This is a genomic window from Pseudomonas sp. GW821-FHT05D12 (assembly GCF_059419825.1).
The window spans coordinates 220,755-336,097 of the sequence record NZ_JBWKSN010000002.1 but is presented as its reverse complement, the minus strand read 5'-3'; the positions used below and the strand labels follow the sequence as shown (position 1 = coordinate 336,097).

At 61.1% G+C, this 115,343-nt stretch carries 97 protein-coding genes and 2 pseudogenes (2 of these 99 cut by a window edge); 67 read left to right on the top strand and 32 right to left on the bottom strand.

Annotated features, from left to right (window positions below; translation table 11 throughout):
- Both uraH and AC07SI_RS04615 read right to left on the bottom strand, forming a co-directional pair.
- On the bottom strand, nt 1-365 hold the 5' portion of the coding sequence (gene uraH / locus AC07SI_RS04620) for a hydroxyisourate hydrolase (RefSeq protein WP_065905269.1). Its footprint begins 46 nt before the window's first position; only the first 365 of its 411 coding nucleotides appear in the window; it begins with the start codon at nt 363-365; its stop codon lies beyond the left edge, outside the window.
- 10 nt (nt 366-375) lie between these two features.
- Complete coding sequence (locus AC07SI_RS04615; protein ID WP_120448599.1) at nt 376-879, bottom strand: GlcG/HbpS family heme-binding protein; 504 nt, start codon at nt 877-879, stop codon at nt 376-378.
- 146 nt (nt 880-1,025) lie between these two features.
- On the opposite strand from AC07SI_RS04615, the gene AC07SI_RS04610 reads away from it, so the two are divergent.
- From AC07SI_RS04610 to AC07SI_RS04600, 3 genes are all read left to right on the top strand, one after another.
- Nucleotides 1,026-1,697 carry a heavy metal response regulator transcription factor gene (locus AC07SI_RS04610; protein WP_065905273.1) on the top strand — a complete coding sequence of 224 codons (672 nt, stop codon included), beginning with the start codon at nt 1,026-1,028 and terminating at the stop codon, nt 1,695-1,697.
- Nucleotides 1,694-3,073: a heavy metal sensor histidine kinase gene (locus AC07SI_RS04605; RefSeq protein WP_495005355.1), complete on the top strand. Its 1,380-nt coding sequence runs from the start codon at nt 1,694-1,696 to the stop codon at nt 3,071-3,073. Before AC07SI_RS04610 ends, AC07SI_RS04605 begins: the two co-directional genes overlap by 4 nt.
- A gap of 210 nt (nt 3,074-3,283) precedes the next feature.
- A complete protein-coding gene (locus AC07SI_RS04600) occupies nt 3,284-3,532 on the top strand; it encodes a CsbD family protein (RefSeq protein ID WP_065905276.1) in 249 nt (82 codons plus the stop codon).
- A 174-nt stretch (nt 3,533-3,706) separates the two neighbouring features.
- On the opposite strand, the gene AC07SI_RS04595 is transcribed toward AC07SI_RS04600, so the two are convergent.
- Nucleotides 3,707-4,633, bottom strand: a complete 927-nt coding sequence (locus AC07SI_RS04595; RefSeq protein ID WP_495005234.1) for a LysR family transcriptional regulator — start codon at nt 4,631-4,633, stop codon at nt 3,707-3,709.
- 190 nt (nt 4,634-4,823) lie between these two features.
- Here AC07SI_RS04595 and AC07SI_RS04590 point away from each other — a divergent pair, with 190 nt between their 5' ends.
- The 7 genes from AC07SI_RS04590 to AC07SI_RS04560 are packed head-to-tail and all read left to right on the top strand — an operon-like array spanning nt 4,824 to nt 14,339.
- Nucleotides 4,824-6,470, top strand: a complete 1,647-nt coding sequence (locus AC07SI_RS04590) for a DUF1302 domain-containing protein (protein WP_495005233.1) — start codon at nt 4,824-4,826, stop codon at nt 6,468-6,470.
- A 38-nt stretch (nt 6,471-6,508) separates the two neighbouring features.
- Nucleotides 6,509-7,858, top strand: a complete 1,350-nt coding sequence (locus AC07SI_RS04585) for a DUF1329 domain-containing protein (protein WP_495005232.1) — start codon at nt 6,509-6,511, stop codon at nt 7,856-7,858.
- Nucleotides 7,858-8,901: a WD40/YVTN/BNR-like repeat-containing protein gene (locus AC07SI_RS04580; protein WP_495005231.1), complete on the top strand. Its 1,044-nt coding sequence runs from the start codon at nt 7,858-7,860 to the stop codon at nt 8,899-8,901. Before AC07SI_RS04585 ends, AC07SI_RS04580 begins: the two co-directional genes overlap by 1 nt.
- Nucleotides 8,898-11,312 (top strand): efflux RND transporter permease subunit, encoded by a 2,415-nt coding sequence (locus AC07SI_RS04575; protein ID WP_495005230.1) that lies wholly within the window; start codon nt 8,898-8,900, stop codon nt 11,310-11,312. Before AC07SI_RS04580 ends, AC07SI_RS04575 begins: the two co-directional genes overlap by 4 nt.
- Entirely contained in the window at nt 11,309-12,538 is a 1,230-nt protein-coding gene (locus tag AC07SI_RS04570; RefSeq protein ID WP_495005229.1) for an MFS transporter, read from the top strand. The genes AC07SI_RS04575 and AC07SI_RS04570 overlap by 4 nt, the downstream gene beginning before the upstream one ends.
- 35 nt (nt 12,539-12,573) lie before the next feature.
- Entirely contained in the window at nt 12,574-13,551 is a 978-nt protein-coding gene (locus AC07SI_RS04565) for a fumarylacetoacetate hydrolase family protein (protein WP_495005228.1), read from the top strand.
- Entirely contained in the window at nt 13,548-14,339 is a 792-nt protein-coding gene (locus AC07SI_RS04560) for a cyclase family protein (RefSeq protein WP_495005227.1), read from the top strand. Before AC07SI_RS04565 ends, AC07SI_RS04560 begins: the two co-directional genes overlap by 4 nt.
- Nucleotides 14,340-14,509: 170 nt before the next feature.
- Here the strand turns inward: AC07SI_RS04560 and AC07SI_RS04555 are convergent, their stop codons facing one another.
- From AC07SI_RS04555 to gcvA, 5 genes and pseudogenes are all read right to left on the bottom strand, one after another.
- Nucleotides 14,510-15,028 (bottom strand): GNAT family N-acetyltransferase, encoded by a 519-nt coding sequence (locus tag AC07SI_RS04555; RefSeq protein WP_495005226.1) that lies wholly within the window; start codon nt 15,026-15,028, stop codon nt 14,510-14,512.
- A gap of 206 nt (nt 15,029-15,234) precedes the next feature.
- On the bottom strand, nt 15,235-15,600 hold the full coding sequence (locus AC07SI_RS04550; RefSeq protein WP_065905277.1) for a response regulator: 366 nt from the start codon (nt 15,598-15,600) through the stop codon (nt 15,235-15,237).
- A gap of 23 nt (nt 15,601-15,623) precedes the next feature.
- Complete coding sequence (locus tag AC07SI_RS04545; RefSeq protein WP_495005354.1) at nt 15,624-17,063, bottom strand: ATPase domain-containing protein; 1,440 nt, start codon at nt 17,061-17,063, stop codon at nt 15,624-15,626.
- Between the two features lie 519 nt (nt 17,064-17,582).
- Nucleotides 17,583-17,855: pseudogene (locus AC07SI_RS04540) on the bottom strand (IS66 family transposase); the annotation flags it as partial.
- 30 nt (nt 17,856-17,885) lie between these two features.
- A complete protein-coding gene (gcvA, locus tag AC07SI_RS04535; protein ID WP_495005225.1) occupies nt 17,886-18,809 on the bottom strand; it encodes a transcriptional regulator GcvA in 924 nt (307 codons plus the stop codon).
- 196 nt (nt 18,810-19,005) lie between these two features.
- Here gcvA and AC07SI_RS04530 point away from each other — a divergent pair, with 196 nt between their 5' ends.
- The 7 genes and pseudogenes from AC07SI_RS04530 to AC07SI_RS04500 form a co-directional block, all read left to right on the top strand.
- On the top strand, nt 19,006-19,779 hold the full coding sequence (locus AC07SI_RS04530; RefSeq protein WP_495005224.1) for an SDR family NAD(P)-dependent oxidoreductase: 774 nt from the start codon (nt 19,006-19,008) through the stop codon (nt 19,777-19,779).
- Nucleotides 19,780-19,870: 91 nt separating this feature from the next.
- Nucleotides 19,871-20,212: a carboxymuconolactone decarboxylase family protein gene (locus AC07SI_RS04525; RefSeq protein ID WP_201146400.1), complete on the top strand. Its 342-nt coding sequence runs from the start codon at nt 19,871-19,873 to the stop codon at nt 20,210-20,212.
- Between the two features lie 70 nt (nt 20,213-20,282).
- Complete coding sequence (locus tag AC07SI_RS04520) at nt 20,283-20,951, top strand: cupin domain-containing protein (protein ID WP_495005223.1); 669 nt, start codon at nt 20,283-20,285, stop codon at nt 20,949-20,951.
- Between the two features lie 2 nt (nt 20,952-20,953).
- Nucleotides 20,954-22,111 (top strand): flavin monoamine oxidase family protein, encoded by a 1,158-nt coding sequence (locus AC07SI_RS04515; protein WP_495005222.1) that lies wholly within the window; start codon nt 20,954-20,956, stop codon nt 22,109-22,111.
- 79 nt (nt 22,112-22,190) lie between these two features.
- The gene (locus AC07SI_RS04510) at nt 22,191-23,276 is read left to right on the top strand and encodes an alcohol dehydrogenase (RefSeq protein WP_495005221.1); all 1,086 of its coding nucleotides are present in this window, start codon (nt 22,191-22,193) and stop codon (nt 23,274-23,276) included.
- Nucleotides 23,273-24,505 (top strand): MFS transporter, encoded by a 1,233-nt coding sequence (locus AC07SI_RS04505; protein WP_495005220.1) that lies wholly within the window; start codon nt 23,273-23,275, stop codon nt 24,503-24,505. Before AC07SI_RS04510 ends, AC07SI_RS04505 begins: the two co-directional genes overlap by 4 nt.
- A pseudogene (locus AC07SI_RS04500) lies at nt 24,506-24,761 on the top strand (IS3 family transposase); the annotation flags it as partial.
- A gap of 196 nt (nt 24,762-24,957) precedes the next feature.
- On the opposite strand, the gene AC07SI_RS04495 reads toward AC07SI_RS04500, so the two are convergent.
- Nucleotides 24,958-25,707 (bottom strand): SDR family NAD(P)-dependent oxidoreductase, encoded by a 750-nt coding sequence (locus AC07SI_RS04495; RefSeq protein WP_495005219.1) that lies wholly within the window; start codon nt 25,705-25,707, stop codon nt 24,958-24,960.
- A gap of 100 nt (nt 25,708-25,807) precedes the next feature.
- Between AC07SI_RS04495 and AC07SI_RS04490 the strand changes: the two genes are divergently transcribed.
- The 3 genes from AC07SI_RS04490 to AC07SI_RS04480 all read left to right on the top strand — a co-directional run bounded on the left by AC07SI_RS04490 (nt 25,808) and on the right by AC07SI_RS04480 (nt 29,138).
- Nucleotides 25,808-26,167 (top strand): winged helix-turn-helix transcriptional regulator, encoded by a 360-nt coding sequence (locus AC07SI_RS04490; RefSeq protein WP_495005218.1) that lies wholly within the window; start codon nt 25,808-25,810, stop codon nt 26,165-26,167.
- Nucleotides 26,168-26,437: 270 nt separating this feature from the next.
- Complete coding sequence (locus AC07SI_RS04485) at nt 26,438-27,922, top strand: APC family permease (RefSeq protein WP_495005217.1); 1,485 nt, start codon at nt 26,438-26,440, stop codon at nt 27,920-27,922.
- 19 nt (nt 27,923-27,941) lie between these two features.
- On the top strand, nt 27,942-29,138 hold the full coding sequence (locus tag AC07SI_RS04480) for an iron-containing alcohol dehydrogenase (RefSeq protein WP_315412724.1): 1,197 nt from the start codon (nt 27,942-27,944) through the stop codon (nt 29,136-29,138).
- Here AC07SI_RS04480 and AC07SI_RS04475 read toward each other — a convergent pair.
- Nucleotides 29,115-30,011 (bottom strand): LysR family transcriptional regulator, encoded by an 897-nt coding sequence (locus AC07SI_RS04475; RefSeq protein WP_495005216.1) that lies wholly within the window; start codon nt 30,009-30,011, stop codon nt 29,115-29,117. The genes AC07SI_RS04480 and AC07SI_RS04475 overlap by 24 nt on opposite strands.
- A 133-nt stretch (nt 30,012-30,144) precedes the next feature.
- Between AC07SI_RS04475 and AC07SI_RS04470 the strand changes: the two genes are divergently transcribed.
- The gene (locus AC07SI_RS04470; RefSeq protein ID WP_120448624.1) at nt 30,145-31,359 is read left to right on the top strand and encodes a multidrug effflux MFS transporter; all 1,215 of its coding nucleotides are present in this window, start codon (nt 30,145-30,147) and stop codon (nt 31,357-31,359) included.
- A 30-nt stretch (nt 31,360-31,389) separates the two neighbouring features.
- On the opposite strand, the gene AC07SI_RS04465 is transcribed toward AC07SI_RS04470, so the two are convergent.
- Complete coding sequence (locus tag AC07SI_RS04465) at nt 31,390-32,004, bottom strand: LysE family translocator (protein WP_495005215.1); 615 nt, start codon at nt 32,002-32,004, stop codon at nt 31,390-31,392.
- 114 nt (nt 32,005-32,118) lie between these two features.
- On the opposite strand from AC07SI_RS04465, the gene AC07SI_RS04460 reads away from it, so the two are divergent.
- Nucleotides 32,119-33,021 carry a LysR family transcriptional regulator gene (locus AC07SI_RS04460; protein ID WP_065905327.1) on the top strand — a complete coding sequence of 301 codons (903 nt, stop codon included), beginning with the start codon at nt 32,119-32,121 and terminating at the stop codon, nt 33,019-33,021.
- A gap of 95 nt (nt 33,022-33,116) precedes the next feature.
- The gene (locus AC07SI_RS04455) at nt 33,117-33,974 is read left to right on the top strand and encodes an SDR family oxidoreductase (protein ID WP_495005214.1); all 858 of its coding nucleotides are present in this window, start codon (nt 33,117-33,119) and stop codon (nt 33,972-33,974) included.
- A 92-nt stretch (nt 33,975-34,066) separates the two neighbouring features.
- On the opposite strand, the gene AC07SI_RS04450 is transcribed toward AC07SI_RS04455, so the two are convergent.
- Nucleotides 34,067-34,981 (bottom strand): site-specific integrase, encoded by a 915-nt coding sequence (locus AC07SI_RS04450; protein ID WP_495005213.1) that lies wholly within the window; start codon nt 34,979-34,981, stop codon nt 34,067-34,069.
- 108 nt (nt 34,982-35,089) lie between these two features.
- Nucleotides 35,090-35,902, bottom strand: coding sequence for a M949_RS01915 family surface polysaccharide biosynthesis protein (locus AC07SI_RS04445; protein WP_495005212.1), 813 nt, complete (start codon nt 35,900-35,902; stop codon nt 35,090-35,092).
- Nucleotides 35,903-36,314: 412 nt separating this feature from the next.
- Here AC07SI_RS04445 and arnC point away from each other — a divergent pair, with 412 nt between their 5' ends.
- The 12 genes from arnC (at nt 36,315) to AC07SI_RS04385 (ending at nt 49,363) form a co-directional block, all read left to right on the top strand.
- On the top strand, nt 36,315-37,352 hold the full coding sequence (arnC, locus tag AC07SI_RS04440; protein WP_065905334.1) for an undecaprenyl-phosphate 4-deoxy-4-formamido-L-arabinose transferase: 1,038 nt from the start codon (nt 36,315-36,317) through the stop codon (nt 37,350-37,352).
- A complete protein-coding gene (gene arnA, locus AC07SI_RS04435; protein WP_065905336.1) occupies nt 37,349-39,340 on the top strand; it encodes a bifunctional UDP-4-amino-4-deoxy-L-arabinose formyltransferase/UDP-glucuronic acid oxidase ArnA in 1,992 nt (663 codons plus the stop codon). Before arnC ends, arnA begins: the two co-directional genes overlap by 4 nt.
- Nucleotides 39,340-40,224: a 4-deoxy-4-formamido-L-arabinose-phosphoundecaprenol deformylase gene (arnD, locus tag AC07SI_RS04430; RefSeq protein ID WP_495005211.1), complete on the top strand. Its 885-nt coding sequence runs from the start codon at nt 39,340-39,342 to the stop codon at nt 40,222-40,224. Before arnA ends, arnD begins: the two co-directional genes overlap by 1 nt.
- Entirely contained in the window at nt 40,221-41,876 is a 1,656-nt protein-coding gene (gene arnT, locus AC07SI_RS04425) for a lipid IV(A) 4-amino-4-deoxy-L-arabinosyltransferase (RefSeq protein WP_065905340.1), read from the top strand. Before arnD ends, arnT begins: the two co-directional genes overlap by 4 nt.
- The gene (gene arnE / locus AC07SI_RS04420; RefSeq protein ID WP_065905342.1) at nt 41,873-42,220 is read left to right on the top strand and encodes a 4-amino-4-deoxy-L-arabinose-phosphoundecaprenol flippase subunit ArnE; all 348 of its coding nucleotides are present in this window, start codon (nt 41,873-41,875) and stop codon (nt 42,218-42,220) included. Before arnT ends, arnE begins: the two co-directional genes overlap by 4 nt.
- Complete coding sequence (gene arnF, locus AC07SI_RS04415) at nt 42,217-42,618, top strand: 4-amino-4-deoxy-L-arabinose-phosphoundecaprenol flippase subunit ArnF (RefSeq protein WP_106803828.1); 402 nt, start codon at nt 42,217-42,219, stop codon at nt 42,616-42,618. The genes arnE and arnF overlap by 4 nt, the downstream gene beginning before the upstream one ends.
- Nucleotides 42,615-43,994 carry a UDP-glucose dehydrogenase family protein gene (locus tag AC07SI_RS04410; RefSeq protein ID WP_065905348.1) on the top strand — a complete coding sequence of 460 codons (1,380 nt, stop codon included), beginning with the start codon at nt 42,615-42,617 and terminating at the stop codon, nt 43,992-43,994. Before arnF ends, AC07SI_RS04410 begins: the two co-directional genes overlap by 4 nt.
- A 3-nt stretch (nt 43,995-43,997) precedes the next feature.
- Complete coding sequence (locus tag AC07SI_RS04405; RefSeq protein ID WP_495005210.1) at nt 43,998-45,620, top strand: ArnT family glycosyltransferase; 1,623 nt, start codon at nt 43,998-44,000, stop codon at nt 45,618-45,620.
- Nucleotides 45,621-45,828: 208 nt separating this feature from the next.
- Complete coding sequence (locus AC07SI_RS04400) at nt 45,829-46,068, top strand: type VI secretion system contractile sheath small subunit (RefSeq protein WP_348775363.1); 240 nt, start codon at nt 45,829-45,831, stop codon at nt 46,066-46,068.
- Nucleotides 46,069-46,251: 183 nt separating this feature from the next.
- Entirely contained in the window at nt 46,252-46,962 is a 711-nt protein-coding gene (locus AC07SI_RS04395) for an HPP family protein (protein ID WP_106803824.1), read from the top strand.
- Nucleotides 46,963-47,104: 142 nt separating this feature from the next.
- Nucleotides 47,105-48,208, top strand: a complete 1,104-nt coding sequence (locus AC07SI_RS04390) for an enoyl-CoA hydratase/isomerase family protein (protein WP_120448631.1) — start codon at nt 47,105-47,107, stop codon at nt 48,206-48,208.
- Nucleotides 48,209-48,211: 3 nt separating this feature from the next.
- Nucleotides 48,212-49,363: an acyl-CoA dehydrogenase family protein gene (locus AC07SI_RS04385; RefSeq protein ID WP_495005209.1), complete on the top strand. Its 1,152-nt coding sequence runs from the start codon at nt 48,212-48,214 to the stop codon at nt 49,361-49,363.
- Nucleotides 49,364-49,501: 138 nt separating this feature from the next.
- Here AC07SI_RS04385 and AC07SI_RS04380 read toward each other — a convergent pair whose 3' ends face one another.
- From AC07SI_RS04380 to AC07SI_RS04365, 4 genes are read right to left on the bottom strand one after another with little or no spacing between them, the layout of a single operon-like run.
- Entirely contained in the window at nt 49,502-50,275 is a 774-nt protein-coding gene (locus tag AC07SI_RS04380; RefSeq protein WP_065905355.1) for an enoyl-CoA hydratase, read from the bottom strand.
- A gap of 11 nt (nt 50,276-50,286) precedes the next feature.
- Nucleotides 50,287-51,414 carry an acyl-CoA dehydrogenase gene (locus AC07SI_RS04375; RefSeq protein ID WP_495005208.1) on the bottom strand — a complete coding sequence of 376 codons (1,128 nt, stop codon included), beginning with the start codon at nt 51,412-51,414 and terminating at the stop codon, nt 50,287-50,289.
- Between the two features lie 9 nt (nt 51,415-51,423).
- Nucleotides 51,424-52,608 (bottom strand): acetyl-CoA C-acyltransferase, encoded by a 1,185-nt coding sequence (locus tag AC07SI_RS04370; protein WP_065905357.1) that lies wholly within the window; start codon nt 52,606-52,608, stop codon nt 51,424-51,426.
- Nucleotides 52,609-52,619: 11 nt separating this feature from the next.
- Complete coding sequence (locus AC07SI_RS04365) at nt 52,620-53,387, bottom strand: SDR family NAD(P)-dependent oxidoreductase (RefSeq protein ID WP_065905358.1); 768 nt, start codon at nt 53,385-53,387, stop codon at nt 52,620-52,622.
- A 222-nt stretch (nt 53,388-53,609) separates the two neighbouring features.
- Between AC07SI_RS04365 and AC07SI_RS04360 the strand changes: the two genes are divergently transcribed.
- From AC07SI_RS04360 to AC07SI_RS04335, 6 genes are all read left to right on the top strand, one after another.
- Nucleotides 53,610-54,503 carry a bestrophin family protein gene (locus AC07SI_RS04360; protein ID WP_065905359.1) on the top strand — a complete coding sequence of 298 codons (894 nt, stop codon included), beginning with the start codon at nt 53,610-53,612 and terminating at the stop codon, nt 54,501-54,503.
- Nucleotides 54,504-54,579: 76 nt separating this feature from the next.
- Nucleotides 54,580-55,638: a tetratricopeptide repeat protein gene (locus AC07SI_RS04355; RefSeq protein WP_065905361.1), complete on the top strand. Its 1,059-nt coding sequence runs from the start codon at nt 54,580-54,582 to the stop codon at nt 55,636-55,638.
- A 120-nt stretch (nt 55,639-55,758) separates the two neighbouring features.
- Nucleotides 55,759-57,261: an ATPase domain-containing protein gene (locus AC07SI_RS04350; RefSeq protein WP_495005207.1), complete on the top strand. Its 1,503-nt coding sequence runs from the start codon at nt 55,759-55,761 to the stop codon at nt 57,259-57,261.
- Nucleotides 57,258-58,940: an ATP-binding protein gene (locus AC07SI_RS04345; RefSeq protein WP_065905365.1), complete on the top strand. Its 1,683-nt coding sequence runs from the start codon at nt 57,258-57,260 to the stop codon at nt 58,938-58,940. Before AC07SI_RS04350 ends, AC07SI_RS04345 begins: the two co-directional genes overlap by 4 nt.
- A gap of 245 nt (nt 58,941-59,185) precedes the next feature.
- Nucleotides 59,186-63,394: an Mcf1 protease effector domain-containing protein gene (locus AC07SI_RS04340; protein ID WP_495005206.1), complete on the top strand. Its 4,209-nt coding sequence runs from the start codon at nt 59,186-59,188 to the stop codon at nt 63,392-63,394.
- A 513-nt stretch (nt 63,395-63,907) separates the two neighbouring features.
- Nucleotides 63,908-67,654, top strand: a complete 3,747-nt coding sequence (locus AC07SI_RS04335; RefSeq protein WP_495005205.1) for a hypothetical protein — start codon at nt 63,908-63,910, stop codon at nt 67,652-67,654.
- Nucleotides 67,655-67,753: 99 nt separating this feature from the next.
- On the opposite strand, the gene AC07SI_RS04330 is transcribed toward AC07SI_RS04335, so the two are convergent.
- The 5 genes from AC07SI_RS04330 to AC07SI_RS04310 form a co-directional block, all read right to left on the bottom strand.
- The gene (locus AC07SI_RS04330) at nt 67,754-68,131 is read right to left on the bottom strand and encodes a response regulator (protein ID WP_065905380.1); all 378 of its coding nucleotides are present in this window, start codon (nt 68,129-68,131) and stop codon (nt 67,754-67,756) included.
- Nucleotides 68,132-68,209: 78 nt separating this feature from the next.
- Nucleotides 68,210-69,403: a hybrid sensor histidine kinase/response regulator gene (locus tag AC07SI_RS04325; RefSeq protein ID WP_065905381.1), complete on the bottom strand. Its 1,194-nt coding sequence runs from the start codon at nt 69,401-69,403 to the stop codon at nt 68,210-68,212.
- Nucleotides 69,397-70,002, bottom strand: a complete 606-nt coding sequence (locus tag AC07SI_RS04320; RefSeq protein ID WP_106803813.1) for a chemotaxis protein CheB — start codon at nt 70,000-70,002, stop codon at nt 69,397-69,399. Before AC07SI_RS04320 ends, AC07SI_RS04325 begins: the two co-directional genes overlap by 7 nt.
- On the bottom strand, nt 69,999-70,829 hold the full coding sequence (locus tag AC07SI_RS04315) for a CheR family methyltransferase (protein ID WP_371920652.1): 831 nt from the start codon (nt 70,827-70,829) through the stop codon (nt 69,999-70,001). The genes AC07SI_RS04320 and AC07SI_RS04315 overlap by 4 nt, the downstream gene beginning before the upstream one ends.
- Entirely contained in the window at nt 70,830-74,327 is a 3,498-nt protein-coding gene (locus tag AC07SI_RS04310) for a response regulator (RefSeq protein ID WP_495005204.1), read from the bottom strand.
- A 283-nt stretch (nt 74,328-74,610) separates the two neighbouring features.
- Here AC07SI_RS04310 and AC07SI_RS04305 point away from each other — a divergent pair, with 283 nt between their 5' ends.
- The 21 genes from AC07SI_RS04305 (at nt 74,611) to AC07SI_RS04205 (ending at nt 98,756) form a co-directional block, all read left to right on the top strand.
- Nucleotides 74,611-78,144, top strand: coding sequence for an Mcf1 protease effector domain-containing protein (locus AC07SI_RS04305; RefSeq protein ID WP_495005203.1), 3,534 nt, complete (start codon nt 74,611-74,613; stop codon nt 78,142-78,144).
- A 192-nt stretch (nt 78,145-78,336) separates the two neighbouring features.
- Nucleotides 78,337-78,699 carry a response regulator gene (locus AC07SI_RS04300; RefSeq protein WP_495005202.1) on the top strand — a complete coding sequence of 121 codons (363 nt, stop codon included), beginning with the start codon at nt 78,337-78,339 and terminating at the stop codon, nt 78,697-78,699.
- A gap of 202 nt (nt 78,700-78,901) precedes the next feature.
- The gene (locus AC07SI_RS04295) at nt 78,902-79,693 is read left to right on the top strand and encodes a hypothetical protein (RefSeq protein ID WP_495005201.1); all 792 of its coding nucleotides are present in this window, start codon (nt 78,902-78,904) and stop codon (nt 79,691-79,693) included.
- Between the two features lie 9 nt (nt 79,694-79,702).
- Entirely contained in the window at nt 79,703-81,160 is a 1,458-nt protein-coding gene (locus tag AC07SI_RS04290; RefSeq protein WP_495005200.1) for a DUF1254 domain-containing protein, read from the top strand.
- Nucleotides 81,161-81,173: 13 nt separating this feature from the next.
- Nucleotides 81,174-82,574, top strand: coding sequence for a DUF1254 domain-containing protein (locus tag AC07SI_RS04285; RefSeq protein ID WP_495005199.1), 1,401 nt, complete (start codon nt 81,174-81,176; stop codon nt 82,572-82,574).
- Between the two features lie 74 nt (nt 82,575-82,648).
- Nucleotides 82,649-83,554: a transporter gene (locus AC07SI_RS04280; protein ID WP_282396822.1), complete on the top strand. Its 906-nt coding sequence runs from the start codon at nt 82,649-82,651 to the stop codon at nt 83,552-83,554.
- Entirely contained in the window at nt 83,551-83,742 is a 192-nt protein-coding gene (locus AC07SI_RS04275) for a hypothetical protein (protein WP_495005198.1), read from the top strand. Before AC07SI_RS04280 ends, AC07SI_RS04275 begins: the two co-directional genes overlap by 4 nt.
- 74 nt (nt 83,743-83,816) lie before the next feature.
- A complete protein-coding gene (locus tag AC07SI_RS04270) occupies nt 83,817-84,566 on the top strand; it encodes a DUF2092 domain-containing protein (RefSeq protein WP_495005197.1) in 750 nt (249 codons plus the stop codon).
- Nucleotides 84,563-85,099 carry a hypothetical protein gene (locus tag AC07SI_RS04265; protein ID WP_495005196.1) on the top strand — a complete coding sequence of 179 codons (537 nt, stop codon included), beginning with the start codon at nt 84,563-84,565 and terminating at the stop codon, nt 85,097-85,099. Before AC07SI_RS04270 ends, AC07SI_RS04265 begins: the two co-directional genes overlap by 4 nt.
- Nucleotides 85,100-85,123: 24 nt before the next feature.
- A complete protein-coding gene (locus tag AC07SI_RS04260) occupies nt 85,124-86,098 on the top strand; it encodes an AAA family ATPase (RefSeq protein ID WP_495005195.1) in 975 nt (324 codons plus the stop codon).
- Complete coding sequence (locus AC07SI_RS04255; protein ID WP_495005194.1) at nt 86,095-87,018, top strand: DUF58 domain-containing protein; 924 nt, start codon at nt 86,095-86,097, stop codon at nt 87,016-87,018. Before AC07SI_RS04260 ends, AC07SI_RS04255 begins: the two co-directional genes overlap by 4 nt.
- Nucleotides 87,015-87,470: a DUF4381 domain-containing protein gene (locus AC07SI_RS04250; RefSeq protein ID WP_495005193.1), complete on the top strand. Its 456-nt coding sequence runs from the start codon at nt 87,015-87,017 to the stop codon at nt 87,468-87,470. The genes AC07SI_RS04255 and AC07SI_RS04250 overlap by 4 nt, the downstream gene beginning before the upstream one ends.
- Nucleotides 87,457-88,443, top strand: coding sequence for a vWA domain-containing protein (locus AC07SI_RS04245; protein WP_495005192.1), 987 nt, complete (start codon nt 87,457-87,459; stop codon nt 88,441-88,443). Before AC07SI_RS04250 ends, AC07SI_RS04245 begins: the two co-directional genes overlap by 14 nt.
- A complete protein-coding gene (locus AC07SI_RS04240; RefSeq protein WP_495005191.1) occupies nt 88,430-89,896 on the top strand; it encodes a vWA domain-containing protein in 1,467 nt (488 codons plus the stop codon). The genes AC07SI_RS04245 and AC07SI_RS04240 overlap by 14 nt, the downstream gene beginning before the upstream one ends.
- Nucleotides 89,893-90,942: a hypothetical protein gene (locus AC07SI_RS04235; protein ID WP_495005190.1), complete on the top strand. Its 1,050-nt coding sequence runs from the start codon at nt 89,893-89,895 to the stop codon at nt 90,940-90,942. The genes AC07SI_RS04240 and AC07SI_RS04235 overlap by 4 nt, the downstream gene beginning before the upstream one ends.
- Nucleotides 90,939-91,940, top strand: a complete 1,002-nt coding sequence (locus AC07SI_RS04230) for an HAD family hydrolase (RefSeq protein ID WP_495005189.1) — start codon at nt 90,939-90,941, stop codon at nt 91,938-91,940. The genes AC07SI_RS04235 and AC07SI_RS04230 overlap by 4 nt, the downstream gene beginning before the upstream one ends.
- A 75-nt stretch (nt 91,941-92,015) precedes the next feature.
- The gene (locus tag AC07SI_RS04225) at nt 92,016-93,602 is read left to right on the top strand and encodes an arylsulfatase (RefSeq protein WP_495005188.1); all 1,587 of its coding nucleotides are present in this window, start codon (nt 92,016-92,018) and stop codon (nt 93,600-93,602) included.
- Between the two features lie 115 nt (nt 93,603-93,717).
- Nucleotides 93,718-96,210 (top strand): spermidine synthase, encoded by a 2,493-nt coding sequence (locus tag AC07SI_RS04220; RefSeq protein WP_495005187.1) that lies wholly within the window; start codon nt 93,718-93,720, stop codon nt 96,208-96,210.
- A 43-nt stretch (nt 96,211-96,253) separates the two neighbouring features.
- A complete protein-coding gene (locus tag AC07SI_RS04215; protein WP_495005186.1) occupies nt 96,254-97,198 on the top strand; it encodes a J domain-containing protein in 945 nt (314 codons plus the stop codon).
- A complete protein-coding gene (locus AC07SI_RS04210) occupies nt 97,162-97,785 on the top strand; it encodes a hypothetical protein (protein ID WP_495005185.1) in 624 nt (207 codons plus the stop codon). Before AC07SI_RS04215 ends, AC07SI_RS04210 begins: the two co-directional genes overlap by 37 nt.
- Nucleotides 97,782-98,756, top strand: coding sequence for a DUF3829 domain-containing protein (locus tag AC07SI_RS04205; protein WP_106803807.1), 975 nt, complete (start codon nt 97,782-97,784; stop codon nt 98,754-98,756). The genes AC07SI_RS04210 and AC07SI_RS04205 overlap by 4 nt, the downstream gene beginning before the upstream one ends.
- A gap of 3 nt (nt 98,757-98,759) precedes the next feature.
- Here AC07SI_RS04205 and AC07SI_RS04200 read toward each other — a convergent pair whose 3' ends face one another.
- Nucleotides 98,760-99,431, bottom strand: a complete 672-nt coding sequence (locus AC07SI_RS04200; protein ID WP_120448650.1) for a DUF3313 domain-containing protein — start codon at nt 99,429-99,431, stop codon at nt 98,760-98,762.
- Between the two features lie 172 nt (nt 99,432-99,603).
- Here AC07SI_RS04200 and AC07SI_RS04195 point away from each other — a divergent pair, with 172 nt between their 5' ends.
- Entirely contained in the window at nt 99,604-101,817 is a 2,214-nt protein-coding gene (locus AC07SI_RS04195; protein ID WP_495005184.1) for a tetratricopeptide repeat protein, read from the top strand.
- A 45-nt stretch (nt 101,818-101,862) separates the two neighbouring features.
- Here AC07SI_RS04195 and AC07SI_RS04190 read toward each other — a convergent pair whose 3' ends face one another.
- The 4 genes from AC07SI_RS04190 to AC07SI_RS04175 form a co-directional block, all read right to left on the bottom strand.
- On the bottom strand, nt 101,863-102,357 hold the full coding sequence (locus AC07SI_RS04190) for a hypothetical protein (protein WP_213553178.1): 495 nt from the start codon (nt 102,355-102,357) through the stop codon (nt 101,863-101,865).
- A gap of 478 nt (nt 102,358-102,835) precedes the next feature.
- Nucleotides 102,836-103,378, bottom strand: coding sequence for an isopentenyl-diphosphate Delta-isomerase (gene idi / locus AC07SI_RS04185; RefSeq protein ID WP_083221412.1), 543 nt, complete (start codon nt 103,376-103,378; stop codon nt 102,836-102,838).
- Between the two features lie 64 nt (nt 103,379-103,442).
- Nucleotides 103,443-104,249: a class I SAM-dependent methyltransferase gene (locus AC07SI_RS04180; RefSeq protein WP_495005183.1), complete on the bottom strand. Its 807-nt coding sequence runs from the start codon at nt 104,247-104,249 to the stop codon at nt 103,443-103,445.
- Complete coding sequence (locus AC07SI_RS04175) at nt 104,246-106,471, bottom strand: cytochrome P450 (RefSeq protein ID WP_495005182.1); 2,226 nt, start codon at nt 106,469-106,471, stop codon at nt 104,246-104,248. The genes AC07SI_RS04180 and AC07SI_RS04175 overlap by 4 nt, the downstream gene beginning before the upstream one ends.
- 437 nt (nt 106,472-106,908) lie before the next feature.
- Between AC07SI_RS04175 and AC07SI_RS04170 the strand changes: the two genes are divergently transcribed.
- A complete protein-coding gene (locus AC07SI_RS04170) occupies nt 106,909-107,601 on the top strand; it encodes an aspartate/glutamate racemase family protein (RefSeq protein WP_106803801.1) in 693 nt (230 codons plus the stop codon).
- Here AC07SI_RS04170 and AC07SI_RS04165 read toward each other — a convergent pair.
- From AC07SI_RS04165 to AC07SI_RS04150, 4 genes are all read right to left on the bottom strand, one after another.
- The gene (locus tag AC07SI_RS04165; protein WP_065905411.1) at nt 107,598-108,110 is read right to left on the bottom strand and encodes a GNAT family N-acetyltransferase; all 513 of its coding nucleotides are present in this window, start codon (nt 108,108-108,110) and stop codon (nt 107,598-107,600) included. The two genes, AC07SI_RS04170 and AC07SI_RS04165, sit on opposite strands and share 4 nt — an antisense overlap.
- 61 nt (nt 108,111-108,171) lie before the next feature.
- The gene (locus tag AC07SI_RS04160; protein WP_495005181.1) at nt 108,172-109,242 is read right to left on the bottom strand and encodes a DUF1176 domain-containing protein; all 1,071 of its coding nucleotides are present in this window, start codon (nt 109,240-109,242) and stop codon (nt 108,172-108,174) included.
- Nucleotides 109,243-109,295: 53 nt separating this feature from the next.
- Nucleotides 109,296-110,435, bottom strand: coding sequence for a glycerate kinase (locus AC07SI_RS04155; protein WP_495005180.1), 1,140 nt, complete (start codon nt 110,433-110,435; stop codon nt 109,296-109,298).
- A gap of 91 nt (nt 110,436-110,526) precedes the next feature.
- Entirely contained in the window at nt 110,527-111,633 is a 1,107-nt protein-coding gene (locus AC07SI_RS04150; RefSeq protein WP_106803797.1) for a sugar diacid recognition domain-containing protein, read from the bottom strand.
- 174 nt (nt 111,634-111,807) lie between these two features.
- Between AC07SI_RS04150 and AC07SI_RS04145 the strand changes: the two genes are divergently transcribed.
- Both AC07SI_RS04145 and AC07SI_RS04140 read left to right on the top strand, forming a co-directional pair.
- Nucleotides 111,808-113,118, top strand: a complete 1,311-nt coding sequence (locus AC07SI_RS04145) for an MFS transporter (protein ID WP_495005179.1) — start codon at nt 111,808-111,810, stop codon at nt 113,116-113,118.
- A 171-nt stretch (nt 113,119-113,289) separates the two neighbouring features.
- Complete coding sequence (locus AC07SI_RS04140) at nt 113,290-114,141, top strand: hypothetical protein (RefSeq protein WP_495005178.1); 852 nt, start codon at nt 113,290-113,292, stop codon at nt 114,139-114,141.
- A gap of 77 nt (nt 114,142-114,218) precedes the next feature.
- Here the strand turns inward: AC07SI_RS04140 and AC07SI_RS04135 are convergent, their stop codons facing one another.
- Complete coding sequence (locus tag AC07SI_RS04135) at nt 114,219-114,923, bottom strand: SDR family oxidoreductase (RefSeq protein WP_201144547.1); 705 nt, start codon at nt 114,921-114,923, stop codon at nt 114,219-114,221.
- A gap of 101 nt (nt 114,924-115,024) precedes the next feature.
- Between AC07SI_RS04135 and AC07SI_RS04130 the strand changes: the two genes are divergently transcribed.
- Nucleotides 115,025-115,343: the beginning of a LysR family transcriptional regulator gene (locus AC07SI_RS04130; protein ID WP_495005177.1), read on the top strand. 584 nt of this gene lie beyond the right edge of the window; the window shows 319 of its 903 coding nt (coding positions 1-319); the start codon lies at nt 115,025-115,027; its stop codon lies beyond the right edge, outside the window.

The window sequence follows — 115,343 nt, the reverse complement described above, 5'->3', positions numbered from 1 at the left end:
GGGATGTGGTAGTGCGCAAGGGTACCGTCTACTTCAAAAATGACCGGTACTTCGGGGAAGAAACTCGAGACCTTGTGAGCCTTGAACCACTCACCGGTTTTGAAGGTGACACGGTAGGTGCCTTTCTCCAGGGCCTTACCTTCCGGGTACAGGCCGGGAATACGCCCTTGCTCGTTGGTCGCAGCGCTGTTGAGCAGGTTCCAGTTGTTGCCGTCCTGTTTTTCCAGCGTGACATTGACGCCCGGGGAGGGCAGACCATCTTGCAGGTTGAGTACATGCACGCTGAGCGGGTTTCCTGCCGCGAATGCCAGCGAAGAGGCGACACTCAATACAACGCCAGCGAACAACGATTTTAATCCAGTCATGAGGATGTCCTTAGTTTTTGGCGGTAGGTAGAATTTTGTTGATAGCGGCTAATGCGCAACCTTCATCGGTTGCTGCACCACCGGCGCCGGCCACGCCTATGGCGCCAATGACTTGTCCTTCAAACAGTAATGGCACTCCGCCACCTAGCAGCAATAGCTCATGCAGGGTGTTGAGGTTTTCCGCATCGGGGGTGCTGCGGGCACGCTCTGCCAATAGCCGTGTCGGGGTCTTGGTCGATAGGGCGGTATAGGCCTTGCGTTGGGCTGCCAATGTATTGTGTGGGCCAACGTTATCGTCACGCTGCAGGGCGACTAAATTGCCTCCTCGGTCGACAATTGCCGCAACACCTGTACGACCATCGGCATGACACGCTGCCAGCGCGGCATTCAGCAAATCATTGGCGATTGCCAGTGATACGTCGTTGCGCTGCACAACTTGATCCGCAGATGCAACCGCGAGCGCAGAGCTCATTGCGAGTGGCATCAGCAATAAGTTCGATAGGCTTGTCCGCATGCTTTTTCCTTTGTTTGGTCTGACTGAGTCGTAGTCGGGCAGGATGACGCGTGCGGGCCGTCAGAATGATTGCCTGATGATTACCAAGATGTAATGTGCCAAAACGCTCAGGCGCGCTAGCCTATGCTCCAGTTCTGGAGGAAAAGATGCGTATCCTGGTTGTTGAAGATGAAGCGAAAACCGCGGATTACCTGCACAAAGCCCTGACTGAATCGGGCTACGTGGTAGAAGTCGCCCTGGATGGCCTGGAGGGCCAGTATCTGGCGCAGGAAAGTGAGTTCGACTTGATCATTCTGGACGTCATGCTGCCGCGCCTGGACGGCTGGCAACTGCTCCAGATCATTCGGCGCAAGTGGCAAACCCCGGTGCTTTTCCTGACCGCCAGGGATTCTGTGGAGGATCGGGTCAAAGGGCTCGAGTCAGGCGCCGATGATTACCTGGTCAAACCTTTTTCCTATGCCGAGTTGTTGGCGCGCGTACGTACGCTGCTGCGCCGGGGGCCGCCCCGTGAAGTCGAGCAGTTCCTGGTTGCAGACCTCAGCCTGGACCTGTTGCGCCGCAAGGTCACGCGCCAGGGTGAACGGCTGACCCTGACCAACAAGGAGTTTGCCTTGTTGCACCTGCTGGTCAGCCGGGAAGGCGAGGTGCTATCTCGCTCCTCGATTGCTTCGCAGATCTGGCAGATGAACTTTGACAGCGATACCAATGTGGTCGACGTCGCCATTCGGCGACTGCGCGCCAAGGTTGACGATCCTTACCCGCTCAAGTTGATACACACCGTGCGGGGCATTGGCTACATGCTTGAGGTGCAATCCTGAAACTGTTTCCGCGTACCCTGAGCTTGCGCCTGGCGATCATGTTCGCGTTGGTCAGCGCGTTGCTGCTGGGCTCCATCGGGTTTTATCTTTATCAGTCGCTACAGCGAGAAATCGCGTGGCGCGATGACCAGGCGCTGCTCGGGCGCCTGGAGCGCATGCAAGCACTGATCAACGACAGTGTCAGCGTCGAGCAACTCAGAAATCGGCCCAAGCTCTACGAAAATATGCTGGGCAATCGCGACAACCTGCTGTGGATTGTCGATGACACCGGCCAGGTACTGATCGAAATCAACCCCGTCAGCATGCGCTTGCCCACGTTACCGGCTGCAGCCCAGGCTCAGCTCGGTGACGGCGACTCTTCGGTGTCAGTGCGGCTTGCCTGGGAGCATGTCATACAGGGTGGTCGCGGCTTGACGCTGATTGCCGGCAAGTTGTTGAGTGAGCGCGAGCAGATGCTGGCGGCGTACCGTCTCAAGCTCTGGCTCGCCCTGTCAGTCGGCGCGCTGCTGGCTTTTGTGCTCGGCGGGTGGGTCAGTCGACGAGGCTTGGAGCCTGTGCGCAGGCTGGCTCAGCGCGCCGCCGCGATTGATGTGCAACATCTGCATCTGCGGCTGGATGAGTTCAGCGAGCTGAGTGAACTGCAAGTGCTCAGCCATGCGCTCAATCAAATGCTTGCGCGTCTTGAAGACGGGTTCGCCCAGCTGTCACGGTTCTCGGAAGACCTCGCCCACGAGATGCGTACGCCACTGAGCAACCTGATGGGGCATACCCAGCAAAGCTTGAGGCACAGCCGCTCCATCGAGGACTATCAGAACCTGCTGGTGTCGAACCAGGAAGAATATGAGCGTCTGGCGCGGATGATCGACAGTATGCTGTTCCTCGCACGGACCGAGCAGCCGCAAGCATCCGTGCAGGACGAACTCATCAACCTGCATGAACTGGTCGAGCAACTGTGTGAGTATTTCGAAGGCGTGGCGCAAGAACGCGACGTCACCCTGATTAATCAGGCCCACGGCGAGTTGCGTGCCGATCCGACCTTGATCCGCCGAGCATTGGCTAACCTGGTGGCCAACGCCCTGCGCTACGGTTCTCCCGCGGCGGAGGTGATTATCCGCAGCGTGGTGCGCGAGGATGGAATTGAAGTTTCTGTACACAACCAAGGCCCGCCCATTGCCGCGGAGCACCTACCGCGACTTTTTGAGCGCTTCTACCGGTGCGACCCGTCACGCAATCAGCCGGATGATTCCGGGGGCCTGGGGTTGGCCATCGTGCATTCAATCATGCAGTTACATGGCGGCCGGGTGACCGTAGACAGCCGCTCATCAGGAACGAGCTTTCGCCTGGAGTTTCCTGCGCAAAACCCTCGCGTTGTCTGATTCAGTGTCTAACGACTAAGCCTAAGGAGAGAGGTGCTTTTCGCAGCGCCTCTTTTTTTGAGGCATCAACGACCAGCGGTCATCATAAAAAGTGGAACTCCCACTCATCCCCACCGGTCAACTTTTCTGTCCCGAGAAGACGCCTATTCCTCTGGTCGCCAGAGCAGTTGGCTTAATTTGAGTTTCCACTGACACGAAGGTTTATGAATCATGAAAAGTGAACAGGTAGAAGGTGTTGCAGAAAAGCTGACTGGCAAGGCACAAAGCGCCGTGGGAAAACTGTTCGGTGATTCGAAGCTGGAAGCCGAAGGCGCCGGACGCCAAGCGGCGGGTCAGTTGACCCAGACATACGGCGACGCACTCGACAGCGTATCGACGTTCGTTAAAGAGAAGCCTGTTGCCGCCCTGGCAATCGGTGCAGTAGCACTGCTGGTGCTTGACCGTCTCCTGCGGCGCTAAGCCAGGAGGAGGCCGTCAATAGCTTTTCCGAAACCTTCCCTCTGACTCTCCAGGGCTTCCCAGCAGGAGAGGGGGAGGGAGGCGATTCAGGCATTCGACGCGTCTGCGATTGAGTGCTCGCGAGGACGGCATCCAGACGTGTAATGGGCAGCACGGAATGTCTACCGGACAGTGTCAAGGGATGGACGTGCGCAGGGTGTATTCGGCAGCTAACTCTTGAAGCATATTACGCATCCAACGATGGGCCGGGTCGCTTTCGAGCACTTTGTTCCACAGGGTGAATTCGCGCAGCAGCGGCAGTTCAAATGGCGGCGTCAGTGCGCGCAATGACAAAAAGTTGCCGTACAGGGTTGCCAGGCTGCGGGGTATCACCGCCACCCGCTGAGTGCCCACCAGCAGATGTGGCACGGTGTTGAAGCTGCTGGTGGTCAGCTCCACCCGACGGGCCTGGCCATAGCCCTGCAGGATTTTCTCGCTGAAGCTCGGCTCGCGGGCGCTGCCGAAGTTGACCGCGATATGGCCCAGTTTCAAATACTCTTCCAGGCTCAGGTGCTCGCCCACCAGGCTGTTTTGCGCCCAGACCACACACTGGTAGTCGTCCTCGAATAACAACTCCTTGGCATGCAGGTCGGACAAGTACTGATCCGGCATGATCACAAAGTCCACTTCGCCCTGGGTCAGCATCTGGTTGTAGTGATCGGAAGCGTGCTGGATGTCCAGCGTGATGTACGGGGCGCGTTGCTGCAGGCGCTGGGCCAGCGGGCCGAGAATCACCGTGGTCACAAAGTCCGTGGCAATCAGCTTGAAGTGCCGCTTGCAGGTCAGCGGGTCGAATTCGGGTTTGTTGACGATGGTCGACTGAATGTCCAGTAACACCCGCCGCACCGGTTCGGCCAGGCCCTGGGCCAGAGGCGTGGGCAGCATCTTGCGCCCCACCTGCACCAGCAACTCATCATCGAAATAGTCGCGCAGGCGCCCGAGCAGCCCGCTGGCCGCCGACTGGCTGACGTTCAGGCGCTCGGCGGCGCGGGTGATGTTCTGCTCGGTTAGCAGCGTATCGAGCACCACCAACAAATTTAAATCCAGGTGATGAAAACGCATGGCCTTGCCTCCAGATGAGCAGGGTGCGTTGTATCACTTTTTATGGATGGATGGCATCCCGATAATCGATTGTTCGGATTGTTTGGCCGTCCCTATGATCGATCCAGAGCCTGCAGGAGCGCAGCTTCGCAACAGACCTTTCAAGACAAAAATAACAAGTCAGAGGTTGGTAAAGATGAGACGGATACCTATGAGTAGCCGCCAGGCAGCGGCCCTGGCTGCTGCGCTGGCCGCAGTTGGCTGCCTGCCCCATGCGGACGCTTTTGAAATCGACACGGGTGACTCCGACCTGCGCCTGCGCTGGGACAACACCCTCAAGTACAACGCTGCCTGGCGCGTCGAAGACCGGGACAGCAAGCTCGTCAGCACGGTCAACCAGGACGACAGCGACCGTAACTTCAACAAGGGCCTGATCTCCAGCCGATTGAATATCTTGTCCGAATTTGATGCTCGCTATAACAACTTCGGCGCCCGCGTCAGTGCGGCCGGCTGGTATGACAGCGTATATGAAGGCAGCAACGACAACGATTCCCCAGCCACCGCCAATCAGCGGTCGGTCAGCTATGACCACTTCACGGACGACACCCGCAAGCTGCACGGCAGCGACGCCGAAATTCTCGATGCGTTTGTCTTCGGCAAGGGCAACCTCGGCGAACTGCCCACCAGCTTCCGCCTGGGCCGGCACACCGTGTTGTGGGGCGAAAGCCTGTTCTTCGGGGCCAACGGCATTGCAGGCGGGCAGGCCCCGGTGGACATCATCAAGGCTACCTCGGTACCCAATACACCGTTCAAGGAATTGATTCGCCCGGTCAATCAATTCTCCGGGCAGATCCAGTTGCGGCCGAACGTCTCGGTGGCGGCCTACTACCAGTTTGCGTGGGAAGAGAACCGCATCCCCGCCGTAGGCAGCTATTTTTCCACCTCGGATGTGGTGGGCGAGGGCGGTGAACGCTTGATTGTGGGTGGCCCGATCGGCCCCAATCAACAACCGCTGGCGTTCTTTCACGGCAAGGACATCAAGGCCGACGACAAGGGCCAGTACGGTCTGTCGCTGCGGTTTTCGCCTGAAGACTGGAACACCGATTTTGGTCTCTACGCGATCCGGTATCACGCCAAGGACCCGATGATTTACACCCGCGCCAATCCCGGCGGGCCCAACCCGTTGACCGGTCAACTGGGCGAATACCAACTGGTGTACGCCGAGGGGATTCGCGCATTTGGCGCCAGCTTCAGCACCTCGGTGGGCGATGCCAACGTTGCCGGTGAAGTCTCGGTACGGCGCAATACGCCGCTGGTGAGCGTGTCCCAGGCTAACCCGACGGGGCTGGGAGACAACGACAGCCATGCCTTGTACGCCGTGGGCAACTCGCTGCATGCCCAGCTCTCCAGCCTCTACTCGTTCAACAGCAACGGCATTTGGGATTCCGCCAGCCTGGCGGGTGAAGTGGCCTGGCACCGGCGCACCAGCATCACCAAAAACGCTGCTGCGCTGGACCCCAACAGCGAACGCGATGCCTGGGGCCTGCGCATGAGCTTCACGCCGAACTTCTTCCAGGTGTACCCCGGGGTCGACCTGAGCGTGCCGCTGGGGCTGGGCTACAACCCGAAAGGGCGCTCGTCGGTGATCAGCAAATTCAACAACGGTGTGGGCGACAAAGGCGGCGATGTGAGCATCGGCCTGCAGCTTGAGTACCTGCAAACCTGGAAGGCCGGCCTCAACTACACGCACTACATCGGCGGCAGCGACAACTTCCTCGATAGCCAGAACGCCAACACCTATGGGCAACCGCTCAAGGACCGCGACTTTATCGCCTTTACCGTCCAGCGATCATTTTGACCGTGGCTGCATAACAACAATAAACAGAGGTGCGTTTCATGAAACTCCAACCGTTGATGCTCGCGGGTCTGTTGGTGGCTGTCGCGCCCGCAGGCTGGGCTGCAACCGACGCCCAGGCCCAGCAACTCAAGTCTACGCTGACCCCGCTGGGCGCCGAGCGCGCCGGCAACGCCGATGGCAGTATTCCCGCATGGGACAAAGGTTTTACCCAGGTACCGGCTGGCGTCAACCCGGGCCCGCGCCTGCCGGACTACTTTGCCAGTGACAAACCGCTGTACTCGGTCACCCCGCAAAACGTCGCGCAGTACGCCGACAAACTCAGCGACGGGCAAAAAGCGTTGTTCGCCAAATACCCGACTTACCGCATCGACGTGTACCCGAGCCGGCGCACCGCCGCCGCGCCGCAATGGGTCTACGACAACACCCTGAAAAATGCCACGGGCGCGCACCTCACCCATGAGGGCAACACTCTGGAAGGCGCCAGTGGCGGCATTCCGTTCCCCATCCCGACCACCGGCGCCGAAGTGATCTGGAACCATCATCTGAGCTGGCGCGGCGTGGCCTGGAAGAACGACTACAACGTGTACGTGATCACCGCCAGCGGCCAGCGCATTCTGTCAGCCACGGTACAGGCGCAGCGCGAGATGCCGTATTACTTCCAGGACGGTAAACCCGAATACAAAGGGGTGTACTGGATGACCCGCCTGGTCAACCTCGGCCCGCCGCAACGTGCCGGTGAAGCCTTGCTGGGCCGTGAACCGCTGGATTACGCCAACGGCGGCCCGCAATCCTGGGTCTACCTGGCCGGCCAGCGCCGGGTACGCAAGTTACCGGTGTCGTCTTACGACACGCCAACCCCTACCAGCTCCGGCGTGGCCAACTTCGATGAAGTCTCGGTGTTCACCGGGCCGCTGGACCGCTACGACTGGAAGATCGTCGGCAAGCAGGAAATGCTGATTCCCTACAACAGCAACAAGATCCTCCAACCGGCCAAGGACGACGCAATCCTCAGCGAACGCTTCCTCAACCCCGACCACATGCGCTGGGAACTGCATCGCGTGTGGGTTATTGAAGGCAACCTGGCCGCGGGCAAACGCCACAGCATGCCCAAGCGTCGCTTCTACGTAGACGAAGACACCTGGATGGCCGTACTCGGCGACAGCTGGGACGCCAACCACCAGTTGTGGCGCACCTACTTTCAACTGCCGTACCTGATGCCGCAATTGCCGGGGTTGGTGCGTGGTTTGTATGGCCAGTACGACCTGCAGACCGGTGCGTGGATGGCGCACAACGTGGTCACCGAAAAACGCGTGCACAACGACGTGGTTGCGCCGTTCCCCGACAGTGATTTCAGCCCGGACGGCCTGGCTGCCGATGGTGTGCGTTGATGCCTCGTTATCCCTTCTGGCTGGCGCTGGGACTGCTAGGGGTGAGCCTGGCAACCCCGGCCGGTGCAGCGCCAGTCAGCGATGTATTGCTGCGCCCGGCGCTCAAGGTCAGCGCGCCGGAGCGGGCGGTGCTGATCGACATCACCCGCGCCGGCAACCGTTTGGCGGCGGTCGGCGAACGCGGGTTGATTCTCCTCTCGGACGACAACGGCCAACATTGGCGCCAAGCCTCAGTACCTGCCAGCGTGAGTCTCACGTCGGTGAGCTTTGCTTCTGCTTTGCAAGGCTGGGCTGTCGGGCATGCGGGCGTGGTGCTCCACACCGTCGATGCCGGTGAGCACTGGACGCTTCAGCTTGACGGCAAACTCGCCGCGCAACGAGTGCTTGATGCGGTGCCTGCCGGCAATCAGCAGCAGCTCAAAACTGCTCAAGGGTTCGTCGCCGACGGTGCAGACAAACCCTGGCTGGCAGTTAACTTCAGCAACGAGCGCGAAGGCACCGTGGTGGGCGCTTTTGGCTTGATTCTGCATACCATGGACGGCGGTACCACCTGGCAATCCTGGGTTGACCGCTTGCCCAACCCGGCGGGTAATCACCTGTACGCAATCGCCGCCCAGGGTCCGCGCATCTACATCGCCGGCGAACAGGGCAGCCTGTGGACATCGGCGGACGGTGGCGCGCGTTTTACCCGCTTGAACAGCCCATATGACGGTAGTTTTTTTACCGTCGATCTGGCCCCGGATGGCGACGTATTAGTGGCCGGCCTGAAGGGCAACGTTTGGCGCAGCAACGATCAAGGCGAGCACTGGCAAGCCGTGAGCAATCCTTTCAACAGCAGCGTTATGGCGGCACGTTCGCTGGGAAGCGCGGGCGTGATGCTCGCCGACCAGAGCGGCCATTTGCTGCTCAGCACGCCGGGCACTGCGCTGCGTGAGCAAGGGCAGTCGAGCGCCGTAGCCGCATTTGTCCAAGCGGCAGACGGCCAATGGATCACGGTAGGCGCACGGGGCATCCAGCGCGTGGAACAGGTGAAAGCGCAATGACCGATCTGAGTAATCCCGCTATACAGAATCTCCAGGCATTCGACCGTCGTTCCGGTTCGCTGGTCGAACGCGCGCTGTTCAACCATCGCGGCATGGTGCTGTGGCTGTGCCTGCTGCTGACCCTCGGCCTGGGCGCCGCGAGTACGCGCCTGGGGCTCAACGCCAGCTTCGAAAAAATGATCCCCACCCGGCATCCCTACATCGCCAACTACCTGGCCAATCAACAGGAACTCACCGGCCTGGGCAACGCCCTGCGCATTGCTGTCGAAGCGCCCGGCGGCTCGATCTACGACGCACACTACCTGGACTTGCTGGCGCGCCTCAACGACAAAGTGTTCCTGTTGCCGGGTGTCGACCGGCCTTTCATGAAGTCGCTGTGGACCCCCAACATGCGTTGGATGGCCGTGACCGAAGAGGGCGTGGAGGGCGGCCGGGTGATCCCCGATGACTACGACGGCTCGCCCGGCAGCCTGGAAACCGTGCGCCTGAACGCCGCGCGTTCGGGTGAGATCGGCCAGACCATCGCCCTCGATGGTCACTCCAGCCTGATCTTCGTGCCCTTGATGGACATCGATGCACAAACTGGCAAGCCGCTGGACTACAGCGCCTTGTCGCAACAGATGGAGCAACTGCGCAGTGAGTTTCAGGCCCAGGGCCTGACCCTGCACATCACCGGTTTCGTCAAAGTGGTGGGCGACCTGATCGAGGGCCTGCGCCAGGTGCTGCTGTTTTTTGCCGCCGCCATCGTGATCGCCACTCTCATGCTCTACGTGTTCACGCGCTGCCTGCGCAGCACCTTGCTGGTGATGGCCTGTTCGCTGGTCGCTGTGGTGTGGCAACTGGGTCTGGTGGCATTGCTCGGGTTTGAACTCGACCCGTATTCGGTGCTGGTGCCGTTTCTGGTGTTGGCGATTGGCATGAGCCACGGCGCGCAGAAAATGAACGGCATCATGCAAGACATCGGGCGTGGCATGCACCGCCAGGTAGCGGCGCGTTTTACCTTTCGGCGGCTGTTCCTCGCCGGCCTCACCGCGTTGTTGTGCGACGCGGTGGGCTTCGGCGTGTTGATGCTGATCGATATCAAGGTCATTCAGGACCTGGCGTTGATCGCCAGCATCGGCGTCGCTGTACTGGTGTTTACCAACCTGATCCTGCTGCCGATTCTGCTCAGCTATTGCGGGGTCAGCGCCCGCGCTGCAGCCCGCAGCCTGCGCAGTGAAGAGGCCGCCCGGCATGGGCAGAAGCATGCGCTGTGGGCGTTTCTGGATCGCTTCACCCAGCGCCGTTGGGCGACGGTCACGCTGATCGTCAGCGCATTGCTCGGCGGGGGTGGCTGGTGGATCAGCCAACAACTGCAAGTCGGCGACCTGGACGCCGGCGCGCCGGAACTGCGCGCCGACTCACGCTATAACCGCGACAACGCGTTTATGGTGGCGCACTACGGCGCCAGCAGCGATGTATTCGCCGTGATCGTGCGCACGCCCGAGAGCGCCTGCTCCGACTACACCACGTTGATGCGCGTGGATGCGCTGGAGTGGCGCTTGCGGCAACTGCCGGGCGTGGAAGCTACCGCCTCGCTGGCCAGTCTGAACCGCAGCCTGCTGGTGGGGATGAGCGAAGGCAACCCGAAGTGGTACGACCTCACGCAGAACCAGGCGTTGCTCAATTCGATCACCGGGCGGGCGCCGCGCGAGCTGTTCAACCAGAGCTGCAACACGCTCACGCTCTACACCTATCTGCGCGACCACAAAGCGGTGACGCTCACGCGTCTTGTGGACGAAGTGCAAGCATTCGCGCAGGCCAACGACACGCAGGATGTGAAGTTTCTGCTGGCCGCCGGCAATGCCGGAATCGAGGCCGCGACCAACATTGTGGTCAAGCAGGCCAACCACGACATGCTCTATTGGGTGTACGGCGCGGTGATCGTGCTGTGCCTGCTGACTTTCCGTTCGATCGCGGCGGTGGTCTGCGTGATTCTTCCGCTGATGCTCACCTCGATTTTGTGCGAAGTGCTGATGGTGTGGCTGGGCATCGGCGTCAAGGTCGCGACCCTGCCGGTGATTGCGCTGGGCGTCGGTATCGGCGTGGATTACGCGCTGTATGTAATGAGCATATTGCTGGCGCGACGCAAGGCCGGGGACAGCCTGTCCCAAGCGTATTACCAGGCGCTGCTGTTTACCGGCAAAGTGGTGATGCTGACCGGCGTGACCCTGGCAATCGGCGTCGCCACCTGGGCGTTTTCGCCGATCAAGTTCCAGGCCGACATGGGCATTCTGCTGGCGTTCATGTTTGTGCTTAACATGGTTGGCGCGCTGGTGCTGCTGCCGGCGCTGGCGCACTTCCTACTGCCCGCGCGGGCAGCGGTCGTCTCTTCTGAACACTCGATAACAACAACAGGAAAAGCCTCATGAGTCAGTTCTCGCAAGCCGCTCCCGTGCCGCGTCGGCGTGGTTCGGGCGCATTGTTGTTGCTCGGCAGTTGCCTGCCGGTGCTGGGCGGGGTGTTGATTGCGCCGGTGTTGCCACGTATCGCCGAACACTTCGCCGGCACGGCCAATGTCGGGCTAATGGTGCCCATCGTGCTGACATTGCCGGCGCTGATGATCGCGCTGTTTTCGCCTTTCGCCGGCTGGCTCTCCGACCGCATCGGGCGCAAGCGCCTGTTGGTCTTGGCGATGCTGTTGTATGGCATCTGCGGGCCGCTGCCGTTGTTACTCGATGACCTCAACGTGATCCTGCTCAGCCGTGCCGGATTGGGGCTTGCGGAGGCGGCGATCATGACGTGCTGCACGGCGCTGATCGGTGACTACTACGACGGCCGCGAGCGCGTGCAATTACTCTCTTGGCAGACCATCGTCACGTCGCTCTCGGCCACCGCGTTTTTCATGCTCGGCGGGCTTATCGGCGAGCACGGCTGGCGCGTGCCATTTGCGCTGTACATCGTTGGCCTGGTGTTTGCGCCGCTGATGCACCTGGCGTTGAGTGAGCCGCTGCGCCGCGCCAATGCGGTAGTCCAGGCGTCGCAACCCAGCGTGTTTCCGTTGCGTTCGCTGTCGGTAATTTGCGTCATGACGATTCTCGTCGCGCTGGGCTTTTTTATCGTGCCGGTGCAAACCGGTTTCCTGCTGGAACACATTGGCATCGACTCGCCGCAACGCATCGGCATGGCGATCGGCCTGGGCCATTCAGCGGTGTTCCTCGGTGCGCTGCTATTCCGCCGCCTGAGTCGATTCGGCCCAGGTCTGCTGCTGGCACTGGGTTTTCTGACTTCTGGAGCCGGCATCCTGATGCTGGCCAATGCCGCGGACTACCGCACGGTGATCATCGCAGTGATGGTCAACGGCCTGGGCGGTGGCCTGGCGTTGCCCACGGTGCTGAGTTGGGCGCTGTCGACCTTGAGCGTCGAGCACCGTGGCAAGGGCACCGGCCTGTTCAATACGGGTTTTTTCGGTGGCCAGTTTGCCAGCCCTTTACTGGTGATGGCCTTGTCCGGCGCTGCGGATGGCCGCGTCGGTGCGGTGGCGCTGGTGGGTTGGGGGTTGCTGCTGGCGGCGTTGGTGTCGCTGATTGCTCCAGCCATTGCAGGGAGGCGCCTACTAGACCCGATTCAGGTCGCCGATGACTTGGTGTTGCATTGATGCAACCGCTGTTTGCCCATTAGAAGGAGGCTCCGATGAAACTCGCTACGTTAAAAAATGGCCAGCGCGACGGCCAGTTGGTGGTGGTCGCCCAGGACTTGCGCCAAGCCGTGATCGCGCAACCCTTTGCCACTTTACAACAGGCTCTGGAAAGCTGGTCTCTGGCCGAACCGGTGTTGAGACAGCAGTATCAAGCACTCAATCAAGGCAACGCGCCCGAGGCCTTTGCCTTTGATCCCGCTTTCGCCGCCGCACCGCTGCCGCGCGCCTACCAATGGTGCGACGGTTCGGCATTTCTCAATCACGCGCACCTGCTGCAAAAAGCCTTCGATCTGGCGCCGATGAAAGACGAACGCATCCCGCTGATGTACCAGGGCGCCAGCGATGATTTCCTCGGGCCTTGCGACGATGTGCGGTTGCCGGATGTAAACCACAACATTGATTTCGAAGGCGAGTTTGCCGTGATCGTCGACGAGGTGCCGATGGGCTGCCCCGCCGACCAGGCGTTGCAATACGTGCGGCTTGTGCTGCTGGTCAACGACGTGAGCCTGCGCGGGTTTCTGCTGCATGAAGTGAGCACCGGTTTCGGCTTTTTGCAGGCCAAGCCCTCATCAAGTTTTTCGCCGGTGGCCGTGACCCCGCAGGCGCTCGGCAATGCCTGGCGCGATGGGCGGGTGTGCCTGCCATTGAGCGTGAGTTGGAACCAGACACGGTTCGGCTCGCCCAATGGCGCCGAAATGAGCTTCAGCTTTGCCGATCTGATCGCACACGCCGCGCGCACCCGGCGCCTGCGGGCCGGGACCATTATTGGATCGGGCACCGTGTCCAATGTCGACCGCAGCGTGGGCTCGGCGTGCATCAGCGAACGCCGCGCCATCGAGATGATCGAGCAGGGCAAGCCGTTGACCGGATTCATGAGTTTTGGTGACCGGATTCGCATCGAGGCGCTGGACGCAGGGGGCCAATCGGTGTTCGGTGCGATTGACCAGCGCATAGTGGAGGCCTTGGCATGAGCACACGCAACCGTCGCCTGGTGGACCTGTCCGTCGCCCTCGAAAACAATCCTTACACCGACCCGCCACCATTGCTGCCGAAGATCGACTACATGGACCATCAGGCGGGTGTCGATGAGCTGTTGGCGATGTTCCCGGGCTTGAATATCCAAGACATGCCTGGCCAGGAAGCCTGGGCGGCCGAACGCCTGAACATAACCACCCACAGCGGCACACACATGGACGCGCCATGGCACTATGCCTCCACCACCGATGGCGGCAAGCCGGCCTATGGCATTGACGAACTGCCGTTGGATTGGTGTTTGCGACCAGGGGTGAAGCTTGATTTTCGGTATTTACCTGACGGGCATGTAGTGACCGCTACAGAAATCGAAGCTGAGCTCAAGCGCATTGAATATGTGCTGCAACCGCTGGACATCGTGCTGGTGAATACCCGTGCCGGCGCGTTGTTTGGGCAGCCGGGCTACCTCGACGCCGGCGTGGGTATCGGCCGCGAGGGTACGCTCTATCTGCTGGAGCGCGGGGTGCGCGTAGTGGGAACTGACGCATGGAGTTGGGACGCACCGTTCAGCCATACCCGAGCGCGCTTTGCTGCCACTGGAGATAGTTCTCTCATCTGGGAAGGTCACAAGGCGGGGCGTGATATTGGCTACGGACAGATGGAAAAACTGGCCAATCTCGACTTACTACCTGCTCATGGTTTCGAGGTGTCGTGTTTCCCCTACAAAATCAAACGCGCCTCGGCAGGTTTTGTTCGGGCGGTTGCGATCTTTGAGGATTGTCTGTGAGGAGAGGGGTAGTTCAGTAATTCACCGATTATTGTGTGAGAAGTGCTGACGAGGCTGCACAGGAGCAGCCTCGTCCCACCGCCGGCGGAAAGTGTCTCATGGATTTCGGCTTGGCTTTTCCGAGCCTCGCCTCGAGAGATGATCACTTCAGCAATGGCGTTCCGTAGGCGTTAAGTCACTGGCCATACCATGGCACACCGACTTTGCGGAGCGAATCCATGCGTGTACTCCTCGCTCAATATCCCTGCCAACCTCTGATCCAGGTCTGTGGTGGCTTTAGTCTGAAAGCCTAAGCGGGAGTAAAATGGTGCATTCCATGGCACGTTTGTGAATGTCGTAAGCGTTATGAAACCAATTCCACTCGAGCGCGCATAATCCTTCGCAGCCTCAATCAAACGCCGCCCTGTACCTTGTCCTTGCATCGACTGCTTCACTGATAATTCACAGATGTGAAAATCACTGCCGTGGCGTTCGCCGCTGAGAAATCCTTGTGGCCGATTTTCGGCATCAAGTGCAACCCAACAGGTCGATAGCGCAATGAGTTGGCGATGACGTTCGATGGACATCGGAGGCGAATCCGCCAGCCAGCTCAAGTTGTCAATCATGCGAAACGTTTGAGCCGCGGAGATCTCAATGGCGGGCAGGAGTTGTGCATCGTCCGGTACTGCGAGGCGAATAATCGCAGGCATGTGGTGCCCTTGGTGATGTGTTGGACAGTCGAAGACGACCCCGTATAAGCAGGCAGCGAACATCCCTTGCCCAGGGCAGGCATCCACTGATGCGGCAGTTGCTCGATTTCGCTGGCTGGCTGCGTCGGCAGCCGCATCGTAGAGGCCTCTAACGGCTGCACAGGGTCGTATCCGCAGTTGTCAGCTGTGATTGATCATCTACACCATCATGGCCTGTTCGCCAGGAGCTTTCGAACCTCGGCGATGATCAAGTCGATATTGAATGGCTTGGCCAATACAGCATCAAACAAATCTGATCTCTGCATACCGATATGTGCCTGAGCACCGCTCATCAAGATAATCGGCAAATGGCCAGCGGACGGGAGGGCTCGGACAGCTGTGGCGAATTCCAGGCCATCCATGACCGGCATCATAAAGTCGGTAATGATCAAGGCTGGCTGTTCTCTATTGAGCACCTCAAGGCCTTTTTGACCATTGCTGGCGGTCACCACCATGAACCCCTCATCCTCCAGCGCGAAGCAGAGAATATCAGCGATCAAATACTCGTCGTCGACGACCAGGATGGTGGTCATGTTAATACAACCTGCTCAAAAGCTTAAAAAGTTGAACCGTGGCATGAATCAGTGGGGACTGAGGGTTCATGTCTTAAAGCCTTTTTCAGGAAAACATCATGATCACGGATGACGACCTCAAATCGAGAGGGATCGTAAGAGCTGTCTCTTACTTTAAGAATGGATAGCGTCCTGCTTAGTTCAGAGTGATTCTCAGAGAACCGCATCAGCATCAGATTGTCGACGATGCTGGACAGGTCAGAGTTCGGTGCACTGACCTCTGAGCCAAAAAGATCGCGCATTTCCCAGGACGCAAATACCGTAACGCCCCTGGATCGCAACTCGTTCATCAGCGCACTGAAGAAGTCAGTAATACGCGCGGGATTTGTCGAGACCCGTGTCATACCGCTGAGGCTATCGATGAACAGGCGCTTGATGCCCTTATCTTCAACGATACTCAGCAATCGTGCCCCCAGGCCATCCAGCAGGCCTTCGGTAGTCGGCTGCCAGGCAATGCTCAGGGCGCCACTGTCTTCCATACCTTTGATATCGATACCCAGTGATTGGCCTTTAAGCCGCAACCGCTGTGGACTCTCGTAGAAACCAAAATGCAGTCCCGGAGCCTCCACCGTCGATTCGGCCAGGAATTTGAGGCCCAGCGTGGTTTTGCCAATTCCTGATGGGCCAATGACCAGAGACACACTGGAACTGTAAAGGCCACCGCCCAATATGTCGTCCAGTGAGTCAATGCCACTGGCAATGCGCGTCATGTCGGCGCTGTCTGGGGCGGACGGGTGGCTGTAAAGACTTTCGAGTCGAGGGTAAACCACCAATCCGTTGTCGGTGATCTCACATTCATGAAGGCCTGTCATTGCCCCGCTGCCGCGAGTTTTACGCAGTTGAATACGGCGCACCGAGCGAGTGCCATATAGTTCTTCACCCATCTCAATCACGCCGTCTACCATCGTGTGCTCAGGACTGCCGTCATCGAGTCGCGAACTGGTAAGAAACAGGACGGTGCAACCGGCGAAAGCCGCATGCCCTTGCAACTCTGAAATGAATTTCTTGGTGTCGATGTGCGAATCGGCTTTTGAGCGCGCATTGAGCAAGCCGTCAACCACCATCACTGTGGCCTTTTGGCGACTTATCTCGCGCCGAAGCAGCTTTACTACTTCATCCAGGCCTTCGTTTTCCAGGGTGTCAAAAGCACTGACAAATTGAATTTCGGCGCCAACTTTGGACGAGTCGAAAAAGCTTAGCGTAGAAAGAAACTGAAACAGGCGGTCATGTGACTCGGCCAGTAGCGTGGCGACCAGAACCCGGCCTCCATTGCTCGCATGATGGAATCCAAGTTGGTTGGCGAGGATCGTTTTTCCAGATCCCGGGCGCCCTTGGATTATGTATGAAGCGCCTGCGACCAGCCCTCCCTTGAGCAGAGCATCGAGCCCTTCGATTCCACTTTGGAGGCGTTTTAGCTTTTCCACGTTGCGACCCTGATCTGAAAAAACAGGCTGTTTAAGCCGAGTGAGGCGGAATGCTAACGCCATTTTCGTTCTGGGGCCATTCTCGGCTAAAGCATGGCTGACTTAGAGCGTTATATGGCCCATTCCAGCCGCCTTGAACTCGGACTTAGACTCTCTAAAGTCACGGCGAAATCAGCCTTGCTAGCAGATGACCCTTTAATCTCGCAGTGATTCAATTGCAGTAAGAGACAGCGAGCGTTTGCGACAAGTGGAATGAGGCCAGATAAAGCGTAGGAGGGGCGTTGAACTGGCCTGATGCGTTATTGCCACACTCCCCGGGTGTTAATCGTAAGCGTCCGTCGAACACATCTTGCACCAGCCCGTTTTGGTGCGGAGTCAACATATGAGCGGAGGTTAGTGCGCTGTGAACCAGCTGGGGTGTAGCACAGGAAAATGTTTCTTCAGCCAATCCACAAATGCGTCGACCTGAGGCGCAAGATGCGTTCTGGTTGGATAAAGCACGGAAACCAGGCGAGGCTTTGGACGAAATGCCCTGAGCACACTCGCCCGTTGCGACGGCAGGCGCGTGAGCACGTCCTTCAAATAAGCATATGGGTCATGCCCGTTGAGCCGTGCAGGCTGGATCAGACTCATGATCACCGCCGCCCGTTTGCCACTGCGTAATGACCCTGCGAAGAGCCAGTTCTTACGCCCCAGAGCCCATGGCCGGATCTGCTTCTCTGCCCAATTATTATCAATGGGTACGGCCCCCTCATCGAGGTGGCGTGACAGCGCTGCCCAGCGTTTTAGGCTTCGTGCGGGTACCGTAAATCATCTTCAAAGTCAGCGATTTTCCGTCTGCTGCGCTTGCGCCAACAACCAGTCCCGAAAAGTCGTCAGCCTGGGCAAGCTGGCGCACTCAGGCCGATAAACGATGTAGTAGGCCAACTCCGATGCAAAGCTGATGTCGGGGAACAACCGCACCAGGCGTCCGCTTGCCAGGTCATCGTGGGCCATGACGCTGCGGGCCAGCGCGATGCCGTGCCCCTCAACCGCAGCTTGCAACACGGCGGCAGAATTGTTGATTTGCATGCCCCGCAGAGAGAGTGCGTCCTTCGCCCCGGCTTTCTGCATCCAGGTTTCCCAGGTCGGAAAACCGGTATGGCTATCCATCGACAGGTCGTGAATCAACGTCTCCTGTGTCAGGTCATTGGGGTTCTGCAAACGCGAGTGCTCGCGCAACAGTTGCGGCGAGCACACCGGATAGACCTCTTCATCCATCAGTTTTTCGGCGGTCAGCCCTGACCAACGCCCCGTGCCATACCGCACGCCGATATCGATCCGCTGTGCAACGAAGTCCACCGGTTTGAGGTTGGTATCCAGGCGCACATCTGTTTCGGGGCACACCGCCTGGAAGCGGTCGATGCGAGGCAACAGCCACTTGGCGGCAAAGGCCGGGCTGACGGCCACGGTCAGTACGCCGTTGATCGAACTTTCCCGCAGTCGCTCCATCCCCAGGGTCAGCCTGTCGAAACCTGCGCGGATGTCGGGCAACGCGCTCTCGGCTGCCTCCGTGGGCACAAGCCTTGCCCGGCCGCTGTTGCCGCGTACAAACAGCGGGCTGCCCAGCCAATCTTCCAGCGTGCGCACCAACTGACCGACCGCCGCCGGTGTGACGTTGAGTTCGCCCGCCGCCGCAGAAAAGCTCTGATGGCGGGCGCTGGCCTCGAAGGCACGCAAAGCGTTCAGATGGACCGGTGATTTCATGGCGATAAAGTTTTTCTTTCAGGGTTTGACACTTTATCTCGTTTGTCTGCGGCCTGAAAGAAGAGAAAAATCACCTCCATGCCGAATGCAGACCTGTTTTATGGGTGGGCCATAGGCACGTGAACACCACTGGAACCAATAGTTTTTCTTCCACTCAAGTCCTGCCGGAAAGCGGGCGCACGGAGAGAGTTTAAAGATGAGCAATCAATTCAAAGGTAAGAAGCTGTTGGTCGTCGGTGGCACCAGCGGCATGGGTCTGCAGACCGCGCGCACCGTGCTGGCCGAGGGCGGCAGCGTAGTCATCGTGGGCAACCGCCCGGAAAAAACCGAAGCAGCCCGCAAGGAGTTGGCTGAACTGGGCCAGGTGTGGGCACTGACTGCCGACCTGTCCAAAGACGCCGCCGTAGCTTCGCTGATCAAAACCCTGGACGAGCAGCATTCGGATATCGACCTGCTGGTCAATGCCGCTGGCGTGTTCTTCCCCAAGCCATTCCTGGAGCATTCGGAAGCTGACTACGCCCAGTACATGTCGATCAACAAAGCGACCTTCTTCATCACGCAAAAGGTTGCCGCCAACTTGGTCGCCAAGAACCGCCCCGGCGCGATCGTGAACATTGGTTCGATGTGGGGCAAGCAGGCGATCGCAGCCACACCGTCTTCTGCGTACTCGATGGCCAAGGCGGGCCTGCACTCGCTGACCCAGCACCTGGCGATGGAACTAGGTAGCAAGAACATCCGTGTTAACGCGGTGTCGCCTGCCGTGGTACAGACCCCGATCTACGAAGGCTTTATTCCAAAGGCCGAAGTGCACAGTGCGCTGCAAGGCTTCAATAGCTTCCACCCGATTGGTCGCGTGGGCACGCCTCAGGACGTCGCCGAAGTGGTCGCTTTCCTGCTGTCGGACAAGGCGGGCTGGGTCACTGGCGCTGTCTGGGACGTCGATGGCGGTGTGATGGCCGGTCGTAACTGACCTGCGCTGCTGCAAGCGTTGCTGAGGCACTGAGTTCTTTGCCAGGCGTGACCCGACACCTGGCTTCAATCTGTTTTGGAGAAAGACCATGATGCAAGACTGGAATGGCTACCGCGACTCCCTGATGGAGCGCGTAGGCGACTACGCTAAACAAAGCCCCGACGTGATGCGGGGCCTGATGATGATCGACAATTCGGCGGTCAAGACGGGGCATCTGGAGCCGAAGATCCACGAACTGATCGCATTGGCCGTGGCGGTGACCACGCGCTGCGACGGGTGTATTTCCGTCCATACCAAAAAAGCGGTCGAGCACGGTGCCACGCTTGAAGAAATCACCGAGGCCCTCGGTGTAGCGATTGCCCTGAACGCGGGTGCTGCGTTGACGTACTCGGCACGCGTCGTCGAGGCCTATCAACAACTGCCCAGTCAGTAAGCCCTATCGATAAGCACCGACCACCCACGGACGGGTTGGCCGGTGTCTTTGCCCCGTTTGGATAACCCTCATGCTGATCAATGCCGATTTCACGCGCCGCGCCATCGTGGCGTCCCAGCAGTACCAATGGGTGGCTTCGCCGCAGGATGGCGTCGAGCGTGTGATGCTGGATCGCGTGGGCGCGGAAAAAGCCCGTGCCACCAGCCTTGTGCGGTATGCCCCTGACTCCTGTTTCGCTCGCCATTTCCATCCCGGGGGAGAGGAGATTTTCGTGTTGTCGGGGACCTTCTCTGACGGGAGTGGGGACTACCCGGTGGGCTGGTATTTGCGTAATCCCCCCGGGTCCAGCCACCAACCCTCCAGTGCCGGGGGCGCCGTCATTTTCGTCAAGCTTCAGCAGATGCACGGAGGCGAGCAGCGCTCTGTGCGCATTGACACCCGTGACCCTGCCGCGTGGCGTCGGAAGGGTCAACGCGAGATCTGCGCGTTGTTCTGCGATGAAACAGAGCAGGTCAGTCTGCAACGCCTGACACCGCGCGAAGCGATTTTCGAAACACCGCCTGACGGCGCTGAACTACTGGTGCTGGCGGGCAACGTGACGCTGGATGGAGAGGCCTACGAACGCGGCAGCTGGCTGCGCCTGCCCGCCGGCGAGTCTGCGAACCTCCACGCTGGAGACCAAGGCGCCACTGTGTATCTCAAAACTGGCCATCTGGCCGATGTAGCGGTCGAGGAATAAGCATGCACACTGTACGCATCGCTATCGTTGGTGCTGGTTTGAGCGGCCTGTATGCCGCTTACCTGCTGGAGCGCCAGGGCATTACCGATTATGTGTTGCTGGAGGGGAGGGAAGTCCTCGGCGGTCGGATTGCGTCTATCGACGCCACCGGCCAGGCGGTCACACACACCACCGCGAACACCGACGGCATCGACCGTTTCGACCTGGGCCCCACCTGGTTCTGGCCTGGCTACCAACGCGAGCTTGACCGGCTCGTGGAGGCCTTGGGCCTGGAGCGGTTTGAGCAGTTCGAGGAGGGTGACATGGTGGTGGAGCGTTCGCCCGAGGAGCACCCTGTGCGCATGCGTGGTTACGTAAACTCGCCCGCGTCCATGCGCCTGGTCGGTGGCATGGGGAGCTTGATCGAAGCCCTGCGCGAGAAACTGGCCCCAGCAAACATCATCACCGGCCACACGGTGCGCCGGCTGCGCAAATACGACGGTCATATCGAACTCGAAAGCGAAGATGCCGCAGGCCATGTCAAGGCCTGGCAGGCTGAGCATGTCTTGCTGGCGCTGCCGCCTCGCCTGGTTGAAAGCACCCTCGTCTTCGAACCAGCCTTGCCTGCATCCCTGGCCCAACAGTGGCGTGAAACGGGAACGTGGATGGCGCCCCAAGCCAAGTACGTCGCCCTCTATGACACGCCGTTCTGGCGGGAGCAGGGTTTGTCCGGGGAAGGCCGCAGTGCACGTGGGCCGCTGGGTGAAATCCATGACGCCTCCATGCCTGGTGGCAGCGCGGCGCTGTTTGGCTTTCTGGGTGTGCCGGCGCAAGTGCGCAGCACGGTCTCCGACGAGGTACTGCGCACCCATTGCCGTTCGCAACTCGTCCGGATGTTTGGTCCCCAGGCGGCGACGCCTAAGGCCGAGGCCATCAAGGATTGGGCGCAAGACCCGTTCACGGCCACTGCAGTCGATGTAAATGCGGCGCCCCAGCACGCCCGGGCGCCCTCGGCCAAGGCAACTTCGGGACCTTGGCAAGGGTACCTGACAGGCATCGCCAGTGAGTGGTCTCCGCAATTTTCGGGCTATGTGGCCGGTGCCGTCGAGGCCGCCGGCCTGGGCGTGAAGGCATTGGCTGAACGTGCCGCTGCGCCTGCGTTGAGTCCATCGAAGCGTTGACGTGAGATCGCGAGGCAAGGCGGCACTGATCAGCAGTGCCGGTATCTCCCGTTATTCATCATTTTTAGGAGCGACGGCTATGAACGCTACATACCGTGCCATGCAAGTCACCCGACCGGGTGTTCTTGAACTGGTGGAACGTCCGTCAACAGCACCCGGTATTGGCCAAGTGCTGATTGCTGTTGAGGCCTGCGGTATCTGTGGTGCCGATGTGGGTGACATCGAAGGGGCAGACCCTGCACTGCAGCCACCGCGCGTGCCAGGCCATGAAGTGGTCGGCCGTATCGCCGCGCTGGGCGAGCACGTTTCGTCTCTCTGGAAGGTCGGCCAGCGTGTCGGCGTGGGCCGGCTGGGCGGGTCTTGCGGTGAATGTGTACAGTGCCGCCAGGGGCATTTTCAGCTGTGCCAACACCAGCCCTTCGTCGGCGCTACTTGCGACGGTGGTTATGCCGAAATGATGCTGGCGCGAGCCTCCGGGTTGGTATCGATTCCTGACGAACTCCTTGCCGAGGAAGCCGCGCCGTTGCTCTGCGCTGGTGTCGCCACGTTCAATGCACTGAAGAAATGCGGCGCGCAGGCAGGCGATACGGTTGCCATCTTTGGTATTGGCGGCCTGGGGCATATAGCCCTGCAGTACGCGCGCCGTATGGGCTTTCGCGTGGTTGCCGTCGGGCGCGGCAGTGATATCGCCGAGGACGCATTGAACCTGGGGGCCCATGTCTACATCGACACCCATGAAGAAGACGCGGCAACAACGCTCAAGGAAATGGGCGGCGCTCACGCCATCGTGACTACAATCAGCGCCCCTGTTGCCGTATCGGCGCTCATGGCAGGGCTCGCGCCACAAGGCTGTCTTGTGCTGCTCGGTGCGGGCAAAGACCCGTTGCCGGTGTCGACCGGCCACCTGGTCGTGGGTGAGCGCAGCCTGCTGGGTTCGATCACCGGCTCGCCCTATGAAAACGAAAAGACCCTGGACTTCAGCGTGTTGGCTGGCGTACGCCCGAGGATCGAAGTGATGCCCTTCGAAAAGGCCAATGAAGCCTACCAACGGATGAAGTCCGGCGACGTCAAATTCCGCATGGTATTGACCATCGCACGTGGACACGCCACTGCGCGCCCATCGACGCGTGATGACGACCTTTCGATGGGCGCTCGACACCCATGAAGAACCACAACCTCAACACTGCACCACCCGCCAGCGCGCCTTACTTGCTACCAGAGCGCTTGCAACGCGCAAACATAGGGCGACTGTCCGTCGCTCAGGCGTTGGCAGGAGCGAATGCGGTGGTGATTTACGCCACGGGAGCGATTGTGGGCAACACGCTCGCGCCTGCACCTGCGCTGGCCACGTTGCCCATTTCCATCTTCGTGGTAGGCATGGCGGCGTGTATTTTCCCAATGGGCGCCCTGGCGCGCCGGTATGGGCGGCGCGCGGCGTTCCTCGCAGGCGCAGGCGCGGGTGTGCTCACGGGGGTGTTGGCGACGCTCGCGGTCTTCGTCGGCTCATTCTGGTTGTTTTGCCTGGCGACGTTCCTGGGCGGGAGCTATGCGGCCGTGGTGTTATCGTTCCGCTTCGCGGCCGCCGACGGTGTCCCGCCATCACGGCGCGCACGGGCCCTGTCCCTTGTCATGGCGGGGGGCGTAGTCGCTGGGGTAGTGGGGCCGCAGTTAGTGACTTGGACGATGGACATTTGGCCGCAGTACCCATTCGCCCCCACCTTTTTGGCGCAAGCCGCCGTTGCGGCGGTCTCGGCGCTCATCCTGCTGGGTGTGAAGCTGCCGATGCCGACAGTTGAAGAGCTTGGAGGAGGGCGCCCACTCGGGCTGATTGCGCGGCAGCCGCGTTTCATCGCTGCCGCGACGTGCGGTGCGGTGTCCTACATGCTGATGAATTTCCTGATGACGGCAGCGCCGCTGGCCATGCACCTCTGCGGGCATTCGCAGGCCTCGGCCAACCTGGGACTGCAATGGCACGTCATCGCCATGTACGCACCCAGCTTCTTCACTGGCCACCTCATCACGCGGTTCGGTGCCGTTCGCGTTGCAGTGGCCGGCCTGGCGTTAACGGGGCTTTCTGCTGCAGTTGGACTTGGCGGGACCGAGGTGATGCATTTTGACGGCTCGCTGATCCTGCTGGGGCTGGGTTGGAATTTCGGCTTCCTGGGCGCGTCCGCACTGGTGCTGGAATGCCATCGATCCGAAGAGAAAACGCGCGTTCAATCGCTCAATGATTTCATCGTGTTCGGCGTGATGGCGATCGGGTCTTTTTCATCGGGTGGGCTGCTGTCGGTATATGGCTGGAACACAGTGTTGTGGGTGTCGTTTTTACCGCTTGTGTTGGCTGCCGTCGCGCTGGCACTGACTATCCCCAAGTACAGGGGCCTGTCGGTTTAATACGCCTGGTTGCCTGAGCCGCAATCTGTACGCGCCAAAGACGACCAGCAACTGGTGGATCTGATCAAGCATTCCTGGCTGCAGAGCGGCGGCGTTTATAGCTATCGCAAAATCCATAAAGATCTGCGCGAGGTCGGTGAGGATTGTGGTCGTCATCGTGTAGCGAGCGTATGAAGGCTGGTTGTATTTGGCGGTGGTGCTGGATCTGCTTTCTCGTCAGGTCGTTGACTGGTCAATGACAGCGAAAATGACCAGTTGAAAAAGTACGGGGTCAGCTTTGCCCGTTGAGACAGTAGACGTAAAAAAGACTTCGCCGAATCAGTGCCTTAGAAAGCTCATGAACATCGCTAACATGATATGTGATTTAACATAATATACATTATGCGTAATACGACGTTACGCAATCAGGGGCAGTGCCCATCAGATTTCAACGGGCAAAACCCCTCTCTGGATCAAACCTGCGCAAAGCCTCCATCCACGAACATTTCGCTGCCTGTCATGAAGCTGCTTTCATCCGACGCCAGGAACAACGCCGCTGCTGCGACTTCTTCAGGTTTGCCGATGCGGTCCAGTGGGATCTGCGCAACCATCGCGTCGATGATCGCATCTTTCTGTCCTGTGCCGGAAAGCGCCTGGTCCAGGCCCGGTGTCGAGATTGGCCCGGGTGAAAGTACGTTGACGCGGATGCCGGTGCCTTTGAGGTCCAGTGCCCAGCTCCTGGCGAAATTACGCAGTGCGGCTTTGGTGGCGCTGTACACGCTGAACGCCGGCGTGCCCATGGTGGCTGTGGTTGAACCGGTCAGGATCACCGAGCCGCCTGCGCTCATCAGTGGCAAGGCCTTTTGCACGGTGAACAACGTGCCTTTGACGTTGATGCCAAACGTGCGATCAAACGACGCTTCAGTGATGGCGCCGATGGGCTGGAAATCGCCGAGCCCTGCATTGGCGAACACGATATCGATCCGGCCCTTGGTCGCTTTGACCTGGGCGTAGATGCGATCAAGGTCCGCCAGGTTGGAAATATCGCCCTGGATCGCGATGGCTCCAGGGCCGATCAGCTGTAACGCCTTGTCCAGTTCCTCTTGGCGGCGCCCCACGATAACGACCTGTGCGCCTTCTTCTGCAAAGCGTATGGCGCTCGCCAGGCCGATGCCGCTGTTGCCGCCGGTAACCACTGCGATTTTGCCGTTGAGCCTGCTCATGATGAACTCCGGGAAATGTTGAAGCCCAACTGTAGATCCGCGCTATTATTTTGAATAGTATGCACCTTTAAGTAAGTACCCCTTGGAAGCAACCACCCTCATGGCAAACAATTCGTTCAACTGCGGGCTTGAAGCTGCGCTGGCGGTGATTGGCGGCAAATGGAAGCCCTTGGTCCTGTTCAACCTGGCGCAAAATGTTCACCGCTATGGCGAGCTCAAACGTGCGATTGGAGGCGTGACCGATAAGGTCTTGATTCAGCAACTCAAGGAGCTGGAGCGTGATGAAATCATTGCGCGCGTCGACTTCCAGGAGATTCCGCCCAAGGTCGAATACTCCCTCACACCGTTCGGCCGTTCCCTGGCCACGGCGCTGAGTGGGCTGTGTGCCTGGGGTACCGAGCATATGCAGACGGTCGAGCGCATCAGCGAACGGCGTACCGCCGCCCTCTCCCAGGCCTGAGCCCTGCCCCGATAGCCAACTCAACTAAATGACTATTTAGTTGAGTTAAATCATATAGTTACGAAAAAATCACAAGCTTCGCTGCAATCCCCCGCACCGCGCAAACATCAAAAAATCCAGATGCCAGCCTACAAACATATGGATTTTCCCAAATGTTTGCCTCTCTTAAGCTCTCCTCACTCCTCCCCGTGACGGAGGATGCGTCGTCGGTACGCCCTGAACACAAGGGCGATCCTAAAAATAATGTGTCTGCCGACCCAAGGAATACCTATGTCCCCTCATTTGTCTGACCGGCAAAACGCCGATGAGCGCCTGCTGCACAGCCAGGGTTATGACCAGCAACTGCATCGCGGCCTGTCGCTGTGGTCGTCGTTTTCGGTCGGTTTCGCCACGGTCTCCCCCGTGGTGGGTATCTATTCGGTGATGTCGCTGGGCGCCATGAATGCCGGCCCTTCCTGGGTATGGATCGTGCCGTTGTGTCTCGCCCTGCAGTTGTTGGTGGCGTTGGTTTACGCCGAGCTTGCCTCGCAGTACCCGTTGGCCGGTGGCTGCTATCAGTGGGTCAAGCGCCTGGCTGGCGAACGCCTGGCCTGGTTTACCGGGTTCATGTACCTCGCCTCCGCCCTGGCTTCCTTGACCACCGTGGCGTATCTGGGCGGGTTTTGGCTGTGGCTGTTCGTCACCGGTGAACCGCCGGCGGCGAATGCCCAGGTGTTCAGCGGCGCAGTGCTGTTACTGCTGGGGCTGGGGGTGAACCTGTTCGGGATCAACCCGCTGAAGTATTTCGTCAACGCAGGAATCGTTGCGGAAGCCATCGCCTCGATTGGTATTGGTGTGCTGTTGCTGCTGTTTTTCCGTAACCATTCGTTTTCGATATTGCTGGAAGGCCTGAGCGCGACGTCGACCAGTGACGGGACCTACTTCTCGGGTTTCCTCACCGCCATGGCGGTCGGCGGCTGGGCGTTTCTTGGCTTTGATGCGTGCTCCCAAGTCTCCGAAGAAACCGCCGACGCCCGCACCTCGACGCCCCGCGCGATCCTGCGCTCGATGATTCTGGTGGGTCTGACCGTGATGCTTACCGCATTCGCCGTGACACTGTCCTATACCGACACTGCCGCCATGGTCTCCGGCCAGGTGATCGATCCGGTCACGCCCGCCGTGGTCGATGCGTTCGGCGCCTGGGCTGAGCGTCCCTTCGTGGCGATTGTATTGGTGGCGTTCATTGCCTGCGTCGTCTCGGTCCAGACCTATATCGGTCGCGCCGTGTTTGGCATGGCCCGCGACGAAATCCTGCCGGCGTCTGCGCTGCTGCGGCGGGTGGATAAACGCAAGGTTCCGTTCGCCGCGATGGTCTTCAGCACGCTGTTCGCCAGCTTCGGCCTGGCCCTGGGGTTGAACGCAACCGCCGTGGGCACCTTGATCGCGTTCGGCAGTGGCGGGTTCTTCTTTGTTTTCCTGATCGTGGTGACCTGCGCCCTGCTCGCCCGCCTCAGCGGCCGCTGGAAACCCGAGCCCGGCACCTTCAGCCTTGGGCGCTGGGGCCTGCCGGTCAACGTCGCGGCCTTTGCCTGGCTGATATTCGAAAGCATCAACGTGGCCTGGCCGCGGGTGGCGTTGGCACCGCCAGACGCGCCGTGGTTCCAGGTATGGGCGGTGGTCCTGGTGTTCTCGGTACTGGCCGTGCTCGGGTTGATCTACCTGTTCTGGGCCAAGCCGTATCAACGCGGCGTCACCGCGCAATTGCGCGCTCAATAAACTGGACACGGAGTTTCAGATGTCAGCCCTTCACTATTGGAATTACCCCACCGAAATCTTCTGCGGGCCCGACGCGCTGGCGGTCCTGGCGCAACGCTGCAATTTGCTCGAAATGCGCAAACCTATGCTGGTGACCGACCCGGGCATGCTCGCCCTGGAACCCCTGGCCTTACTCAAGGCGCACCTGATCGAAGCGGATATTCCCTTCGCCGTGTTCAGTGACATTCACAGCAACCCCACGCTGGACGACGTCGCGCGCGGCGTCAGCGCCTTCCAGGCTGGCGGCCATGATTCGTTGATCGCCCTCGGCGGCGGCAGTGCCATGGACGCGGCCAAAGGCATCAGCCTCGCGGCTGTCGATCGGCATGGTCTCGAACGCTTCGAGTGGTCCCAGGTGATCGAGCGCTACCCAAGCCTGGCGGACTTTCCGCGCCTGGAGTTGCCGAAGCTGATTGCCTTGCCGACCACCGCCGGCACCGGTTCGGAACTGGGCCGTGAAGCGGTGCTGACCCTCAGCGAACACAACATCAAACAGGTGATCAGCCACCCGGAGCTGCTGCCTGCCACGGTGATTCTCGACCCGATCCTCACCCGTGGACTGCCACCGGCGCTCACTGCCGCGACAGGCATGGACGCCCTCACCCACCACATTGAAGCGTTCTGCTCACCGCTGTATCACCCGATGTCGGCCGGGGTCGCCGTCGAGGGGGTGCGCCTGATTCAGCAGCACCTGGCCGCCGCCTGCGCGGATGGCCAGGACATGGTGGCGCGCGAAGGCATGCTGGTCGCGTCCGCCATGGCCGCGGTGGCATTTCAGAAAGGCCTCGGCGGTGTGCACGCCCTCGCCCATCCGCTGGGTGCGCGGTACCACCGCCACCATGGGTTGTTGAATGCGATCCTGCTGCCTTATGTAATGGTGGCCAACCGGGCGGTGATCAGTGATGACATCGCCCGCCTGGCGCGCTACCTGGAACTGCCCCAAGCGGATTTCGACGGTTTCCTGCGCTGGATACTGCAGCTACGCAGGCAACTGGGCATTCCCCATTCACTCGGCGAGATCGGCCTGGAGGCAGACGCCGCGCCGTGGGTCGGTGAGCAGGCGGTGGCCGATATTTCGTCCTCCGACACCAATGCCCGTCCCTTGAGCGCCGATGAATACAGCCAGATCTTCCGCAACGCGGTGCATGGCGAATTAGCGCTCGTGCTCGACGCGTAAATCCTCGATAAACGCGCGCACCGCCTCACTGCGTGGGTGGCCGATATGCGTGATCATGCTGTGTTGCACCGCGTAATGCAGGGTGTCGGGGTGCAGCGCCCGCATGTGGCCGCTGGCGATCCAGGCCGCCGCGTAATGCGCCGGCAGATACCCCAAGTGTGTCCCGGCGAGGACACCGTGGGCCACCGCTTCCATGTGGTATGCAGTGGCCGACGCGCGCGTGGGCACGACTGGCAGGACCTGGTCAGCGGGCAGAAAGCCATGCTTGATCCAGTCACAGGCTTGCAGTTGGTCCACGCTCGGCGAATCGACGCCGAACAGCGGGTGCGTGCGGCCACAGAAAATGCCGATCGCCTCACTGTAGAGCGGCTGGTAGTCCAGGGTCGGCAATGGCCGGCTGAAATATGAGATGGCCATATCCAGTTGCCCATCGATCACCGCCAATTCCAGCTCCGTCGGCGAGTTCACGAAGATGTGCAGGTGCATGTCGTGCTCGCGCGCATAGAACCGCGCAATCGCCGCGTCGATACGGGCCGTGGGCAAGGTCGCAATGTTGTCCGCCAGGCCCAGGTATAAATCGCCGACCAGGCGCCCGGCCAAATCCTGGGCCTCGTCACGAAACGCATCCACCGCCCCAAACAGCGCCGAGGACGCCTTGAGGATGCGCTGGCCTTTTTCGGTCAGGCGAAAGCCCCCTTTGCCACGCTCGCAAACGCGATAACCGAGGCGTTTTTCCAGGCCGGAGATATGCGTGCTGATGTTCGATTGGCTCATGTTCAGCTCGGCCTGGGCTGCTGTGAACCCGCCGCACCTGACCACTACGGCAAAAATGCGCAGCAGGCGCAGATCCATGTCCGTGACATTTCTAAGCACAGCAATTCCCTGAGTGCAGGCTGATGAAGGGGCTCATTCAACGCGAGCGCTTCGCCAGCGTCAATCTTGCTTGTGTGCCAGCGGTACGAAACTTAAGCTGACGCTCTTTTGCACGCCCTCCCCCGGATATTCCATGTCTCGAAGTATTGCCCACCTCGCCCTCCTGCTCGGGTTGATCACCGCCGTCGGACCTTTCGCCATCGACATCTACCTGCCGGCCCTGCCGACCCTCGGCGCCAGCCTGCAGGCGTCGCCGGCGGCGGTGCAGATGAGCCTGACGGTGTTCTTCATCATCGTCGGCGTGTGCCAACTGTTCTACGGCCCGATCAGCGATGTGTTCGGGCGCAAGCTGCCGATCTATGCCGGCCTGGTGATCTTTGCCGTGGGCAGCATCGGTTGCGCGCTGGCCCCGAGCATTGAAGTACTGATTGGCTTTCGCGCGGTGCAGGCGTTCGGGGCGTGCGCCGGGATGGTGATCCCGCGCGCCATCGTGCGCGACTTGTACACCGGCCACGAAGCCGCGCGCCTGATGGCCTTGCTGATGCTGGTAATGAGCGTCTCGCCGATCCTTGCGCCGCTGGCCGGCAGCCTGGTGATTTCGTTGTGGAGCTGGCGTGAAGTGTTTGTCGTGCTCGCCGTGGTGGCTGTGCTCTGCCTGGTGATGACCGTCGTGCAACTGCCGGAAACCCACCCCGCCGAGCGGCGTCTGGGCAAGACCCTGGGCAGCGCGTTCGGCAGTTACGGCGCCCTCCTCCACGACCCGGTCTTCACCGGCTTGTCGGTGGTCTGCGGGTTTGGCCTGGCGACATTCTTTGTGTTTATCGGCAGCGCGCCGTTCGTGTACATCGAGTATTTCGGCCTGACCCCGACCCAGTTCAGCCTGTGCTTTGCCCTCAACGCCGCGTCGTTTTTTGCCATGAGCCAGCTCACCGCACGCCTCAGTGCGCGCTTCGGCCTGGCGCCGTTGATTCGCTGGTCCGTGGTCAGCGTCGCGGCGGTGATGGTCCTGCTCGCTGTGACCACTCTGTGGAGCGACAACCTCGCCCTGATGATGACGCTGCTATTTATCGGCTTCGGTTTTCTCGGCCTGTTGTTGCCAGCGGCCGGCGTGTTGTCCCTGGAAGACCATGGCGCGGTGGCGGGCTCGGCGTCGGCACTGCTGGGCGCCATCCAGATGGTAACCGCCGCCGTGTCGATGACCCTGGTCGGCGTGTTCGCCGACCACACGCCGGCGCCGATGTTGATCGGCATCGCACTGTGCGCGGTCGCGGCGCTGCTCACGACACTGTGGACCTTGCAGCGCCTGCCCCCGCATCTGGCGTCCAGCGTGCCGCACACGCCTCAGTGAAGACCCGACTTTGCGGGCATGGCACCTGGGCTAGGCAATACTGGCCATGCCTGCAACCGAATGCACGATGCCGACCAGCGCCACCGCAAGCAACACCAGGCTGGCCACCCGGTTGATGCCGTCGCGGTACTTCAGCGCAAACGGCCTGCGGGCAATGGCGATGTAGAACGCCAGCACCAGGAAGTCGATGACCACCCACGCCAGTGTCAACAGCGTCACGCTGCGGCTGAACGAGTCGGCTACCTGGATGAACTGCGGGAAAAACGCCACGAAGAAAATGATGTCCTTGGGGTTGGAGATACCCACCAGGAAGCCGGTGCCGACAGTGCCACCGCGACGGCCAGCCGCAGGCGCTTGACCAGCAGGGCTACGCAGGCCCTGGATGCCCAGGTAGAGGATAAACAGGCAGCCGATAACACTGATGCCGTTCAACAGTGCCGGGCTGACCGACAGGCTGCCCGCCAGAATCAGCACTGCCAGTACTGCCAGGGTCAGCGACGCGAGGTTGGTCCCCACAGCCGTCCACAACGCATGTCGGGTGCCGACCTGCTGGCTGGTCGTGATGACCAGCGCCACCACCGGGCCCGGGGTGGCGATCAGCATGAAGACGCTGAGCAGGTAGACCAGCAGTAATGAAGTGTCCATGGTGCGCACAGCCTAGTGGGGTTCAGGGGCTGGCAGCGTGAGGCATCAGGCACGCGTTGAAAAACGCAAAAGCCTGTGACCTACTATGAGTATTTATCACAATGAATGATCGCCATGGCCGAACGCATCCCGCCACTGTATGCCCTGCGCGCCTTTGAAATCGCGGCACGCTCTTCTTCGTTTACCCGCGCGGCGCAAGAGCTGTCGTTGACTCAAAGTGCGATCAGTCGCCATATCAAGACCCTCGAAGGCATCCTTGACTGCCGGCTGTTCGAGCGGCACGGGCCCAGGCTGCAACTGACCGCGGCCGGTGAGCGGCTGGCGCAGGAACTCAAGGTTGGTTTTCGCATCATCGAACAAGCCTGTGCACCGTTCCGTGCCGGCACCGGCAACTTGCGCCTGAAGGCGCCCTCCACGCTGACCATGCGCTGGCTGCTGCACACGCTGGACCTTCTCAAGGCCGAACTGACCGTGCAACTGGCCAGTGTCTGGATGGATTTCGACAGCGTGGACTTCTACGCCGAGCCCTACGACTGCGCGATTTTGCTCGGCAACGGCCATTTCGGTGCCGATGTGCAGGCGTACAAGCTGTTTGATGAGTGGCTGATCCCCATCTGCGCGCCGGGCAAGATCGACGTCGAACTGCCGCACGCCGAACTGATCCATCCCACTCCCGACCGTCGCGACTGGCGCCGTTGGCTGGCGGCCCTGCCGCTCGAAGCCCGGATCAACCTGGATCGCGGCAAGGTCTTCGACACGCTCGACCAGGCCATCTCGGCGGCCATGCGCGGCCACGGTGTGTCCATCGGCGACCTGCACCTGGTGGCCGACGATGTCCGCGACGGGTTGATCGGCTTGCCGTACGGCAAGGCCGTCGCCTCCGGTGATGGCTACTACCTGGTGTGGCCGAAAGAGACTCGCCACACCCAGCAAGTGCAGGCGCTGCGCGATGCGCTCAGCGGACATATCCCGGCCATCGACCTGCCGGGCCTGGTGTTTTTACCCGCCACGGGTTGAGACCATTCGTCGGGCCCGCCAGCCATCCATTACAACTATCGCTGCCGCCAAAACTACTAACCCCATAGCACCCTTGATGCGCTATGGAGATTGAAATGACTGACTATCCACGCCCACCCTTCGCCCCTCAAGCCCAAGCCGTGCCCGGCACCCAGAAGAAAATGGAGCCTTATCCCGATTGTGGCGAGAAGAGCTACAAGGGCTCCGGCCGACTGGCCAACAAGATCGCCCTGATCACCGGTGCCGACAGCGGCATCGGTCGCGCGGTGGCCATCGCGTTTGCCCGCGAAGGTGCCGATGTTGCCATTGCCTATCTGGACGAACACGAGGACGCCAAGGAAACCGCACGCTGGGTTGAAGAAGCGGGCCGCCAGTGCCTGCTGCTGCCCGGTGATATCGCGCAGAAAGCCAACTGCCAGGCACTTGTCGACAAGACGGTCGAACAGTTCGGCCGCATTGACGTGCTGGTGAATAACGCGGCGTTCCAGATGACCCATGAAACCCTCGAAGAGATCAAGGATGAGGAATGGGTGAAGACCTTCGATATCAACATCACCGCGATGTTTCGTATCTGCAAGGCGGCACTGCCGCATATGCAGGCCGGCAGCTCGATCATCAACACCAGCTCGGTCAATTCCGACATGCCCAAGCCGACCCTGCTGGCCTATGCCGCGACCAAGGGCGCGATTGCCAACTTCACCGGCGGCCTGGCGCAATTGCTCGGCAGCAAGGGCATTCGGGTAAACAGCGTGGCACCTGGGCCGATCTGGACGCCGCTGATCGTGGCAACCATGCCCGACGAAGACGTCCAGAGCTTCGGCAGCGAAACCCCGCTGGGCCGCCCTGGCCAGCCGGTGGAAGTGGCACCGATCTATGTGCTGCTGGCCTCGGATGAAGCCAGCTACATCTCCGGCTCCCGCTATGCCGTCACCGGCGGCAAACCCATCCTGTAGCAACTGGCTTGCCGGCGGTGTCGGCCTCTCGGCTTCCCAGGAAGACCGAGGCGCCTGCATCGCGGGCAAGTCCGGCTCCCACAAAAAACGCTCTACAGATCGAACCGATCCACCGCCCGCCGCCGCTCATTGTCGTCACGTACGTCATAGCTGGCGGTGGTCTGGATATTGGTGTGGTGCGCGAGCTTCTGTGCGATCGACAGATCATGTTCCTCGATCACCCGCGTGATGAACGAGCGCCGGAAGTCGTGGGGCATGATCTTCACGCCCACCTGCTCGCCGCGCTGGCGGGCAATGTAGTAAATCGCATGTTTGGTAATGCGTTCGCGGGTGATATGGCTGCCGCGACGGATGCGATTGAACAGGAAACTGTCGTCCTGCTCACCTTCCTTGAGTTGCTCGCGCCGAAACGCCAGCCAGGCCTGCAACTTGGCGAAGGCCCAGTCCGGCGCGTACTTGACCAGCTCCTTGTTGCCCTTGCCGATCACCCGCAGGCTGCGCTCTGCAAAATTGATCTGCGCCAGGTCGAGGTTGACCGACTCCGACTTGCGCATGCCCGAGCCGTACAGGATGCCGATCACCGCCGCGTCCCGCAGGCCCTGTGGGCGTGGGTCGGCGGCGCAGACTTCCATCAGTTCGCGGATCAGCGTGCGTCGCAGGTTGCGCCCCTGGCCCAGGCGGGTACCGGGCGCGGCCTTGACGGTACGCATGCGCAGCAGGTGTTCCTGGCTGATCAGGCTCAGGCGCCAGGCCTCGTTCATCACCCCGCGCACGGCGTTCACATACAACGATGAGGTGTTGGGCGCGTAGCCGTCCTCGCGCAAGGCGGCGACCAGGGCGATCACGTGTTCAGGCTGCAGCAGGTGCCAGTCGATGTCTTCGAGGTTGATGTCCTCGAAGCCCAGGCGGTCGGCGGCGTCCTGCAGCACGTAGCGCATGGTCAACTGGCTGGAGGGCGCCAGGCGGGTGAGGTAAAGGGTCAGCGGGTTGCGGATAGACTCAGTCAAGGTAGATCAGCCTTTGGATTAAATACCTCGACCAAGCCATTGTTTAATCGATGTATTTAGTGAATTGGCGAGGCCTGAGTCTACCCCAGCAGGAGCCCTCGCACCACATCACGGGGCACTGTCGTCATCCTCGGTGGGGTCTTGCGGTTGGGTCTGGGTCTGACTCCAATCCGTGTCCTGCTTCTGCATCAGCGCGAACCAGTGCTGGCGCATAAAAGTCAGGTACGCCTCGGGGGCCTTGGCAAAATCCTTCTCATCGCCATAGCAACCCGGCAAGGGCAACTCGGTGCCTTGCTCCTTGTATTGGCTGACCAATGCCTGCTGGCCGGCCACGCTGCAATCCTTGGGCAGCGGCATGCCGCGCAGGGCGCCCGCTTCTTCGTCCCACCAACTGGCGCCGACCCGGTCGACACCGCGCAGGCGGTACTTCTGCGACTTGCCCACGTGCATGATCAACTTGAATTCATTGGGGCTGACGTCGCTGGTGCAGGTGCGCGAGTAACCCACGGTCGCCTGGGTGATGCCATCGCCGGCAAGGTCGGTGACCTTGGTCGCCTCCCGGTCGAAGCGCAGGGCGGCATCGAATTCGCAGTGCTGCACGTCGTCGTAGAGCATCCACACGCGTTTGGGGCGATTGCCATCGATCAGGTACTGAGCCGCGTAGACGAAGGCCGACTGGGTCCCGTCATCGTCGCGCTCGCTGACTTGCTCGGCGAGCACCAGCAGGTTCTTGCCCTGGCGATCGTCCCAGGTATACGCGGCGATCTGCTTGCCGCGCACTTCCACCCCGTCCGGCACCTGGTCGATGCTGGTCAGCGCCACGCCGTCGTCGGCGCGCACCGTGGTGACGCACGCCACGGTCATCAACAATCCCATCAACACTGGCCGCAACTGGCCGCGTAAAAGCTGCACGCTATTCATCCGATCACCCTGGCAAGAGACGGCTTACTTTACCGGCACTTGGGGCGCATTGCAGAGAAGATTCTTGAATAAAGTGCCAACGCGCAGGGCGCACGTTTGCGTTGAACCAAACACCTGCGCGGCCGTTCCTATTTCGCCAGCCAATTCAACGGACAACGCCGTGGATGTTTAGCTGAACCCTAGCTGTCTACCTGTCAAATAAACGAGTTTTTCATCTGCCTTTCATATCTGTTCAACATTTTTGCGCTTAATCTTGAACGTGAAACTTAATAGCAAATTGCGCAACACCGTCTAACCTGTTGATTACGCTTCACCTTTAGCACCGTCCCTGATTCTACGGTCTAGACGTTTGCCCACTGTTTATTGATGTTTTCACGCTCCAAGTTGCGCTAACCCCCGAGGTCATGAATCTTTGAAACCCTACCCTATTCATTGCGTGTCGATCGTCATCCCGGTCTACAACGAACAAGAAAGCCTGCCTGAACTGCTGCGTCGCACCACCGCAGCGTGCCAGCAACTGGCCTACGAATACGAAATCATCCTGGTGGATGACGGTAGCCGCGACAATTCGGCCCAACTGCTGGAAGACGCTGCCGCCGTAGACGGCAGCAAGGTGGTCGCGGTGATCCTCAACCGCAACTACGGCCAGCATGCCGCGATCATGGCCGGTTTCGAGCAGTGCCGGGGCGAGGTGGTGATTACCCTCGACGCCGACCTGCAGAACCCTCCCGAAGAAATCCCGCGCCTGGTCGAACAAGCCGCGCTGGGCTACGACGTGGTTGCCACCGTGCGCAACAATCGCCAGGACTCGGCCTTTCGCCGCTGGCCGTCGCGCCTGATCAACCTGGCGGTGCAACGCTCCACCGGCGTGGCCATGACCGACTACGGCTGCATGCTGCGCGCTTACCGGCGCACCATCGTCGACGCCATGCTTGCCTGCCGCGAGCGCAGCACCTTCATTCCGATCCTGGCCAACGGCTTTGCCCGCCACACCACCGAGATCCTGGTGCACCACGCCGAGCGCGAGCACGGCGAATCCAAATACAGCGCCATGCGCCTGATCAGCCTGATGTTCGACCTGCTGACCTGCATGACCACCACTCCGCTGCGGCTGCTGTCCATCGTCGGTTTCAGCCTGGCGGCACTGGGCGTTTTTTTCGCCTTCGCGTTGATCGTCATGCGCCTGGCATTCGGTGCCGACTGGGCCGGTGATGGCCTGTTCGTGCTGTTCGCCGTGCTGTTCGTGTTCACCGGTGGCCAGTTCATCGGCATGGGCCTTCTGGGTGAATACCTGGGCCGCATGTACAGCGACGTGCGTGCCCGCCCTCGGTTCTTCATTGAAAAAGTGCTGCGCAACCAACCGGCAGCACCGGCACCCGTGGTCGTCGTCGACGGCCTGGTGTCTTCCCATACCACTTCTACTTCTCCTTCCGATCAGGTTTCGTCATGAATTCAAACGCCGTTGTCTTCGCTTACCACGATATTGGCTGTGCAGGCATTGAAGCCCTGCTGGCTGCCGGCTACGACATTGCTGCCGTGTTTACCCATGCCGACGACCCCAAGGAAAACAACTTCTACGGTTCCGTCGCGCAGTTGTGCGCCCGTAACGGCATTCCAGTGCACGCGCCGGAAGACGCCAACCACCCGCTGTGGATCGAGCGTATTGCCAAGCTCAAGCCGGACTTCATCTTCTCCTTCTACTACCGCAACCTGCTGAGCGAAGCCCTGTTGGCCACCGCCAGCAAAGGCGCGTTCAACCTGCACGGTTCGCTGTTGCCCAAATACCGTGGCCGCGCACCGGCCAACTGGGTGCTGGTGAAAGGCGAAACCGAAACCGGCGTGACCCTGCACCGCATGGTCAAGCGTGCCGATGCCGGCGCGATCCTGGCCCAGCAGAAGGTCGCCATCGAGCGCACCGACACCGGCCTGACCCTGCACGCCAAACTGCGCGACGCCGCCAGCAACCTGCTGCGTGATGCCCTGCCGCAACTGGCCGCCGGCAAGCTGACTGAAACCGCCCAGGACGAAAGCCAGGCCACCTACTTCGGTCGTCGCACCGCTGCCGACGGCAAGCTGGAGTGGAAAAAGCCGGCTGAAGAACTGTTCAATCTGGTCCGCGCCGTGACCCAACCGTACCCGGGCGCCTTCTGCGCCGTGGGCGAGCACAAGCTGATCGTCTGGCAGGCCGAGGTGGTGAAGGGCAATGAAGGCCTGGCGCCGGGCCGCGTGATCAGCGTCAACCCGCTGCGCATCGCCTGTGGTGAAGACTCGCTGGTGGTCAAGTTCGGCCAGCGCAATGACAACGGCCTGTACCTGGCTGGCCCATCCCTGGCCAATGAACTCGGCCTGGTCGACGGCTCCGTGCTGCGTGGCGCCGAGTCCGGCCGCAAGCCGCGCCGTACCCGCGTGCTGATCCTCGGTGTGAACGGCTTTATCGGTAACCACCTGTCCGAGCGCCTGCTGCGTGACGACCGCTACGAAGTCTACGGCCTGGACATCGGCTCCGACGCCATCGAGCGCCTGCGCAGCCACCCGAATTTCCACTACGTGGAAGGCGACATCAGCATCCACACCGAGTGGATCGAGTACCACATCAAGAAGTGCGACGTGGTCCTGCCGCTGGTGGCCATCGCCACGCCAATCGAATACACGCGTAACCCGCTGCGCGTGTTCGAGCTGGACTTCGAGGAAAACCTCAAGCTGGTGCGCTACTGCGTCAAGTACAACAAGCGCGTGATCTTCCCGTCGACCTCCGAAGTCTATGGCATGTGCCAGGACCAGTATTTCGACGAAGACACCTCCAACCTGGTGGTCGGCCCGGTCAACAAGCAGCGCTGGATCTACTCGGTCTCCAAGCAACTGCTCGACCGCGTGATCTGGGCCTACGGCGCCAAGGGCCTGAACTTCACACTGTTCCGTCCCTTCAACTGGATGGGCCCACGCCTGGACCGCCTGGATTCGGCGCGTATCGGCAGCTCCCGCGCGATCACCCAGTTGATCCTCAACCTGGTGGAAGGCACGCCGATCCGCCTGTTTGACGGCGGCGAGCAAAAGCGTTGCTTCACTGACATCGCCGACGGCATCGAAGCCCTGGCGCGCATCATTGATAACGATAACGATGTCTGCAACGGCCAGATCATCAACATCGGCAACCCGGAAAACGAAGCCAGCATCCGCCAGTTGGGCGAAGAGCTGCTGCGTCAGTTCGAAGCGCATCCGTTGCGTGGCAACTTCCCACCGTTCGCCGGTTTCCGCGACGTCGAGAGCAAGGCGTTCTACGGCACCGGTTACCAGGACGTGGCACACCGCAAGCCAAGCATCGAAAACGCCAAGCGCCTGCTGAACTGGGAGCCGACCGTGGAGATGAGCGAGACCATCGGTAACACCCTGGACTTCTTCCTGCGTGAAGCCATGCTCGAAATCGCGGACAAGAAGTAATGAAGGCAGGCTTGCGCATTGACGTCGACACCTACCGTGGCACCCGTGAAGGGGTGCCGCGGCTGCTCGAATCCCTGGATGAAGCCGGGGTCAAGGCGACGTTCTTCTTCAGTGTCGGGCCGGACAACATGGGGCGCCACTTGTGGCGCCTGATCCGCCCGCAGTTCCTGTGGAAGATGCTGCGTTCCAACGCTGCCGGCCTGTATGGCTGGGATATTTTGCTCGCCGGCACTGCCTGGCCGGGCAAACCGATCGGCCGTGACCTGGGGCATTTGATGCGCCAGGCCAAGGCCGCCGGCCATGAAGTCGGCCTGCATGCCTGGGATCACCATGGCTGGCAGGCCAACACAGGGCGCTGGAGCGACGCGCAGCTGGTCGAGCAGATTCGGCGCGGCGTCGACACCCTGAGCGATATCCTGGGTGATCGCATCGACTGTTCCGCGGCCGCCGGTTGGCGCGCCGATGAACGCGTGGTGCAGGCCAAGCAAGGGTTCAACTTCCGCTACAACAGTGATTGTCGGGGCACCAGCCTGTTCAGGCCAACCTTGGCCGATGGCAGCGCGGGCACCCCACAGATTCCGGTCGACCTGCCGACCTTCGACGAAGTCGTCGGGCCGGTGGTGGCTGCCAAGGATTTCAATAGCTACATCCTCGAGCGCTTCGCGGAGTCGAAGCTCAACGTCTACACCATCCACGCAGAAGTAGAAGGGATTCTGATGGCCAATGATTTTCGCCAGTTGCTGGCCCAGGCAGGGCAGCGCGGCATCGATTTCCAACCGCTGGGCGAGTTGCTGCCTGCCGACGTCACCACCCTGCCCCAGCAACAGCTGGTGCGCGGCGCCCTGAGCGGCCGTGAGGGTTGGCTCGGAGTGCAACAGGCATGATCCGCCGTTGGGCCCTGCCCCTGCTCCTGTTGGCGTTCGGCGTGTTCTATCTGCTGCCGCTGGCCACCCACGGCCTGTGGATTCCGGATGAAACCCGCTATGCGCAGATCAGCCAGGAAATGCTGCTGACCGGCAAGTGGGCGTCGCCGCACTTCATGGGTATTCGCTATTTCGAAAAGCCTGCGGCCGGCTACTGGATGATCGCGCTGGGCCAGGCGATCTTCGGGCAGAACCTGTTCGGCGTGCGCTTTGCGTCGGCATTGAGCACCGGCCTGAGCATCCTGCTGGTGTACCTGGTGTCACGCCGGTTGTGGAATGACCCGCAAAAAAGCCTGATCAGCACCGTGCTGTATATGAGCTTTGTCAGCGTCGCAGCCCTGGGCGGCTATGCCAACCTGGATCCGCAGTTCACCTTCTGGGTCAACCTCACCGGTGTGGCCCTGTGGTTTTGCTTCGACAGCACCACGCGCAGCGGCCGGTTGTGGTCCTGGGCAGTGCTGGGCCTGGCATGTGGCATGGGCTTCATGACCAAGGGGTTCCTGGCCTGGCTGTTGCCGGTGTTGATCGCCCTGCCCTACGCAATCTGGCAGAAGCGTTTTCGCGAACTGCTGGGTTATGGCCTGGTCGCCGTAGCGGTGGCGATTGTGGTCAGCGTGCCGTGGGCATTGGCCGTGCACCTGCAGGAACCGGACTACTGGAATTTCTTCTTCTGGCACGAGCATATCCAGCGCTTTGCCGGCGACGACGCCCAGCATGCCGAGCCGTTCTGGTATTACTTGCCGCTGCTGGTGGCGTTCTCGCTGCCGTGGGTCGCCCTGCTGCCGTCCACCCTCAAGCAGGCGTGGCAAGACAAGCGCACGGCGAAGGTCGGCTTTGTGTTGCTGTGGCTGCTGATGCCCCTGGCCTTCTTCAGCCTGGCCAAAGGCAAGCTGCCCTCCTACATCATGCCGTGCCTGCTGCCGCTGGCCTTGCTGATGGGCAACACCCTGGCGGATAAACTGGCCCAGGGCCGCGGTCGCGCGTTGCGCCTCAACGGCTGGCTGAACCTGGTTCTCGGCGTGGTGGTATTGCTCGCCCTGAGCTGGTTCCAACTGAAAAAGCCGCTGTACGAACATGGCCAGGAAACCTTCAGCCTGGTGCTGGTGTTTGTCTTCCTGTTCGGCTGGATCCTGGTCAACCTGCTGCAGGCTGCACGGCCATTGCACCTGTGGGCCGCGCCGGTGATCGGCAGCTGGCTGATGGTCGCCCTGCTGCCGGCCGCACTGCCGCATTCGGTGGTCTACAACAAGACGCCGGATCAATTCATCATCGACCACCTGCAGGCACTGCGCCCGGCCACGGCCTTGCTCAGCAACGACCTCGGCGCGGCATCGGCCCTGGCGTGGCGCCTGCAGCGCCCGGATGTGACGCTGTACAACACGGTCGGCGAAGTGAAGTACGGCCTGGCCTACCCGGATGCCGGGCATCACAAGGTCGACACCCGCCAGGTCCAGCAATGGATGAGCGAGGCGCGCAAACAAGGGCCGGTAGGTGTGGTGATGCGCGTCAAAGGCGACGATGAAATCGCCGAAGTAGCGCTGCTGCCCACCGACGGCGAGCGCTATGAGCAAGGCAATATCGTGATTCTGATCTTCCCGCAGGTGCAGCCGTGATCACCCTCCTCCTGCTATTGGCCGCCTGCCTGTTGACCTGCATGGGCCAGGTCTCGCAAAAGTTCGCCGTGGAAAGCTGGCGCGACCTACCGGACGGCTGGGCGCTGAAACTGCGCTCGCCGTGGCTGTGGGCGGCGCTGGTGTGCCTGGGCCTGGGCCTGCTGGTATGGCTGCTGGTACTGCAGCGCCTGGAGGTCGGCATCGCCTACCCGATGCTCAGCCTGAATTTTGTCTTGGTCACGCTGATGGCGCGTTTTGTGTTCCATGAACACATCGATGGCCGTCACTGGCTGGGCGTGGCGCTGGTGATCGGCGGCGTCGTGCTGCTGGGGCGTCACGTATGAGCCGGGTCCAGGGGTTTGCCCTGGCCCTGGGCAGCGTCGCACTGGTCAGCGCGGCCCAACTGGGCATGCGCTGGAGCATGACGCGCCTGCCGCTGCCCAACGAATGGCTGACGGCACAGATCGACCTGGGCGCCCTGGCTGTGGTGCTGCTGGCGATCCTCGCCTATGCGCTGTCGATGCTCTGCTGGCTCGGCGCGCTCAAACACCTGCCGTTGGGCCGGGCCTATTCGCTGCTGAGCATCAGCTATGCGCTGGTGTACCTGCTGGCGGCCAGCCTGCCGGTCTTCAACGAACACTTTTCGGTTTCAAAAACCCTGGGGGTGGCCTTGGTCATCCTCGGTGTGCTGGTTATCAACTCTCGCCGTGCTAGCGCTACAAGTCCCAGGAATGCCCCATGAAAATCAGTGTATTTGGTAGTGGTTACGTCGGTCTGGTGCAGGCCACCGTATTGGCCGAAGTCGGTCACGATGTCATCTGCATGGACGTCGATCAAAACAAGGTCAAGCTGTTGCAGCAAGGCCATGTGAGCATCTTCGAGCCGGGGCTGGCCGCGATGGTCAAGGAGAACCTGGAGAGCGGGCGACTGCACTTCACCTTTGATGAAAAGCTGGCCGTCGAACACGGCGAAGTGCTGTTCATTGCCGTGGGCACGCCGTCGGATGAAGACGGCTCGGCCGACCTGAAATACGTGCTGTCGGTAGGCGATGCCGTGGCCCGCCACCGTATCGAGCCGGTGATCCTGGTGGAGAAATCCACCGTGCCGGTGGGCACCGGCGACACCCTGCGCGCGCACATCGAGAAGGCCCTGCACCTGGCTGGCCGGCACCTGGAGTTCGATATCGTCTCCAACCCGGAATTCCTCAAGGAAGGCTCGGCCGTGGCCGACTGCCGCCGCCCGGATCGCATCATCATCGGCTGCGAGCGCGAAGAAGTGCGCGACGTGATGCGCGACCTGTACGCGCCGTTCAACCGCAACCATGACCGCATCATCTTCATGGACCTGCGCAGCGCCGAGCTGACCAAGTATGCCGCCAACTGCATGCTGGCGACCAAGATCAGCTTTATCAACCAGATCGCCGAGCTGGCCGAGCACTTGGGCGCGGATATCGAAGCTGTACGCCTGGGCATCGGCGCCGACTCGCGCATTGGCTACCACTTCATCTACCCTGGCTGCGGCTACGGCGGCTCGTGCTTCCCCAAGGACATGCGCGCGCTGATCCACAGTGCCAAGCAGGCCAACTGCTCCAGTGACCTGTTGGAAGCCGTGGAAGCGATCAACCAGCGCCAGAAGAGCAAGCTGTTCGAGCGTATCAACGCGTTCTTCAAGGGCAACCTGCGCGGCAAGACCTTTGCCCTCTGGGGCCTGGCGTTCAAACCGAACACCGACGACATGCGCGATGCCCCCAGCCGTGTATTGATGGAAGCCCTGTGGGCCGCCGGCGCCAACGTACGCGCGTTCGACCCGGAAGCCATGCAGGAAACCCAGCGTATCTACGGCGATGACCCGCGCCTGATGCTGATGGGCACCCCGGAGTCGACCTTGAGCGGCGCCGATGCGCTGATCGTCTGCACCGAATGGCAGCAGTTCAAGGCACCGGACTTCGACCTGATCCACCAGCGCCTGAAAACCCCGGTGATCTTCGACGGCCGCAACCTGTATGACGGCGAGCGCCTGGCGCGCAAAGGCTTCCAGTACTTCCCGATGGGCCGTGGCGACTCGTGCCAGTTGCCGATTCCGCAGCAACAGTGGGTGCCACAGGTTGTGGAAGCCTGATACGTGAACAAAGCTCAACCGTCCCTGCTGAGCCCGACGATTCGCCGCCAATCCCTACTGCTGGGGTTGCTGGCGCTGGCGTTATTCATCGCTGGCAGCTGGCACCAGGCGATTATCGGCTTCGACTCCCGCTTCGTGGTGTTTGCCCAGGAGATGCTGCGCCATGGGCCGGGCTTTTTCCCGACCACCTACGGGCAGCCGTATGCGGATTACCTGGCCACCTCGACACTGCTGACCTGGTTGCTGTCGTTGCCCCTGGGCCAGGTCACCAGCCTCACGGCCTGGTTGCCCACGGCGCTGGCCTCGGCAGCGATCGTGGTGCTGGTGTATCGCCTCACGGCGCCCTACTCCCGGCACTGGGGCCTGCTGAGCATCGCGGTATTGCTGCTCAGCAGTACCTTCATCAGTGAAACCCGCTCGGTATCCCTCGACCAGATGCTCGCCGCGATTGCCCTGGCGGTGTTCTACCTGGGTTACGCGCATGACCACTTCGGTGCCGGCAAGCGCCTGCACTGGCTGTACCTGCTGCTGATCCTCGGCTTTGCGATTCGCGGTCCGATTGGCCTGGTGATACCCACCGGCGTGCTGTGCAGCTACTACCTGATCAATCGGCAATGGCGACAGTTGTTCAGTTTTGGCTTGCTGGCGCTGGCGCTGTTGGTGGCGTGTGTCGGCCTGCTGTTGCTGATGGCCAAGCTCAGCGGCGGTGAGAGCTTCATGCAGGACGTGATCCGCATGCAGTTCCTGGGGCGCATGGACGGCAGCGAAGGCTCCAGCGGCGTGCTGTATTACTTCACCAGTTCGCTGGGCAATTACGCCATGGCCTATCCCGTGGCGCTGCTGGTGCTGCTGGCAATCGCCCTCGGCGGCCGGCGTACGCCGGGGCCGGCCTTGCAGTTGGTACTGTACTGCGCGGCCGCCGGCCTGCTGGTGATGCTTGGCCTGTCGATCCCACAGGCCAAAAAGGCGCGCTATGTGCTGCCGATGTTGCCCATGGCGGCAATCATTGCGGCCTATCCGTTCCAGGTTGCCGAGGGTCGGCTGTTTGCCGGGTTGCGCAGGCTGATGCTGGGCATTTGGACGTTGCTTCCGACGCTGCTGATCGCCGGGTTGCTGTTCGCACGCACACGTTATCCGCAGCAGCTGGAGCATCTGGGGCCAATGTTTGGCCTGCTGGGCGCGCTGCAGGTCGTGGCTTTGCTGGCGTTGTTCAAGGCGCAACTGCGCCCGCTGGGCCCGGCGTTGGCCGGTGTACTGGCGGTGTGGGCGAGCTATATCGGCGTGGTCGAGCCGCTGGAGCGCAGCCTCTACGACACCCGCACGTTTACCTTGCAGGTGCACGAGCAGGTCATGCAGCAGCGCGCGCCCGTGGTATTGCACGGCCTGGGTAAAGACGCCAAGGCCATCAAATACATGGTCAACCTTGATTGCGATCAGGTACCGTTGTTCACCCAGAACCCTGCTGACCTGAAGCCGATACAAGGGCCGGCCTGGCTGGTGATGAGCGAGGCGGATTTCGAAGGGTTGCAAGACCCGCGCTTTCGCGCCCTCACGCCGACCCTGAGCGGTGAGTTCGACCGCAACCCCTACGTGCTGCTGCACCTGGCCCAGGCCCCACACCCTTGAGTGCTCTGCGTCGGGGCTCCCGACGCAGAAAACTCCTACGCAGCTATGCGTAATTGCTGCGACCATTGCCCTTCCCCGCGCCCGAAACCCAACGGTAAACTCGAATGCCATGTGTGGTAATCATTTACCGCCACGGGTCATGCATAACAACAAGGAAGCTGTAGGCCCGCGGTGTACGCCGCAGCCTATCCAATAAGAGGACAATGCCGTGTCAGATGATGTTTCGCCGGGCGTCTACGCGACCCCGGAGCCCGATCTCGTTCACGTTGGCTATTTGCCGGTCCCGCCCCTGGAGCGGCTGATGGAATTACGCGACGCGCTGGTGGCGCTGAAGGGCCCGCTTGCCAGTGATACCGGGCTGCAGGCGGATCTGCGAAAACGCTTGTTCAACGACGAGACCGATGATCGCGTCCTGGGCAAGCTCAGTGTGCAGGTCCCTCTTTTGTAAGTGTGGCAGTCTCATTTAACTGCATTATTTTTGGATTTAACCTGCATTAATATGCATTGGCGCGGTGTCGACAGGCACGGCACACTGCACAGGTTCCTTCCCCCAATGTTGGAACTTTCAAAGGGCTTTTCCGGGCAACCAGACAAGCCTTTTTTTTGCCTGTCGTTTATGGAATGCCTGTCAATGCTCGCTCGCTGGTTCCCTGCTGCTATCAATACCCGTCCCACTGAATGGAGTCGTGCCGCCATCGGCATGGCGCTCGGCACGCTGTTCAGCGTGTGGTTATGTGCCCAAGTGTTTGGCATGGACGTGGCCCTGCACCTGCTGGGGCCACTCGGGGCCTCGGCGGTGTTGTTGTTTGCGGTCTCATCCGGCGCGCTCGCGCAACCCTGGTCGATCATCGGCAGCTACCTGTGTGCCGGCGTGGTGGCCTTGCTGGTGGCCCGCGTCCTTGGGCGCACCCTGGGCGGTGCGTGCCTGGCGGCGGGCATGACGGTGGTGTTGATGTGCTGGCTACGCTGCCTGCATCCACCTGCCGGTGGCCTGGCCATGACCCTGGTACTGGCCGACCCGGCCTCGGCCGCCCTCGGCTGGCATGAGATGGGCGCGGTGTTGCTGGGTGCCGGCGCCCTGCTCGCCTGTGCACTGGCCTACAACAATGCCACGCGCACCCGCTACCCCAAGGGCGCCGTCGAGGCTCCCGCGGTGGTCCTGCCAGACACCCAGGCCGCTCAAGACCCGGCCATTACCGCTGCCGACCTGAAGCTCGCGCTGGCCGACATGGAGCAGTTCTACGATGTCGCCCCCAGCGAGTTGGAACAGTTGATCCACGCCGCCGAAACCCACGCACGGCGCCGCAGTATTGGTGAAGTCCTGGCCAGCCGCATCCCCTGACGCAGACACGCGGCCTGCTGCATAAATGCAAAAACGACCTGCATGATTGAAGGTTGTACTGGGCAAATTTGCACTGGTACGATCGCGAGATGGTTCTTCGCTGAACCTCTTGATAAAGAACAATAAAAGCAGGGAGTTACAGATGACTGCTCAGGTTTCAAACCAAGCAAGCAGCGCCGATATCCTTCAAGACGACGTCCTGGCCGAAGTGCGCAACCACATCGGCCACCTTACCCTCAACCGCCCTGCCGGCCTCAACGCCATCACCCTGGACATGGTCCGCAGCCTCGCCCGCCAGCTGCAGGCGTGGGCCGACGATCCGCAGGTGCATGCCGTGGTGCTGCGCGGCGCCGGCGAAAAGGCCTTTTGCGCCGGCGGTGATATTCGCTCCCTCTACGACAGTTTCAAAAACGGCGACACCCTGCACGAAGATTTCTTCGTCGAGGAATACGCGCTGGACCTGGCGATCCACCATTACCGCAAACCTGTCCTCGCGTTGATGGACGGGTTTGTCCTCGGCGGCGGCATGGGCCTGGTGCAGGGCGCGGATCTGCGCGTGGTCACCGAGCGCAGCCGCCTGGCCATGCCGGAAGTGGCGATCGGTTACTTCCCGGACGTTGGCGGCAGCTACTTCTTGCCGCGCATTCCCGGCGAGCTGGGGATTTACCTCGGCGTCACCGGCGTGCAGATTCGCGCCGCCGACGCCCTCTACTGCGGCCTCGCCGATTGGTACCTGGACAGCGCGAAGCTGGCCGACCTCGACCACAAGCTCGACCGCCTGCAATGGCACGAGTCGCCGCTCAAGGACCTGCAGGGCGTACTGGCCAAACTCGCCGTGCAACAGTTGCCCGACGCGCCGCTGGCCGCCTTGCGCCCGGCCATCGACCATTTCTTCGGCCTGCCGGATATACCGAGTATCGTCGAGCAATTGCAGCAGGTGACAGTCGCCGACAGCCATGAATGGGCACTCACTACCGCCCAACTGATGCACACCCGCTCGCCGCTGGCCATGGCCGTGACCCTGGAAATGCTGCGTCGCGGCCGGCGCCTGCCGCTGGAGCGCTGCTTTGCCCTGGAACTGCACCTTGACCGCCAGTGGTTTGAACGCGGCGACCTCATCGAAGGCGTTCGTGCGCTGATCATCGACAAGGACAAGGCCCCGCGCTGGAATCCACCCACGCTGCACGGCCTGGACAAGACCCATGTCGAGAGCTTCTTCCATCACTTCGAGAAGGTTGCGAACTAAGCCATGCAAGACATTGAATACACTGAAGAACAAGTGATGATTCGCGACATGGCGCGTGACTTTGCCCGTGGCGAAATCGCACCCCATGCCCAAGCCTGGGAGAAAGCCGGCTGGATCGACGATGCCCTGGTCGCGAAGATGGGCGAACTCGGGCTGCTGGGCATGGTGGTCCCCGAAGAATGGGGTGGCACCTATGTCGACTACGTCGCATATGCCTTGGCCGTCGAGGAAATTTCCGCCGGCGATGGCGCCACCGGCGCGCTGATGAGTATCCATAATTCAGTTGGTTGCGGGCCCATTCTCAACTACGGCACACAGGAACAGAAACAGACCTGGCTGGCCGACCTCGCCAGTGGCCAGGCAATCGGTTGCTTCTGCCTCACCGAACCCCAGGCCGGTTCCGAAGCGCACAACCTGCGCACCCGCGCCGAGTTGCGCGATGGCCAATGGGTGATCAATGGTGCCAAGCAATTTGTCAGCAACGGCAAGCGCGCCAAGCTCGCTATCGTGTTCGCCGTGACCGACCCGCAATTGGGCAAGAAAGGTATCTCCGCATTCCTGGTGCCCACCGACACGCCAGGCTTTGTCGTCGACCGTACCGAACACAAGATGGGCATTCGCGCCTCGGACACTTGTGCCGTCACCCTCAACCAATGCAGCGTGCCCGAGGCCAACCTGCTGGGTGAGCGCGGCAAAGGACTGGCGATTGCGCTGTCGAACCTGGAAGGCGGCCGCATCGGCATTGCCGCCCAGGCCTTGGGCATCGCCCGCGCGGCGTTTGAAGCTGCGCTGATCTACGCCCGCGACCGCGTGCAGTTCGACAAGGCAATCATCGAGCACCAGAGCGTGGCGAACCTGCTGGCCGACATGCAAACCCGCCTGAACGCCGCGCGCTTGTTGATCCTGCACGCCGCGCGCCTGCGCTCGGCCGGCAAACCGTGCCTGTCGGAAGCCTCCCAGGCCAAGCTGTTCGCCTCGGAAATGGCCGAAAAGGTCTGCTCCTCGGCGATGCAGATTCACGGTGGGTATGGGTATCTGGAAGATTATCCCGTGGAACGCTACTACCGCGATGCGCGGATCACGCAGATTTACGAGGGGACCAGCGAGATACAGCGTATGGTGATTGCCAGGGAACTGAAGAACTATCCCCTCTAACTGAAAGACCACAACCCCCATGTGGGAGCGGGCTTGCTCGCGAATGCGTCAGGTCAGTCAAAGCTGCAGTGACTGATTAGCCGCATTCGCGAGCAAGCCCGCTCCCACATTTGGATCATCGGTGTAAGTACTGGGGGCTTACTTGTCCTTGAACGCCGGCGCACGCTTGGCCACGAACGCCGCCATGCCTTCCTTCTGATCCAGGGTCGCGAACGCGGCATGGAACACCCGGCGCTCAAAGCGCACGCCTTCGGACAGGCTCACTTCAAACGCGCGGTTCACGCTTTCCTTGACCATCATGCTGATCGGAACCGATTTGCCGGCGATCAATGTGGCGACCTTCAAGGCCTCTTCCAACAATTCATCCGCCGGCACAATGCGCGCGACAATCCCGCAGCGCTCGGCTTCCACTGCATCGATAAAGCGCCCGGTCAGGCACATTTCCATGGCCTTGGCCTTGCCCACGGCGCGGGTCAGGCGCTGAGTGCCGCCCATGCCCGGCAACACGCCGAGGTTGATTTCCGGCTGGCCGAACTTGGCGCCGTCACCGGCGAGGATAAAGTCGCACATCAACGCCAATTCACAGCCCCCGCCGAGGGCGAAGCCGTTGACCGCGGCAATGATCGGCTTGCGGCGGTTGGCCACGCGGTCGCTGTCGCTGAACAGGTCGTCCAGGTAGATCTGCGGGTAGGTCAGCTCGGCCATTTCCTTGATGTCGGCGCCGGCGGCAAAGGCTTTCTTCGAGCCGGTCAGCACGATGCAGCCGATCTGTGGATCGGCTTCCAGGCCGTCCAGCGCCTGGTTCAGCTCGCTGACCAACTGCGCATTCAAGGCGTTCAGGGCTTGCGGGCGATTGAGGGTAATCAGCCCGACGCGGCCCTGGACTTCGAGCAAAATGGTTTCGTAACTCATGTATCGGCTCCTTAGAGATTGCGTGAGATGACCATGCGTTGAATATCGCTGGTGCCTTCGTAGATCTGGCAGACCCGCACATCGCGGTAGATCCGCTCCAGGGGGAAGTCGCTCAGGTAACCGTAACCGCCCAGGGTTTGCAAGGCGGCCGAACAGACTTTTTCAGCCATTTCCGAGGCGAACAGCTTGGCCATGGACGCTTCCACCAGCGCCGGCTTGCCGCTGTCACGCAGTGCCGCCGCGTACTGCACCATCTGCCGGGCGACGGCGATTTGCGTGGCCATGTCGGCCAGGCGAAAAGCCACGGCCTGGTGCTCGATGAGTGGCTTGCCGAAGCTTTCGCGTTCCCTTGCATAGTCGCGGGCGGCTTCAAAGGCGGCGCGCGCCATGCCCACCGACTGCGAGGCGATACCCACGCGACCGCCTTCGAGATTGGCCAGGGCGATTCGATAGCCTTCGCCCTCCGCGCCCAGGCGATTGGCCACCGGCACTTTCATGTCCTCGAACAGGATCTGGCAGGTGTCCGAGGCGTGCTGGCCGAGCTTGTCTTCGACCCGCGCCACACTGTAGCCCGGCGAGTCGGTGGGCACGATGAACGCGCTGATGCCGCGCTTGCCGGCGGCCGGGTCGGTCACCGCAAACACAATCACCACCCCGGCATTTTGCCCGGAGGTGATGAACTGCTTGCAGCCATTGAGCACGTAGTGATCACCGTCCAGGCGCGCCCGGGTCTTCAGGCTGCTGGCATCCGAACCGGCCTGGGGCTCGGTCAAGGCAAACGCGCCGAGCATGGCGCCACTGGCGAGCGGCTTGAGGAATTGCTCTTTCTGCTGATCGTTGCCGAACGTGAGGATGGGCACGCAGCCCACCGAGTTGTGCACGCTCATGATGGTCGAGCAGGCCCCGTCGCCGGCGGCGATTTCTTCCAGGGCCATGGCGTAGGCCAGGTAGCCGGTGTCGCAGCCGCCCCACTGTTCCGGCACGAGCATGCCGAAAAAGCCCAGTTCGGCCATTTCGCCGATGGCTTCCTTGGGAAAGCGGTGCTCGCGGTCCCAGTCGGCTGCGAACGGTTTCAGCCGCTCCTGGGCAAATTGCCGGGCCGCGTCGCTGATCTGCAGTTGTTCGTCATTGGGCAGCATAGGGTTTCCTTAATACAGGCATTCAACGGCCATGGCCGTGGCTTCACCGCCGCCGATACAGATCGCGGCCACACCACGCTTGAGGCCTTTCTGGCGCAGGGCCGCGAGCAGGGTCACCAGGATTCGCGCGCCGGAGGCACCGATCGGGTGGCCCAGGGCACAGGCGCCGCCGTGAACGTTGACCTTGGCGTGCGGGATTTCCAGCTTGCTCATCGTCACCAGGGTGACCACCGCGAAGGCCTCGTTGATCTCGAACAGGTCAACTTCGTCGATGCTCCAGCCGGTCTTGCTCATCAGCTTGCGGATTGCGCCCACCGGCGCCACCGGAAACAGCCCGGGCTCATCGGCAAAGGCCGCGTGACCATGGATCACCGCCAGCGGCTTGAGCCCGCGCTTGAGCGCCTCGGACTGGCGCATCAGCAACAAGGCCGCCGCACCGTCGGAGATCGAGCTGGAGTTGGCCGCCGTCACGGTACCGCCTTCGCGGAACGCCGGTTTCAGGCTGGCGATCTTGTCCAGCTTGGCCTTGGGCGGCTGTTCGTCGTGCTGGACGGTCTTCTGCTCCTTGCCGACCGTGACCTGCACCGGGACGATCTCGGCGGCGAAGCTGCCATGGGTGATCGCTTCTTGCGCACGCGTCAGCGAGGCGATGGCGAAGGCGTCCTGGGCTTCACGGGTAAAGCCGTTGTGCGCGGCGCAGTCTTCGGCAAAGGTGCCCATCAGGCGGCCCTTGTCGTAGGCGTCTTCGAGGCCGTCGAGGAACATATGGTCGAGCACGCGGCCGTGGCCCATGCGGTAGCCGCTGCGGGCGCGGTCGAGCAGATAAGGGGCGTTGGACATGCTTTCCATGCCGCCGGCAATCACCACGTCGACGCTGCCGGCCAGCAGCGAATCATGTGCCAGGATCGCCGCCTCCATGCCCGAACCGCACATCTTGTTGAGGGTGGTGCAGCGCGTCGACTTGTCCAGCCCGGCGCCGAGGGCCGCCTGGCGCGCCGGTGCCTGGCCGAGGCCGGCGGGCAGCACACAGCCGAACAGCACTTCATCGACAGCATCGGTGGCGATGCCGGCACGCTCGACCGCTGCACGGATCGCGGCAGAGCCCAGCTGCGGCGCGGTCAGGCCCTTGAGGTCGCCCTGGAAGCCGCCCATGGGGGTGCGCACGGCACTGACAATTACGATGGGATCAGTCATGGAAATTCTCCTTACTTGGCGGCCATGCGCAAGGCGCCGTCGAGACGGATCACCTCACCATTGAGCATGCTGTTTTCGATGATGTGGCGGACCAGCGCCGCGTATTCCGCAGGTTTGCCCAGGCGCGGCGGGAATGGCACGCCTGCGGCCAGCGAGTCGCGCACTTCGGCGGTCATGCCGGCCATCATTGGCGTCTCGAAAATGCCCGGGGCGATGGTCATCACGCGGATACCAAAGCGCGCCAGCTCGCGAGCGGCCGGCAACGTGAGGCTGGCGATCGCGCCTTTGGAGGCGGAATAGGCAGCCTGGCCGATCTGCCCATCAAACGCGGCAACCGAGGCGGTGTTGATGATCACACCGCGCTCGCCATCGGCATTCGCTTCAGTTTCAGCGATGGCCGCTGCTGCCAGGCGCAGCAGGTTGAAGCTGCCGATCAGGTTGACGTTGATCACCTGGGCAAAGCTGGCCAGCCCGTGGGGGCCGTTCTTGCCGAGGATTTTCTCGCCACGCACCACACCGGCGCAGTTGACCAGCCCATGCAGGCCGCCAAAGGCGGCAACGGTCGCTTGCACGGCGGCTTCGGCCGCCGCTTCCTGGCTGATATCGGCCACGGCGCTGCGTGCGTTCTCGCCCAACTGCGTGGCCTTGGCGGTCACCGCGTCGGCGTTCAAATCCACCAGCATCACCTTGGCACCGGCGGCAATCAGCATTTCTGCGGTGGCCGCGCCCAGGCCTGACGCGCCGCCGCTGACCAGGAAGATCTTGTTTTCAATCTGCATTATTGTTTCCTTGAACCAGAAGGACCGAATCGTGGAAATAGTCGCTCCCGCACGCTGGCGCAGCAATGGTCAAAGCTTTCAACCTGCTTGACTGGTTTGGCCAGTCATCAATCCTGCTTATCGGCCAGTCAGTCCAAGCGATTGGACGCCTGTCGCGCTTGCTTCTAATCTGAGGGGCTACACCCCCTGAAGCCGCGTCCCCGAAGAAGCCCTGTCCCGCCGATGATTGTGCGTCCCAAACCCAACCTCCTGGGTATCCTGTTCTCCCTCAAAGGCTCGATAGCCAAGCGCATAGCCCTGCGCAGCCTGCTGGTCACGTTGCTGGCCTCGGTGATCGTGCTGGTGGAAACCCTGCACCCGGCGTATTTCTCCAAGGTCAACGCCACGCCATTCACGCTGCTGGGGCTGTCGCTGTCGATCTTCATGAGCTTTCGCAATAACGCCTGCTATGACCGCTGGTGGGAAGGCCGCAAGCAATTGGGGCAGATGATCATCGATGTACGCTCGCTGATCCGCGAGACCCAGGTGCTCAGTGACCCGGCCGAGCGTGCCGGCCTGCTGCGCGCGCTGGGTGGTTTTGCGCACGGCCTGGTCGCCCGCCTGCGGCATGAAGATGAAGCGCTGGCAATCAAGCCGTGGAGCGACGTCGACACCCGCCACCCCAACCTCCCCGACAAGCTGCTGCAGCAGGTCGGCGCGCGGTTTTCCGTGTTGACCGAACAGGGCGTGCTCAGCGAATGGCGCTACACCCAACTGGAGACCCGGCTGGTCAGCCTCAGCCAGGTGCAGGCCTCGTGCGAGCGGATCAAGGCCACGCCGCTGCCCTTCCCCTACACCTTGCTGCTGCACCGCACCATCTACCTGTTCTGCATTCTGTTGCCGTTCGCCATGGCCGAGCCCCTGGGCTGGCTCACGCCGGTGTTCACCGCCATTGTCAGCTACACCTTCTTTGGCCTGGACGAGATCGGCGATGATCTCGAAGACCCTTTCGGCTTCGACGAAAACGACCTGCCCTGCAACGCGATCCTGCGCACCCTGGAGCGCGAGATTCTCGCGGCCCTCGGCGAAACCGACTTGCCGCCGCCGCTCGAGCCGGTGGAATACGTGCTGACCTGACGCGGGTTTGACACCTGCCCTGGTCTGGCCGAAGCTGATGGCTTTGCTCTAGCTGCCCAAGCTTTCGGACGCCTGCATGTCAAAGTCACGCCGTTACTCCATCGTCGGCCTGTGCGCCCTGTTGTTGATTGTGCTGATCACCTGGTATTTCTCCCGTTCCACACCGGTGGCCGTGCCACCCGCCATTGCCCATGGTTACGCGAAAGCGCTGAAACAGGCGCATAACGGCGAGCCGGGCGCAGCGCGCGTGCTCTATCAGCAATTGGGCCGGCCGGACCTGTCGCCCGAGCGCCGCGCCGCATTGCATGCCGAACTGCCCAACTACCCCAGCCCCCAGGCCTTGAAGCTGGCGGATAAAGACCTCGCCAGCGACTCGCCGCTGGTACGCGAAGCCGCTATCCATAGCATTGTCGGCCTGGTGCCCACAGGCCAGCGCACGCTGTTGCTCGGCCCTGCCCTGGATGACCCCGAACAAGGCGTGCGCTTTGCCGCCGCGAATGCCTTGCTCGGTCTCTCGCCCGACACCTTGGGCTTGTATTTCGGGCCCTTGCAGCAGGTGCTGGATGAATTCGTGAAGAAGCTCAAGGCCCAGCCGGAAACGGCTGAGGGCTGGATTCAACTGGCGCGCCTGTACATCCACAGCGCCCTGCTGCCCGATGCACAAAATGCGCTGGAACAGGCCATGCGCCTGCAGCCGGATAACTTGCAGGCGGTGGTCGCGCAGATCGAGCTGCTGGATAAGCAAGGCAAGACCGACGAGTCCCGTCAACTGCTCGCGCGGCAACTGGCGGCGCACCCTGAATCGGCTTACCTGCAACATGCGCTGGGCATGTGGCTGCTGCACCACGGCGAGCGCCCCTATGCGCTGCTGGGGCTGTCCAAGGCCGTGGAGCTGGAGCCGGACAATCAGGATTACCGCTACGACCTGGCCACCACCCTGCACGCCCAGCAGGAACAGGAAGCGGCCCAGCGCCAGTTGGAAGAAATCATCCAGCGCCACCCGGCCAATCGCAAGGCGCGGGTGCTGCTCGTCACCTACTGGAAAGAAAGCGGCCAATTGCAGAACGTGCAGGTGCTGCTGGCCCAGCTCGAACAGCAAAACCCCGACGATCCGGCCCTGCAACAGGGTCTGTAGACATCACCGGCCGTATTTTCCTGGAACAGGTTGAACCGCCGCAAAGCGCTACGGTCAAGAGAACATGGCGCGCCCACCAGGGCGCGCATCCTCTACTCGTATGTGACCTGAGGGCACTTCTTGTCTACATCCAAAGCGTTGTTATCCGAAAAAGCAGCCACCGGCATCGAAGGTCTTGATGACATTCTTTCCGGCGGGCTATCGCGCAGCCATCTGTTTCTCCTGGAAGGCGAACCTGGCACCGGTAAAACCACGGTCGCCCTGCACTTTCTGCAGGCCGGCGCGAAAGAAGGTGAGCGAACGCTGTACATCACGCTGTCCGAAACCGAGCGCGAATTGCGCCAAGGCGCCAAGTCCCACGGGTGGGACCTGGACGAGAATATCCATATCTTCGAACTGACTCCGCCGGAGAGCCTGCTGGATGCCGAGCACCAGCAGAGCCTGTTGTACTCCTCCGACCTCGAACTGGGCGAAGCCACCCGGCAGATCTTCGAAGTGGTGGAACGGGTCAAGCCGACCCGCGTGGTGATCGACAGCCTTTCGGAAATCCGCCTGCTCGCACAAAGCTCGCTGCGCTATCGCCGGCAGATCCTGGCGATCAAGCACTACTTCGTGCGCTATGACGCCACCGTACTGCTGCTGGATGACCTGACCACCGAATCCCTCGACAAAACCGTGCACAGCGTGGCGCACGGCGTCATCCGCCTGGAAGAACTGACACCCAATTACGGCGCCGAACGCCGACGCGTGCGCGTGGTGAAGTACCGCGGCCAGAAATACCGTGGCGGCTTTCACGACTTCACCATCATGCAGGATGGCATTCACGTGTTCCCGCGCCTGGTGGCCGCCGAGCATCGCGGTGGCTACGTGCGCCAGACCTTGAGCAGCGGCATTCGCGAACTGGACGCCTTGATGGGCGGCGGCGTGGAGACCGGCTCCAGCAGCCTGATCCTCGGCCCGGCCGGTACCGGCAAATCGCTGATCTCGATGATCTTTGCCGCCTCTGCCGTGGCCCGTGGCGAAAAAGCCGCGCTGTTCATTTTCGATGAAGAACTGGGCCTGCTGTTCGAGCGCATGAAAAACATGGGCATCGACCTCGACGCCCTGCAAGCCACCGGCAACCTGCTGATCGAACAAGTGGACGCCGCCGAGCTGTCCCCCGGCGAGTTCTCGCACCGGGTACGCCGCTGTGTCGACGAGCGTGGGATCAAGACCGTGGTCATCGACAGCATCAACGGTTACCAGGCGGCCATGCCGGAAGAGAACGCGCTGATCCTGCATATGCACGAGTTGCTGCTGTACCTCAACCGCCGGGGCGCGGCCACCTTCATGACCGTCGCGCAGCACGGGCTGGTCGGCGACATGCAGGCACCGGTCGACATCACTTACCTGGCGGACACCGTGATTCTGCTGCGTTACTTCGAGGCGCTGGGCAAGGTGCGCCGTGCCATCTCGATCATCAAGAAACGCACCGGCTCCCACGAGTCGACCATCCGCGAGTACCGTATCAGCAGCCGTGGCATGACCGTCGGCGAACCGCTGGATAATTTCCAGGGCGTGTTGCGTGGCATTCCAACCTACATGGGCGCAGGCTCGCCTCTGCTCAAGGATGAGGGCGTGTGACGGCTATTTCACCCGTATCCGAGCGCGCCATCGTCCTGGCGCCTATGGGCCGCGACGGTACTTTGGCGCTGATGATGCTCAACGAGGCCGGCTACAGTGGCATCGTTGCCAGCAGCCTGCCGATGCTGTGCGAGGCCCTGGAGCAAGGTGCCGGCCTGCTGATCATTGCGGCCGAAGCGCTGCGGGGCGCGGACCTGGAGCCGTTGCTGGAGCATTTGCATCAGCAGCCAGCCTGGTCGGACCTGCCCATCGTGCTGATGACCCACCACGGCGGCAGCGAACAGAATGGTTCTTCGCACTTGAGTGGCCTGCTTGGCAATGTGACGTTCCTTGAGCGGCCGTTCCACCCCATCACCCTGATCAGCCTGGTGAGCGCGGCCCTGCGCGGTCGCCGCCGGCAATACGACGCACGTGACCGCTTGATTGACCTCAGCGAGAGCGAACTGCGCCTGCAGCGCACCCTGGAAACCCTCGAACAGCAAGTCGAGGAGCGCACGGCGCAGTTGCGCAGCAACGAAGAAGCGTTGCGCCAATCGCAGAAAATGGAAGCGGTCGGGCAGTTGACGGGCGGTATCGCCCACGACTTCAACAATATGCTCACCGGCATTATCGGCAGCCTGGAGCTGTTGCGGCGGCGTGTCTCGCGCGGCAAGTTGGACGACCTCGACAGCCTGATTGACCTGGGCGTGACCTCGGCCAACCGCGCTGCCGGCCTGACTCACCGCCTGCTGGCGTTTTCACGGCGCCAGTCGCTGGATTCCAAGCCGGTGCAGATCAACGAGCTGGTCACTTCGATGGGCGAACTGCTGCAACGCAGCATCAACGAGAGCATTGCCCTGGACATGCGCCTGGAGGACCGGCTGTGGACCGCCGAAGCCGACCCCAATCAGCTGGAGAGCGCCCTGCTCAACCTGGTCTTGAATGCCCGCGACGCCATGCCCGACGGCGGCCGCCTGATCGTCGAAACCAGCAACCGCCACCTCGACAGCGTGTTCACCGCCGCTTATGGCACCTTGAACCCCGGCGACTACGTGGAACTGAGCGTCAGCGACACCGGCTGCGGGATTCCGGAAAGCCTCATGGGGCGGGTATTCGACCCGTTCTTCACGACCAAACCCATCGGCCAGGGCACCGGCCTGGGCTTGTCGATGATCTACGGTTTTGCACGCCAATCTCATGGCCACGTGACCATCCACAGTGAGGTCGGCAAAGGCACCACCGTGAGCCTGTTTCTCCCGCGTTTTGTCGGTGAAGTCACGGCTGATACGCCGTTGGACTCCGCCCTACTGCCGTTCGCGAATGCCGGCGAGTGCGTGCTGATCGTCGAGGACGACCCCGCCGTGCGCGTGCTGGTGAGCCAGGTGCTGAGCGAGTTGGGCTATGCCTTCGTCGAAGCTGGCGACGCCGACAATGCGTTGCCGATCATCGAATCCAGCCAGCGCATCGACCTGATGATCAGCGATGTGGGGCTGCCAGGCATGAATGGCCGCCAGCTGGCCGAAATCGGCCGGCAAATTCGCCCGGACTTGAAGGTTTTGTTTATTACCGGCTATGCCGAGCATGCGGCGGTACGGGGCGGGTTCCTGGACCCGGGCATGCAGTTGATCACCAAGCCGTTTACCTTTGATTTGTTGACGGCGAAGGTGCGGGAGATGATTCACCTGCAGATAAGGGAATGAGGCGCAGGTTAAACAAAACACTGGGGGCCGACCGGGTCCGCTGACGAGCTATTTACGTTGATGGCGACGAACTAGCCACTAATACGCAGGGGCGCCGTTTGTATCGCCGTCGACAGCGCACATAGAAACTTCCGGCAAAGGGTAGAGTTGGAACGCTAGAGGCTGATGCCAATACCAAGTGTTATACCGCGGGCGCAGTTACAACACCCGGGGTATGTTCATTTGCCTCTCAGAGAATGCCTCCCATGATTTCACCTGATAGCGTTACTCTTCCCCGCCCGCATCTTCAGAACGCCCCGCAAACTCCAACTTCCCCTTCGCCCCAAGCGCCTCTTGCTGAATCTTCTTCCGAGCGGGACATCGATCCCGTACGTAATCAACGATCTATTCGGAGCATCGGGCAAGGATCGCTGCTCGCCCAACACAGTGTCCAGAACCAGCTGCCACCACCGCCGCAAAAACATTCGATGACGGCGGCTGATGCCATGGGCCAACAAGCACTTATCGACGGTCTGACTAAAACAGGTGAATTGCAGAAACATCAATACTATGGCACTGAACGGCGGCTTAGATCGCTGCAGATAACCCTGCCGCCAGACTCTTACATTGCGCGCAAGAACAACCTTGTCGAAGGGCAAAGCATAAGCGCTGAACGGTTCATCCAGGCGCTGGGTTTGCCGTTACCCACCAGTTGGCAAGAGACCTTGCGATTGACCCAGAAAATTGCCATGCCATTGCCCGCAGCGCCTGCGCTGGGTGATTTCGGAGGGCTGCTGGGTCGGACCATACCCTTGGCTCAATCCCAGCAAGACCGCGTGCGCGCTATCGCCAACGAATCAGCCACTACCAGCATTCAGTCCTTGATCACACACGCTGTCACCAACACGGATTCACCCATAACCCCTCGCAAGGTACTTGATCAGTTGATCGCAAACCCCCAGGCGCAGGCACTGGGTCAGAAACTGGAAGCCGAACTGCAGGGCATTTCAACCCCAACCAGTATCAATGAATGGTTGATGACAGCGCTGGCACTGGAACTGGGCATCACGCCCGAAACACAACGCAACCGTATCGCAGGCTATGACCTGAACCAGCCCGACAATTGGGGCAAACCCGCTTCGGCGATCATCGCAGCGGTCAATGACCATCTGGAACGTCAAAACGCCGATGTCCCTGACCTAAGGGGGTACTTGCTGCTCTCGCGGGTCGCGCCGCAGTTTCTGGTCAAACAGTTGCCTGAGAACCTGGTGTACGGTTCCAACGAGTGGGCGGTGTTCAGTGCTGCCGTCTCGCGCATTGAGCAACAGGCGCCCGGTACTGCGGCGACCATGACATTTGACCAAGTGATCGAGTTCGGCAACACCTCTCCGGTTAGCGAGCGCCAAGCGGTGCAAGCCGCCCTTGCGCGACGCAACGCCATGGTTGACTGGGGTATCGTCAATGGTTTTCTAGTCAAGAATGACGATGACATCTACGACCCCGCAGCAATTGAACACACGCAGGGCAAATTCAACGAACAGATAAAAGAACTGAGTACACGCCTCGCGGTGTTCTCCTCACCGCTGCCGACCCGAAAAGCCTTGGCAGAAGTCGAACTCAAAAAAGTACTCGGCGATGACGTTCCCCTGGAGAAGGAATTCATCAAGCTGGGGCGCCAAAACAGAGGTGGCAAAGCGTATTCGATTATTGATCTGTACATGTCGGGTCGGCTCAAGACCAACACGCTCAGGTCTGATTCGGACAAGGCGCTTCTAAAAAAAATCGAGCCTAAATTCGATGCGCTTCCTGATATCAAGGAAGTATTCAAAGAAACGTTCACCCCTTATTTCGACGGGGTAAAAAATGCCTTTACCTCGCGTATAAAAAGTCAGATTTCCCGACTTCCTCTAGAAGACCGAAAAAACTTTCAATTCGGTGGAATAACGGCTTACTCCGTGCGTCGACCACTGCATGAGGATAGCGACGATAATATCAGTCAAAAACAATACAAAAATATTGGCCGCGGGTGCCTATTGTTTAAAACGGTGCGTGAGAAAGTCACCTACTATGAGTTCTCTGTAAGTGACCAGACTATTCGCAAAAAAACCGACCTGCCTGATGAACTGCCTATCGGTGCACCCAGTATCGCCCGTGGTGTAGATGGGGATAAATACATCGAGGGATTTACACGGCTGCCGTTCGATCTGGATAAGTATGGGATCGGGCACGGTGGATTACCACCGTCAAAAGTCCCCGTCATTATTGATCCTGTCAGGATCCAGCTCACGTCAGGTTCCTCCGGTGCCGACGAACCGAACTCGACAACTGCCCCCCTCAAGACATTCTTCACTGCTAAGACCGACGCCATCGCCAAGACCGTCAGCGAGCATTTTTTCAGCGACAAGGACAGTTTCCAGGCGGATGCTTTCGGTGAAACAAATTTCGAGAAGCGGTACCGGGAAAACAATCAACTCAACAACAGCATTTTGAATGTCATTATTCCGTTCAAGTCCGCTATCGAAAACGCGATTGAGGGTAAGTGGGACGACGCCATCGGCGATGCAATGCTGGATCTGATAGCGCTTTATAATCCTGGCGCCAAGGGCAGCGGCATTGCTAACAGAACCAGTAGAAAAACGGCTATGGGGCTACTGACAGGCGTCAAGAAATTCGGTGGCGCCGTGCTTAAAGACGCCAATCTTTTCGCTGATGTGGCGGACCTGACGCGCTTGTTGACGAAAGGTGCGAAATCCGCAGCGTCGTCACTCTCTGACGGTGTTCATTCCCTACAGATGTCTGGCCGCGGTTTGCTCACTGCGCCTAACGGCCTGGACAGCGTGTCGATGGGTACCTTCAAGTATCAAGGCGACGTTATGGAGGGTGCGGCAGCGTTCAAAGATAACAAGTGGTACGCACTTGATCCCTTGTCACTAAAACCTTATGGACCACCGCTGGAGGACTTTTTGCCCTCGCTGCAGGCCCAAACGGCAGAACTCGGGAAATGGGCGACTGCGGACCGCCCCCGAAAGACACTCGATGAGGCCGTTGTCAAAAGCTGGAAAAAGACCGTTAACGACCATCGCACCGGACCGCAAAAAGCTCAGTTTGAAAGCGGATACCAATCAGGCAACCCCCACACTATCAAAGGGTTCTCCAATTCCATGGAGCCCGCAGATATCATCACCTTGGCTGGCAATAAAAACCTTACCGCCAAAGAGGTCGGGATGCTGCTCAAGCGGTTCGACGATCTCTCTTACCAAATGGGTCGAGTTGGCTCAGCGCGTTTTATCGACGCCATAGAACCAGGGCTTGGCAGCGTAATACCCATGCCTCAAGTCATCTACCTTTCCAAGACCGGACAATTGTCCGATGGCCAATGTGCCGCGCTATCACGCGTCATGGCGGACGCCATGGCAGAAGGCAAAGAACAGTTATTGATCAAAAACATGCTCAGTGCAGCGGCCTACCCGGCCGATCCGGCCTCCAGGGAATTTGCTGCCAAACTCAGCAAGATCCAAACCCAAGTCGGCGCACGAAGTGCTTTTCATGCTCAACAGACGGTGCGTCAGGAGACGGTTCAAGGCATCGTGAATGAGCTGGCCGACGCCAGCGTATCCAAGTCAATCATGATCGACTCTCCTGGTCACGCCATGGCGGCTGGCGTCAGGGTTGATGCCACCGGAAAGAGCTTCTACTTCTATGACCCTAATCATGGGCTTGCGACATTTTCCAATGCGCAGGACATGGAAAAGGCCCTGGAGAAACTGACTCACGACAAGAAACTGAAGCCAGGCTACGTGACTCATAGCACTGACCCCACGAAGTTGGAGTTCAAGGTCTTCGACCATACTGACGCGTGGCAGCGAATAAACAGTGTGCCGAGTACGGATGTTAAAAAGCTGTATGACGCACCACTCGCCATCCGCCCCGACAGCGAAATAAGTGCTGAAAAGTTCATGGTTCGTTTACTCAATGAACGCCTTGCCACGCCCGGGACCAAGGCGAGTGTCCGAACCCTTGAGGAACTGAAGAAATTTGACTTCGCCGTCCCAAACCAAATATTCCGCGGGCATACTGCTACCGGGGATACTCTCGCGACCGGCCTCAGGCGTGCAGCGGGAACGGACTCGTCCGGCGACGACTATCTGGCTGCGATTATCCAACATACGGCGAGAACATCAGGCAGTGGCGGTGAAGTCATGTCATTCAGCGCGAGCAAGGCCAAAGCCAATAGTTTTGCCACCCAATACTCAACCCCCACGAAGAAGGTGCCCGTCTTTACGGTCGACACCACCCAAGACCCGGACGCATTTCGGACGGTGGTCGATATCGTTCTTAAAGACGGTGAAAGACTGGTCAGGGATAAAAAAATCACTAAGGCAACCCTTCTGCAAGCCGTTGAGAAATTGAACGGGCAGGAGTTAGAGGTATTTTATGTCAAAGGCGACATACCGCCGGCATTTATGGTGAGCTAAGGCACCTCTCCTCTTGAGCCTATGAAATTAGCGGCGTCGGGCTTTCGACGCCGCTGCGGCAACTATAACGCCGCACAGGATTTATCTGCAGATTTAAAAGAAAAGACGCTTGCCAACTTGCTATATACCTGTCTGCCTACCTGACAATAGCGCACTCAGCCCGAATACCTGGCGACTTAAACTTCGGGCTCATCAATTCTCTTTAAAAGCCGCCCGCCCCAAAGGGTATATCCGCCTATCAGTAAACATATAAGTCTTTCTATGTCTGCTGTGGAACCCGCCGCCCAAGCTGAACAACTTATAGGGCCATACCATGACATATGACACGGCCATATTTTTAGTACGCGAAGCGAGGCGAGCATGTTATCAACCAGCAATTCCCTGAGACCCCTTCCAGTCAATGCAGTTTCAGGGGGTATTCAGGCGAACAGCTCGACACCCGAGCGCAGGAGTAGGCCGTTAGAGACGACCCCTGAAGGTTCGAATCTTAGTGGATACGTTGAAGCAGATAGTGTGCTCGCCGGACTCTATGCCACTGCCCTGCGCGATGGCATTAAAAACGGGATCCTGCAGGAGTCGTTAGATAATATTCCTAAAGATTCGTCGTTCGGCAAATGGTGGTCGCATCTTCATGACGCGATCAAGAGCCCACAGTTTACCGAGTGGGCCAAAAGCAAACATATCGATCTATCGAAACCCATCGAGATTTATCCGGGTTTCGACCAGATCTCCTGCTACATTCATGGAGAACGCAAATCGTTATGGGGCCCCGAGCAGGATAAGTTGTGGCCTGTTTTCATGGCGCCTGTCATGAAAGCTGCGGGCGTATTGGGGCTTGGAAAGACAGCGATTACAGCGCCCACCTCCGGTTCATCCGCCCCCTTGGAGACAATCGGCAAGTTCTATGGCGAGCCCAGGCGGCCTTGGTCGATGGGTACCTTGGCAGAGCGCGCCACGAAACTGGAGCGGACAAAAATATTTGAGCCGATACCGCCGGCTGATCTGGCCAAGCGGGCTCATGAGCGCTCTGATGAAGCCTTGGCGCATGAGCAGACAGCGCTGGGAGATGCCCAGGATAAACACGTCCTGGGGGCCAAGCTGCGTGCCCTCCCCAACGATGACCCAGCGCAAATCGCCAGGTATTTGAAAGACACATTGCTGCAGGTTCATCCCCTGTCCAGCTACAGCCTTAACCAAGAGGAGCAAGTCAGCGACACTGTCAGCCTTGAAGCCTTTATCTCGGGCAATGGATGGCAGCTACCCAAAAGCCGCGTTGAACTGAACAATCTGATTGAAGTCCTGGATATACCCACACTGCAAGAGCCTCCCCATGGAGACTTCGGCGGCGGATTATCCTGGTCCCCACCGCTGGACCTGGAGTCGCAGACACACGTTTACAGCCATGTCCTCTACAACTTGAAACTTTCTGGCCTGGACGGGGAAAACCCGGCTGTCAGAAAGAAGGGCGCACTGGATTACCTCATGAAGAGGATGCCGCTTGAGACTTACGACCTGCGTAACCCTCGCAGAGTCATTGAGGATGTCCTCGGCTCTCCCAAGGCGCTTGAGTTGGGCAAGGCGCTTCAAGAAAAAATGGGCGCCGCAGTAACGGAGGAGACCTTCCAGGATTGGGCCTTGACCGCGATCATGACCACCCTGGACAACGAATCTGTATTTGCGCCTAAACAGCATCATACGGCGGGGTTCGATCTATCGGCCGACCGCCTCTACGGTCAACCCTTGGCGGGCGCAAAGCAAACACTGTCGGACCACTTGGTCGCCACCGGCAAAACGTCGGCACGGCTAGCCCCCATTGGAACACATCTGCTGCTATCCCGTGCCGCCCCGGAGCTATTGGTCAAGGACATCCCCAGTAGCGTTACCTATGGCTCCAATTCGTGGATGCACTTGAGGGCTGCGGTCAAGTTCATTGAGGCACAGGCGCCTGGGGCCAGTGCTCAAATGAACTTCACTCAGATTATGGAGCGCGCCAACCTGACACCGCTCAGCAGTGATGAGCAAGCGCTCAGGAACGTGTTTACCAATGAATCGCTGATGCTTTGGGGGAAGCTCAATAGCGTCATCGGCAATCAAGCGGGCGATACGCTCTCACTGGAGGATTTAAAGCTGTGCCAGACACGTTTTAATCAGCAAGTTGAAGAGTTGTCGAAAGTCTCCCAGCACCTCATGACGCCCATGCCGACTCGCCGTGACATAGCGCTGGAAAAGTTAAAGGACGTGTTTGGCGAGACGCTACCGCTGGAAAGGAACTACCTGCAATCGGCCAACGAGCAATACGGCGACAATCGTTATTTCTCGCCGGTCGACGTTTATATGTCAAACGAGTTGCGTCCTGGGCGCTGGAGGTCTATCAATTCAAGCCTGTCGGCTAATGACCTTACCAGCAAAGGTTTGACGGACCCGAACTTCACTTTCAAAACGAGATTCGATGCCTACCACCATGATTTGAAAGTCAGCCATAAAAACCTGCTGAAGAATATGTTTTCGAAGTTGCCCGAGGAGGACCGTAAGCATCTTGAGTTTGGCAAGCAGGAATTATATTACTTACGCCCGGCCATCACCGGTTATGCTTCACATCTCATCCCCTCCGCGGATGAAATCGTTGCGAAAGGATTAGGGGGATTGTTAATTCGCTCTGAGCACGAGGGCAATGTCTGCCATTACGAGGTTTTCCCCAATAGCATGCTGATTCGTAAACGTACGGATCTTCCCCGTCAATTGGAACTCGGCGGTGTGAAACCGCTGGTGAATACCGAAATAAATAAAACTCACCGCCTTGATTGGAATGCCTACAAAACCGGTAAACCGCCTCGGGCCGAGTCGACCACCTCGCAAATACAGCTGCATCGCATAACGCCAGAAAAAGAATGGGTGCCGCCCCCTCAGGACGGTTCGGTCAACGCCATGCCGATGTCTTATTTCGGTGGGAAGTCCGAATACCTTGCGGAGCTGGCGGCCAGCCAACATTTCACACCTGACTATGAAAGATTCAAGAATGCTGCCCACGGGGAAAGCGCCTTGGAGGAAACCACCCGACAACACATCGCCGGACGAGAGTTCCTGCTGGGCTTGATTCCGTTCAAGAACGCCATCGAAGCAGCTATTGACGGGGACGCTGCACAGGCCGCCATGCTGTTTGTCATGGATGGCTTGAGTTTCGTGGTCCCTGCGGGAAAGGTTGCCAGTAATATCGGCAAAATGGGCACCCGCGGGGCGCTCAAATCCTTGAGCATTGCCAAAATGGCCGGCGCGGGCATTCTTGCCGCTGCAAACCCGGTAGGCGGCCTGGATGACTTGGTTCGCCTGGTGGGAAAAGGCGGACAAAAACTCACTACCATCGGCCCCCAGCGTTTCGGCAAGTTGATGGGCATTGCGGATAACGTCGATTTGATAAAACTGTCTAACCGGCACGATATTGCAATGGGAACGTATAAAGTGGCTGGCAGTACCGAACCTGTAAGCGTCACGGCCAAATACAACGAAGCGGCGGGTAAATGGGTACCTTATGATGTTGTTAAAAACAAAGTTTATGGCAAGCCCCTGGATAACTTTACACCTGAAACGGCGAGATATATCGATGACACGTTGGGCACAGACGGTGTCGTGCTAAGAGTGAAGCGAAACCATCTGGAAAGGAGTCTGGCCAGGGATAACGCTATGGATTTTGGTCGAAAACTCAAGGACTTCAATGCGCCCGGGGTGGGTATTTTCACTTATGTGGACGAATACAAAGGCGTGGAGCGCCTTAATATTTGCGCACATGGCGTTAACCCAAATTACGGGCAGCTGCTTCTTGATGAACCTATGAAAATGTATTACAACGGCAAGGGCAATACCCCTGTCGAACTGTTGGCGACGCTCAAGGCCTCTAATATCAACCCGGAGAGTTATAATAACGTGCGCCTGTTAATGTGCCACTCTGGTAACGGAGGTGCCGATTCTTTCGGGGGTCAATTCGGCGGGTTAATCAAGCGTAACGTCAAGGCTTTCCAAGGCCCAGTCCATGCCGATTTGGAGCCTCAGGATGTTGATTTCCTTTTAGCAGGTCCGAGGTCAAATTCCCCCCACTTAACAGAGGAGATCAAAAAAGAAGTGCTGAGGCGACTGCAGCCCTCTTTAAATGTTCACCCTAAAAAAGCTCCCGTGTCAGGGGACAGTTATTTAACCAGTAAATACTCGGAATCTATCAAGCTTTACTATCGCCCGGTAAAATTCAACTTTACCCCAACTGCCGCCTAGCGCGTTACATCGGTGTGGACGCAAACAGCTACGCGTCGTCCGTGGTGCACGGACGACGCGTAGCTGGGATTCAAAAACATGTAAAAACAGCGAATAGAGTCAAGCCAACAAGCGCTGGATATGCTCCTGCAACGTATCCAGATCGAACGGCTTGGCCAGGATCGGTGCATTGCGCGTGATCGGGCTGTTGCAGTCGAGGATTTCCTGCGGGTAGCCGCTGATAAAGATAACTTTCAATTCCGGGCGCAGCTTGACCGCCGGTTCAGCGATCTGCACGCCGGAAATCCCGCCAGGCAGACGGTAGTCGGTGACCATCAGGTCCAGGTGCGGCTTGGTCGCCAGGATCTGGAACGCCTGCTCCCCGTCAATTGCCTTCAACACCCGATAGCCCAGGCCTGCCAGGTACTCACCCAGCACAAACATAATGGATTCGTCGTCCTCGACGATCAGTACGACATCTTGTGCATCTTCACTCATGGGAAGCCTTTGTCCGGTCAATTGCTGCAATTACGACCATGGGGTCACGCAGAGGTTGCGTCGGGGTGACGATTGATTTCATACCGATGGCTCAAGGGGCAGGCACACCCGAAACAAGGCGCCCTCGCCGATCTGGCTCTCGACCTCGATGGTACCGCCATGGGCTGCAACGATCTGCTCTGAAATAAACAACCCGAGGCCCAGGCCCGCCGCCACCTGGCTGGCGGAAACCCGCTCGAACTGCTGGAAAATACGCTTCTGGTTCTCTTGGCTGATACCGATGCCACGGTCGCGCACCTCTACCCGCGCTTCGCCGTGCTCGCGGTATACGCGCACATCCACCGGACTCTTGGCCCCGTAGCGCAAGGCGTTGGTCAGCAGGTTGGTGACCACCTGCTCGATGCGGAACTCGTCCCAGTTGCCTTCCACCGGTTCTTCAGCCACCAGGTGCATGGACGAATCCGCCGCCGCCACTTGCGGCGCGAAGTTCTCGACCAGGTTGCGCACCAGTTGCGCGAGGTCAAAACGCCCTGGGCGAATCGACAATTTACCGGTGCGGATGCGCGACACGTCGAGCATGTCTTCAATCAGGCGGATCAGGCTCTGGATCTGCCGTTCGTCGCGGTCAACCATGGCGTGCATCTTGTCCAGGGTAAACGCGGCCGCATTGTCCCGCGCCAGGTGCATCTTGCGCAGCTGGGTTTCAAGGATCAGGCCGTTGAGCGGCGTACGCACTTCATGGGCGACGATCGACATGAAATCATCGCGCATGCGCACCGCCTGCTCCAGTTCGGCCTGGGTGGCCTGCAGGCGCGTGAGCAACAGTTCCTGCTCACGACGCGCGCGCTCCAGGGCTTCGAGTTGCTGCTTGACTGCCTTGGTCTGGCGATACAGGTCGACGAACACGTTGACCTTGCTCTTCACCGCATGGATATCCAGCGGCTTGTGCAGGAAGTCCACTGCCCCGCTTTCGTAGCCTTTGAAGGCGTAATTGAGTTCGCGGCCGGCGGCACTGACGAACACAATCGGGATGTTCTTGGTTTTTTCGGTACCGCGCATCAGCTCGGCCAGCTCGAAACCATTCATGCCGGGCATCTGCACGTCGAGAATCGCCATGGCGAATTCGTGCTCCAGCAACAGGGACAAGGCTTCATCGGCGCTCAATGCCTTGAAGACCTGGCGATCCTCGCGCTTGATCAGCGCTTCGAGGGCCAGCAGGTTCTCCGGCAGATCGTCAACGATCAGCAGTTTGGCCTGGACAGTACTTAACATGGGGAATATTCCAGGGAAGCCAACAGTGAACCAATGTGGCTCAACGTAAGAATGTGGTCAGGTGTATGCAGCGCGAGGGCTGCACGGGGCATGATGGCAACACGTGCTTCAGTGGGTTCTTGCACCACGGTAGTTCCACACTGTTGCTTGACGTGGGCCAGGCCACGCGCGCCGTCCTGGTTGGCGCCGGTCAACAGTATGGCGAGCAGGCCCGGGCCGTAGGTATCGGCGGCGGACTCGAACAGGAAATCGATCGCGGGCCGCGAATGGTGCACGCGCTCTTCCTGGCTCAACGACAGGCTGCGATCGTGCTCCACCGACAGGTGATAGCCGGGGCCGGCAAAATACAGGGTGCCAGGCTGGATCACTTCCTTGTCGCGCGCTTCCACCACCGGCATGGCCAGGCGGCGGGCAAACACTTCGGCCAACTGGCTGCGGCGCTCATCGGGCAGGTGCAACACCGTGATGATCGGCAACCCGAACCCTCTGGGCAGTTCGGCAAAAACCTTCAGCAACGCCTCGACACCACCGGCGGATGCACCGATGACGATAGCCTCTATACCCGCGACCAATGGCGGGTTGGCAGTCGCTTGAGTCATAGTTTTCGGTAGATCCGTTCCTGTTTGACCAAGGGTTCGAATTGTTTGCCGAAGGCGGAGAAATCCAGGGTCTCCTTGCTGCCCAGCACCAGGAAGCCGCGATGGCACAGCGACTCATGAAACAATCCGAATGCTCGATCCTGCAATTTTTTATTGAAATAAATCAATACGTTACGACATGAAATTAATTGTGTTTCTGAGAACACGCTGTCGGTCGCCAGACTGTGATCGGCGAATGTCACGTTCTCACGCAGCGACTTATCGAAGATCGCGTAATCGTAAGCCGCGGTGTAGTAGTCGGCAAATGAACGTTGGCCACCGGCCTGCTGATAGTTGGCGGTGTAGGCCCGCACATTCTCCAGGGAAAAGATGCCCTGCTTGGCCTTGTCCAGGGACGCCGGGTTGATGTCCGTCGCGTAGATGATCGTGCGCTCCAGCAAGCCCTCTTCGCGCAGCAGGATGGCCATGGAGTACACCTCCTCCCCCGTGCTGCAGCCGGCGATCCAGATCTTGATCGACGGGTAGGTCTTGAGCAGCGGCACCACTTCCTGGCGGATTGCCAGGAAGTGCGACGGATCGCGAAACATCTCGCTCACCGGAATCGTCAGGAACTGCAGCAGTTGCATGAACGCTGCCGGATCGTGCAGCACCCGCTCCTGCAGCGCCGAAATGGTCGCACAATCAAACTGGCGCAAGGCGTGCGCCACGCGGCGTTTGACTGACGCACCGGAGTAGTCGCGAAAGTCGTAGCTGTACTTGAGGTAAATCGCCTCGATCAACAGGCGCAGCTCAATATCGCTGCTCTTCTCCAAAAAACTTCGCTCCACTTAAATGCGTTCCATCTTCGGTAGCCATACGCGAATCAGCGAGAACAGGCGGTCCAGATCAATCGGCTTGGCAAGGTAATCGTTGGAACCCGCCGCCAGGCAGCGTTCCTGATCGTCCTTCATGGCCTTGGCCGTCACGGCAATGATCGGCAGCTTCTTCCAGCGCGGGTCCTGGCGGATCAGGGCAGTGGCCTCGTAACCGTCCATTTCCGGCATCATCACGTCCATCAGCACCAGGTCGATGTCCTCGACTTCGTTGAGTTTGTCGATGGCCTCGCGGCCGTTACGCCCGATCACCACCACGGCGCCTTTGTGCTCCAGGGCGCTGGTCAGGGCGAAGATGTTGCGCACATCGTCGTCCACCAGCAGGATCTTGCGCCCCTCGAAGACTTTGTCGCGGCTGCGGGCGGTCTTGAGCATCTTCTGGCGATCATGGGACAGCTGGGATTCGACTTTGTGCAGAAAGAGTGTGACTTCATCCAGCAGGCGCTCTGGGGAGCGCGCGCCCTTGATGATGATCGAGCGCGAATACTTGCGCAGTTCGGTTTCTTCATCGCGGGTCAGGTTGCGCCCGGTGTAGACAATCACCGGCGGGAACGAGCAGATATCCTCGGTGGCCATGCGCTTGAGCAATTCGTTGCCGAGCATGTCCGGCAACTTCAGATCGATGATCATGCAGTCATAGATATTCGTGCGCAGCAGGTCGAGGGCGGCCTGGGCATAGCCAACATCGGTGATTTCGATGTCATCGTCGCCGATCAGACGGGCAATGCTGTCGCGCTGCAGGTCATCATCTTCCACCAGCAGCACGCGCTTGACCTTCTGGGTCAGCTTGGCCTCCAGGCGCGCGAACACGTCCTTGAGCTCCTCACGCGTGGTGGGCTTCACCGCATAACCGATCGCGCCCATGTGCATGGCGGCTTCGACGCGGTCTTCCACGGAAATCACATGCACCGGGATGTGGCGGGTATTGGCGTGCTCCTTGAGGCGTTGCAACACGGTCAGCCCGGAGTGATCCGGCAGGCGCATGTCCAACAGGATCGCGTCCGGAGTGTATTCCTCGGCCAGGCTGTAGCCCTCGTCCGCGCCGTGGGCCACCAGGCAGTGGTAACCCAGTTCATGGGCCAGGTCGAAGAGAATACGGGCGAAATTCGGCTCGTCCTCCACCACCAGGATGCAGCGTGTGGTAAACGGTGCCTTGTCGCGGTCATCGGCAAACCGCGGGATCAGTTGCGCATCGGCCACCGGCAGCGGCGACACCGCGATGGGCTTGGGCGCAGGGGCGGCCACCACCTGGCGCGGCTGCTCGATAGGCGGGGCGTCTTCCTGGCGTTCGACGTACTGCTCAGGCAAGACCAGGGTAAACACGCTGCCTTTGCCAGGCTCGCTGGTCACGCTGATATAGCCGCCGAGCAAGCTGGCCAGGTCGCGCGAGATCGACAGGCCCAGGCCGGTGCCGCCGTAACGGCGGTTGGTGGTGCCATCAGCCTGGCGGAAGGCCTCAAAGATGCTTTCCTGCTGGTCCGGGGCAATGCCGATGCCGGAGTCGCGCACGCTGAACGCAATGCCCTCGCCTGCGGCACGGTACACCGACAGGCTCACTTGGCCCTGTTCGGTAAACTTGACCGCGTTGGACAGCAGGTTCTTGAGGATCTGCTCCAGCCGCTGGCGGTCGGTGAACAGCATCGCCGGTGTGCCTTCCTGGACCTCCACCTGGAAACCCAGCTTGCGGTCGGCAGCCAGCGGTTCGAACATGCCGCGCAGGCCGTCGACCAGGCGCGCCACGCTGGAGTTTTCCGGGCGCATTTCGAGCTTGCCGGCTTCGACCTTGGAAATATCGAGGATGTCGTTGATCAGGTTGAGCAGGTCATTGCCGGCCGAATAGATCGACTCGGCGAACTTGACCTGTTCGGCGCTGAGGTTTTCCTGCGGGTTCTCCGCCAGCAACTTGGCCAGGATCAGCGAGCTGTTCAGCGGCGTGCGCAGCTCGTGGGACATATTGGCGAGGAATTCGGACTTGTACTTGCTCGAGCGCTGCAGTTCTTCGGCGCGGTCTTCCAGCTCGAGCTGGGCCTGGTTGAGCTCGACGTTCTTGCGGTCCATGGCGTCGCGCTGTTCGGCCAGGGTCTGGGTCTGTTCGGCCAACTGCTCGTTGGTCTGCTCCAGCTCCGCCTGCTGGGTTTCCAGGTGGGCCTGGGACTCCTTGAGGATGCGCGACTGTTCTTCCAGTTCCTCGTTGGCGGTCTTGAGCTCTTCCTGCTGCACCTGCAGTTCTTCGTTGAGCTGCTGGGTTTCGGCGAGGACTTCCTGCAGACGCTGGCGATAACGCGCGGCCTCGATGGATGTGCCGATGTTCCCGGCAATCAGCTCCAGCAGCTCTACATCACGCTCTTCCAACGGGCGCAGGAACCCCAGCTCGATCACCCCATTGACGCGGTCGTCGTCGCTGGTCGGCACCACCAGCACACTGCGGGTCGGGCCATCGCCAAGGCCGGAGCTGACCTTGAAGTAATCCACCGGCACGTCGTCGAGGCGAATCAGGCGGTCCAGCTGGGCAGCCTGGCCGACGATGCCCTCGTCGCTGTAGATCGACTGTTCCAACTGTTCCTGCTCGCGGGAGAAGCCATAAGTGGCCACGCGCTTGAGGCCGCCGTGTTCCTCACGCACATACAACGCGGCGACGGCCGAGCCCATGTACTGGGCGAAGAATTGCAGGATGTTGCGCCCGAGCATGTTCAGGGTCAGTTGGCCCAGCACCTGTTCGGCCAGTTCGGTCTGGCCGTTACGCAGCCAGGCTTGTTGTTCGAGGCGTCGCGCGATCTTCTGTTGTGACGCGAGGTTTGCGCTGTAACTATCTGAAAGTGCAAGCAAATTCTTACGACCGATATAGGCGAGAAAACCACTCAGGCCCAGCACGAAAGCCAGGTATGCGGTCACGCTGATCACGGTGGTGCGGGTGACATCTTGATTGCGCGTGACACGGAACTGCTGCTCCATCTCCACGGCGTCTGCATATTCCTGGCGAATCGCGTCGGTCAGGCTCTTGCCGCGACCGGACTTCACCGCCCCCCGGTAATCGCCGCTCTGGCGCTGCAGGTCAATCATCGATTGGGCGTACTTGTTCCACTCGGCCTGCATCGCCTCCAGGCGCTTGAGCCGATCCACTTGCTGAGGGTTATCCGCCACCAGCTCCTGCAAATTGTGTAAATCACCAATGATGCGCGGCTTGGCCACTTCATACGGGTCGAGGAAATGCTCGTCACCGGTGATCAGGAAGCCGCGCAAGCCGGTTTCCAGGTCCACCGTCAGCTTGGACGACTCGTTGAGGTTGTTGATGACCCGGTCGGTGTGCTCCACCCACTGGATAACCGAGAGCAAATAGGTGATCAGACAGACGAAAAACACCGCACTGAGCACGCCCACACCCAGGGGCAAAGCCACGTTTCGGCTGAGCAGTGTACGAAAGCTCTTTTCATCGACGGACGACGCAGGAGTCATGGGCATGCCTTGGCCAAGTATGGAAAAACCGGGAGTTTGCCCCAAAGTGGCGGTACAGGGCTACGTTTCTAATGTGTATTGAGGATTAAGCGTACAGATTCCTGCGCCACGACCTGTGCCGCCCGCCAAGTCTGTTACATCCGCCCAACCAAAACACTTATGACATTTCTGCAGGCGGTCCCACCGGAACTGCTCAGTTCGGCTCGTCACTCATTTGCAGTAGGCCTCACGCGCAGTGAGGCTTTTTTGTAGGCGATTATCCTAATCTGCAAAGGTGATAACGATGATGTCTTCGTCCGTTTCGCAACTACAGCCCCGAGTCACAGAGCACGCCCATCCTGCAACGTCAGCGCAATCTACCCACACTGCTGCCGACGTAAACGACACCCCCCCGGCGAACACGCCAGGTGCGCCCCCATCGGATTCATCCCAGGCGCGTGCGCAAGCAAATGCACACAATTGGAAGAACCTGGCACAACAGCTGACCCGCGCGGCAAAAAGCCTGGCCGAGGACGCGGCGCCGTCCGCCGTGCTGGCCCATTTGAAAAACACTCAGGTCGCGATTGATGCGCGCTCCGACGATCATCGGTTCAACGCCTTGGGCGGCGCGCCCTCTGTCAGCCTCGAAATGTTTATCAAGCATCATGACTTGCCCATCCCTCAGACCCGATCCGACCTGGCTCACCTGGCCGAAGCCGCTCACGCTCACGCCCTGCAACAGCCAGAGGGCAATCTCGGCGGAGCGCTGTCCTGGCCCCATCCCCTGACGCAGGAGGAGCAACGCAAGGTCCGGGTCATTGTCGATTCCAGCATCCTGCGCAGTGATAACCAGACCCCCTCCTCCGACACCCAGGCGCAATTGGCCCGAGGCGCATTGGGTGCGCTGATAAAAGCCGCCTCGTTGTCGGAGGCCCAATTGCAGGAACCGGGTCAGGCCCTGCAAACCCTGCTCAAGTCACCCAAGGCCCAGGCGCTAGGCCAAGCCGTGCAGGACGGCCTGAATGGCATTGCCACGCCCACCAGCCTCGGCGATTACGTGATGGCCGCCATTAACATTGGCCTGGATCGTGAGTCCGTCGAGCAACCCCGCCGGCAGTCGGTCGCCGGCTTTGATCTGGGTCAGGAAGCGTATTGGGGCATGCCCGCGGCCACTGTCGTCGATGGGCTGAGTCGCCATCTGGCGACTGCCGGCCGGGTCACGCAGGCCGAAGCCAAACTCGCCACCCACGTGTTGCTGGCACGCGTGGCGCCGCAGTTGCTGGTCCAGGATATTCCCGGCAGCGTGGTCAATGGCAGCCAGGCCTGGGTCAATTTTTGTCGGGCGGTGGCCAAGATCGAAGCGATTGCGCCGGGAACGGCGTCACAGATGAGCTACGGCCATGTCATGAGCGCGGCACAAGCGCTGAATGATCCCCCGGACCATATCACCCAGGCCTTGCTGCTGGATTGGGGCGTGATCAATGGCCTTGTCGCCAGGAAAGAGGACGCGCTCTACACTCCGCAGGAAGTGGAAACCGTCAGGACCGCGTTCAATCAGCAAATCAACGAAAGAACCACGGCCTCTGAATTACTCGGGGCCAGCATTCCAAGTCGCAAAGCGATTGCCCTGGAGAAGCTCAAGCAACAGTTTGGCGAAGGTCTACCGTTCGAGGAGAAATGTCTCACGACGGTTTCGGATGACAAATCCAAGCAGTTGGATGGCAAGCATTCGATGCTCGACATGGCGATGATGGGGATCAATGTCCGCTGGAAAACCGACGATAGCCGAATCCCCATCGACGCGATCAACGAGCGGCCCAGGCTTAATGTCAACGGCGAGTTTCTCGGCCAGTACGAAACCGCTGTCGACTCCCTGGAAAAAGGCGTCAAGACCCAAATAAGGCACTTGATCTCTGAACTGCCCCTGGAAGATCGAAAAAACCTCGAACTGGGTAAAATTGATCTTTACCAAAAAAACCAATATGTCATTGATACAGGGTTTATAAACCCGCCCGTCTTTCGCTCCAGACGCAATGAGTTGCTGATAAGAACGCAGCGAATGGTGGATGGAGAACCGCAGGTGTGCGTGTATGAAGTGGACATTTTAAACAGCCGCATCATCAAGCGCTCGGAAGCCGCCATTACCCGGGGCGATCAACGCAACAGCAATATCCAGACCCGCATAGAAAAATTCATACCGGATGACCATGACCGCCAAGCGCCTGAAAGAACACCGGTGGATTCGGCGCCAGTCCCTTTGAGCTTTACTTCCGCACGCACACACTACCTCGCCGACGCTTTTTTTAAACACCTGGATATCGGTGGCCATGATCAACGCACGCAAGCCTTTGGAACCACGACACTGGATCAGCAGAAAGCCGGGGATGAGCGCGTCAAGGAGTTTTTCCTCAACTTGATTCCCTTGAGGTCGGCCATTGTCAATTTTCGCCAGGGTGACTACGAGGCGGGCCTTATCGACCTTGGCCTGGATGCGTTCGGTCTCTTGACCGCGGGCTACGGAGCCGGCGCAAAAGTCGCCAAGGTAGCCTCGACGGGCGCCTCCACTGCGGTGAAGGCTGCGCACGCGGGACGCATCATCGGCGGCGCCCTGATCAGCGCACTCAACCCTTTGAGCGGCGCCAAGGGCCTGGCCATCGGTACAGCCGCATTGGCGACCCAGGGCGCCAGAATGTTCAGCCATTCAGGCCAATGGCTGATCAACAAGGTTCGGGGCGCATCGGGGAGCTATGACCTGCTGAAGGCGGCCAACAAGGAATACGGGGCGGCAGCCCTGGGGTCGTATAAAGTCGCCGAGGGTTCCGTCGACGGGGTCGCTGTCCATCGCAATGGCAACTGGTACGCCTACAATCCGCTCAAGCAGGAGGCATTTGGCGCGCCCTTGCAGCACTTCACCCCTCTGAATGGCAGGCCAGGCCCTATCGACGCTGGAGCACCGATCGGGCCTCATCACGAAGGGTTCAAGAACAACCTCGAGCGTGCGCAGTGGCCGCATAATCGCGCTGATTTCAATCGCGGCTTTGAAAGTGGCGATGTGACCCGTCTTCGCGATTATTACCCAGATATCAGCGCGCAAGGGCTCATCGAACTGATTTCCAAGCCCGGCCGGACTGCGGAAGAAATTGGCATGCTTGCCAAGGAAATCAAGTCGAAGGCCATAGAGAATGCACAATACGCCTCACATCTTCTGAACTGTGACGTCGATGCACCCGGTGTGCGGTTATTCCCTGCGTCACAGACCCACTACCACGCGCATGTCGACCCCGCCTCCCGCGGCGAGTGCGCGGCAATGGCAAATACGATGGCGCTGGCGATCGAGCATGGCAAAGAAGACGTGTTCCTCACCAACCTGTACCGCGCCGCCGACGCGCCCTTGACCCCCGAAGCGCAAACCTTCATCAAGACCCTGAGAACCTTTCAAGACGTGGTCGGCGACAAAAAAAGCTTTCACCTGGACCAAACCGTCACAAAATGCACGGCCGCGCAAATCATCGAAGACCTGACCAACTCCCCCACCTCGAAAACCCTGAGGATCGGTGAGAAAGATCATGGGCTGTTAGCCGGTATCAAGGTCAAGAACGGAGAAACAGAATGGTTTTTTTATGACCCGGACGCAGGGCTGGTGAAATTCCAAACATTGCAATCGATGCAGGAAGGCCTGGATAAAGCGTTAAGCAGCGGGCTGACTGCGGTGACGCGCAGGCCCTATGGCAAAAAACACGGCACGCTGACCTACAACGTCAGCGAATTCCAAGCGCGCGATCTGGCTGCCGACAAGGTTGACGGTGCGGCCGTTGCGCAGTTGATGACGCCGCTATAATGCCTGGCACGTGAATACCCTCGCCTCACTCGACCGCGTGAGGCGCAGGGTCCTCTCCCGAGCGGGACATTCTTGTCCATTGCCTTCACAATGAAGACCTGCTGCGGGAACTTGCCAGGATCGAAGCCACTCATTAGAAGATGGTCTTTGCACTGAGCACGACCTGCACCTCACTTTTCGGGAACCCTCATTATGTCCGCCACCGCCCCCACCATCCTTGTCGTCGAAGACGATGCCATCGTGCGCATGTTGATCGTCGATGTGCTTGAAGAGTTGGAGTTCCAGGTGCTTGAGGCCGCCGACGCCGAAGAGGCCCTGAAAGTGGTGGAAGACTCCAACAATGTCATCAACCTGATGATGACCGATGTCGGCCTGCCGGACATGGATGGCAAGCAACTGGCGACCAAAGTGCGTGAACTGCGTCCTGACCTGCCGATCCTGTTTGCCAGCGGCTATGCCGAGAGCATCGATGTGCCCGCGGGCATGCACGTGATTGGCAAGCCGTTTTCCATCGATCAACTGCGCGACAAAGTCAAAGCCATACTGGCAGCCTGACATTTCCCCGTTGCCGCCTATCGCTCTTTGGAGCGGTAGGCCACTGCTCTTCCCCTTTCTAAACAACTAATTCATTCGGGTTGCTAGCGCGTCTGGATATAGCTGCTAATTTCAATCGACAGGTCCTACAGCGTTTATGACGCAGGGCAGCCCGAGCACGTAGATGTAGTCGGGCAAGTCGCCATGGAATTGGGGAATTGTCATGTCCAGATCACCGTTTGTTCCGGCATTGATGCTGGCAGCGTTCACCATGCCGACGTTTTCTGCACACGCCGATAACGCCGATACCGCCAACAAGAGTAACAACCCGCTCAATCTGGCACCGGGCGCCAACTTGCAGGACTACTACACGCCCAGGTTGTATGACAGTAACGCGCACACCAATGACCTGTTGCTGCGCGGTACATTGCCGATTGCACCGTCGGACTTCATCGGCGTGCCGCAGCTGTTGCGTGCCACGCTGCCGATCAGCACCCGCCCGGATCCGCACAGTGGCTACAGCACCGGCATCGGCGACCTCAACCTGTTCGATATTTTCCTGCTCAAGACCGACGGCGTGCAGCTGGGCATCGGCCCGCAGATCACCGCACCCACCGCCGAGCATGATGAGCTGGGCACCGGCAAGTGGCAGGCGGGCCTGGCGGCCATCGCCATCGACTCCTCGCCACGCGGCCTGCTCGGTGCGTTGGTGCAGTACCAGAGTTCATTCGCCGGCGACCATGATCGCCCCCACGTGGAAAGCGCCACGTTCCAGCCCTTCATCATCCATAACCTCCCCAAGGGCTGGTACCTGCGCTCCACCGGCACCTGGACCTTCGACCTGAAAAACGACACCCACTACATCCCCATCGGCCTGGGTGCGGGCAAGGCCTGGAAAGCCGGCAGCAACATCTTCAACGCTTTTATCGAGCCGCAGTGGACCGTAGCCCGCAAAGGCGATGGCTTGCCGCAGTTCACCCTGTTTGCCGGGATCAACGTGACGTTTGGAAAGTAAGGTGACGCAATGAACGCTCTGCTTCGCAATGCCGGTTTCAGCCTGCTGGCCCTGTCGGCCGGTTGCAGTGTGGGTGTGCAGGCGCAGACGCTGGACACGCGCATCGGCCCGATCAACATGGAGGGCGAACTGCCGGCGCGCAGTGATATCGCCAAGGTGTTTGGCGAGCTGGACTTCCAACAAGCCACGCAGAGTTTTCTCTGGGCATTGCCGCTGGTGTCCTACGCCCAGTGGCAGGAAGAATTCAGCAGCAAGCTGGGCGCCCGCAGTGGCGACCTGATGGTCCTTAACAGTTATGAAGACAAACTCGGGGTCATCACGGCCAACGCCACCACCCCGTATATCCTCGGTTTCGTCGACCTCAACGAAACCGGCCCGCTGGTGATCGAGTTACCTCCCGGGCCCACGGCCGGCGGGATTGGCGACTTCTGGCAGCGCGCCATTATCGACATGGGCCAGACCGGTCCGGATCAAGGCAAGGGCGGCAAATACCTGGTGATTCCACCAGGCCAGCAGCCGCCGGCGGATGCGGGCCGGTATTACGTGGCCAAGTCGGAAACCATGAACGTGCTCGTCGGTTTTCGCGTGCTGGACCCGGACCCGGCCAAAGGCAAGGCCCTGGTCGACCAATTCAAGATGTACCCCTATGCCCAACGGAGCAAGCCCGCCCCGACCCGCTTGCTCTCGCCCGGCGGCAAAGCCTGGTCCGGCACCCAGCCACGCGGCATGGCGTACTGGCAGCGGCTGCACGGGATCATCCAGAAAGAGCCGGTCAATGAACGTGATCGCTTCTACATGGCCATGCTCGCCAGCCTCGGTATCGAAAAGGACAAACCGTTCAACCCCAACGATCGCCAGCGCCAGGCCCTGGAGCAAGGCGCGCAGATGGGCGAGCTGATCGCCAAGGCGAATGCCTTCGCCAAGCGCTTCCCGGGCTCCCAGTACTGGAAAGACCGGCAGTGGGACACAGTGCTCAACATCGCCGAACCCTCCCAGCGCCTTGGCTACTACGACCAGCTGTGGGAACGCAGCGCCTGGTTCTACGAGGCGGTCACCAACACCAAGGGCATGGTGTCCAAGACCCCGGGCCTGGGCCAGACCTACCTCGGCGCCTACACCGATAAAGACGGCCAATGGCTCGACGGCGGCAAACACTACACGCTGCATGTGGGCGCCAATCCACCCGCCAGGCAATTCTGGTCACTGACTGTCTACGACATCGACAGCCGCTGCCTGATCGACAACCCACAACGCAAGGCCGACCTGTCCTCACGCCAGGATTTAAAGAAAAACCCCGATGGATCGATCGATCTTTACTTCGGACCGCACGCGCCAAAAGACTTCGAGAGCAACTGGGTGCAAACTCTCCCCGGCAAACATTGGTTCAGCTATTTCCGACTGTACGCGCCGACCGAGGCCTACTTCGATAAAAGCTGGAAACTCGACGACATCACCCCAGTTCCCTAAGAGACGCAACAACATGATCAGAAAACCGACGCGCCTGCTGTTGGCGAGCCTCTCGATACTCATGAGTACCGGCGCCTGGGCCGATTTCACCGCAACGCCCAGCGAAGCCCGGGCCATTGCCAAGGAAGCCTACTTGTATGGCTACCCGGTGGTGGAAATGTACAAGACGCTCTACACCCAAGCCGTCGACAAGGGCGGTGCCAACTTCAAGGCACCGTTCAACCACATCGGCAACACCGCCCAGGTCTTCACGCCCAAGGACAGCGCTTTCGTCACCCCGAACTCGGACACGCCCTACTCTTTCGTCTGGCTGGACCTGCGCAGCGAGCCACAAGTGCTGACCCTGCCCAAGATCGAAGACAACCGTTACTACTCGGTGCAGCTGATCGACCTCTACACGCAGAACTTCGCCTACCTGGGCACGCGCAGCACCGGCAATAACGGCGGCCACTACATGATCGCCGGCCCGGACTGGAAAGGTCAGCAGCCGGTCGACATCGACCGCGTGGTCTACAGCGAAAGCAACATCGCCTATGCCCTGTACCGCACGCAACTGTTTGACGAGAAGGACCTGAACAAGGTCAAGCAGATCCAGAATGGCTACAAGGTGCAGCCGCTGAGCAGCTACGTGAAGCAAGCGGCGCCGGCCAAGGCACCGAAGATCGAATGGCCCAAGCCCATGGCGACCATGACCGAAGGCCCGCAGCTGTTTCGCTACCTGAACTTCATGCTGGCCTTCGCCGCACCCCAGGACAGTGAAAAAGACCTGCTGGCGCGCTTTGCCAAGATCGGTATCGCCCCCGGCGCGCCGTTCAAGGTCAAGGACCTGACGGCTGAACAGCGCAAGTCCCTGGAAGAAGGGATTGCCGACGCCCGCGCCGAATTCGCCGCCTTCAAGAAAGACAAGGTCGACACCCACCAGGTCAGCAGCGGTGACCTGTTCGGCAGCCGCGATCACCTGCAGAACAACTACCTGTACCGCTACGCCGGTGCGGACATGGGGATTTTCGGCAATTCCACCGATGAGGCCGCCTACCTGGGTTACTACGTCGACAGCGAAGGCAAGCCGGCCAACGGCGCACGCCACAGCTACACCGTGCATTTCGCCAAGGACCAGCTGCCACCGGCCGACGCGTTCTGGTCGCTGACCATGTACGACGGCAAGACCAAGCTGCTGGTGCCCAACCACAAGAAACGCTACCTGATCAATTCGCGCATGCTGCCCAACCTCAAGCTGGACGCCGATGGCGGCCTGACCCTGGCGCTGCAGCATCACGAACCACCGAAGGCCGAGCAGAGCAACTGGCTGCCCGCCCCACCCGGTCCGTTTTACGCGGTACTGCGGATTTACCTGCCCAAGCCTGAGGTGGGTAATGGTCAATGGAAACTGCCGCCCTTGACCCCGTTGAAGTAACACTGCCTGCCCGGTCGCAACAGGGGTAGACCGGGCATGTAGCCCCAGATATCAGGCCGACAAGGAGTAGCGCTATGATTTCACGTGCCCGACTGAGTGCGTTCTGTGCATCGACATTGGCCCTGGTGCCAGGCATGGGATTTGCCGACAACGCCAGGGACTGGCAGAACACGCCCACCGACTTGAACATGGTGTTCGGCTATTACAACCGAGTCGACACCAACACCCCCATCGACACCACGCTGCCGATCACCGGCCTGTCGTTGAATGCCGACCTCTACCTGTTCCGCTACGCGCGCTCATTCGGCATTGACGGGCGCAACAGCGCAATTCAATTCATCCAGCCGTACGCGGATGTCTCGGCGTCGTTCGACAATGCGCGCTTCTTCGACGGTACCAAGCACAACGGCGGCATGGGCGACGCCCAGATCGTGTTTGCGCACAACATCTTCGGTGGCCCGGCGCTGACCGCCGAAGAGTTTGCCAGCTGGAAACCCGAGACCTTCCTGACCGGCGCGCTGTGGATCACCGCGCCCACCGGAGACTACGACAAAGACCGCATCATCAACATCGGTTCCAACCGCTGGGTATTCAAGCCGGAACTCGGCTTCGGCACCCCCATCGGCCCGACCTGGCTGGAAATCAACACCTGGGTCTCGCTGTTTGGCGATAACAAGGATTACCACGGCGACAGCAAGCTCGAGCAAAAGCCGCTGTACGCCATCGAAGGCCATTACAGCTACACCTTCAACCGTGCGTTATGGGCCTCGCTGGACGCCACCTACAGCCGGGGCGGTGAAAGCCGTATCGACGGCGACTGGCAGGACAACAAACAGGAAAACGCCCTGCTCGGTGCCAGCCTGGGCTTCATGCTCTCGCCACAGTTTGGCGGCTTGCTGGCCTACTCCGACACCGTGTCCGAGCGCCGTGGCTCGCCGGACGTGAACACCTGGACCTTCCGCCTGCAGTACGTCTGGTGAGAACGTTACGCGACGCCTCACTGTGGGTCGGCCTGCTCGGCAGTTTCAACCTGTCGGCCGCCAACCTGCCCGACTTCGGCAGCTCCATGCCGGCTGTCCCGATTTCGCTGGGTGTCGATTGGAACCTGATCAACCGCCTGCCGGTGAGCGACGTCAGCGCCCCGGTGAATTGCAAGGGGGCGACCTGATCAGCAGTCGCTGGAATTTCCGCGTGTCGTTCATCCCGGTAATTCCCACTTTCATGCTTTGAACGAGGTGCGCCATGTCCCGTTTTCATCGCACACGCATGGTCTTGATCAGCTTGCTGCTGGCCGCCAATGGCACCTCGGCCGACGAGCTGGAGCCCAAGGCCCTCAGCGCCCTGGAGCAGATGGGCGGCTACTTGCGCAGCCTGCAGCAATTTCGCATCGAGGCTGACAGCCGTACTGACCAGGTGCTGGAAAATGGCCAGGTCATCGAGTTTCGCCATCACACCCGCCTGCTCGCCAAGCGGCCGGACAAGCTGCAGGTGACGGTCGAGAGCGACGGCAAGCGCCGCAGCCTGTTCTACAACGGCCGGCGTTTTACCCTGTTCGATAGCCGCAGCGGTTACTTCGCCAGCCAGGACGCCCCGGCAGACATCAGCGGTTTGCTCGACCAGTTGAGCGAGCGCTACGGCATCGAGTTGCCGCTGGCCGACCTGTTTCGCTGGAACCCCGGCACCGCCAAGGCCGTGGGCCTGCGTAGCGCACTGCTAATCGGGCAGGACAGCCTGGACGGCAAGGCCTGTGACCACTATGCCTTTCGCCAGCCGGATATCGACTGGCAACTGTGGGTGCGCCAGGGCCCGCAACCGCTGCCGTGTCGCCTGGTGATCAGCCGCCGCGACAGCGCCGAACAGCCGCGCCACAGCGTCGACTATCAATGGCAGCTCAGCCCTGCGCTGGCGGCCAGGGATTTTGAATTCATCGCGCCGGCGGGTGCGCGTGCCGTCCCGCTGCAACAGTTGGAGCCGCAGGGAGAACAGCCATGAAGACCACGGCGGCGGTACTCACGGCCAGCCTGGTGTTGACGCTGTTCGACCCGCTGGTGGCCCAGGCCTGGCAATTGCGCGGTGGCGGTGGCGCTCGCACATTTGTGGTGCCGCATCCCGGCGGCGGTGGCTACCGGCCGCCGCCACCGCATCCGATGCCGGCGCCACGGCCGATGCCGCCGCATCCGGCGCCGCACCCGCAACCCCATCCGAATCCAGGGCCGCAACCTCATCCGGGGCCTGGGCCTGGACCTGGACCGCATCCCTATCCGATGCCGCCCCCTCCGCCACCGCCACCACCGCCACCACCGCCGCACCCGGATGACTGGTATCACCCCTGGGCGGCTGCAGCCGTGGTCGGCGCCACCACCGCGACCATCCTGGCGATCGGCACCCAGGTCAGCAGCGTGCCGCCGGATTGCGTTTCGGTGGTCGCCAACGGCGTGGCCTACCAGCATTGCGGGCCAACCTGGTACCAGCCGCGATACGTCGGCAGTTCCGTGCAATACATCGTGGTCGCCGCTCCCTGGTGACCCACCGTTTCAAGGATGATTGGCATGACAGCGCTCGATGATGTGAAAGCCTTGCAAGCCAGCATGGCGCAAAGTGTGCTCGGCCAGGACCAGGTGATCCGCCAGATCCTGCTGGGCCTGTTGGCCAACGGGCACCTGTTGCTCGAAAGCCTGCCGGGACTGGCCAAGACCCGCACGGTCAAGGCGCTGGCGCGGCACCTGGACGCGAAAATGAGCCGTATCCAGTTCACCCCTGACCTGCTGCCCTCGGACATCACCGGCGCCGAAGTGCTGCACCAGGTCGACGGCCAGAACCAGATCCGCTTCCAGCCCGGCCCCTTGTTCGGCAACCTGATCCTTGCCGACGAGATCAACCGCGCCCCGGCCAAGGTCCAGGCGGCGCTGCTGGAGGCCATGGAAGAACGGCAAATCACCGTGGCCGGCGCCAGTCATGGGTTGCCGCAGCTGTTTATCGTGGTCGCCACGCAAAACCCTATCGAGCAGGAAGGCACCTACCCGTTGCCGGAGGCGCAGATGGACCGTTTTGTGATGAAGGTGCTGCTGGACTACCCCAGTGCCGAGAATGAAAGCCAGGTCCTGCGCCTGCTGCGTGAGGAAGAACAGGCGGCCACCACCCAGGCCGTGCAGGGCTTTACCTTGGCCCAGGAAGTGATCTTCGCCGCCCGCCACGCCGTCAGCGCGGTGCAGGTGTCCCCCGCTATCGATCGCTACCTGATCGACCTGATCAACGCCACCCGCCATCCCGCCGACTACGATGCCGATCTGGCACGCTGGATCAGCCTCGGCGCCAGTCCGCGCGGTGGCATCGGCCTGGACCGCTGCGCACGGGCCGACGCCTGGTTGCAGGGCCAGGCCTTTGTCACCCCGGCGAATGTGCAGGCGGTGGCGCACCCGGTGCTGCGGCATCGCCTGCAACTGAGCTACGACGCCGTGGCCGATGGCGTCAGCGCCGATCAGGTACTCGACCGCCTGCTGAGCAAAGTGGCGATTCCGGCATGAACGCCGACGGCTTCGTCTACGTCAGCCTAGCGCAACTGATGGCCTTGCAATTCCAGGCGCGCGACCTGAGTTTCGTCGCGCGCCAGCCCCAGGGCAGCATTCTGGCCGGCAACCATGCCTCACGCCTGCGCGGGCGTGGCTTGAATTTCGACGAGCTGCGCCGCTACCAGCCGGGTGACGATTTGCGCCACCTGGACTGGCGCGCGTCCCTGCGCACCGGCAAACCGGTGGTGCGCACCTTCACCGAAGAGCGCGACCGCCCGGCGCTGATCGTGGTGGACCAGCGCATGTCGATGTTTTTCGGTTCGGTGCGCAGCTTCAAGTCGGCGGTCGCCGCCGAGCTGGGCGCGCTGGCGGCGTGGATGGTGTTCAACGCCGGGGACCGGGTCGGCGGCCTGGTGTTCAATGATGCACGCATCGACAGTGTCGTGCCGTTGCGCAGCCGCAAGCGTGTGGAAGCACTGTGCAGCCGTATCGCCGAGCAGAATCGCGAGTTGAAGGCGAGCAACGCCGATGGCGACGGCGACAGCCAGTTGGACAAGGTCCTGCAACACTGCCTGGCGGTGGCCGGCCACGACCACTTGATCTGCCTGGTCAGTGATTTCGCCGGTGCCGGACCGCGCACTTTGCAACTGCTGCAGCAACTGTCGGCGCATAACGATGTGGTGGCGCTGCAGGTCTACGACCCGCTGGCGCTCAACGTGCCCAGCCGGGGGCAATTGCTCGTGACCCAGGGCCAGTTGCAGGTGACGCTGGAGGTGAGCAAGCGCCAGGTGCGCCAACCTTTGGGCGATTTTCTCGGCGGGCGTTTGCAGGCGGTCGCGAGTCTGTTGCGCCGCAGCCAGGTGCCCTTGCTGATGATCAGCACGGCCCTGCCCGCCGTCGACCAATTGCGCAGCGAACTGGGGAGACGCCGGTGAGCACGCCGGTCCCGAGCATCGAGCAACTCCAGGAGTTGGGCTTGCCCGCGCCGGTCAGCTATTGGCCGCAGACCTGGGGCTGGGGCGTGCTACTGGGCGTGGCCGTGCTGGGCGTGCTGATACTGGCCGCGCGCAGGTGGCTGCGTTGGCGACGTGATGCGTACCGGCGCGAAGCCCTGGCACGCCTGAATGCCCTGCGGGATATGCGCGAGCTGCCCGAACTGCTCAAGCGCGTCGCGCTGTCGATGCCACTGGGCGCCGAGGAACGCCAGCGCGTGCCGACCTTGAGCGGCGCCGACTGGCAAGCCTTCCTGCAGCGCCACGCCGGCGCGCCCGTGCCCGCTGACCTCAGCCAGCGCCTGGGTGCACTGGCCTACGGCACGGCGTCGGCGGACGCGCACTTGCTGGCCCAGTGCAAAGCCTGGGTGGAGCATCACCATGTGGCAGCTTGATTACCCCTGGCTGCTGCTGTTGCTGCCATTGCCATGGCTGGCCTACCGCTATTTGCCGCACTACCGTGAAGCCCGCAGCGCCGTGCGCGTGCCGTTTTTCAGTGGCATGACCGAGGCCGTCGGCGCCGTACCGTCCAACAGCGGCGCGCGGCACAATCGCGCCCAACTGCTGCTGAACCTGCTGGTCTGGGCCTTGCTGGTCGTGGCCATCGCCCGCCCGGTGTGGGTGGAAAAACCCATCGAACGCCAGCAACCGGTGCGCGACCTGATGCTCGCCATCGATATTTCCCAGTCCATGGAAACCCAGGACTTCAACGACGCCAACGGGCACAGGATCGACCGCCTGGCCGCCGTCAAACAGGTGGTGCATGGCTTTATCCAGCAACGCAAGAATGACCGCATCGGCCTGATCCTGTTCGGCAGCGGCGCCTATCCCCAGGCGCCATTGACCCTCGATCACACCAGCCTGTCGCTGCTGCTGGACGACAGCGGCATCGGCATGGCCGGGCCCAATACCGCCATCGGCGATGCCATCGGGCTGGGCCTGAAGCTGCTGGACCAGGCCCATGAGCCGCAGAAAGTGCTGATCCTGCTCACCGACGGCAACGACACCAGCAGCGCAATCCCACCCGACCACGCCGCCGAGATGGCCGCCGCCAAGGGCGTGATCATCCACACTATCGCGATTGGCGACCCGCAGGCCAGCGGCGAGGCCAAGGTCGACCTGAGCACGCTGCAAGCGATTGCCTCGGCCACCGGCGGCCGCTATTTCCGCGCCGAGGACCGTGACAGCCTGGCCCAGGTCTACGCCACCCTGGATACGATCACCCCGCATCAGGCCAAGACGCTGAGCCACCAGCCCAAGCGCGATCTGTTCTGGTGGCCGTTGGCGGCGGCGCTGGCGATGTTGGCGGTGTATCACCTGATCGCCGCCGGCTGGCCGCACCGGAGGGCCGCTGATGAATCTCGCTGACTTCCATTTCCTGCGCCCCGCCTGGCTGCTGCTGGCGCTTGTTGGCGTGTTGCTGCCGTTGATCTGGCGGCGCAGCCGCGACCTGCAGCGGCGCCTGCGCGCAAATATCGCGCCCCATCTGTTGCCGCACTTACTGCTGACGCCCACCGATCGCCATCGCCTGCGCCCGGTGCACGTGCTCAGCGCCCTGCTGATGCTCGGCGCCATCGCCGCTGCCGGGCCGACCTGGGAACAGGATCGCCCGGACTTCCTGGAAAACCGCGCACCGCTGATTATCGCCGTCGACCTTTCGCCCTCGATGGACACCGCCGATGTGCCGCCGACACGCCTGCGCGCCGCCCAGCACACGCTGCACGACCTGGTGCAGCGGCGCAAAGGCGCACGCACTGCGCTGCTGGTGTACGCCGGCAGCGCCCACCTGGTACTGCCACCCACCGATGACCCGGCATTGCTCGACACCTTCATCCAGGCGTTGGCCACCGACCTGATCAGCCAGCCCGGCAAGAATGTGGCCGCCGTGATCGACCAGGCCAAGCGCTTGCTGGACAACGCACCCGGCACCCTGCTGCTGGTCACCGACGGTGCTGACACCGCGCAATTGCCGAGCCTCAAGCAGCATCTGGCCGACAGCCCGCTGCAAGTGTTGGTGCTGGCCCTGGGTAGCAGCCCCACGCTCAAGGCATTGGCCTCGGCCACCGACGCGCCGCTGGGCAGCCTTACGCTGAATGACGATGACCTCGACTGGATCGAACTGCACGCCCAGGCGCACTTCCAGAACGCCGACGAACAGCAGCGCCTGCTGCAATGGAAAGACGCCGGCTACTGGCTGTGCTGGCCGCTGTTGCTGTTGGCGCTGTTCAGCGTGCGGCGGGGCTGGAGCCTGAACTGGACAGCCGTGTTGCTGTTGGGCGTGTTGCTGCAACCAACCCAGGCCGAGGCCAATCCGTTCCTCACGCCGGACCAGCAAGGCCGCTGGGCCTTCGAACACCACCACTACCCCGAGGCGGCGGCGCGGTTTGTCGACCCGTACTGGAAAGGTATCGCCGCCTACAACGCCGCCGACTACGACTTGGCCCAAACCACCTTCGCGACCCTCGACACCGCGCCGGCCGCCTTCTATCTGGGCAATATCCACGTGCGCCGCTTCAAGTTCGATGACGCCATCGTCGCCTATCAACACGCGTTGCAGTTGCAGCCGGTGTTTCCCGAGGCCAGCGCCAACCTCGCGCTGGCCATCGCGCTGAAAAAAGACACCGAGAGCGCGGCGAATAACGCGCCCGAGGTCAAGCCCGATGAGGTCAAGTTCGACAAGGCACCCGGCAAAGGCCAGAGCAAGACAATCCAGACCGAGCAAGCCCATGACGATGCGTTGTGGCTGCAGAACCTGACCACCTCGCCGGCCACCTTCTTGCGGCGCAAATTCAGCCTGCAGGATCAGGAGGCGCAGCCATGAAGGGTTATTGCGCCGTGCTGCTGTTGCTTGCGGGACCGTTATGGGCGGCCGAGCCGCAACTGCGGGTGCAAGCCCAGCTGATACCGGGCGCGTCCGTAGTGGTGGGCGAGCAATTGCAAGTCCAGGTCGACGTACTGACCGACACCTGGTTCACTGCCGCCGCGACGTTGCCACCGCTCAAACTCGACGGCGCACGCGTGCAAGCGCCCGGCGGCGAGGCCAAGCACACCACTCAGGTGATCGACGGCAAGACTTTCTACGGCATGCGCTACGCCTACCGCATCACCCCGAGCGTGGCGCAACGTTTCACGGTGCCCGCGTTGACCGTCAGCGCCCAACCCGGCCAGGCCAGCGCGCCCCTGAGTGCGCAGAGTACGCCGCTGACGTTCGAGGCCACCCAGCCTCCAGGCTTTGCCCCCGGCGAACCCGTGCTGGTTGCCAGCGACCTGCGCCTGGGCCAGACCCTGGCGGCCACCGACCTGCGTGTCGGCGACAGCCTCACGCGTACCCTGACCCTGCAAGCCGACGACACACCCGCGCTGTCGCTCCCACCCCCCAGTGCCGCGGATGTCAGTGGCCTGCGCCTGTACCCGCAAGCGCCGATCATCAGCAATCTGGATGACGGTCGGGGGGCCATCACCGGCGGCCAGCGTATCGACCGGCTGGTGTACCGCGTGCAACAGGGCGGTCACTTCAGCCTGCCAGCGATCAGCGTGAAATGGTGGGACAGCCGTCACCATCGCCTGCAACTCGCGCAGCTTCCGGCGCTGACCTTCGACGCCCAGGCGGCGAGCGCCTACACGCCGACGTTTTCCGTCGCCGAGGACCTCAAGGCCCTCGGGCAGCACAGCCGCTGGCAGCTGTCGCGGCAGTGGATGGTGTGGATCGCCGCCGGTGTGCTGTTGGTGCTGGCCGGCTACCTGCTACATGGCCTGTGGCCACGTGTTCCACCGCTGTGGCGAACGCTGTGCGCGACATTGCGTTGGGTGTGTCGTCGACTACGCTTGCTTGCACTGAACCCTCGTCACGAAAAGGACTTCCCATGACGTCACTGCGTTCTGCCCTGCCCCTGCTGCTCCTGCTGAGCCTGCCCGCCCTCGCTGCCGACCCGTTGCCCTCCTGGAACGAAGGCCCGAGCAAACAACAGATCATCGAGTTCGTCCAGGCCGTGACGGTCGAAGGCTCCAAGGACTACGTGAAGCCCGCCGAACGCATCGCCGTGTTCGACAACGATGGCACCCTGTGGACCGAACAGCCGGCGTACTTCGAAGTGCTGTTTGCCTTCGATGAAGTCAAGCGCCTGGCGCCGCAGCATCCGGAGTGGAAAACCACCCAGCCGTTCAAGGCTGTGCTTGAGAACGATCACCAGGCCCTGGCCCAGAGCGGCATGGACGGCCTGCTGAAAATCATCGGTGCCACCCACACCGGGGTCAGCACCGAGGCCTTTATCGCCAATGCCCGGAATTGGTTGAAGCAGGCCCGTCATCCCAAGACCGGCAAGCCGTTCGACCAGATGATCTACCAGCCGATGCTGGAAATGCTCGACTACCTGCGCAGCCAGCAGTTCAAGACCTACATCGTCTCCGGCGGTGACACCGCGTTCATGCGCGCCTTTGCCGAAGAGGTGTATGGCGTGCCGCCGGAACAGGTGATCGGCTCGAATTTTGTCACCCAGTTCCAGCTCAAGGACGGCCAGCCACAGGTCTTGCGCACGGCCAAGCTGGCGCATAACGACGACGGCCCGGGCAAGCCGGAAAGCATCGACTCGATCATCGGCCGCCGGCCGATCCTGGCCTTCGGCAACTCCGACGGCGACCTGCAAATGCTGCAGTGGACCGCCGCAGGTTCGGGCAAGCGTTTTATGGGCCTGGTCCACCACACCGACGCCAAGCGCGAGTGGGCCTATGACCGCAATTCTCAGGTGGGGCGCCTGGACAAGGCCCTGGACCTGGCCAGGACACAGCACTGGACCGTGGTGGACATGGCGAGCGAATGGCGCCGCATCTACCCCTTCGAACCGGCTGTGCAAGTGAAGGTGCAATAAGCAAGACGTAGCGATGGACTGTAAAAAACGTTGGTCGCAGGCAATGCGACTCAAGCCCTAGAAGGAGCAAGTCTTATGACTCGCATACGTAAGTGGCTGCCGAAGCTCGCCCTGGTGGCGGCTTCGGTGCTGGGGGCCTCGGCATCCGCCTGGGCCGCCGACAAGCCGAATATCCTGGTGATATTCGGCGATGATATCGGGCAGACCAACATCAGCGCCTATTCCATGGGCGTGGTGGGCTACAAGACCCCGAATATCGACCGGATCGCCAAAGAAGGCATGCTGTTCACCGACTACTACGCGGAGAACAGCTGCACGGCCGGGCGCTCGTCCTTTATCACTGGCCAGACGCCGTTGCGCACCGGCCTGTCGAAGGTGGGCATCCCGGGCGCGCCAATCGGCCTGCAAAAGCGTGATATCACCATCGCCCAGGCGCTCAAGTCGCTGGGCTACTCCACCGGGCAGTTCGGCAAGAACCACCTCGGTGACCGCGACGAATACCTGCCGACCAACCACGGTTTCGATGAGTTCTTCGGCAACCTGTACCACCTCAATGCCGAAGAAGAACCCGAGCGCCCCTACTGGCCCAAGGACGACGCGGAGTTCGTCAAGGCCAACACCCCGCGCGGGGTGATCCACAGCTTCGCCGACGGCAAGATCGAAGACACCGGTGCCTTGACCACCAAGCGCATGGAAACCATCGACGATGAAACCACCGCGGCGGCCCAGGCATTCATCAAGAAACAGGCCGAAGCCAACAAACCCTTCTTCGTGTGGATGAACACCACGCGCATGCACGTATTCACGCACGTGCGTGACTCGATGAAGGGCCAGAGCGGCATGCCCGGCAACGAGTACGCCGATGGCATGCTCGAACACGATGGCGATGTGGGCAAGCTCCTGCAAACCCTCGACGAGCTGAAAATCGCCGACAACACCATCGTCGTCTACACCACCGACAACGGGCCGAACCAGTTCTCCTGGCCGGACGCGGCGACCACGCCGTTCCGCAACGAGAAAGACTCCAACTGGGAAGGCGCCTACCGGGTGCCGGCGATCATCCGTTGGCCGGGCAAGGTCAAGGCGGGTGAAGTGTCCAACGAAATGGTCTCGGGGCTGGACTGGTTCCCGACCCTGCTGGCCGCCGCCGGTGATGGCGACGTCAAGGACAAGCTGCTCAAGGGCTGGGCGCCGACGGCAGGCGGCACCAACTTCAAGGTGCACCTGGACGGCTACAACCAACTGCCGTACATCACCGGCCAGCAACCCAAGGGCGCGCGTAACGAGTTCTTCTACTTCAACGATGACGGAGCGCTGGTGGCGGTCCGCTTCGACAACTGGAAAGTAGTGTTCGCCGAACAGCGCCAGCCGGGTGGTTTCCGCGTCTGGAGCGAGCCCTTCGTGCAATTGCGGGTGCCGAAGATCTTCAACCTGAGGATGGACCCGTATGAACGCGCGGACGTGGTCTCCGACCAGTACTACGACTGGAGCACCAAGAACGTCTACCTCGGTGCGGTGGCGGTGACCAAATCGGCGAAGTTCCTCGAGACGTTCATCGAGTACCCGCCCAGCCAGAAACCGGCCAGCTTCAGCATCGACCAGATACGTGAAGCGGTGGACAAGAAAATCGAGGCGAAGATGAAGGCCGCACCTGCGGGCTAGCGGTAACACTGTGCTCACCGCATGGGGTGGGCACATTCTGTGAATCACTGGAGATCACTGTGGGCGCCGGCTTGCGTGCGCCCACAGGTTCCTGCGCTTACCTTGGAATTCGGCAATGACCTCACGCACCGCCAGCAAGCCCATTGATGTGACCTCGTCCGCCGCAATCCTCATTCCCGCCCTCCTCCTGTTTATCTCCGGCAGCGCCGCCCTGGTGTACCAGGTGCTGTGGATCAAGCAGCTGTCGCTGGTGGTCGGCGTGGAGGTGTACGCGATCACCACCGGGATCAGTGCGTTTTTCGCCGGGCTGGCCTTGGGCGGGCTGCTGTTCGGGCGTCTGGCGGACCGCTTTGCACGGCCGCTGTTGTTGTATGCCGGGATTGAATTATTGGTCGCGGTCTTCGGGGTGGGCGCGACGCTGGCCCTGGGCATGGCGGCTGAACCGTTCGCCTGGCTGGAGCAGCGCATCGGCCTGCTGGCTTGGGCGCTGCCGTTCCTGCTGGTTGGTTTGCCAGCCCTGCTGATGGGCGGCACGCTGCCGGTACTGGTGCGTTCGCTGAACATCGACGCCAAGGGCCTGGGCCAGGCCGGTGGGCGCCTGTATGCGGCGAATACCGCGGGCGCGATTGCCGGGACCTTGCTGACCGCTTTTGTGCTGATCGCGCAATTCGGTGTGCGCGGCAGTGCACTGGCGGCGGCGCTGCTCAACCTGGTGGCGGCGCTGGGGGCGCTGCTGTCGCTGCGTCACCCGGTGGCGGCGCGGGTGCCGCCGGCCCATCGCGTGCAGCCGGCGCGGCTGGCACTGGTGTTGTACGCCATCGCCGGGGGCGTGGCGTTGGGGTATGAAGTGGTGTGGTCGCAGTCCATCGTGCAGTTCATGAGCACCCGTACCTACGCGTTTGCCGTGGTGCTGGCCACCTACCTTGGCGGGCTGTTTATCGGCAGCCAGTTGATGGCCCATCGGGTGCAGCGCCTGCGCGATCCCTGGGGTGTTTTTGGCCTGCTGATTGCGGGCGCGGGGCTGGTGGCGCTGCTGGAAATCGCCTTGCTCGGGCGTTGGCTGGTGCTGCTGCAAACCCAGGCCGAGGCGTTGGTATTGAGCCTGGGCGGCAGTGAGTTGCCCGGGATGAGCGCGCGTTTTGCCGTGGCGGCGTTGTGCATCGTGTTTGTGCCGACGCTGTTGCTTGGTGCGGCGTTCCCCGTGGCCTTGCGCCTGAGTGTCGGCAACCAGCAGGTCGGGCGCGATGTCGGTGCGGTGGTGGCCTTCAACACCCTCGGCAGGATTGTCGGGGTGATGCTGTGTGGCTTTGTGCTGATTCCCTGGCTGGGGCTGGTGCGCACCCTGGGCCTGTTGGCCGTGGTCGCCGGCATTGTGGGTTATTTGGCCGTACGTCGTGGCCATGGCGTGAAAAAAGGCCGGCGCCAGGCCGTGGTCGCAGTGGCGCTGGTGTCGCTGGCGGTGGCGCTGCTGACGCCGGTGGACCGGCTCGCCAAGCTGCTGCCCGGCGCGCGCAATGCCAGCGTGGCGTTTTACCAGGAAGGACGTGGCGCGACGGTCGCGGTGGTCACCCAGGGCCAGGGCGCGCGGAGCTTCCAGCGCCTGTATATCCAGGGCGTGTCGAATACCGGTGACGCCATGCCGTCGCTGCGCTACATGCGCATCCAGGCATTGTTGCCGTTGTTGGTTCATAACGCCGAGCCCAAGTCGGCGCTGGTAATCGGCTTCGGTACCGGCATCACCGCCGGTGCGCTGTTGCGCTATCCGGGCCTGGAGCAGCGTGTGGTTGCCGAGTTGTTGCCGGGCGTGGTGCAAGCCGCGCCGCTGTTCAAGGGCAACTACAACGTCGCGAGTGACCCGGGCGTGGAGGTACGCCTGCGCGACGGTCGCCAGGAACTGCTGCGCAACCCGCAAACCTATGACCTGATCACCCTGGAGCCGCCGCCGCCCTCCGCCGCCGGCGTGGTCAACCTGTATTCCCAGGACTTCTACCAATTGGCGGCCACGCGCCTGGGCAAACAGGGCCTGCTGGCGCAATGGCTGCCGTTGCCGACGCAGAATATCGACGATTCCCGTGCCTTGGTGCGCAGTTTCCTCAACGTATTCCCGTACGCCTCGCTGTGGACCAGTGAATTCCACGAGATGTTGCTGGTGGGCTCCCGCGACCCCATCGAACTGGATGCCGAACGCATTCGCCAACGGTTTGCGCAACCCGGCGTCAGCAGCGCGCTGGCGGACGTCGGTATCGATTCGGCGGCCACGCTGCTCGCCACCTGGGTCACCGACCGCCAGGGTCTTGAGCGCTTTGCCGCCGATGCATTGCCGGTCACCGACGACCAGCCGCGCATCGAATACGCGCCATGGGTGCGCAGCCAGGAGATCACGCGGGTGCTGCCGGCGTTGCTCGACCTGCGGGTGCCGGCGCCGCTGGTCAACGCCGATGCAGCCTTCACCCGCACCCTGGCCGCCGAGCAGCAACGCCTGCTGCAGTTCTACCGCGCGAGCCTGCATGCCTACGACGGCGACCGCGATGCCTGGGGCCGGGATATTCGCGATGTATTGCAGCAAGACAGCGCCAACCCCTACTACCGCTGGTTTATCACCCCGTAAAACAGGTAATGTGCGCGCGATTGTTTAGGGAGTTGCACCGCACATGACTTGCTGGAATATCCTTGGCCTGCCGCCGGATGCCGATAGCCGCACGATCAAGCGCACTTACGCGGCGCTGCTGAAGAAGGCCCGGCCGGATGACGACCCCGAGGGTTTCCAGCGCCTGCGCGAAGCCTATGAGGCCGCGCTGACGTGGAGCGAGGAACCGCAAGAAGCCGACGAAGTCATCATCGAGACCCATGGCGAGACCTTGGCCGAGCGTTACCAGGCGGCGCTCAGTAATGGCGGCGCCCTGCACTTCGAAATCCACCTGCTGCTGCGCGACATCGAAGGCGACCTCAACCCCGAAGACACGCGCTGGGCCTTTGAAACGTTCAACTGGCTGACCGCCTGGCAGCGCCTGGAGTTGCCCGCCGAGCTGGTCGGGAAGCTCGAGCGCAAGCACCGCGCGGCCTTGCAGCAACCGCTGCGCGAAGCTCTGGAGCACAAGGATGAGACGGGGTTCCTGGCCGCTTATGCAGCGCGCGACGAGCACCCTTGGGTGAACAATCACCCACATGCCGAGTGGTTCAACCACTGGCTGGCGCGGCTGCTGGCGCAGAGTCACTACTGGTCGAGCGCCGTATTCGAGGCAGTCTGCGCCGGCCAGCACTGGCACGGCGGCGCGGGTCATGACTGCCCGGCAGACGAGTGGACGCTGCTGTTGCGGCGCCAGCAAGCGCCTATCTTCATGGCGCGCCAGCGTGCCCTGGCGGCCGAAGCCCCCAACACCCCGCAACAACGGGCCGCGCGGTTGCTGCTGGCACCGCTGAGCCTGGGCCAGCGGCGTGCCTTCGCCCAGCGCTTCAACGAACACGACTGGAAAGCCTGCCAGGCGCTCAGCGCCGACATCTACGCCGACCACGTGGCCGAAGCGGCACTGTGTATTTCTGGCAAGGCTGGGACACGGCGATGGACACCTGGCCGTGGATCGTCGCGCTGGTGCTGAGTTGCCTGGTCGGCGCGCTGGCAAAGGCCGAAACCCTGGCCGGCAACGTGGTACCGACGCTGGGCTACGGCGTGTTGTGGGCATTCGCCGCAGTAATCGGCGCCGGTGTGGCCTGGCAGGCCTGGCGCCCGCTGGCCCATCAGTACCGCGTGCTGGATGAGCAGCTCAGTCAACGCCTGCCCCGCTGGCTCAGCCCTACACACTTGCCATTGCTGCCGATACGGGACCTGGTGCCTGGACTGATCCTCGCCGCCACGCTGGGGTATGTCTTCAGCCCGTTTGCCAGCCTGACACTGGTGGCGGTGCTGGCGCTTATCGGCGTGATCAAGCGACCCTTGATGAACAGTCACACCCCGTGGACCGCGCGCAATCCGCGCTGGGCCGTACTGGGCATGGGACTGTTGGTGATCCTGGGGATTGCGCTGTACGCAGGCCTGGCCCTGCTCGACAGCCAGCACCGCGTCACCCGCAACCAGGGCCTGCAACCCTGGACCGAACGCCTGTGCAGTCGCATGCCGCGCACCGACGCCGCGTGCCAGGCCCCCGCCACCGAGGCGCAGTGGTATGGACAGGAGGCGACGCAATGAATCCGAAATGGCTGGTGCCTATCGGCCTGGTGCTCGGCCTGGGCTTGCTCGGCGTAGCCGGCGCCACCAAACCGCTGCAATACGCCCAGTTGTGGCTCGACCAGCGTGACAGCCCCTACACCGCGGCGGCCAGCGCCATTGCGCCGATCATTGATTGCGTAAACCGCGTCGATCGCGAAACACGCCTGGCCTACTACTTCATGAGTACCGGGCAGGAGGAAGTGCGCAGCTACGATAAATTCGGCGACCGCAGCGAGCCCGATGCCCGCTATATCCGCGCGTCGGTCTGCTCTGAGCTGTACACCCTGAAACTGCGGCGCCAGCAACCCGACAGCCCACTGCTCGGGCCCGCCGCGACCTACGCGGCCAGCCTGAACAGCTTCACCTCGCTGGCTGATCGGGTCACGCTGCCGGAGTGGACGTCTGCCGCACAGCAAATCCTCGTCGAAGCCGTGAGAAAACAGTATGCGTTGCAACTGGCCGAGAAAGGCCAGGACTACCTGGCGGCCTCGACCGCGCTGCGCACGCCGCTGGAGCAGGCCGACATGGCGGTGCGCCCGGCGCAGCTGGCGTTGATCGAGGCACGCTTCGGCCGGGACATGCACTGGCAGGTGCTCAATTACATGATCGCCGCGCGCCAGGCCGTGAACCAGATCGAGCAAGGCATGCGCAACGCCAGCCTGACGCCGCCTGCCGTGGCAGCCTTGGCCGACACCGTGCAACAGGCGGCAGACAGCGCCCGGGCCTATGTGCGTACCCATCCGGGCGACAAGCTCGACGAAGAAGCCCATTTTCTCTGGTACACCCTGAACGAGCCGGCCGACGCGTACCTCTCAGCCTTGCGCACGCTCACCCAACACTGGCACGAACACGCCCCACCGCAGCAACTGAGTGACGACTATTACCTCGTCACCCGCCGCTACGATGCCCTGCTCAGCTACTACAACAAACCGGCCAGGAATGCGTTTTAAGCGTCAGTGCTTTTTCAGCTTCAGGTAAGACTGATGCAGGTCCGATGCCCAGCCATCAATGACGCTTTTGACATCGTCGGCCTTCATCACCTGCGAGTCGTTCGCCAGTGGCTTGCCGGTGCCTTTGCGCACGACTTGGGCGAGCACCTTGCCACTGGCGCCGTCGAGGAACTGCGCCTCGGTGCCGAGGGTGGTTTCCTGGTCGCGGATGCCGGTGCCGGTACTCACCGCCGCCGCCACCAGGGCAACCGGAATGTACTCATACGGCTTGAGGGACTCGGTCTTGCTGCTTACCGCCGTGATCGCCGCACGCACCACTATCACGCCAGGGCCGGGGGCATTGGCCAGCGGCAACGACTTCGCCAGCTCACGCTTGAGCGCCTGGTTGTAGTAGGTGTTGATGCCATTGAGGGTGCTGTCCGGGATTTTCGCGGTGGCCTGGGGCTTGGGGTAGAACTGGGTCGGTTCGATGTACACCGCGTTATAGCGACTCAGATCCAGCTTGGGATCGACCCAGCGCATCACTTCGGCCCCCGAAGGCGACTGGGCCTCCTTGAGCTGGCTGTAGTCGGAGAGAAAGCCCGAGTACTCATCCGGTTGCGTGACCTTGCTGGCGCAACCGCTCATGGCGAGGGTTGCGATGCACACGGTGCTGATCATTAGCCTTAGTTTCATCATTGAACTCCCTGGCGGTCTTCGTCAAAACACTGAGCTGTAGGTATAGCCAATCCTGGCGAAATAGTGCTTTTTTCACCTGCCCGTTTGACAGGACTGTGGCCAGCGTCAAAGCTGCACGGAGCTTAAGCACGCCGTAGAGCGTCCATGCATCAAGACAGCGGAAGTCGGAATGCCCAAGCCCAAACCAGCACCTGTTGTACCCCACCGTGATTCGCCCCGTCGTTACCTGTACCCCGTGCTGATTGTGCTGCTGTTGGCGGCCATGGCCGGGATCTGGTTTTTCCTGCAGGCCAGCGCGCCTCGGTTACCGGCTCCGGCGCCCGTGGCGGCGACCAAACCGGTGGTCATCGCGCCCCCTGCGCAACTGGTCGACGAGCAGCAGTGCCAGGGCTGCCACCAGGCCCAGGCCAAGGACTGGCAAGGCTCGCACCACCAACTGGCGATGCAGCCCGCCACGCCGCAGACGATCCCGGCGGATTTCAACAACGCCTCGTTCAGTGCCGAAGGTGAAACCACGCGGTTCTATCAACGCGGCGATGAGTTCTGGGTCAACACGCCGGGCAGCGATGGCAAGGCGGCCGACTTCAAGGTGGCCTACACGTTTGGCATCGCGCCGTTGCAGCAATATCTGCTCGAAGTCGGCGACGGTCGCTTGCAGGCCCTGGGCGTGGCCTGGGATACCCAGAAAGGCCGCTGGTTTCATCTCTATCCAGGCCAGGGCGTCACCTTCAAGAACCCGTTGCACTGGAGCAAACCCAACCAGAACGCCAACTTCATGTGCGTGGAATGCCACACCACCGGCTACAAACGCAACTTCGATGCGCTCAACAACCGCTTTAACAGTCAATGGAACAGCCTCGGCGTGGGCTGCCAGGCCTGTCATGGCCCGGCCTCCAACCACCTGCAGTGGACCGCCAAAAACACTGATGCGGTGCACGCCGGGTTTGCCGTGGATTTGAAAGACAAGGACGCCACCGTCGAACTCGAAACCTGCGCCCGCTGCCATGCACGCCGTGCGCCGCTGGGCGATGGTTTCACCGTGGGCAAGCGCCTGATGGACGACTACCTGCCCAGCGTGTTGACCCGCGAGCTGTATGCCCTGGACGGCAAGATCAAGGATGAAGTGTTTGAGCACGGCTCCTTCGCCCAAAGCAAAATGGCCGAAAAAGGCGTGCGCTGCAGCAATTGCCACAACCCCCACAGCGCCGAGCTCAAGGCCCCAGGCAATGGCGTATGCCTGCAGTGCCATAACCCGGCAGGCAAAACCCCGATCGCCACGGTGGACGGGCGTGGCTTGCAGGCAAAAAACTACGAGTCCATCGAACACACGCGGCTGCCACCTGGGCAACCCGGTTCGTTCTGCGTCGATTGCCATATGCCCGGCAAGTTCTACATGGGCAACGATTTGCGGCACGACCACAGCTTCAGCATCCCCGCCGGCGCGCGGGACGTGCTGCGCGCTCCCAGTTACGCGGACAGCATGGCGCTGATTCGCGGGGGCCAGCCCGGTGCGGCCCAGGCACTGTATGACCAGCTGGCGCGCAGCAACCTGCCGGCGATCCAGCGCGCGACGATGTTGATGGAGTTGCCCAATTACCCGAGCGAACAAGCGCTGAAGCTGGCAACCAGGGACCTGGCCAACGCCGCCCCGCAGGTGCGCGAAAGTGCCGTGCGTGCGGTCAGCGCGTTGTTGCCGCCACCGGAGCGTGTCGCGCTGTATGGGCCATTGCTCAAGGATCCGGTGCGCGCCGTGCGCATCCTCGCCGCGCGCGATCTGCTGAGTGTGCCGGGACAGGGCCCGGCCTGGGACAAGGCCATCGCCGAATACGAACAGGTGCAGTTGAGCCTGCAGGAACGCGCCGAAGCCAACCTCAACCTGGCGATGCTCTACCAGGCCAGCGGCCGTGGCGACCGGGTCGAAGCGCAGTTGCGCGCCGCGTTATTGCGCGATCCGGACTTTTTCCCGGCATTGGTGACCTTCGCCCAGTGGCTTGAAGCCAATGGTCGCGCCGACGAAGCACGCGCGTTGATCGCCGAGCAGCTGGCACTGCACCCCGACGCGCCGCTGTTGCAGCACACCCAGGGCTTGATGCGGATTCGCGCTGGCGACACCGCCAAGGCCATGCCCTACCTGCGCCAAGCGGCACGACTGGACCCGGCCAACGCCCAGTTTGCGTACGTACTGGCCGTGGCCCTGCATGACAGCGGTGAGGTCGAGCCAGCTTGCGAGCAGTTGGAAGACCTGCTCAAGCGCCAGCCCTATCACCGCACTGCGCGGCTTTCGCTGATCCAGTACTACCTGGAAAATGGCCAGGAACCCAAGGCGCAGGCCGTGCTGCAAAGCTGGAAGGCGCTCAACCCCGGCGACCCGGCGCTGAAGTAGACACGTCCTCAGTCGGCACCGATGTACCGGCGAGGGCCGTGTGCTTCAGCCGCGTTCGCGCGGAATCAGGCTCTGCAATTGCGAGGCGAGGAAGTTGGCGTCGAAGGCAAAAGTGTCCGGGTCTTTCAGGCCGTTGGTTTTCTTCCAGATCCAGTCATTTTTATCCGCCGCCAGCACCAGCGACACACTGCCGTGGCGCGCAGCGGTCAGGCCCATCACGGCCACGGAAATCAAGCCGCCCACGCCCATCACGTCCGGCACGAACTCCACCGGTTTGCCGGTGATCTGCACGGTCAGCTTCTCGGTCTTGAAGGTCGAGGCCTCGACCGGCACGCTCGGTCCGCTGGCCACATAGGGCTCACGGTGAACTTCGAGCAACCCCACCTGCTTGACCGGTTCGAGCCACTGCTCGATCTGCCCGAACAACTCGTTGAGCTTGTGCGTCCAGCGCGCCGACTGCAGGTCAAATTGCTGTTTTTTGTGCGCTTCGCTATCAGCGTAATGACGAAGCATCTCGCCCAGTTGCTGTACATCGTCCATTGCGGATTTCCTTGGGTGAGCCAGATTGCGAAGCCTGATCATGGCAGATGCGGCCACTCAGCGTATGACTAAACACCAGCGTGAGGCGCGGCTCGTCGCTGACCGTTGGATCAACTCCAACCCAGGCGCCCCGGCCTCAACGTGGAATGCAATGAACGGTGCGGTTGACGTGCCAGCCCTGGGCTGGCGTTTCAGGGGCGGGATATTGCGCCACGGCTGATCGATGAACGGCGCGCCTGTTAACGTAAGCGCCGTAGTCGATATGCAATTCCTTCGTCTATCAATGGATCAAGCCTGCATGGAATAGGCCTGACCTCCATTAACAGCGCCAAAACGCTTACCGTCTACTGTTAGAATTAACAGGTTTATACCTGTCATGACGGTGTTGCGTGCTACAGGTACACACTGCAGCACGCGCAAGATCCTCGCCTGGGATTGAGGATTTCAGGAGATTCGCATGACGCCCATTGCGGCTTGATCAGGCCTGCAATACAGGTGTATCGAAAGAGGGATGCTCCGATAAAAGCTGACGCCACTCCATTCGAAACCAGGGAGTGAACTGTTCTTGCGATTCTGAAAGGCGCGCGGATATTTCGGCTCGTGTCCACCACTTGATCTCGCTGACTTCTTCAAGTGCCGGGCTGACCAAAGCGTCAGATTGCGCAACCAATACATGACAAAATTCGTGTTCCGCGCCGATTGAACCAAAGCGCGCATGGTACTCAAAACTGTATAAAAAACGGCACGAGGCCGTGACGCCTAATTCCTCACGCAGACGACGAGCTGCGGCATCCAGGATAGTCTCTCCCGGAGCCGGATGACTGCAGCACGCATTCGACCAGAACCCTGGCCAGAGCATTTTTCCGGCGGCACGACGCTGAAGTAGATGACGCCCATCGCTGTCGATCAGGTGCACTGAAAATGCGCGATGAAGCTTTCCCGCTCCCAGGTGTGCTGTGCGTTTGTCACACACTCCGATCTGTACATCCTGAGCGTCAACTAACACTACATCATTGTTCATTGTGCATTCCCTTCCGTGCAATTACGCATGCCCTCCCCCGCACACTGCTTTCAGTGCGCGAGGTTTACTCAGGTAAGGGGACTTGCCCCCAGGCGCTGACGAACGTCAGCGCTGCCTCGTCGAACCCTGGATCGGCACGCAGGCGGGCCATGGCGTCAAGGTCGTCTTGAGTGAGTAACGCCAGTTTCAGCAGCGCCGGTCCAGCCTGGGCGGTGGTTGCAGCCCAAAAGGCATCGGCGAGGCTGTTGTCACCGATTCGACCTTCGAGGGTACGTTGCCCAACGCTGGAGAGTCCCCGAGCACGTAATCCAGCGGCAAGCGTATCAGCCCAGCGCATGTTGGAACCGATGGTCTGCTCCAGGAGGGTGACTCCGGCCTCGGCTACTTTTCGAAACAGCGGGTTCGCAGTGCTCAAGCTCGGTTGCAGACTCACGTCTTCGATCACCAACCAACCGCCCGGGCGGACCCAGGTTGCGGCTCGCGTCAAGATTTCTTCGCGTTCGCTGAGGTGACACAGCAGCGCCCGAGCATGCACCACGTCAAAGGAGGCAGCAGGAAAACCATCAGTCGCCGCATTGTGGGTCAGCACCCGAATGCCGGGAATATCGGCCAGGAATCGGGTGTCGATGTCAGTGGCGGTGACCGTCGCGTCGAGATATCGCTTGCTCAGCCATCTCGCGAAGGATCCGGCACCGGCGCCGAGATCGAGGATGGCAGACGTGTGCGTAAGATCCAACTGATTAAAAACCTCCTCGCTCAAGGGGTCAAAGGCACGCTCCAGGGTGCGTAAACGGGCCAATTGGCCTGCGTGCTGATCGGCAAGATAACTGCTGGTGTAGCCGGCTTCCTCAGTGAAGTCAGTAGTACTCATAGTGTGACCTCCAGGTGCCCAGGGCATCGATTGAGGAATCCGTGCTCGGTAGGCTTGAACCCAGGAGCCCAGCGCAGGTTTGGAAAGGCCTGTAGCAGCATGCGAGCGCTGATCGTGATCTCCATCCGTGCCAGCATTGAGCCCAGACAGAAGTGGCGCCCCGCGCCAAAGGCGAAATGGCTGGCTGCGTGTTCGGTGCGCGACATGTTGAAAGTGTCCGGATCGGTGAATTGGTCTGGGTCACGGTTGGCCGAGCCGATCAGACAGGCCAGGGTCGCTCCGGCAGGAATCGTTCCCGACGGCAGCTCCAGCGATTCACGGGCCTCCCGCAGTACTAGTTGCAAAGGCGGGTTGCGTCGCAGGGTTTCGGCGAGCGCATTATCCATCAGCTCTGGATTGGCCATCACCGCGTCTTTGACACCCGGCTCGTTCAGCAGGTTGACAATCAGATTCGCCAGCGCACCGTGACTGGTCTCGCTACCCGCCGTCATCAGGATCGCACAGTAGGACCGGACGAACGTCTCCGACAACGGCTTGCCGTCGATCTGAGCCGCCAGGAGCTGCGAAATCAAATCATCTGAGGGTTCAGAACGGCGGGCGTCGATGTGTGGCTGGATGAAGTCGTAGAAACTGTCTCGGTTGGATAACCCACCGGTCAACAGTGCCGGGTCCTGTCGATAGTTGCCCATATAAGCAAAGCCCACGGCACACCAACGTTTAAGCCGCTCCACTTCCTCGCGGGTTTCAGCCGGGAGACCCAGTGCGCGAGCCATCACCCGCACGGGCAGTGCCGCGGTGAAATCGGCAATGAGGTCCACCTGACGTCGACCCTGCATTTGCGCCAGAAGGTCTGTGGTTACCGCGATGATGGAGGTCTCAAGCGCCGCGAGGGCATTGCTGCGAAACGATGGACTCAGCAACGCTCGGTGCTGAGCGTGCTCGCATCCGTCCATAGTGACAATTGTGTGTCCCAGCAACGGTCCAATCTGCCAACTGTAGTTGTTGTTGCTCGCCCCAGGATGGGTCAGCGCCGCCTTCACATCCACATATCGACTGACCAGCCACACATCGGTGGGCTCGTCGTAAACGATCGGTAACGAGGTACGCAAACGCTCATACAATGGGTACGGGTCGACTTCGAATTGACGGGATTTAAGAGTCGGCGGGGTCAGTTTCAGATCCACTTGCCGGTTATCCTGTGCCGAAGCGTCGGCAGCTTGCAGGTGATAGCGAGAAACGCTCCGGTGCCAGTCACCCGCCGCCCGGACAACCTGGCGCAGCCGATCCGGGTCAGTCGCGGCGGACCGCCGATGATTCGCAGGCTGGGCGGCGACCGCGGTGAACTGCGCAACCGCCGTGTTCACCATCTGATGGGCCGATTCAATCGCGGCAGGCCAGTCCAGGCTTCTGGTATCGGCAAGGATCGACACCAGGTTGAAGCGCTCACCACACACCACATCTTTGGCAATCGAATGGATGTCGTTCGTCCAGGCAATTATATCGGCAGCGTGCTCACGCAGCGTGTTCCACCATTCGGTGTCCGCTGCATCCGCGTACGGATCGAGCGTTTCAGCCGCATCGATGAGATCAAAGAAGAACAGTGCGCCGAAAGAGTTACGGCGCAAAGGCAGGTACTCGGCCAACGTGAGCGCCGTGCCGGTTTCCCGCACGCGGACCAGCGTCGCCTGCGCTCGCAGATGTTGGATCAAATGCCGCACGAGCCTATTTCGCCAATGGTCGCTCCCCAAGCGCTGGGTCTGAGGCCACAGGTCATCGACCAGAACACTGAGCATCGGGTCATCGAAGCGGCTGGTTTCAGCTGCAGGATCAGCCTCGCAACCGTCGGTCAAAGCCTGTACTGCGGTGATGAAACGATCCAGTGCACCTTTTTCCGCCCAAGGGCCATCATCGATTCGGTCATCGAGGATCAGCGCCCACAGGTACCAGCAGACCAGAATCTCGGCTTGTGGCGTGGGCGCCCTTCCGCACAGCGCAATGCCCAGTTCGAGCAGCGCAGTGGTACTCAACCGATGCGCACCGCGGCGTCCGATCAAGCCATACCGCTGCGCCCAGGCGAGAGCATGTGCACGCAACGGCTCACGGTCGGAACGCGGTGGCGGACCAGCGAAAGGCAGATGGATTTCGGGAATAATGAGCGGTGTCGGTGATAAGTGATCGCGTTGGCCGGTGCCGGGATCGCCTTCGCAGGGTTGCGATGCCATGAGGGATTCCTCCTGAATCAACTTTTTATAAGATTGGGCTCCGGCTGCAACGCCTGCCGTCACGACGAAGCAGAATAGATCGTAGTTTCTTCAACCGGCCTGATCTTACTTGAAGCTAATCTCTTGAAATGTGGGCATTGCCTTAAGTCGACCCGGACAATGCCTCTCAGAGTGTGGGGGGGTGAACCGCCATCCCTACTCCTCCCGTCCCAGCGGTCTGGCAGGTTTATTGATTGCTCGCCACTGCTGATTAGATACGCGCATTGATTCGAAATATACTGTCATTTCTTACAGGTATGGACGAGTCCCCCAGCACGCTGGCTGCGGTCGGCAAACGCCGTTGTTTGAACTGCTATGGTGAATGAGTTGGCAACTGCGTATGACTATTCGGCAGCCGCTGGGTAAGGTGAAGCGACTTTCCTTGTCAGGAGCATCGCATGCGCACTATCGGCCTTATCGGCGGCATGAGCTGGGAGTCCAGCGCCGAGTACTACCGCATCATCAACCAGCGCGTGCGCGACCAGCTCGGCCCGCTGCGCTCGGCGCAACTGTTGATGTACAGCGTGGATTTCGGCCCGATGGAACAAGCCCAGCATGCCGGGCGCTGGGATGACGCCGCGCTGATCCTCGAAGATGCCGCGCTTCGCCTGCAGGCCGGGGGCGCCGAGTGTGTGGTGTTGTGTACCAACACCATGCATTTGGTCGCGCCGCGCATCGAGGCGGCGGTGTCGATTCCCTTCCTGCATATCGCCGATGCGGCCGGCGCCGCTGCCGTGGCCGCCGGCACGCTGACCGTCGGCTTGCTCGGCACGGCGTTCACCATGGAGCGGGACTTTCTCAAGGCGCGCCTAGCCGCCCAGGGCCTGACCGTGCTGGTGCCGGACGCCGACGAGCGCCAGGCCGTGCACCGGATCATCTATGACGAATTGTGTGTCGGCGTGATCAGCGATGCGTCGCGCGCGGTCTACCTGCGGGTGATCGAAGGCCTGGCCGCACGGGGCGCCCAGGCGATCATCCTCGGTTGCACGGAAATCAGCCTGCTGGTCAAGCCCGAGCACAGCACGCTGCCGCTGCTGGACACCACCGAGCTGCATGCGCAGGCTGCGGTGGCGTTTGCACTGCAGGATTAAGCCGATTGGCGCAGGCGCGCCATGCTCAAGGTGTCGACAAAAACACCGTCACGCAGGGCGTAGTCGCGCATGCGCCCTTCGACTTCGAAGCCGAACTTGCGATACAGGTGATGCGCGGCTTCGTTGTCGGCGTACACCGTCAGTTCCACCCGGCGCAGGTTCATCCAGTTGTCGGCCACGTCCAGCGCGGCGGCCAACAAGCGCGAACCGACGCCCTTGCCCTGCCAGGCCGGCGCCACGCCCATGCCGAACGAGCCGACATGCGCACGGCGCACGCGCGGGTACTGTTCCAGGCCCAGCTGGCCAATAACCTCGCCGCCGTGCACGGCGACCAGTTGTAGCCGGCGCTCATTGTCGGTGACCAGCTTGTTGCGCCAGGCCTCTACCGACTGAAACGGCATCTGCAGCACCTGTCGGCACACGGCCGGATCGTTATAGAGCGCAGCCACGCCTTCGAGGTGGGTTTCGCCAAAGCGCTGGATCACGATATGCGGTTCAGGGGCGTGCATGGTGTTTCATCCTTTGAAAGACACGTGGCCGACCAGTGTAGAGGCCATGCGCGCTGCCTGGCTAGGGCGCCGGCAGGGTTGTCCACAACGCCGGCCAATCCCCGTAGGGGCTCCCGGTGCAGCGCGGCATCATCTTAAACTCACGCAACTGGAACGCCTTGCCGTCAAAGACCCAGACCCCGCCCGCACCGCAATCACCGATCCCGCGCAGCTTGTAGAAATAACTCAAGGTGCCGGTGGTTTCGTCATACCCCACGGAGCCTTCGAACGCGGCGCCGTCCAACGGCAAAGGCTGAATGCTCAGCAACGTTTCGGTGTAAGGCGGCTTGCGCTCACGGCTGCTGATTTCGTACTCGCAGTTGTAGGCCGCGCAGTCAGTGCGCACCACCATCATGGCCTGGTCGGCACTCAAGGCCCCGGCCTCGGCGTCGGGTTTCATTTCGGTGTCGGTGTTGGTCAGCGCCTTGATCGCCGCTGCAGCCAGGCCGGCCTGTTCTTGCGCGGTCAGCGCGGGTGCGGTCGGGAACTTGCGCAGCACCGGGGTCGGCTGGCGAGCCGGCACCTCACTGGCAGCGGCCTTGCCCGGCCGGGCCAGCGCGGTGACGTTGTCTACCCGCCCCTGCACCGCGTCCATCAACAACAGCGAAGCACTCAGCCCGCTCAGCGACACCTGCGCGTTTTCATCGCCAGGCAACTGCAGGCGCTGGCCATTGCGCAACCGCTGCAACCAGCGCCGCGCCGGCGCGTCCTCGATGACGCTGTAGAAGTGCATCTCGGGGTCGCCGCCTTCATCGTCCAGCTCCACATGCAAGTCGCGCGTCAATGCCTGCCCCAAGGGCTGGCCATCCAGCAGCAAGGTGGAAAGGTCGAGGTCTTCGCCGCGGTGATCAAAGCGCAGGCGCAAGTACCCTTCGGGACCTGCCTGGTGAAAGATATGCAAGGTCAGCGAACTGTAGTCTTCTTCATCGACGCCGCTGGGTGAACTGAGCGCGTGGCAATTGCGCAAGTTGTCGCAACCGGTGACCCAGTTTTTGATTTCCCGCAGCAGCGGTACGGTTTCAGTCGCGGGTTGGGCGAGGACGTGAGGGCTGATACCAGCCAGCAGCATGGCCAGGAATGCGGGGCGCAGCATGGGGACTCTCCGTGTCAAAAAGGCGCGGATTGTCCCATGTTCAAGGGTTCAAGTCAGCGCCCGGCAGCCGTGCGCCATACCCGCGCAATATCCGCCGCGCGCTCGGCCAACAATCGCGGAGCTTCACTGCAGGCCTGCTCCAGGCTCATCGGGCCCGACGGCAAGGCAAATGCGGCATTCACGCCGTGGGCGTACATCTGTTCGTAGCCATCGCCCAGGGTGCCAGCGATGACAATCACCGGCACCCCATGTTGGCGGGCAATGCGCGCGACCCCGAACGGGGTTTTGCCGCGCAGGGTCTGGGCGTCGAAGCGACCTTCACCGGTGATTACCAGGTCGGCGCCCCGTACGGCGTCGTCCAGGCCGACCAGCTCGGCGACCACGTCCACCCCGGCCCGGAACTGCGCACCGAGAAACGCCTTGGCGGCAAAACCCAGGCCGCCGGCGGCGCCGCTGCCGGGCTCATCGCGCACATCCTTGGGCAACACCTGGGCACACTGGTCGGCGAAGTGCCCGAGGGCGGCGTCCAGCTGTTGCACCTGCTCGGGATTGGCGCCTTTTTGCGGACCGAATATCGCCGACGCGCCGTGGGGGCCGCACAGTGGATTATTCACATCGGCGGCGATTTCAAAGCGTACCTGCGCCAGCCGTGGGTCAAGGTTCTCCAGGCTGATCCGCGCCAGTCCAGCCAAGGCCAGGCCACCGGGGGCCAGGGCCTGGTGATCGGCGTCGAACAATTGCACGCCGAGCGCCTGCATCGCGCCGGCCCCGCCATCGTTGGTGGCGCTGCCGCCAATCGCCAGGATGATGCGCTGGGCACCCAGGTCGAGGGCGGCGCGGATCAGCTCACCGGTGCCGAACGTACTGCTGCTGCAGGCATCCCGCAGGCCCGGCGGCACCAGTTGCAGGCCGCTGGCTTCGGCCATTTCGATAATCGCGGTGTGGCTGTCAGCCAACCACCCCCAACGCGCTTGCACCGTGGCCCCCAGCGGGCCCCGCACCGCCTGGCGCCGCAACTCACCGTTGCAGGCCGCGAGCACCGCATCCACCGTCCCTTCACCACCGTCCGCCATGGGGCACAAGACGCTCTGCGCATCCGGCCAGACCTGCGCCAGCCCGGCGGCAATGGCCTGGGCGACGCCCTCGGCACTCAGGCTGTCCTTGAACGAGTCGGGGGCGATGATGATTTTCATGGGCTTTCTCCGGTTTTTATGACGCCCATGCTGCCAGTTGGCTTCGGGAATGACGCCGGTCCGATGCACAAGTCTGGCTCAGGTTTGTTGTTCATTCCGACAAAGCCTGGGGCAGCAGCTGTACGCCTAGGTAAAGAGCCAGCATGCCGTCCAGGGTCAGCGGATCAACGCCGCTCAGCTCAGCGATGCGCTCCATGCGATAACGCAGGCTATTGCGATGAATGCCGAGGGCGTCGGCGCACGCCTGGCTTTGCCCATCGTGGTCGCACCAACTGCGCAAGGTCGCGAGCAACTGGCCGTTGGTGTCTTTGGCCAGCACCTTGTGCAGCGGCTTGAGCAATTCGTCCAGGGCATCGTCATTGCGATGGCGCCAGAGCATGACGGGCAGGCGATAACGGTTGAGGGTCAGCAGCCGCGATTGCGGCAGGATATCGCGCCCATACGCGAGCAGATCACCGACACGCCGGTAACAGCGGCGCAGCCCCGCCAAGCCATCGGCTTGCCCACCCACGGCCACGCGCAGAACCTGCCAGCCCAGGCCTTCGAGCTTTTCCAACAAGCGTGGATTGTCGACCTGCAGCGCGGCAGGCCGACACCACAGCAGCGAAAACTGCGCCGAGCTGACACACCAGCTGTCCGGATAGCGCGAGGTCAGCCAGGCACTCAACGCCTCCGCCGATTGCCCCACACCCAGCTCGAACAGGTACGGGGTGCGCGGCAGCTGCGGCTTGAGGCCCAGTTGTTGCGCCTCGTCCACCAGGCGCGGCGAGTCGCCAGTGTCGGCGAGCAGCAAGGCCAGCAAGTCATCGCAGCGCTGGCGCCGCCATTGTTGTTCGACCTGCTGGTGCCGATGGCTGACGAGCATCTCGGCGGTCATGCGCACCAGCTCGGCGTAAGTGCGCAGGCCTTCCGGCTCACCGGTGATGCCCAGCACGCCGATCAGACGCTGGTCGTGCATCAGCGGCAGGTTGATGCCCGGCTGCACGCCCTTGAGGTGCTTGGCGGTCTGCCCGTCGATCTCGACCACGCGCCCATTGGCCAGGACCAGTTGGGCGCCCTCGTGGCGGGTATTGATGCGCTCCGGTTCACCGCTGCCAAGGATCAGGCCCTGGCTGTCCATGACATTGACGTTGTGCGGCAGGATCGCCATGGTGCGATCGACGATATCCTGAGCCAGGTCATGATCCAGCTCGAACATGGGGCCATCTCCTTGAAAGAAGTGCTTGAAAACGCAGGTTGTTCATCAGCACAGCGCAATTGATGCTTCACTGTGCGCAAGCACAAAGACAGCACCCTGCCACGTGGCTGAGACTCTTTGGGCGATCAACGTTACCTGCGCATCGCGAAAAATCATAATAAAGAGAGACTCCCCATGTCACAGAGCGCCGCTGCCACACTGGCCACCGATGACGATAAAAACGCCATCTACAAGCGCATTACCCTGCGCCTGATCCCCTTCATTTTCATCTGCTATCTGTTCAACTACCTCGACCGGGTAAACGTTGGCTTCGCCAAGTTGCAGATGCTCGATGCATTGAAATTCAGCGAAACCGTGTACGGCCTGGGTGCCGGGATCTTCTTTATCGGATACGTGCTGTGCGGCGTGCCGAGCAACCTGGCGCTGACCAAATTCGGTCCGAGGCGCTGGATCGCGTTGATGATGATCGTCTGGGGCACCCTGTCCACCTGCCTGCTGTTCGTCACCACGCCGACGCATTTCTACACCCTGCGCCTGTTTACCGGTGCGGCCGAAGCCGGCTTCTTCCCGGGTGTGGTGCTGTACCTCTCGCAGTGGTTCCCGACCTTCCGCCGTGGGCGGATCATGGCGTTGTTCATGTCGGCGATCCCGGTGTCCGGCCTGCTCGGCAGCCCGTTTTCCGGCTGGATCCTCAACCACTTCGCCGCCGGCCAAGGCGGCCTGGCGGGCTGGCAGTGGATGTTCCTGCTGCAGGGCATCCCGACCGTGATCCTCGGCGCCCTCGCCTACTTCCTGCTCAGCGACAGCTTCGCCAACGCCAAGTGGCTCACGCCGCATGAACGCGCGGTGCTGGAAGCCGACCAGGCGACGGACCTCGCGAACAAGCCGAAAACCACCACCGACTCGTTGGCGGAAGTGTTCAAGAACCCGGCGATCTGGGCGTTCGGCCTGATTTACTTCTGCATCCAGAGCGGCGTGTACGCGATCAACTTCTGGCTGCCGTCGATCATCAAGAACCTGGGGTTCAGCGATAACCTGGTGATTGGCTGGCTCAGCGCGATCCCCTACCTGCTGGCCGCAGTCTTCATGTTGCTGGTCGGTCGTTCGGCGGACTTGCGCAAAGAGCGCCGCTGGCACTTGGTGGTGCCAATGTTGATGGGCGCGATTGGCCTGGTGATCGCGGTGAATTTCGCCACCACCCCGGCCATTGCCATCCTCGGCCTGACCATCGCGACGATGGGCGCCCTCACCGGCCTGCCGATGTTCTGGCCAGTGCCGACCGCCATGCTCAGTGCCGGCGCAGCGGCCGGGGGCCTGGCGTTGATCAACTCCATGGGCCAGATGGCCGGCTTCCTCAGCCCGTATATCGTCGGCTTCGTGAAAGATGCCACCGGCTCCACGGATGTGGCGCTGTACCTGCTGGCGGCGGTGATCGTGGCGGGCAGCGTGCTGGCGTTGCGGATGACGCGAACATTGAAAAGCTAACCGGCACCTCTGGAAGTTAAAAGACGTGTGCGCCTTGGCTCAGGGTCAGCACGTCTTTTTCCAGTCTTTTCGGAATTAAAACCCTGATGGTTAAACCTGTCAGTTTTGACAGTAGATCGATGTTTTTTGCCTAGGTAGCATCAGATTGCCTCTAACCATAGGAGCAACACGATGAGCCTACTCAGTTACCAACCCGAGATTACCGCGACGCGCGGCTTTTTCTACGCCAATGTGAAGGGCGCGACTAACCACTTCTTTAATGCTGATGACGCTAAGCTGCACCTGTTCAAGAATGAAGACAATGTTTGGACGATTTCGGTAGAGCAGGTTATTTCACCCGTTGAGCGTTATCTGTTCTATATCGTGTTGCCCAGCAACTTCGCTGACGATGGTAAACAGCATAATTTTCCATTCGGTTCAACTGAACAGCCTGACCAGGCCGTCGGTCAGTTCCGTGCCGACGGCCCGGCTTATCACTCTGTAAACGGTGAGATCAGGGTATCGCTGAAGAACGGTCGAATGAAGGCAACCTTCAATTTTGCCGCAAACAATGGAGCCGGTACGATCATCGCCAGCCAAGGTCACCTGGATCTCCAGACGGCCCATGGCAAATTTACCGCTGCGTTCACTGATTACCCCCTTCCAACGCCGTCGTTCAATGCCAACGTGCTGAGCATCGAGAAAAATTGGGATTGGGTGGGTGGGTGTTACTACTATCTTGTGATAGGTGAGCAAACCCAGGCCCTGCCACCCAATCGATATCTACTTTCCATCCAGGTTTATGAAAATGTGACTCTCGGCAAACATAAACTCGGCAATGACGCATTTGATGTCGGCATCGTGTTTGCTGATCTGAATGGACTGGGCATCATGCGCGCTTACGACGGCATATTAACGCTGACTGGACTGCCCAAAAGCGGACACGCCAAAGGTTCCTTCAACTGTTCAATGCTTAAGCCAGACGGCAAGGCGTTTAAGGTCAAGGGCAACTTCAATGTCCGCGAACCACTGCCAGCTGATTGAACGAGTGCCTTCGCAGACGCTACGGTCGGGGCTCGCACCCGACCGCATCGCCTGAGGATTGGCATTCGCACCGGCAATCAGAGCAAGCCGCCGCCGTCGATGTCGATCACAGCGCCGGTCATGAAGCCATTCTCCATGGCCAGCACATACCCCGCCGCCACTTCCCCAGCCTGCCCGACACGCCCTACCGGCAAGGCGCCGCCGGCCTTGGCGAACATCGCCAGGCGCTGCTCCTCGGTCAACCCCGCATAGGCCGGTGTATCAATGACCCCGGGGCTGATCACATTGACGCGCCGTGGCGCGAGTTCTTTAGCCAACTGCTTGCCCAATGCCTCGGTCGCGGCGTTGATGCCGGTCTTGATGAATTGGCCAGCCGCCGCTTTACGCCCCAACTGCCCGGAGGTCAGGCTGATGCTGCCATGCTCGTCGAGAAACGGCAGCGCCAGTTGAATGGCCCGCAGTGAACCCCAGAGTTTCACATTGAAGTTTGCCTGGGCCTCATCCAGGTCGGTCTCGGCCAGCGTCTTGGCGCGCACCGATGGCCCGGATGTATAGACCAGATGATGAAACCGCCCCACGCTTTCGAACAGTCGCTGCAGCGAGGCGGCATCGGTAACGTCTACCGGCTCGCTGCGCAGGCCGTTTTCGTTGCCCGCAGACAAACGACGCCCGGCCAGTACCACTTGGGCGCCCCGTGCTGCGGCGGCCTTGGCCACGGCGGCGCCAATACCGCTGCTGCCGCCGATGACGATCACCGTTTTGCCGTTGAGGGAAGAAGTCATGAAGAAGTGTCCTGGGTCAGAAAGTGAGCGTTCATCATCCCAGCTTGGCAATCGACGAAAAATCCCGGTAAAACGACAAGATCTTTAAAGGATTTTTACAAATGAGCTCGATCCTCGATCTGGACGTGTTTGTACGCACCGCCGACACCGGCAGTCTCTCGGCCGCCGCACGCAGCCTTAACCTGACGCCGGCCGCGGCGAGCATCGCGCTCAAACGCCTGGAAACCCGCCTGGGTATTCGCCTGCTCGCGCGTTCGACTCGCAGCATGCGCCTCACCGAAGAAGGCCGGCGCTATCTGGACAGCGTGCGCGTGGCGCTGGAAGCACTGTCCGAGGGCGAGCAAGCGATCAAACAGCAAGGCCAGAGCCTCAGCGGCCTGTTGCAATTGGCGGCGCCTTCGGACTTCGGGCGCAATGTAT

Bases quoted from the DNA above. Each gene is read 5' to 3' on its own strand.
- AC07SI_RS04615 (WP_120448599.1), bottom strand. From the start codon at position 879: ATGCGGACAAGCCTATCGAACTTATTGCTGATGCCACTCGCAATGAGC.
- AC07SI_RS04610 (WP_065905273.1), top strand. From the start codon at position 1,026: ATGCGTATCCTGGTTGTTGAAGATGAAGCGAAAACCGCGGATTACCTG.
- AC07SI_RS04600 (WP_065905276.1), top strand. From the start codon at position 3,284: ATGAAAAGTGAACAGGTAGAAGGTGTTGCAGAAAAGCTGACTGGCAAG.
- AC07SI_RS04595 (WP_495005234.1), bottom strand. From the start codon at position 4,633: ATGCGTTTTCATCACCTGGATTTAAATTTGTTGGTGGTGCTCGATACG.
- AC07SI_RS04590 (WP_495005233.1), top strand. From the start codon at position 4,824: ATGAGTAGCCGCCAGGCAGCGGCCCTGGCTGCTGCGCTGGCCGCAGTT.
- AC07SI_RS04585 (WP_495005232.1), top strand. From the start codon at position 6,509: ATGAAACTCCAACCGTTGATGCTCGCGGGTCTGTTGGTGGCTGTCGCG.
- AC07SI_RS04580 (WP_495005231.1), top strand. From the start codon at position 7,858: ATGCCTCGTTATCCCTTCTGGCTGGCGCTGGGACTGCTAGGGGTGAGC.
- AC07SI_RS04575 (WP_495005230.1), top strand. From the start codon at position 8,898: ATGACCGATCTGAGTAATCCCGCTATACAGAATCTCCAGGCATTCGAC.
- AC07SI_RS04570 (WP_495005229.1), top strand. From the start codon at position 11,309: ATGAGTCAGTTCTCGCAAGCCGCTCCCGTGCCGCGTCGGCGTGGTTCG.
- AC07SI_RS04565 (WP_495005228.1), top strand. From the start codon at position 12,574: ATGAAACTCGCTACGTTAAAAAATGGCCAGCGCGACGGCCAGTTGGTG.
- AC07SI_RS04560 (WP_495005227.1), top strand. From the start codon at position 13,548: ATGAGCACACGCAACCGTCGCCTGGTGGACCTGTCCGTCGCCCTCGAA.
- AC07SI_RS04555 (WP_495005226.1), bottom strand. From the start codon at position 15,028: ATGCCTGCGATTATTCGCCTCGCAGTACCGGACGATGCACAACTCCTG.
- AC07SI_RS04550 (WP_065905277.1), bottom strand. From the start codon at position 15,600: ATGACCACCATCCTGGTCGTCGACGACGAGTATTTGATCGCTGATATT.
- gcvA (WP_495005225.1), bottom strand. From the start codon at position 18,809: ATGAAATCACCGGTCCATCTGAACGCTTTGCGTGCCTTCGAGGCCAGC.
- AC07SI_RS04530 (WP_495005224.1), top strand. From the start codon at position 19,006: ATGAGCAATCAATTCAAAGGTAAGAAGCTGTTGGTCGTCGGTGGCACC.
- AC07SI_RS04525 (WP_201146400.1), top strand. From the start codon at position 19,871: ATGCAAGACTGGAATGGCTACCGCGACTCCCTGATGGAGCGCGTAGGC.
- AC07SI_RS04520 (WP_495005223.1), top strand. From the start codon at position 20,283: ATGCTGATCAATGCCGATTTCACGCGCCGCGCCATCGTGGCGTCCCAG.
- AC07SI_RS04515 (WP_495005222.1), top strand. From the start codon at position 20,954: ATGCACACTGTACGCATCGCTATCGTTGGTGCTGGTTTGAGCGGCCTG.
- AC07SI_RS04510 (WP_495005221.1), top strand. From the start codon at position 22,191: ATGAACGCTACATACCGTGCCATGCAAGTCACCCGACCGGGTGTTCTT.
- AC07SI_RS04505 (WP_495005220.1), top strand. From the start codon at position 23,273: ATGAAGAACCACAACCTCAACACTGCACCACCCGCCAGCGCGCCTTAC.
- AC07SI_RS04495 (WP_495005219.1), bottom strand. From the start codon at position 25,707: ATGAGCAGGCTCAACGGCAAAATCGCAGTGGTTACCGGCGGCAACAGC.
- AC07SI_RS04490 (WP_495005218.1), top strand. From the start codon at position 25,808: ATGGCAAACAATTCGTTCAACTGCGGGCTTGAAGCTGCGCTGGCGGTG.
- AC07SI_RS04485 (WP_495005217.1), top strand. From the start codon at position 26,438: ATGTCCCCTCATTTGTCTGACCGGCAAAACGCCGATGAGCGCCTGCTG.
- AC07SI_RS04480 (WP_315412724.1), top strand. From the start codon at position 27,942: ATGTCAGCCCTTCACTATTGGAATTACCCCACCGAAATCTTCTGCGGG.
- AC07SI_RS04470 (WP_120448624.1), top strand. From the start codon at position 30,145: ATGTCTCGAAGTATTGCCCACCTCGCCCTCCTGCTCGGGTTGATCACC.
- AC07SI_RS04465 (WP_495005215.1), bottom strand. From the start codon at position 32,004: ATGGACACTTCATTACTGCTGGTCTACCTGCTCAGCGTCTTCATGCTG.
- AC07SI_RS04460 (WP_065905327.1), top strand. From the start codon at position 32,119: ATGGCCGAACGCATCCCGCCACTGTATGCCCTGCGCGCCTTTGAAATC.
- AC07SI_RS04455 (WP_495005214.1), top strand. From the start codon at position 33,117: ATGACTGACTATCCACGCCCACCCTTCGCCCCTCAAGCCCAAGCCGTG.
- AC07SI_RS04445 (WP_495005212.1), bottom strand. From the start codon at position 35,902: ATGAATAGCGTGCAGCTTTTACGCGGCCAGTTGCGGCCAGTGTTGATG.
- arnA (WP_065905336.1), top strand. From the start codon at position 37,349: ATGAATTCAAACGCCGTTGTCTTCGCTTACCACGATATTGGCTGTGCA.
- arnD (WP_495005211.1), top strand. From the start codon at position 39,340: ATGAAGGCAGGCTTGCGCATTGACGTCGACACCTACCGTGGCACCCGT.
- arnT (WP_065905340.1), top strand. From the start codon at position 40,221: ATGATCCGCCGTTGGGCCCTGCCCCTGCTCCTGTTGGCGTTCGGCGTG.
- arnF (WP_106803828.1), top strand. From the start codon at position 42,217: ATGAGCCGGGTCCAGGGGTTTGCCCTGGCCCTGGGCAGCGTCGCACTG.
- AC07SI_RS04410 (WP_065905348.1), top strand. From the start codon at position 42,615: ATGAAAATCAGTGTATTTGGTAGTGGTTACGTCGGTCTGGTGCAGGCC.
- AC07SI_RS04395 (WP_106803824.1), top strand. From the start codon at position 46,252: ATGCTCGCTCGCTGGTTCCCTGCTGCTATCAATACCCGTCCCACTGAA.
- AC07SI_RS04390 (WP_120448631.1), top strand. From the start codon at position 47,105: ATGACTGCTCAGGTTTCAAACCAAGCAAGCAGCGCCGATATCCTTCAA.
- AC07SI_RS04385 (WP_495005209.1), top strand. From the start codon at position 48,212: ATGCAAGACATTGAATACACTGAAGAACAAGTGATGATTCGCGACATG.
- AC07SI_RS04380 (WP_065905355.1), bottom strand. From the start codon at position 50,275: ATGAGTTACGAAACCATTTTGCTCGAAGTCCAGGGCCGCGTCGGGCTG.
- AC07SI_RS04375 (WP_495005208.1), bottom strand. From the start codon at position 51,414: ATGCTGCCCAATGACGAACAACTGCAGATCAGCGACGCGGCCCGGCAA.
- AC07SI_RS04370 (WP_065905357.1), bottom strand. From the start codon at position 52,608: ATGACTGATCCCATCGTAATTGTCAGTGCCGTGCGCACCCCCATGGGC.
- AC07SI_RS04365 (WP_065905358.1), bottom strand. From the start codon at position 53,387: ATGCAGATTGAAAACAAGATCTTCCTGGTCAGCGGCGGCGCGTCAGGC.
- AC07SI_RS04360 (WP_065905359.1), top strand. From the start codon at position 53,610: ATGATTGTGCGTCCCAAACCCAACCTCCTGGGTATCCTGTTCTCCCTC.
- AC07SI_RS04355 (WP_065905361.1), top strand. From the start codon at position 54,580: ATGTCAAAGTCACGCCGTTACTCCATCGTCGGCCTGTGCGCCCTGTTG.
- AC07SI_RS04340 (WP_495005206.1), top strand. From the start codon at position 59,186: ATGATTTCACCTGATAGCGTTACTCTTCCCCGCCCGCATCTTCAGAAC.
- AC07SI_RS04330 (WP_065905380.1), bottom strand. From the start codon at position 68,131: ATGAGTGAAGATGCACAAGATGTCGTACTGATCGTCGAGGACGACGAA.
- AC07SI_RS04325 (WP_065905381.1), bottom strand. From the start codon at position 69,403: ATGTTAAGTACTGTCCAGGCCAAACTGCTGATCGTTGACGATCTGCCG.
- AC07SI_RS04320 (WP_106803813.1), bottom strand. From the start codon at position 70,002: ATGACTCAAGCGACTGCCAACCCGCCATTGGTCGCGGGTATAGAGGCT.
- AC07SI_RS04310 (WP_495005204.1), bottom strand. From the start codon at position 74,327: ATGACTCCTGCGTCGTCCGTCGATGAAAAGAGCTTTCGTACACTGCTC.
- AC07SI_RS04305 (WP_495005203.1), top strand. From the start codon at position 74,611: ATGATGTCTTCGTCCGTTTCGCAACTACAGCCCCGAGTCACAGAGCAC.
- AC07SI_RS04300 (WP_495005202.1), top strand. From the start codon at position 78,337: ATGTCCGCCACCGCCCCCACCATCCTTGTCGTCGAAGACGATGCCATC.
- AC07SI_RS04295 (WP_495005201.1), top strand. From the start codon at position 78,902: ATGTCCAGATCACCGTTTGTTCCGGCATTGATGCTGGCAGCGTTCACC.
- AC07SI_RS04290 (WP_495005200.1), top strand. From the start codon at position 79,703: ATGAACGCTCTGCTTCGCAATGCCGGTTTCAGCCTGCTGGCCCTGTCG.
- AC07SI_RS04285 (WP_495005199.1), top strand. From the start codon at position 81,174: ATGATCAGAAAACCGACGCGCCTGCTGTTGGCGAGCCTCTCGATACTC.
- AC07SI_RS04280 (WP_282396822.1), top strand. From the start codon at position 82,649: ATGATTTCACGTGCCCGACTGAGTGCGTTCTGTGCATCGACATTGGCC.
- AC07SI_RS04270 (WP_495005197.1), top strand. From the start codon at position 83,817: ATGTCCCGTTTTCATCGCACACGCATGGTCTTGATCAGCTTGCTGCTG.
- AC07SI_RS04265 (WP_495005196.1), top strand. From the start codon at position 84,563: ATGAAGACCACGGCGGCGGTACTCACGGCCAGCCTGGTGTTGACGCTG.
- AC07SI_RS04260 (WP_495005195.1), top strand. From the start codon at position 85,124: ATGACAGCGCTCGATGATGTGAAAGCCTTGCAAGCCAGCATGGCGCAA.
- AC07SI_RS04255 (WP_495005194.1), top strand. From the start codon at position 86,095: ATGAACGCCGACGGCTTCGTCTACGTCAGCCTAGCGCAACTGATGGCC.
- AC07SI_RS04245 (WP_495005192.1), top strand. From the start codon at position 87,457: ATGTGGCAGCTTGATTACCCCTGGCTGCTGCTGTTGCTGCCATTGCCA.
- AC07SI_RS04240 (WP_495005191.1), top strand. From the start codon at position 88,430: ATGAATCTCGCTGACTTCCATTTCCTGCGCCCCGCCTGGCTGCTGCTG.
- AC07SI_RS04235 (WP_495005190.1), top strand. From the start codon at position 89,893: ATGAAGGGTTATTGCGCCGTGCTGCTGTTGCTTGCGGGACCGTTATGG.
- AC07SI_RS04230 (WP_495005189.1), top strand. From the start codon at position 90,939: ATGACGTCACTGCGTTCTGCCCTGCCCCTGCTGCTCCTGCTGAGCCTG.
- AC07SI_RS04225 (WP_495005188.1), top strand. From the start codon at position 92,016: ATGACTCGCATACGTAAGTGGCTGCCGAAGCTCGCCCTGGTGGCGGCT.
- AC07SI_RS04220 (WP_495005187.1), top strand. From the start codon at position 93,718: ATGACCTCACGCACCGCCAGCAAGCCCATTGATGTGACCTCGTCCGCC.
- AC07SI_RS04215 (WP_495005186.1), top strand. From the start codon at position 96,254: ATGACTTGCTGGAATATCCTTGGCCTGCCGCCGGATGCCGATAGCCGC.
- AC07SI_RS04210 (WP_495005185.1), top strand. From the start codon at position 97,162: ATGGACACCTGGCCGTGGATCGTCGCGCTGGTGCTGAGTTGCCTGGTC.
- AC07SI_RS04205 (WP_106803807.1), top strand. From the start codon at position 97,782: ATGAATCCGAAATGGCTGGTGCCTATCGGCCTGGTGCTCGGCCTGGGC.
- AC07SI_RS04200 (WP_120448650.1), bottom strand. From the start codon at position 99,431: ATGAAACTAAGGCTAATGATCAGCACCGTGTGCATCGCAACCCTCGCC.
- AC07SI_RS04195 (WP_495005184.1), top strand. From the start codon at position 99,604: ATGCCCAAGCCCAAACCAGCACCTGTTGTACCCCACCGTGATTCGCCC.
- AC07SI_RS04190 (WP_213553178.1), bottom strand. From the start codon at position 102,357: ATGGACGATGTACAGCAACTGGGCGAGATGCTTCGTCATTACGCTGAT.
- idi (WP_083221412.1), bottom strand. From the start codon at position 103,378: ATGAACAATGATGTAGTGTTAGTTGACGCTCAGGATGTACAGATCGGA.
- AC07SI_RS04180 (WP_495005183.1), bottom strand. From the start codon at position 104,249: ATGAGTACTACTGACTTCACTGAGGAAGCCGGCTACACCAGCAGTTAT.
- AC07SI_RS04175 (WP_495005182.1), bottom strand. From the start codon at position 106,471: ATGGCATCGCAACCCTGCGAAGGCGATCCCGGCACCGGCCAACGCGAT.
- AC07SI_RS04170 (WP_106803801.1), top strand. From the start codon at position 106,909: ATGCGCACTATCGGCCTTATCGGCGGCATGAGCTGGGAGTCCAGCGCC.
- AC07SI_RS04165 (WP_065905411.1), bottom strand. From the start codon at position 108,110: ATGCACGCCCCTGAACCGCATATCGTGATCCAGCGCTTTGGCGAAACC.
- AC07SI_RS04160 (WP_495005181.1), bottom strand. From the start codon at position 109,242: ATGCTGCGCCCCGCATTCCTGGCCATGCTGCTGGCTGGTATCAGCCCT.
- AC07SI_RS04155 (WP_495005180.1), bottom strand. From the start codon at position 110,435: ATGAAAATCATCATCGCCCCCGACTCGTTCAAGGACAGCCTGAGTGCC.
- AC07SI_RS04150 (WP_106803797.1), bottom strand. From the start codon at position 111,633: ATGTTCGAGCTGGATCATGACCTGGCTCAGGATATCGTCGATCGCACC.
- AC07SI_RS04145 (WP_495005179.1), top strand. From the start codon at position 111,808: ATGTCACAGAGCGCCGCTGCCACACTGGCCACCGATGACGATAAAAAC.
- AC07SI_RS04140 (WP_495005178.1), top strand. From the start codon at position 113,290: ATGAGCCTACTCAGTTACCAACCCGAGATTACCGCGACGCGCGGCTTT.
- AC07SI_RS04135 (WP_201144547.1), bottom strand. From the start codon at position 114,923: ATGACTTCTTCCCTCAACGGCAAAACGGTGATCGTCATCGGCGGCAGC.